The sequence below is a fragment of the Pseudomonas gingeri genome (genome assembly GCF_013386165.1).
GTDB lineage: Bacteria > Pseudomonadota > Gammaproteobacteria > Pseudomonadales > Pseudomonadaceae > Aquipseudomonas > Aquipseudomonas gingeri_C.
Map to the genome: position 1 here is coordinate 171,313 of NZ_JACAOS010000017.1, position 115,343 is coordinate 286,655.

Sequence of the window (115,343 nt, forward strand, 5' to 3'; positions counted from 1 at the left end):
TAGTCTTCGGTCTGTTTCTTCGCCGGGTTGGTGAAGAGGGTGTCGGTGTCACCGAACTCCACCAGCTTGCCCATGTACATGAAAGCGGTGTAATCGGAAACCCGGGCCGCCTGTTGCATGTTGTGGGTGACGATCACAATAGTGAATTTAGATTTCAGCTCGTAGATCAGTTCTTCGACCTTGAGGGTCGAAATCGGATCGAGTGCCGAACACGGTTCGTCGAGCAGCAACACTTCCGGCTCCACCGCGATGGTCCGGGCGATCACCAGACGCTGTTGCTGACCGCCGGACAGGCCCAGGGCCGAGTCGTGCAGGCGATCCTTGACCTCTTCCCACAGCGCCGCGCCCTTGAGGGCCCATTCCACGGCTTCATCGAGAATACGCTTCTTGTTGATGCCTTGGATACGCAGGCCATAGACCACGTTTTCGTAGATGGTCTTGGGGAACGGGTTGGGCTTCTGGAACACCATGCCGACCTTGCGGCGCAGCTCGGCGACGTCTTCGCCCTTGCGGTAGATGTTGTTGCCGTAGAGGTTGATTTCACCGTCTACGCGGCAACCGTCCACCAGGTCGTTCATGCGGTTGAAGGTGCGCAGCAACGTCGACTTGCCGCAACCGGACGGGCCGATGAAGGCCGTCACGCGCTGCTTGGGGATGTTCATGCTGACGTCGAACAGCGCCTGCTTCTCGCCGTAGTAGAGGCTCAGTTTCGGGACTTCGATGGCAACGGTTTCACTCGCCAGGTCCAGGCTCTGCTTGCTACGGCCCAGGGCGGACATGTTGATGCCGTGGGTTTGGGTTTCATGTTGCATAGTCTCACTCCGTTCGTAGCTGCAAGCTTCTAGCTGCAAGCCGCAAGTTTTAAGCAAAGCGGCTTGTAGCTTGCCGCTTGAGGCTAATCGCTTTAGCTATCCAACGCCTTGTACTTCTCGCGCAGGTGGTTCCGGATCCATACAGCCGACAGGTTCAACGTCGCGATCACCAGCACCAGCAGCAACGCCGTAGCGTAGACCAGCGGACGAGCGGCCTCGACGTTCGGGCTCTGGAAGCCGACGTCATAGATATGGAAGCCCAGGTGCATGATCTTCTGATCCAGGTGCAGGTACGGGTAGTTGCCGTCCAGCGGCAGCGACGGCGCCAGTTTCACCACACCCACCAGCATCAGCGGTGCCACTTCGCCGGCGGCACGGGCCACGGCGAGGATCATGCCGGTCATCATGGCTGGACTGGCCATCGGCAGGACGATCTTCCACAAGGTCTCGGCCTTGGTCGCGCCCAGGGCCAACGAGCCTTCGCGCACGGTACGGGGAATCCGCGCCAGGCCTTCCTCGGTCGCCACGATCACCACCGGTACCGCCAGCAGCGCCAGGGTCAGGGACGCCCAGAGCAGACCCGGGGTACCGAAGGTCGGTGCCGGCAAGGCCTCGGGGAAGAACAGCCGGTCCAGCGAACCACCCAGTACATAGACGAAGAAGCCCAGGCCGAATACGCCGTAGACGATCGCCGGGACACCGGCCAGGTTGTTCACCGCGATCCGGATGATCCGGGTCAGCAGGTTCTGCTTGGCGTATTCACGCAGGTAGACCGCCGCCAGCACGCCGAACGGGGTCACGATCATCGCCATGATCAGGGTCATCATCACGGTGCCGAAGATCGCCGGGAAGATCCCGCCTTCGGTGTTGGCTTCACGCGGGTCGTCGCTGAGGAATTCCCAGACCTTGCTGAAATAGAAACCCAGCTTGGTCAGCTTGCCCATGGCGTTCGGCTGATAGGCGTGCACCACTTTACCGATGCTGATTTCCAGTTCCTTGCCGTTGGCATCGCGGGCCGTCAGGCTGTCGCGGTTGAACTGGGTGTGCAGATCGCTCAGGCTGGCTTCGATTCCCTGGTAGCGGGCATTCAGTTCGGCACGCTCGGCGGCCATGTCGGCCTGGGCGGTGGCGTCGAGCTTGCCCTCCAATTCCAGCTTGCGGCTGTGCAGGCGAATGCGCTCGAGGCCGGCGTTGATGGCACCGATGTCGCTCTTCTCGAGCGTCTTGATCTGCGCCGCCAAGCCGTTCACGCGCTGGACACGGGCCTGCAGCTCGGGCCAGGCGGCTTCGCCTTCGGCGATCACCTTACCGCTTTCCTTGACGTTGACCAGGGTGCCGTAGAAGTTGCCCCACTCGCGACGCTCGATGGTCATCAGTTCGGCCGGGTAGGTCTGGTCCTGCAACCACTCGCCGACGATCCAGGTGAAGTCGTTGCCGTTGAGGTCGCGGTTACCGACCTTGATCAGCTCCCGGGTCATGAACTCCGGGCCCTGCTCCGGTACCGGCAAGCCGGCCGTTTTCAGACGCTCGCGGGGGACTTCTTCCTTCTGCACCACTTCGCCGACCACGACCTGATTAGCCTGGCCTGGCACATTGTATTGAGCATGCACCAGGTCGGCTGGCCAGAAGTGGCCCAGGCCGCGCACAGCAATCACGGCCAGCAGGCCGATGGTCATGATGACCGCGATGGAGACGGCACCACCGCTGATCCAGACACCGGGGGCGCCGCTCTTGAACCAACTGTTCAGGGAGTTCTGTTTCACAGACTTCTACCTTTCTTAAAGCGACGAGTATTTCTTGCGCAGACGCTGACGAATCAGCTCCGCGAGGGTGTTCATGATGAACGTGAACAGCAGCAGCACCAGCGCCGAGAGGAACAGCACGCGGTAGTGACTACCACCCACTTCCGACTCGGGCATCTCGACCGCGACGTTGGCCGCCAGGGTGCGCAGGCCTTCGAACAGGTTCATCTCCATCACCGGGGTGTTGCCGGTGGCCATCAGCACGATCATGGTTTCACCGACGGCACGGCCCATGCCGATCATCAACGCCGAGAAGATGCCCGGGCTGGCAGTGAGGATCACCACCCGCGTCATGGTCTGCCACGGCGTGGCACCCAAGGCCAGCGAGCCCAGGGTCAGGCCGCGAGGCACGCTGAACACGGCGTCTTCGGCGATCGAGTAGATGTTCGGGATCACCGCGAAGCCCATGGCCAGGCCCACCACCAGGGCGTTGCGCTGGTCGTAGGTGATGCCCAGGTCGTGGGAGATCCACATGCGCATGTCGCCGCCGAAGAACCAGGTCTCCAGGTGCGGGCTCATGAACAGCGAGAGCCAGCAGACGAAGAGGATCACCGGGATCAGGATCGCGCTTTCCCAACCGTCCGGCACCCGCAGGCGGATGGATTCCGGCAGGCGGCTCCAGCCGAAACCGGCCACCAGGATGCCGATCGGCAGCAACATCAGCAGGCTGAAGATCCCCGGCAGATGCCCTTCGACATATGGCGCCAGGAACAGGCCGGCAAAGAAGCCGAGGATCACCGTCGGCATCGCTTCCATCAACTCGATCACCGGCTTGACCTTGCGGCGCATGCCCGGGGCCATGAAGTAGGCGGTGTAGATGGCAGCGGCGACAGCCAGCGGTGCAGCCAGGAGCATGGCGTAGAACGCCGCCTTCAGGGTACCGAAGGTCAGTGGCGACAGGCTCAGCTTGGGTTCGAAGTCAGTGTTGGCGGCGGTCGATTGCCAGACGTACTTGGGCTCGTCGTAGTTCTCGTACCAGACCTTGCTCCACAGCGCGCTCCAGGAAACTTCCGGGTGCGGGTTGTCGAGCACCAGCGGCTGGATCTTGCCACCCTGCTCGACGATCACCCGGTTGGCCCGTGGCGACAGGCCGAACACCCCCTGGCCATCGACCACCTGATTGACCAGCAGGGTACGGTGCGCGGTGCTGTGGAACACGCCGAGCTTGCCGGAAGCGTCCAGGGCGACAAAGCCCTTGCGACGCTCTTCAGCGGTGATCTCGACGATAGGTGCAGTGCCCATCTGGAAGCCGCGGATATTTTTCAGGCGCAACTCGCCATCGGGATCGCGGGCCATGAACCACTGGGCCAGGCCGCCGGTGGAGTCACCGATGATCAGCGAGATACCGCCCACCAGTTGCGTACTGGCGGTCACTTCGGCATCGGCGCTTTCCAGCAGTTTATAGCGACCGTTCAGGCTCTTGTCGCGCAGGCTGAAGACATCCGCCTGGGCGCGCCCGTTGATCACGTACAGCCATTGCTGACGCGGATCGATATAGAGCGCCTTGACCGGCTCGGTCATCTGCGGCAGCTCGATGCTCTTCTGCTCGCTGGTGACCTCGCCGGTCATCATGTTTTCTTCTTTGGTCAGCGCCAGCACATGCAGTTGGGCGCCCGTGGAGCCCGCCACGACCAAGGTGGTGTCGGCGGCGTTCAGGTTCACATGCTCAAGCGCACGGCCCTGGTCATCGAGGATGATCGGCGTATCGCCATAGGGATACTCGACCGCCGGGGAAATGGTTTTCTTGCCGTCCGGGTAGGTCACTTTATAGGTGTGACGGAACACCAGCGCCTGGCCATTGGACAGGCCGACAATGACCAGCGGAATGCCCGGCTGGTCCTTGCTGATGGAGGTAACCGTGGTGCCGGCCGGAATCGGCAGGTTGACCCGCGACAGCTCAGTGGCGTCCTGCACATTAAAGAACAGCACCTGGCCCTTGTCGGAAACCCGCATGCCCACCTGGTTCTGTTCTTCCAGGGAGATCATCAGGGGTTTGCCGGCGTCCTGGATCCAGGCGGGGGTAATGCTTTTCTCGGCGGTCAGCGAGGCGCCCTGGAACAGGGGCAGGACCACATAACCGAGAAAGAAGAAGATCAGGGTGATCGCGCCGAGAACGGCCAGGCCGCCAATGAACACATACCAACGGGTCAGGCGATCTTTCAGCGCGCGAATACGGCGCTTGCGTTGCAGCTCAGGCGTATTGAAATCAATACGCTTGGGGGGAGAAGTCGTAGTCATGGTGGAATTGGCCAGATCGTTCATGCGCACACCCTAGCGATCCTATATGACAGAAAGATGACAATACAGTGACGCACGGAAGCCGCCGCCCAGCGTGGCTGGCAGCGGTTTCGGAATGAGGGGCGCGGTCGATGGGGATCAAACCGCGCCTCGTGTAGCTGCCGGGACTGGCGTCCCGGCCGAAGGCTTACTGCTTGGCGACGTTACCTTCGCCCAGGCCCAGGTCAGCCAGTGCCTTGGCGGCAACTTTGGCTGGCAGTGGGATGTAGCCGTCTTTCACAACCACTTCCTGACCCTGCTTCGACAGAACCAGTTTCACGAACTCGGCTTCCAGCGGAGCCAGAGGCTTGCCCGGCGCTTTGTTGACGTAAACGTAGAGGAAACGCGACAGCGGGTATTTGCCGTTCAGGGCGTTTTCTTCGCTGTCTTCGATGAACTCGGTGCTGCCTTTCTTCGACAGGGCAACGGTTTTCACGCTGGCGGTCTTGTAGCCGATACCCGAGTAGCCGATGCCGTTCAGGGAGGAGCTGATGGACTGCACAACGGAAGCCGAACCCGGTTGTTCGTTCACGTTAGGCTTGTAGTCGCCTTTGCACAGGGCTTCTTCCTTGAAGTAGCCGTAGGTGCCGGAAACCGAGTTGCGGCCGAACAGTTGCACTGGCTTGTTGGCCAGGTCGCCGGTCACGCCCAGGTCACCCCAGGTTTTGACTTCGGCTTTGGCGCCGCACAGACGAGTCGAGGAGAAGATCGCGTCGACTTGTTCCATGGTCAGGTGCTTGATCGGGTTGTCCTTGTGCACGAACACGGCCAGGGCATCCACAGCGACCGGGATAGCGGTCGGCTTGTAGCCGTACTTCTGCTCGAAGGCAGCCAGTTCGGTGTCCTTCATCTTGCGGCTCATCGGGCCCAGGTTCGAAGTGCCTTCAGTCAGGGCGGGCGGCGCGGTAGCGGAACCGGCGGCCTGAATCTGAATGTTCACGTTCGGATATTCTTTCTTGTAGCCCTCGGCCCACAGGGTCATGAGGTTCGCCAGGGTGTCGGAACCAACGCTGGACAGGTTGCCCGATACACCCGTGACCTTTGTATAAGACGGAATGGATGGGTCCACACCAGCGGCGACCGCGTGGGCAGTTGCAACGCCAGCAGCGACAAAAGTCATTGCCGCCATCAAACGCTTCAGTTTCATGCCTTGCTCCTAGCAGAGAGGGTTTATCAGATCGGGGCCAGTATCTTTAGGCCGTATGAACACTCTATGACTGGTATATGACAGTTAGATGAATGGCCATCATGCGGAAAACAAAGGCTTTTGAACGCAAAAGCGGGCAAAAGCCCGCCCCTGCTGGACTGCGGCCCCCTTCTCGAGACGCCAGACGTGTCGACTTTGAAACAATTTGAAATCCTCTTCCTTATATATAGAGGCTCGACTCCCGCATGACGCCTCACTGCCAGCAAATACATTTTGAAATGCTCGATGGGTTGACAAAACAGACATAAAATACAATTTTGTCAACCCGAGAGGATTTTATGATCAACGACCGAATCCGCCGTGCTCGTTTGCTGCGCGGCATGTCTCTGGAGGCTTTGGCCCTCCAGTTGGGTGACATCAGCAAGCAAGCGCTCAGCAAATACGAGAAGGGATTGAGTACCCCAAACTCCACGCGCCTGCTGCACATGGCAGAAATCCTGGAGGTGAGCCCCGAGTATTTCTTCCGCGCGGATGCCATCCCACTGGCCCCTCTGGAATTCCGCAAGTTGGCGAAAATGCCCAAATACCGCCAGGTCCAGATAGAAGAGCAGATGCGCGAGTACCTAGAGCGCTATATCGCGCTGGAAGAGTGCTTTGACCCACGAGAAATTCTGACGGCCGCGACGCCCGCCGGGATGATCGATGTCGGTTCACTGGAAGAGGCGGAGCAAGCTGCCCAGGTGCTGCGTGAGTTCTGGGGGCTTGGCGGCGATCCCATCTTCCACCTGACCGAACAGTTGGAAGAGCACGGTATCAAGGTGGCCATGCTGTCGGGATCGGATGATTTTGATGGGGCGTGTGCCGCCACCGATGACGGCCATCATGTGCTGATTGCGCTGAATACCGAGCGACCCGGCGAGCGCATTCGATTCACCGCCGCCCATGAGCTTGGGCACTGGGTCATGCGCTTACCCGCCAACATGCCCGAACAGGACAAGGAAAACTGCTGTCATCGTTTTGCCGGCGCCTTCCTCTACCCGGCCAAATGCGTCACCGGCGACTTTGGCAGCCACCCTCGCTCCAGGGTCCATCCTCGCGAGTTGCTGATTGCCAAACGTCACTACGGGCTATCGATGCAAGCGGCGCTGCGCCGACTGAAAGACCTGAATCTGCTCAGTGAAAGCGGCTACAAGACCCTCACCATTCAGTTCAGTGCCAATGGCTGGCGCAAGTCCGAACCCGAACCCCTGCCCTGCAAGCCTCCCCAGCGTTTCGAGTCGCTGGTATTCCGAGGATTGGCAGAGGGCCTGATCAGCAAGTCTCGCGCGGGTGAGCTCCTGCGCCAGCCGGTGAGCAGCCTGGACCCCAACTTCCTGGGCCCGCTGGAGAGCCCATGAGCCTCATCTATATCAGTGATACAAATATCTGGATCGACTTCAGAAATGCCGGATTGCTGGAGCAACTGTTCACGCTGCCCTTCACTTTGTGCTGTACCGACTTCGTACTTGAAGAACTCAAAGACTTCTCGCGCGAGCAACTGCTTGCCCAGGGGTTGCGAGTCGAATCAGTCGCTGGCGAGAAGACTGAAGTGCGCTTTTAACCGCGACTCAGCGCCCCTTCGCCCACAGATAGCCACCCACCAGCACGCCGATGCTGCAAATGATCGCCACATAATAAGCCGGGCCCATCGGGCTTTCCTTGAGCAGCAAGGTCACGATCATGGGCGTCAGGCCGCCGAAAATCGCGTAGGCCAGGTTGTAGGAGAACGACAGACCGCTGAACCGCACCACCGCCGGGAACGCCTTGACCATCACGTAGGGCGTCGCGCCGATGGTGCCGACGAACAGGCCGCTCAGGGCATACAGCGGGAACAACCACTCGGGGTGGGTCGGCACCGTGCTATAGAAGGTCCAGAACGTCACCATCAACGCCAGGCTGCCGAACACGAAGACCCGCCCGGCACCAAAACGGTCAGCCAGCGCACCGGAAAGGATGCAACCCAGGGTCAGGCAGATCGTCGCCAGGCTGTTGGCTTCCAGCGACACCGTCGGGGCGAAGTGAAAGGCCGTTTGCAGCACGGTCGGGGTCATCAGGATCACTACCACCACACCCGCGGACAGCACCCAGGTCAACAGCATCGAGATCAGGATCGCACCACGGTGATCACGCAACACCGCGCCCAGCGGGATGCCGTCGGACAAGGCCTTGCGCTTCTGCAACTCGGCGAATACCGGGGTTTCGTGCAGCCAGCGGCGCAGGTACACCGAGAACAGGCCGAACACACCGCCCAGCAGGAACGGAATCCGCCAGGCGTAATCCGCCACTTCCACCGGGGTATAAAGGCTGTTGATCAGGGTCGCCACCAGCGAACCCAGGAGGATCCCGGCGGTCAGGCCCGAGGTCAGGGTGCCACAGGCGAAGCCGATCTTGCTCTCCGGCACGTGTTCGGCGACGAACACCCAGGCCCCCGGCACTTCACCGCCGATGGCCGCGCCCTGGATCACCCGCATCAGCAACAGCAGGATCGGCGCCCAGATGCCGATCTGCGCATAGGTCGGCAGCAGGCCCATGATCAGGGTCGGCACCGCCATCAGGAAAATGCTCAGGGTGAACATCTTCTTGCGGCCCAGCAGGTCGCCGAAGTGCGCCATCACGATGCCGCCCAGCGGCCGCGCCAGGTAGCCAGCGGCGAAAATTCCGAAGGTCTGCATCAAACGCAGCCATTCGGGCATGTCCGCCGGGAAAAACAGCTTGCCGACCACTGCGGCAAAAAACACGAAAATGATAAAGTCGTAGAACTCCAGCGCGCCGCCCAGGGCAGACAGCGATAAAGTCTTGTAGTCATTGCGGGTCAACGGGCGCGCAGATTGCGCAATGGGGGTGGACGCGGTGGTCATGGGCTTCTCTTATTGGGCACGTCTGTGAGCCACGCAAGGCTCGACTCAGGCTGGGGGCAGGTCTGGCACGATAGCAAATTGTTCGTAAAAGCACATGGATCGGCGCATTCGTCGGCAAAAATGAGAACCGGGAGGTCGTCTCGCGGTCTACCGACCGATATACTCGTGCCCTGCGCCGGGTAAAACCCGCAGGCTAGAGGGGTATTGTGCGAAAACGCCGTTGGCCGAACCAGCCGCTTTCGCAGAGTTTCCCTTAGTGCGGCTTACGAGAAACGTAACGAACGTAGTATGTTCGGGCTGAATCGTTTTTCTTGAAGACGGCTATTCACCTGCAGTACCAACGTAGCGTTACGGGTCAGAGGCACCCCGGCATGATCGAACTCGAACAAGAAGATCCTATCCCGCAAGGCGATCTCGCCCTGCAAATCACCGCGCTCCCGCGTGAAGCCAATGGCTTCGGCGATATCTACGGTGGCTGGCTGGTCAGCCAGATGGACCTGGCCGGCACCGCCATGGCCAGCAAAGTCGCCGGTGGCCGGGTGGCCACGGTGTCCATCGACCGCATGGCGTTCCTGGTCCCGGTCGCCGTCGGCGCGCAGTTGTCCTTTTATACCCACACCGAAGAAATCGGCCGCAGCTCGATGCGGATGATGGTCGAGGTGTGGAGCGACGATCCGCTGACCAGCGAATGGCGCAAGGTCACCGAAGCGGCCTTCGTGTTCGTGGCCATCGATGGCAGCGGGCGCACCCGCTCCGTGCCACGGCGTTAACCCGGCCGCGACCCCGCGGCCCGTTAAAACTCCCTGTCTTGCGAGAACACCATGACCACGCCCCATGTTGAAACGGTAAAACTGGACGAGCTGAACGGCTGGCGGATCCGCCACGGCCAGGCCGAATTGCTGGTGGCGCAACAAGGCGCGCAGATCCTCAGCTACCAGCTGGCCGGGCACCCGCCGCTCATCTGGCTCAACAACGAGGCCGTGTTCAAGCATGGCAAGGGCATCCGCGCCGGCGTGCCGGTGTGCTGGCCGTGGTTCGGCAACTTTTCGCGCAACCCGGACAGCGTGCAGGGCATGCGCCAGGCCAGCGACGCGGCGACGGCCCACGGTTTTGTGCGGACGATGAACTGGACGTTGCAGGGCATCGAGGCCGAAGGCGATACGGTGAGCGTGGTGCTCAGCCTGCCGCTGCCAGAAGGCGGCCTGCCGGGCTGGCCACACAAGGTAGGCCTGACCCTGCGTATTCGTTTGGGTGAGACCTTGCACATCGAGCTCACCAGCGAGAACCAGGACGATCATCCGGTCACCCTCAGCCAGGCGCTGCACACCTACTTCGCTGTCAGTGATGTGCGTAATGTGCAGGTTGAAGGGGTCGAGGGCCTGACCTATATCGACACCCTGGAAGATTGGCAGTCGACGACGCAGGTCGGCAGTTTGCGCTTTAGCGGCGAAACCGACCGGATCTACCAGAATCCACCGGCACAGTTGAGCATTGTCGATTCGGACTGGCAGCGCCGCATCCAACTGACCAGCAGTGGCTCAGGGGCGGCGGTGATCTGGAATCCGTGGATTGGTCGGGCCAGTCAGTTCGCCGACATGGCTGACGATGGCTGGCAGAAGATGTTGTGCATCGAAACCGCAAACGTGATGGATGATGTGGTGACCCTGGCGCCTGGGGCCAGCCATACACTGGGCGTGACGATCGCCAGCCAGAAACTTGCCTGAACCCTGTGGCGAGCGGGCTTGCCCGCGCTGGGCTGCGAAGCGGCCCTAAAACCATTAATCGCGGTATATCAGGTACACCGGGGTGCCTGGGTTTGCGGCTGCTGCGCGGCCGAGCGCGGGCAAGCCCGCTCGCCACAAAGGTTTCGCAGGCTCTCGCGCCTTACAGATCCGACTCCTTCACCACCCTGACCTTCCCCGCATCCAGCGCATACGCCGCGTCGGCCAGGTCATTGCTGACCTTCTCGATCTTCAGCGTGCCGGTGACCCACAGCGGCGTATAGATATCATCCAGCTTCAATCCCTTGGGATAACGCACCAGCACCAGTTGATTGGGCGGCGGTGGCGGTACGTGGATGCAGGCGCCCGGGTACGGCACCAGGAAAAACAGCGTGCTGCGCCCCTTGGCATCGGTCTCCAGCGGCACCGGATAACCACCGATGCGGATGTCCTTGCCATCCATGGCCGCCACGGTCTTGGTCGAATACATCACCGCCGGCAGGCCCTTGCTCTGCTTCAAACCACCCTTGGCGGTAAACGTACCGTCGCCCTCGGGCGTGTTGTGGGTGATTTCCGGCATCTGCTCAAGGGCTTTCTGGTCCGACTTGGGCATCAATTCCAGCCAGTCGGTTTCCGGAAGTTCGCCGGCATGGGCCAGGCCACTGCCCAGGAAAAGAAGGGTCAAAAGAAGACGACGCATGGGGAGACTCGAAAACAGAAAGGATTGGCGCATTCTAGCCCTCTCCGCCATTGCGGCAGAGAGGGTTTGGTCACTTGGATCAGTTCTTTCTGATCAGGTTGTAGATCACCAACAGGATAATCGCGCCAACAACCGCACCGATAAAACCGGCACTCTGACCCGCGTGATAGATCCCCAGCGCCTGACCACCATAGGTCGCCGCCAGCGAACCGCCGATCCCCAGCAGGATGGTCATGATCCACCCCATGCTGTCGTCGCCCGGCTTAAGGAAACGCGCCACCAGGCCGACGATGAGGCCGATAAAAATTGTCCAGATAATGTGCATGGCATTTCCTCTCGGTGAGTGTGCACAGTCAAAGCCTAGTCAGCACTTTGACATCCTGCCATCAGAGGCTGGCGGCAACCGTAGGTTCCCGCCAGCACTGACTATCTTTATTCAGCGATCAACGCCTCGACCCGCAGGATCTGCTCCTGCAAGGTCGCCTTGTCGGCACACCGCAGGGTCGCGTGACCGACCTTGCGCCCGACCTTGAAGGCCTTGCCATAGTGATGCAGATGGCAATCGGCGATGGCGATCACCTGCTCCACCGGCGGCACTGCGCCGATGAAGTTGAGCATCGCGCTTTCGCCGACCTTGGCAGTCGAACCCAGCGGCAGCCCGGCAATCGCCCGCAGGTGGTTTTCGAACTGGCTGCACTCGGCGCCTTCGGTGGTCCAGTGCCCGGAGTTGTGCACCCGTGGCGCGATTTCGTTGGCCTTGAGGCCACCGTCGACTTCAAAGAACTCGAATGCCAGCACACCGACATAATTCAGCTGCTTGAGCACCCGGCCGGCATACTCTTCGGCCAGGGCTTGCAGCGGATGGTCGGTGCTGGCCACGGACAGGCGCAGAATGCCGTTGTCGTGGGTGTTGTGCACCAGCGGGTAGAAGCAGGTTTCGCCATCACGACCGCGCACCGCGATCAGCGAGACTTCGCCGGTGAACGGCACGAAGCCTTCCAGCAGGCAGGCGACGCTGCCCAGATCGGCGAACGTACCGACCACATCGGCGGCAGTGCGCAGGACTTTCTGGCCCTTGCCGTCATAACCCAGGGTGCGGGTTTTCAGTACGGCCGGCAGGCCGATCTGAGCGACGGCGGCGTCCAGGTCCGCCTGGGACTGGATATCGGCGAAGGCCGGGGTGGGAATCCCCAGGTCCTTGAACATGCTCTTTTCAAACCAGCGATCACGGGCGATGCGCAGGGCTTCGGCGCTCGGGTAGACCGGCACGAACTGCGACAGGAAGGCCACGGTTTCCGCCGGAACGCTTTCGAACTCGAAGGTCACCAGGTCGACTTCGTCGGCCAACTGGCGCAGGTGATCCTGATCGCCGTAATCGGCGCGCAAGTGTTCGCCCAGGGCGGCTGCACAGGCATCCGGCGCCGGGTCCAGGAAAGCGAAGTTCATCCCCAGCGGCGTACCCGCCAGCGCCAACATGCGGCCCAACTGGCCGCCACCGATTACACCGATCTTCATCGTCATCAACCTCAGGCGACGCGTGGGTCTGGATTGTCCAGCACGCTGTCTGTCTGTTCTGCACGGAATTTCTTCAGCACGGCGTGGAAATGCGGGTGCTTGGCGCCCAGGATGCTCGCCGAGAGCAGCGCGGCATTGATCGCGCCGGCCTTGCCGATGGCCAGGGTCGCGACCGGAATACCGGCCGGCATCTGCACGATCGACAGCAGCGAGTCGACGCCCGAAAGCATGGCCGACTGTACCGGCACGCCGAGCACCGGCAGGTGGGTCTTGGCCGCACACATGCCTGGCAGGTGCGCCGCACCGCCGGCACCGGCGATGATCACCTCGATCCCGCGGGACTCGGCCTCTTCGGCGTACTGGAAGAGCAGGTCCGGGGTGCGGTGGGCCGAAACCACTTTCACCTCGTAGGGGATGCCGAGCTTTTCCAGCATATCGGCGGTGTGGCTAAGGGTGGACCAATCGGACTTGGAGCCCATGATCACGCCAACCAGTGCACTCATCGTCGTGCCTCTTCTCTTGGGCGCCCGCAGGCGCGTCAAAAAACAACAAGCCACGCGGGAGACCGGCGTGGCTTGTCATACGAATCGGGGCCGGGCAAGCCGGCCGAAGGCCGCGCAGTATACCGAAAAAAGTGCGTTAAACGCACCTTTACCGACCATCTGTCGTTTGATGGATTTTAGCCGCTAAAGGCCGGTTTACCTGACTTTCAGGTCAATTCAAAAACACCACGGACCACCTGTGGGAGCTGGCTTGCCGGCTCCCACAGGTGACGCGGCATTCAGACAGAACCCGGCATCTGTGCCGCCGCGCCTTCAAGCTTGCGCCACAACAACCGCACATTCGCCTTGCGCACCAGCGCGCAGCGATACAGGCGAATCTCCAGCGGCACATGCCATTGCGGCCCGCCGCAGACCACCAACTCGCCTCGCGCCAATTCCGCCCGGACACTGAGGTGCGGCACCCAGGCAATCCCCAGCCCTTCCAGCGCCATGCTCTTCAAGCTGTCGGCCATCGCGGTTTCATAGATAGTGGTAAAGCGCAGATTACGCTGACGCAGCAACAGGTTCACCGAACGCCCGAGAAACGCCCCGGCGCTATACGCCAGCAGCGGCACGCTCGCCTCACCTTCCAGATCGAACAGCGGCTGGCCGTCCGGCCCGGTCGCACACACCGGCAACATCTCGGTCTGCCCCAGGTGCAGGGACGGAAAAATCTCCGCATCCATCTGCAACGCCGCATCCGGGTCATAGAACGCCAGCATCAAGTCGCAACCACCTTCACGCAACGCATGCACCGCGTCGCCGACGTTGGTCGCCACCAGCCGCGTGGCGATATTCAGCCCTTCATTACGCAACTGCGCGATCCAGCGCGGAAAGAAGCCCAACGCCAGGGAATGCGCCGCCGCCACCTGCATGACTTCACCCTGCCCGCCTTCCAGATGATGAAGATGGCGCACCACCTCGCCCAACTGCTCGACCACCGTACGCGCCGTCACCAGGAACAACTGCCCCGCCGCCGTCAGTTCGATCGGCGTGCGCGATCGGTTGACCAGGGTCAGCCCCAGCGCCGACTCCAGACTGCGGATCCGCCGGCTGAACGCCGGCTGCGTGACGAAGCGCCGCTCCGCCGCCTGGGAAAAGCTGCGGGTCGCCGCCAGGGCACTGAAATCTTCCAACCATTTGCTTTCGAGATTCATCGGCTCCTCCCGCCATGCGCACCATTTTGGTTCACACGTCCGTCATACACAACGCGTCACATCCACATTATGCCGTTTGTGCATAGGGCAGTGCTGAACAGCATTGGCCCAATAATTCGCTCAAGCCTAGCATTGGCAACGTTCCGGCACCGACCGGGTTCTTATCGAGATGATTTCTATCATGTCCTCCGCTGCATCTTTCCGCACAGAAAAAGACCTGCTTGGCGTACTCGAAGTACCCGCCGACGCGTATTACGGTATCCAGACCCTGCGAGCGGTGAACAACTTCCGTCTCTCCGGCGTCCCGATCTCGCACTACCCGAAGCTGGTCGTGGCCCTGGCCATGGTCAAACAGGCCGCCGCTGACGCCAACCGCGAGCTGGGTCACCTGACCGAAGCCAAACACGCGGCCATCAGCGAAGCCTGTGCCCGACTGGTCCGTGGCGATTTCCACGAGCAGTTCGTGGTGGACATGATTCAAGGCGGCGCTGGCACTTCGACCAACATGAATGCCAACGAAGTCATCGCCAACATCGCGCTGGAGGCCATGGGCCACAGCAAGGGCGAATATCAGTACCTGCACCCGAACAACGACGTGAACATGGCGCAGTCGACCAACGACGCCTACCCGACGGCCATCCGCCTGGGTCTGCTGCTGGGCCACGACGCCCTGCTCGCCAGCCTCGACAGCCTGATCCAGGCCTTCGCCGCCAAGGGTCAAGAATTCAGCCACGTCCTGAAAATGGGCCGCACCCAGCTGCAAGACGCCGTGCCGATGACCCTCGGCCAGGAATTCCGCGCCTTCGCCACCACCCTGAGCGAAGACCTGGCCCGCCTGAAGACCTTGGCACCGGAGCTGCTGACCGAAGTCAACCTGGGCGGCACCGCCATCGGCACCGGCATCAACGCCGACCCGCGCTACCAGCAACTGGCAGTCGACCGCCTGGCCCTGATCAGCGGCCAGCCGCTGGTCCCCGCCGCCGACCTGATCGAAGCCACCTCGGACATGGGCGCCTTCGTCCTGTTCTCCGGCATGCTCAAGCGCACTGCGGTCAAGCTGTCGAAGATCTGCAACGACCTGCGCCTGTTGTCCAGCGGCCCACGCACCGGCATCAACGAGATCAACCTGCCAGCGCGTCAGCCCGGCAGCTCGATCATGCCCGGCAAGGTCAACCCGGTCATCCCGGAAGCGGTCAATCAGGTAGCGTTCCAGATCATCGGTAACGACCTGGCCCTGACCATGGCAGCCGAAGGCGGCCAACTGCAACTGAACGTGATGGAGCCGCTGATCGCCTTCAAGATCTTCGACTCGATCCGCCTGCTGCAACGCGCCATGGACATGCTGCGCGAGCACTGCATCGTCGGCATCACCGCCAACGAAGCCCGCTGCCGCGAACTGGTGGAACACTCCATCGGCCTGGTCACCGCGCTGAACCCCTACATCGGCTATGAAAACGCCACCCGGATCGCCCGCATCGCCCTGGAAAGTGGCCGCGGCGTACTGGAACTGGTGCGCGAAGAAGGCCTGCTCGACGACGCCATGCTCGCCGACATCCTGCGCCCGGAAAACATGATTGCCCCACGTCTGGTGCCCCTGAAGGCCTGACCTTCAATGCCGGACCGCAACACGCTCACCAGGTTGAGGGACTAGACACCTCTCACCTTTTGAGGGCCTGAAGGTCACTCTTCAGGCCCTTTTTTTTACAACCGAAAGTAGGACGAAGGCTCTAACTCGCCGCCTGCCTTCACCAGAAATACCCTGCGCTTCGTCGTTTGTACTACAAACCAGTACAGACGACTGCGGTGCTCCTAGGTATAGTGCCGCCCCTCTTCGCGTAAGCGATCCGCGGTACAGCGGCACTGAAACACGCGAAACAACACTAAAAACAACCCGCGCAAGCTCGGGATGAAAGATCGCCAGCCCACACTGCCCAGTGACACCGGGTGTAACGCGATCTTTCGAACGAGCCGCCTTTGCATCAAAAAACAGCGAGGAACCACTCCATGCTTGAGGTCATCAACGACTTCCTCTCAGGGAAACTACTGATCGTGCTCATTGTCGGGCTCGGTAGCTACTTCACGATCCGTTCGCGGTTCGTCCAGTTCCGCCATTTCCGCCACATGTTCACGGTTTTCAAAGAGTCCCTTCGCGGTCAAGCAGGCCAACTGAGCTCGTTCCAGGCCCTGATGCTGAGCCTCGCCGGCCGCGTTGGCGCCGGTAACATCGCCGGTGTCGGCATCGCCGTTACCCTCGGCGGCCCAGGCGCCGTGTTCTGGATGTGGGTCACCGCACTGGTGGGCATGTCCAGCAGCTTCTTCGAATGCACCCTGGCCCAGGTCTACAAGCGCGCCGATGGCGACGGCCTGTACCGCGGCGGCCCGGCGTACTACATCCAGCACGGCCTGAAGCTCAAAAGCATGGCGGTGGTGTTCTCGGTTCTGCTGCTGGTCACCTACGGCTTCGCCTTCAACGGCCTGCAGTCGTACACCGTGACCCACTCGCTGCAGAACGCCTTCGGCTTCTCCCCAAACCACACCGGTATCGCCCTGGCGGTCCTGCTGGCGATCGTTTTCGTCGGCGGCATCAAGCGCATCGCCTCGGTGTCCGACCTGCTGGTTCCGGTCAAGACCCTGGCCTACATCGGCGTGACCCTGTACGTGATCTTCAGCCAGATCGAACACGTTCCAGCCATGCTGGAAACCATCTTCAAGAGCGCCTTCGGCCTTGACCCTGCGTTCGGCGGCCTGCTCGGCAGCGCCATCGTCATGGGTGTGAAACGTGGCGTGTTCGCCAACGAAGCCGGTCTGGGCAGCGCGCCCAACGTCGCCGCCGTTGCCGCCGTGAAGCACCCGGGCGCACAAGGTGTGGTCCAGGCGTTCAGCGTGTTCCTCGACACCTTCGTGATCTGCACCTGTACCGCGCTGCTGATCCTGCTGTCGGGCTTCTACACCCCAGGTTTCGAAGGTGACGGCATCGTCCTGACCCAGAACTCCCTGGCCGCCGTGGTCGGTGACTGGGGCCGCCTGTTCGTCAGCGTCGCCCTGTCGCTGTTCGTCTTCACCTGCATCCTCTACAACTACTACCTGGGCGAAACCAGCCTGCAGTTCCTGACCCGCAACCGCATCGTGTTGATGGTGTACCGCGCCCTGGTGCTGGCACTGATCGTCTGGGGTTCGGTGCAGAACCTGTCGACCGTGTTCGCCTTCGCCGACATCACCATGACCTGCCTGGCCTTCGTCAACCTGATCGCCCTGGCCATGCTGTTCAAGGTCGGCCTGCGTGTGATGCGCGACTACGACAACCAGCGCCGCGCCGGTGTTGGTCAACCAGTGTTCGATTCGAGCAAGTTCGCCGACCTGGACCTGGACCTGAAAGCCTGGCCAACCCCGAGCCAGGCCGCACCACGCGAGCAAGACGCCGCCCAAGGCGTACCGGCCACGCAACGCTGATCGCACCCTCGGGCGGCGCCCTGCCGTTCGAAGCGACAGACCTTACCGGGCGGCGCCCAGCCGCCCGACGTGACACACCTTGCGCACGCAGGCATGCTGCGGCGCAAGGTGTATTCGTCCAGGAGAACCATCAATGACTTCCGCCTCTTATCCTGCCGCGCAGCACGTCATGGTGCTCTACACCGGCGGCACCATCGGCATGCAGGCCAGCGCCAATGGCCTGGCCCCGGCTTCCGGTTTCGAAGCGCGGATGCGCGAACAGCTCGCCGGGCAGCCCGACCTGAAAGTGCCGAACTGGTGTTTTCGCGAAATGGCCCCGCTGATCGACAGCGCCAACATGACCCCCGAGTACTGGCTGCGTCTGCGTGATGCGGTGGTCGAGGCGGTAGAGGTGCAACAGTGCGACAGCGTGCTGATCCTGCACGGCACCGACACCCTGGCCTACAGCGCGGCGGCGATGAGCTTCCAGTTGCTGGGCTTGCCGGCACCGGTGGTGTTCACCGGTTCCATGCTGCCGGCCGGCGTGCCGGATAGCGATGCCTGGGAAAACGTCTGCGGCGCGCTGGTTGCGTTGGACCAGGGCCTGGCGCCGGGCGTGCACCTGCACTTCCACGGCGAGATGCTGTCGCCGACCCGTTGCGCGAAGATTCGCAGCTTCGGCCGGCATCCGTTTGCGGCGTTGAACCGTGCCGGTGGTGTGGCGAAGGCCGATGCCTTGCCGACGCAGTTGAACTACCGTCAGCCCGCGCAGTTGGCGAGTGTCGGCGTATTGCCGCTGGTGCCGGGGATTGGCGCCGCGCAATTGGACGGCATGATCGACAGCGGTATCCAGGCGCTGGTGCTGGAGTGCTTCGGCAGCGGCACCGGGCCGAGCGACAACCCGGCGTTTCTCGCCAGCCTGAAGCGGGCGCAGGACAAGGGCATCGTGGTGGTGGCGGTCACGCAATGCCATGAAGGCGGTGTCGAGCTGGATGTGTATGAAGCCGGTAGCCGTTTGCGCGGCGTCGGCGTGCTGTCCGGCGGCGGCATGACCCGTGAGGCGGTGTTCGGCAAGCTGCAGGGTTTGCTGGGAGCGGGTCTTGAGCTGGCTGAAGTGCGGCGGTTGGTCGAGCTGGATCTGTGTGGTGAGTTGAGCTGATTCAGGAGCCTGGCACGAACTTCAGCCTGGCAAAGGCCCGCTCGCCACAAGACCACACTCGGCTTCAAACTTCCTCGATTGAAACTGCATCAACCTAAGACAAATCGCTTTTTCTTGAGCGACATTTCCTAGAAAATCCCAACGCCTTGCGCCTGTCCAGCCACGTGACTAGTCTCCGTTTGTCACTGCCAATTTGCAGTGAACGGGTTTAGCAGCTCGTGTCCAATAGGCGCACAACGCCTCCATCTTTCATGGTCGGCGTTTTTAATGCCCCAGGTTTATGGTGGCTGTGCGTGGGGCACCCTCGGGTGCGCCGGTTTCCTATTGGCCGGTCTGCTAACCCGCGTACAGCTGCCACCCTCCATCGTTTAGCAGCGATTGGTGTCGGCTCCCATGCGCCAATAGGAGTACATCATGGACAAGCTAATCCCCGATCCGCCCAGCAAAGCAGTCCGCACCCGGATCACCGCCATTCTCAAGAAAGCCAATGCCGACCTCTTGCAGGTGCTCAACAGCCAGCGCCACGAAGCGCCGTTGCTGGCCGCCCTGAAAGAAACCGCCGCCCGCCCAGGCAGCGTCAATGACGGCCGTCACCTCTCGCTGTTCAACGTGCAGGAAGGCATCAACGCCGAGCAGGCGCTGATCCATGTGTCGTTGATGCTGCGCTGCGCCGAAGAAGTCTCCGATGAAATTACCGAATACGGCAGCGGCGTCGAGCGCGGGCTGATCTGGTCGATGATCCATTCGGTGGAAATGGCCCGGGCAGTGGTCGATGCGTTGTTGGCAGGATCACACCCCACTGCCGACGCCGTAGCCTGACGGCAAACACTGCACAAATGCTGCGCCGAACACAGCTCTTGTAGGAGCCGGCTTGCTGGCGATGACGCCCGTAAGATCAATGCAAGACTCACCGGCCTCATCGCCGGCAAGCCGGCTCCCACAGGGTAATGCGGTGCAGCCAGCCTGGCGGACGGCACACAACTTGCTCGATTCCCGCACCTACCAAGGACGGAATCGAGCATGCTCCACTCCCACCTCACCACCCTCAACGCCGTCTCCCTGGTGCTCAACACCTTCCGCGACCAGGGCTTTTCCAGCGATGCGCTCCTGGCCGGCAGCGGTATCAGCGCCGCCGACCTGAGCCGCGCCGACACCCGCATCACCACCAACCAGGAGATGCAGGTCTGCGCCAACGCCGTGGCCCTGCGCCGGGAAATTGGCTTGGAGCTGGGCCGGCGCATGCACGTTTCGTCCTATGGCATGCTCGGCTACGCCCTGCTCACCTGTGCCACCTTCGGTGACGCTTTGCGCCTGGCCCTGCGTTATCCGGCGCTATTGGGAACACTCTTCGAACTGAGCCTGGACGAGGACGGCGAGCGCATCTGGTTCACCGCCGGCGACTATCGGGAAAACCCGGTGCTCGCCGTCTTCAACGTCGAGTTCTGCCTGGTTTCGCTGAAGATCATCTGCGACGACCTGCTCGGGCGCTCCCTGCCCCTGCTGGCCGCCCGCTTCGAACACGATGCGCCAGACTACCAGGCCAACTACAGCGCCACCTTCGATTGCCCCCTACAGTTCTCGTCCACCGCCAACGCCTTTGCCTTCGACAGGCACTGGCTCGACCATCCCCTGCCCCTGGCCGATGCCATTACCCACCAGGCCATGGCCGAACGTTGCCGCAAGCAGAACCTGGAGTTCACCGGCCGCCAGGCGTGGCTGGGGCGCATCCGGCAGTTGCTCGCCGAACAACTGCACATCGCGCCCGGCTTGGAGGGGCTGGCCGAACAGATGAAGTGCTCGGCACGCACCCTGCGCCGGCACCTGAACACGCTGGGCTGCAGCTATCAGGAACTGCTCGACGAACTGCGCTTCGAACGAGCCAAACAGTTGCTCGGCGACGGCCAGTTACCGATCCATCGCATCGCCGAAGAGCTGGGTTTCAGCGAAACCGCCAGCTTCCGTCATGCCTTCGTGCGCTGGAGCGGGGTCAGCCCCAGCCAGTTCCGCCCATAAGCCGCGAACAGCGGCTCAGAAGCGCAACGTCCATTCGCCCTGCACACCGTGAAGGCTGCGGTTGTCGGCGATTTCACCGGAATAGCCGACGCCGAGGACATGGTCCTCGGAGAGCCTGAAATCCACTCCCGCGTCCACCACCAGGCTGTCGCGATCCAGCGTGGCACTGCGGATCTCGAACCCATCGCCGCCCAACGCAGACGACTGCATGACCGCGTGGGTGATGGGCCCGTGCCGGTGTTTCCAGCCGGCACTGAGGCGCGGCGCCAGGCTCCGGCCCTGATCCAACCGGTGCTGCTGGGCCAACCGCACGCCCAGGGTGCTGCGCCAATTGCCTTGGGTTTGCGCCTTGACGCTCAAGGCCGCATCGCCCCCTTTTTCGGTGTAGGCGTGACGCTGATAGCGTTGATAGTCGAGACCGGCAAAGGGCTCCACATTCAAGTTGCCAAGACCCAGGGCGTAGCCGACTTCGCTGAGCACCTGCTGGCTGCTGGCTTGGTGCCGGCCCGATAGACGCTCACTGAAACCGGCGAACGCCACAGCACGCCGGGTGTTGCCCTCATGGCGACTGTGCACGGCCCCGAGACGTAGCGCCCAAGGGCCGCTCTGATGCAGCGCGTAAGCCCCCAGATGCCAGCTGTCGAGCGTCCCCCGGAACTGCTGACCGCTCAGGCGCGTCTGCGTTTGGCCGCCCACCATCCCGAGGCGCCAATCGGCGGTCCGGGCCCAGTCGCCGCCGATCAGCAGACCCTGGGTCTGGCGTTGCATGGCCTGATCGTTCTGCTCGCTGCGCTCGAATTGGCCCGCGTTACCCAGGCCTTGAACCCAGAGCCGGCCCTTTGCACCACGGCTATCGGAATCGAAAGCCAGCGTCGCGGGGGTGCCGGAGGACGCCTCGAACCCGCGCATACGACGGGCATCGCCCCACTGGCGCATCGCCGAAAGCATGCCGCCGCCCACCAGACCGACACCGCTCAGGGTCGCATTGCCCAGGTTGGCGTTGTGGCTACCCGAGAGCTGACTCATGGCGATTTTCGCCGTCGCGGCGTTACTCGTGATCAGGCCAGAGACCAGCGCCGGGGCCGGTGGCGCCTGCGCGGCGGTGTTGTCCTCGACAGTCTGCCCATCGGCCGCAGGAGTCATCTGTTCAGCCTGGGCCGGTGCGAAGTACGCGGTCTGCCCAAGGCTCGCCGCCAGACGCTTGGCATTCCCGGATTCGGCGATCTGTTCAAGGGACACATAATTGCGGCTATAGATCAGCCCGACGTCCGTCGGGGTGTAGGACAGCCGGTAGGTCATGAAGGCCAGGTCGCTGATCACCTTGTGAAAGGCGCCTTCGACCTGGCCGGCCCGCAGGATCGTATGGGCACTGATCGACGGCACACTGTCGGCCGTTGGCCGCAGGACCAGCGTCGCGCCTTGCAGATAGGCCGTGCCACCGACCGCAAGGGTCGAACTGCCGCCATCGCGATCAATGCCATACACCAGCACCGAGGAAGGGGCCAGGGTGAGATCCCGTTCGACCACCGGCGCACCCGCTTGGCGGTTGGCGAACAGTGTCCCGTTGACCAGCAAACTGTCGGTACTGCCGCTGCCGGAATAGACACCGTACTTATCCACCCAGGTGGCACCGGTGATCCCACCGTTATTGATCAGCTGCGCATTGTTGCCGACCCGCGCCTGGACGCTGAAATCCGCCGGGCCGGTCAAGGTCCAGGTGCCCTGGTTGACCGCCAGCCATTCAAAGTTGCGGGTATTGCCCAACATGCCGCTGCCGCCTTCAAGGAGCAACCTGTCCGAACCGCTCCCCCCATCGATGGCCCCGAACACCTGGGACCCGCTGTACAGCGCCAAGGTATCGTCGCCACCGCCCAGGTCTATCGCCGTACCGGCACGGTAGGCACCTTTCATGTAGACGCTGGCGGTCGAACCATGGGGGTCATGGTTATGTATGTAGGTGCTCTCGATCAAACCATGGTTGCTCACGCTGTCATCGTGATGACCGCTGAACTTGATCCCCCTGTGCCCGCGCAGGGTGCCTCGGTTCACCACATTGATCGAACCTTTGCCCTTGCCCAGGAGGCCGAAGCCGGGCCCCTCGATCAGCGCGCCCTCAGCGTTGATCACCAGGCCGCGGCCTATCGAGAGCCCCGAAGAGATGCCTGCACCGTTCGGTACATCGGCCTCGATAACGCCGTAGTTTTCTACCCGCGCCTGCCCGTCGATCCTGACCCCGTTGTACCCCGTGAGGAAAACCCCCTCGGCACGATGGCCGGAGATACTCCCCCAGTTCCACAGCATACCGTTGCCGCGAGCATGGACACCTGAACCACTCAGGCCTTTGATCATCCCATCGTTTTTCAGGGAAATATTGCGCCAGGTAGAAATGCCATCGGCGCTCGACGCCATGATCGACGAGGCATCACCCACATGCTCCACAGATAAAGTGTCGCCCCGGCTCACCCGGCTGGAGGCCTGCAGAGGTGGCGCGCAGGCAGTGCAAAAGGCCAGCGCAACGGCCCAGCCAAGATGATCGTGTGTCGATGGCATTTCATTCCCTACCTGGATTGATGGAGGCAAGAATGTATCCATCCCGATCAAGAACCACTGTCGGGCAAAGCAGATCGCGGCGGCAGGTTGCCTCTGTAAGCCGGTCCGAAAAAGCCCGTAACAACTAACCCCGTACGTGCGCCTTTTCAGGCCACGATTCAGCCCTTCGCCCGGTTAAGGGGCGAAATCAGGACAAATCTTTTGGCCATATCAATCCCCTTTTGGCCACTACCGCCGTTCTCCCAAAAGCGCCAGGAATCAAGAATGACGCCACGCCCACGCTAACGGAGAACAATAAATGCTGACGGTCTATTCGGACGATCACCACCTGCACCACGGCCGCTGCGAGCTAATCGACGGGCAATTGATGCCCTGCTTCGAAATGCCCTCGCGGGCCGACCACGTGCTGGCCCGCGTGCAACATCAGGCCCTGGGCCCGGTGCGTGAGCCCGAAGACTTTGGCCTGGAGCCAATCCGCCGCGTTCACGACGAGGCCTACCTGAGCTTCTTCAAGGGCGCCTGGGAGCGCTGGGCCGAACAAGGCCATGACGGCGACCTGCTGCCCTTCACCTGGCCGGCCCGCACCTTGCGCCGGGTGATCCCGAAAAACCTGCACGGCGAACTCGGTTACTACAGCTTCGACGGCAGCGCACCGATCACCGCCGGCACCTGGCAGGCGGCCTACAGCGCGGCCCAGGTTGCCCTCACCGCCCAGGCCGAAATCCAGCGCGGTGCCCGCAGCGCCTTCGCCCTTTGCCGGCCGCCGGGACACCATGCCGCCAGCGACCTGATGGGCGGTTACTGCTACCTGAACAATGCGGCCATTGCCGCCCAGGCCTTCCTCGACCAAGGCCACCGCAAGGTCGCGATCCTCGACGTCGACTACCACCACGGCAACGGCACCCAATCGATTTTCTACGAACGCAGCGATGTGCTGTTCACCTCGATCCACGGTCACCCGGAAGCCGAATTCCCGTTCTTCCTCGGTTATGCCGACGAGCTCGGCGAAGGGGCCGGCGAAGGTTTCAACTTCAACTATCCACTGGCAGCCGGCACGGCCTGGGACCAGTGGAACGCCGCGCTGGAACAGGCCTGTGGCGAAATCGAACGCTACGCCCCCGATGTCGTGGTGATTTCCCTGGGCGTGGACACCTTCAAGGACGATCCGATTTCCCAGTTCAAGCTCGACAGCCCGGATTACCTGCGCATGGGCGAACGTATCGCCCGCCTGGGCAAGCCGACGCTGTTCGTGATGGAAGGCGGCTACGCGGTAGAAGAAATCGGCATCAATGCCGTGAACGTACTCGAAGGTTTCCAATACGCTCAATGAGGAATTAGAAGAATGAACAAGCTCAAGCGTCTTATTGCTCCAGCCCTCTGCGCGGCCGTGCTCAGCACCGCCGCCCACGCCGAGGAACGCACCCTGCGGGTCTACAACTGGTTCGACTACATCACCCCCAAGGCCCTGGACGACTTCAAGGCCCAGAACACCCAGGTCAAGCTGGTCTACGACATCTTCGACACCAACGAGGCCCTGGAAGCCAAGCTGCTCACCGGCAACTCCGGGTATGACGTGGTGGTGCCGTCCAACGTGTTCCTCGCCAAGCAGATCGAAGCCGGCGTGTTCCAGCCCCTGGACCGCAGCAAGATCCCGAACTGGAACCACCTCGATCCCAAGCTGATGAAGCTGATCGAGGCCAACGATCCGGGCAACAAGTTCGCCGTACCCTACATGTACGGGACCATCCTGATCGGCTTCAACCCGGACAAGGTCAAGGCGGTGCTGGGGGACAAGGCGCCGGTGGACAGCTGGGACCTGATCTTCAAGGAAGAGAACATCAGCAAGCTCAAGCAGTGCGGCGTCGCCCTGCTCGACTCGCCTTCGGAGATCCTGCCGCTGGCCTTGCAGCACCTGGGCCTGAACCCCAACAGCAACAACCCCAAGGACTATGAGAAGGCCGAAGCGCTGCTGCTGAAGATCCGGCCGTACATCACCTATTTCCACTCGTCCAAGTACATGGCGGACATCGCCAACGGTGACATCTGCGTGGCCGTCGGTTATTCCGGCAGCTTCTCCCAGGCCGCCAACCGCGCCAAGGAAGCCAAGAACGGTGTGGTGGTGGACATGCGTCTGCCCAAGGAAGGCGCGCCGATCTGGTTCGACATGCTGGCGATTCCCAAGGGGGCGAAGGACACGCAGGACGCCTACACCTTTATCAACTACCTGCTGCAACCCCAGGTGATCGCGCCGATCAGCGACTTTGTCGGTTATCCGAACCCGAACAAGGACGCCACCACAATGGTCGACCCGGCGATCCGCAATAACCCCAATCTGTACCCGACCGAAGCGGCGATGAAGACGCTCTACACCTTGCAGCCGCTGGACCAGAAGGCCGAACGGGCACGCACGCGGGCCTGGACCAAGATCAAGTCCGGGGTCTGAGTATTGGCCTCTGCTCGCCCCAAGGATCGGGGCTTGACGGTACTTCGCGGCGAAACACCCCACCTGTAGGAGCCCGGCTTGCCGGCGATGGCGGCCGATCAGGCGATACAAGGCTCACGGGCCTCATCGCCGGCAAGCCGGGCTCCTACAGGGAAGCGCGCAATCTTCAGGCACTCGGTGGCAGGAACAACGCCGCTGCCACCTTGGGGCCGATGTCTGCACGCCAGATAGGGTCAACTTTGGTTCCGGCGCCCTCCTGGGCCCTCTGAAAACTGAGCCCTTTAAACCGTTGCTCCCGGGTCTTGAGGTGAGCCTTGGAAAAACGGGTCGCTGGCGTGGTCGCGGTCAGGTAATGGAAATGCGCGTACCACAATGGCCTGCCCTGCCTGTCGCGAATCTCGTACTCATCGAGAAAGTCATCGCCCTTGCCGCCGGAAATATCCCGGCGCTCACCCAGCTTGTGGATCGTGATCTGCTCTTCCTCCGTCAGGAACTCAACGGCGGCAGCGGTCGGCAAGCGCCTCTTGGTCAGGCTGATCCGTAGGCTCAGGCCTTTATCCTGCAGGCTGCTCACGGCTCGCTCCAGCTCAGCGATCAAATATCGCGGAGATTGTGAAATCCCCCGGGTCAAATCCCGCAGTTCCCTGCCGAGATCGCCAAAAGGCTGCGCCTTCATCTTGAGGATGTCCTCGATGTCACGCGGGACCTGCACCACGCTCGCACTGCGTTCGGCGTCCGCCAGCAGCGTCGGCAGGCTCGCCAACAGATCACGGGCCTTCTTCTCCAGCGACTTCAGCTTCTTCGTCGCACGGACACTCAACTCCCCCGCACCGCCCAGCAAGCGCAGGCCTCGATCCAACTGCCAGCGCCCCGCGCCATCGCTTTTCAACCAGGGACCCTGTAGCGCCGGGTGACGGTCATCGATGATCACCACCCCATCGAGTTTGCGCGTCACCCGAAACCAGGCGTCGTCAACCTGGGCATAGAGCAGGTCGCCACGCTGATACAGGCCTTGCCATTCTCCCGAAACCAGCAAGGTGCCGGGCGCCTCGGACAACGCCAACGTGAACTTCTCCAGCCGGACCAGCTCGGAGGCGGTGAACTGACGTCCCGGACGGGTCCAGGCAAAGACCAGCTGGTTCGCCGTGCTGGCGACGGGTTCCTTGATCACGGCATTGCTGAGAATGGGCCTGGGGCGCACGGCCCCGGCGGTGCCGATCAGCGGCTGGCGGTGATACACCAGCAGCACCGCCAGGTTCAGCAGGACGTCGGCCAACGCCGCCCAGGGGTGGGCTGCCTGCGGATCGGCAAAGGTCCTGAGGCTGGAGAGCAATTGCACCAGCCAGCCGAAACTCACCAGAGGGCCGGGCAGCAAGGGCTGCAACAGGCCGAACAGGGCCCAGCCCAGATCGACGAAACGGTGCCAGCGATCTTCGGCATTGGACACCGAGTCCGCCTCGGCCCGCGCAATCAACGCCTCGACGCTGGCGGCGAACAGCGCCGCACAAAACGACCCGGACAGCGGCGTAGTCTCCAGCGAGGCCGGCTCAGGGGTGTCCGGGATGTTCCAGTCGGCGTTGCTCACCCGGGTCAGGTGTGGCTCTTTGAATCCGCCATGGTCATAGGTTGAACGCCTTGTGCTTTCCAGGCCATCGAGGACCGACTGCTGCAAAGGTCCCTCCTGCTGGATGGCCGCCAACAAGCCGGCCCATGACGGAAACTCAGACAAAAGCTCGTTGGCGCCGGGGCGGCATAACACCTGCGGGCCCTGCCCCGTCGCCTTGGGGCCAATCACAAACATATTGCGCACCCGGTCCGCCGTGGCGCCGGGATGCGCCAGAAAAGCCAGGGGCCGGACCACGATGGATTGCCCCAGGACCTCACGGGAACCAACGTCCTGGGTCACCGCCGCCTCGACATAAAGGCGGGCGGTCTCCGTCAGTTTCTGCTCGAGCCGCAACTCCAGCGCCAGCATCGGCAGCAGGACACGCAGGTAGTCGGTAAACAGCCCCTCTTGCCGGGCTCGCTCAATCGGGTCGTGCTGCAATTTCTGCCCGAGCAACTCAGGGTAGGTCCGGCCGATATCGGCCTCGCTCACCGCCGAGCGCAGCACCTCATAGGTCATCCAGGCCGGCGCCGTCTGGGCTTGGTAACGAACCTGAGCCAAGGCGCCAAGAGGAAAGGCCTCAAGGTTCTTCAGCGCCATGGCGACATATTCCTGGGTCCGTGACTCATAACGAACGTCAAGCGCAGTGTCGACCAAGGCGTATGGACCGTTCGCAATACGCCTCAAGGTCACGCTGATGTCGCTGGCCGACACGTTCGCAGCCTGTGGATATTTCGCCTGCAAACACGCCTGCAACGACCGGCCGGCAAAGCTACGGATATCCGGGATGCCATCGAGAAACGCCTTGCCGGCATGACTCCGGTGCACCGCCGCGAGCGCCGCCACGTAACGACCATAACGCGTGCGATCCGCCGCCGAGGCCTTGCGCAACCCGTCGGGGAGCACGTCACGCAGGCGCCCCAGTTTCGCCTCGTGGCCGGAACGAAAAGCGCCGAACAATTCCTGCAAATCGGTCAGCTCATGCAGGTGCTGCTCAAGGGCCTCCGGGTCGCGGTAGTCACTCGGCTTGAGCCCATCAATGGCCTCCAACTGCCGTATCAGCAAGGTCACGGTCAGGGCGTCGAAGATGTGATGATCCGGCGAGTAACTCCTGAAATCCGAGTCCTCGCCGCTCAATGTCACACTCAGGGAATCTTCAAGTGCTCGCGTGGAGTCGAACATTTCGATCCCGCCGAACAGCGTGTAAAGCAAGACGATCTGGCGTTCGCCGACCCAACCGCTGATGACCAGTGCCTGGACGTGCAAGGGCTCGGGGCCCTTGACGCGGGTATCGATGAGGGTGACATAGGCCTGCGCGCAATCACTGCCGAACCTGGCCCGACGCGCCCGCAGGTCGGGATAGTCGAGCACCGCCTCCACGGTGGCCAATTCATCACCCGACAGCACCGCGCAGGCCAGGCGCAATTGCGCCGCGAAGAACTCGGAAAGGCGCTGCCAGGGTGCGACCTTCTGGTCCAACGGCGAACTCCAGAACTCGACCAACGCCTGTTTATACGCTTGAAGCAGCAAGGGTGCCCACTCGCTCAGGAGCGTCTCCACCCGCGCCGTGTCCAGAGACAAGCGCTGCGGATGCTCCGCGCCGGGATAGAGCGTCAGGTAGCTGTTCGTCGGATGAGCCTCGGCCTTGTCGCCGAGGAAGCGTCTGATCAGCATGTTCGTCAGGGGCAGGACCCCGTAATCCACCGTGGAAGCTTCATCCTTGCACGCTACCGGCTGGATCAGCGCGGCATGGGCAAGCCGCTCGCCCAACAACGGGTATTCGCCCTCCAGCATGTCGCGCACCAGGCCGGGCGCGACGCTTTCCAGGGTCGGTCGCTGGGCAAAATAATCACTGAGGGTATAGACCCTTTCAGCCTGTTCGCTCTCGCTCAAGGTCGCGCGGGCAAGGGGGGACGTCATGTCTGTTTATCCTGGTTTCGGGTTCCGGGAATAAATAAACATCCATCGCGCGATGGCCTGCGGTAACCGGTTAATACCCTCCGCGACTAGCGCTTCCAGACCGTGCGCAAACGCGCCAGCGCCGACTCGATATCCGTTTCCGGCACTGCCGCAAACCCCAGCACCAACCCGGCGCGCTGGTTCTCCGGCGGATCGGGCTGGGTCATCCAGAAACCACTCAAGGGGCTGATCTCAACCCCGACACTCTCCGCCTGGGCGATCAACTCCCGCTCCCGTGCCAGACTCTCCACGGGCACCATCAGGTGCAGGCCCGCCGCAACCACCGGCAGCGCGCCAATGCCCGCAATGCCCTGCGGCCAATGGGCCAACAGGGCATCGCGCCGACTCAGGGCGGCCCGCCGCATGCGCCGGATATGTCGCTGGAAATGCCCGGCGGCCATGAACTCGGCCATCACCACCTGGGTACTGACCTCCGAGTGGCGCATATCCAGCGCACGACGCCGGGTAAACGTCTCCACCAGCGTCGGCGGCAGCACCAGGTAACCGAGACGTAGCGCCGGAAAGGCGATTTTGCCGAAGGTCCCGACATACAGCACCCGCCCCTGCCGATCCAGCGCCGCCAGGGGTGCCAACGGCGCGCCGCTGTAACGGTATTCGCCGTCATAGTCATCCTCGACGATCCAACCGCCGACACGCTCGGCCCAGGCCAGCAATTCAAGGCGCCGGGCCAGGCTCATGATCACGCCGGTGGGGTATTGATGGGACGGCGTCACATAGGCCAGCCGACAATCCTGCAATTGCGCGAGTTCGGTGCAGTCCAGCCCTTCCTGGTCGACCGCCACGCCATGGAGTTTGGCCCCCGCCACCGCGAAGGCCAATCGAGCCGCGCGGTACCCGGGATTCTCCACCGCCACGCCATCGCCGGGGTCCACCAGCAACTGTGCACAAAGGCTAATGCCTTGCTGTGCGCCACTGGTGATCACAATTTGCTCAGCCGTGCAAGAAAGCCCCCTTGAGCTGCGCAAGTAAGCCGCGATCAGGCCCCGTAAGCGCGCCTCTCCCGCCGCCTCGCCGTAACACAGCAGTTGCAAGTCCGGTTTGCGCCAGAAAGCCGCCTGCAGCTTGGCCCAGACGCCAAAGGGAAACAGGTCGAACGCTGGCACCCCCACCCGAAAAGCTCGCGGCGGACCACCCGGCGGCTTGTGCATCGGGTTGCTCTCGATGCGCCCCATGGCCAGATTGTGGATAACTTTACTGGATGTAACCCCAGCGGTTTCGGTCGATTTTGTGGATAACCCTGTGGGTAAGCCTGTTGAAAACCCTGTGGATAGTTTTGTGGACAACTTTTTGATCGGCAGGGCTTTTTCCGGCAGTTGCGCCACGTAGGTGCCATCGCCGATCCGGCCCTCGATAAAGCCCTCGGCGTACAGCTGGTCATAGGCCCGCACCACGCTGTTGCGGGAAATCGCCAGGGCGCTGGCCAGATCGCGACTGGCTGGCAAACGGCTACCACTGGCCAAGCGCCCGTCCAGCACTCGCAGACGCAGGGCCTGATAGAGCTGGCGACTGAGCCCCTTGGCCGGATCCAGGTAAATCCCGGCAGGGTCGAACGGCAGGGGCAACGATGGGCTGGGCATGGGATTGGACCTATGAAAATCACCAGTAATGGCTCTTACAACCAACCAATAGCCTGCCTAGGATGCAGGTATTCGCCAAGGAAAATTTCCATGTACACACCCAGCGCCTTTTCCGAACAAGACCTGCTCACCCTGCAGCAACATATTCAGGGCACTCGCCTGGCGACACTGGTCACCCATGGCAAACTCGGCCTGCAAGCCATCCACGTACCGCTGCTGCTCAGCCCCGAGCAAGGTCCCAACGGCACGCTCTACGGCCATCTGGCCCGGGCCAATCCGCAGTGGCAGGAACTGGCCGAGGGCGGCGAAGTCCTGGTGATCTTCCCGGGGGCCGATGCCTATGTCAGCCCGTCCTTCTATCCCGCCAAAGCCGAGCACGGCAAAGTGGTGCCGACCTGGAACTACGTGGCCGTGCATGCCTATGGCCAGGCCGAGGTGTTCGACGATGCCCATCGCCTGCTCAACCTGGTCAGCGCCCTGACCGACCGCCATGAGGCGGGCCGGGACAAGCCCTGGAAAGTCGCCGACGCCCCCGCGCCGTACATCGACAGCATGCTCAAGGCCATCGTCGGTTTTGCCCTGCCGATCCAGCGCCTGGAAGGCAAGCGCAAACTCAGCCAGAACCGCAGCGCCGCCGACATCGCCGGTGTGCAACAAGGGCTGGCGGCCAGCGCCGACAGCCAGGACCAAGCCCTCGCCCACTTGATGCGTTAAGGAGTGACCATGAGTTCCATCGAAATCCGTCCGGTGACCGCCGCCGACCAGGCTGCTTGGCAGCCGCTGTGGCAGGCCTACCTGAAGTTCTACGAGACCGAGCTACCGGACGCGATCTACCAATCGACCTGGCAGCGCTTTCTCGACCCGGCCGAGACCACCCACGCCGCCCTCGCCTGGCAGGACGGCAAGGCCGTGGGCCTGGTGCATTTCATCTACCATCGGTCGAACTGGAGCATCCAGAATTCCTGCTACCTGCAGGACCTGTTCGTTGCACCCGGCCAGCGCGGAACCGGGCTGGGACGCTTGTTGATCGAGCATGTCTATGCCACGGCGGCCGAGGCCGGGTGCAGTAAGGTGCACTGGCTGACCCACGAGACCAATGCCACCGCGATCCAGTTGTACGAACGGATTGCCGAACGCCCCGGCTTCATCCAATTTCGCCAAGGGTTATAAGCCTTGAGGAGAGCGTCATGTCGACACCCGTAACTAACTGGAAAGGCGCGCCGACGCCTTCGACCCAGCGTCTTGAGGGGCGCTTCATCACCCTGGAGAGGCTCGACGCCGTCCGCCATGGCGATGATCTGTTTCGCGCCCTGGAAGGCCCGGGCGCCGACCCGAAGCTGTGGGACTACCTGCCTTATGGCCCGTTCCCGGAGCGCAGCGCGTTCAATGATTGGCTCAATGCCAATGCGGCCAGCAGCGACCCGTATTTCTTTGCGGTGATCGACACGGCCAGCGGTGAAGTCCAGGGCATCCTCAGCCTGATGTCGATTGTCCCGGCCCAGGGCCGTATCGAGATCGGCCACGTCACCTTCGGCGCGCCGATGCAGCGCTCGCCCAAGAGCACAGAGGCGGTCTACCTGCTGGCCAAGGAAGCCTTTGCCCTGGGTTACCGGCGCCTGGAGTGGAAGTGCAATAACGACAACGCCCGCTCCCGTACAGCGGCCGAGCGCCTGGGCTTCAGCTTTGAAGGCGTGTTCCGCCAGCACATGGTGGTCAAGGGCAGGAACCGCGACACCGCGTGGTACAGCATCCTCGATTCGGAATGGCCGGCGGTGAATGCCGGGTTCGAGCGCTGGTTGTCGGAAGAGAACCTGACGGCAGCCGGACAAATCAAGACCCTGGTGGAGTGCCGCGGGTAACCGGACAGCGTGGAAGTACAACGCCCGTCGACCTGGAAATGCGGTGGCTGACGCCTCGGCTACCGCAAGACCACGCAGTCACAGACAGGCCTTTAATCGTCACCAGAGCGCTGACATATCTCGCAAAAGACGGGTAAAAAGCCCGACATTTATCGATTACATGGATAGATACATTTCCGCCTCGATTTATTCTGAGGATGAAATGGAATGTCCCCCAAGAAGAACCGCCTTGCTGTAGCAATGACATTGGCGCTGAACAGCCTGCTGGCGCAACAAGTGTTGGCTCAGGACTCACAGGCCCCACAAATTCTAAGAAAAGGTACATATACGGTGGTCCACACATGGCCCGCCCCTCCCGGCAGTGCCTGGATCAAACGTAACGATGATCCATTCGGAGTCTATGAGGCCTCCATCCAGCCCGACGGTTCTGCTTCATTGGCGCGCCCATCAGGTCAACCGACAGACAATAATGATGCGCATGTCGCAACCAACCCTTCGGGCAGCACTTATTACGCCCCCGTTGCAAACGACCAGCCTGTGGCTCAGGCCGGGAACGGGGCCCCCGGCAGGGACGGCGCGCAAGGCCCGCAAGGTGTACGTGGCCCGCAAGGTATTCCCGGGCCCATCGGACAACAGGGCTCACCCGGCAGGGACGGCGGGCAAGGCCCGCAAGGCGAACGTGGCCCGCAAGGCATCCCCGGACCCATCGGACACCAGGGCCTCCCTGGCCAGGACGGCGTGCAAGGTATCGCCGGACCCATCGGGCCTCAGGGCGAACCCGGCAGAGACGGTGTGCAAGGTATCCCCGGACTCATCGGGCCCCAGGGCGAGCCCGGCCAGGACGGCGTGCAAGGTATCGCCGGACCCATCGGGCCTCAGGGCGAACCCGGCAGAGACGGTGTGCAAGGTATCCCCGGTCCCATCGGTCCCATCGGCCCCCAGGGCAAACCCGGGACGCCCGGCAGGGACGGCGCCGAGATCAGTGCGGCAACGATCGCGCAAATCGACCGAAACGAACAGCAGATCGACGAGTTGCGGACCCAGCTCAATACCGCGCGTGCAGAGCTCTCCCAGCAGTTGGCCGATCTGGGTAAAAACCCGGAACAGGAAGAAAGGATCGCCAAGCTCGAAAACAACATCGTCAACCTGCAAGCCCAGGCAACGCAACGACCGCAAGCGGATGATCCGAGTGTCGGCCTGGGCGGCCAGGGTGGCAATACCAAGCCGCCAGTGCCCAAGCCCGTCGAGTCGCCCCTGCTCGCAGCCCTGGGCAAACTCGGCACGGCGGCAAAAAGGGATGCCTGGACGCAGCTTTCCGGGGAGGGCAATGCCAACCTGAGCCGGGCCACCCTCAGTGGTGCCGGCCTGGTGGGCAACAGCGCCCTCTCGGCCATGCGCCAGTTAAGCAACGACAGCACCCAACACCAACTCGCGACGCAAAACGGCGCGCCTGGCCAGGTGTCATTGGCGGGGCGCGCGGATATCAAACCAGGCGAGAGCCGCCTGTGGATACAAGCCCTGAACAACGCCAGTACCTTCGATCAACCGCAAGGCCAGAGCGGTTTCGAGCAGAACACCCGAGGCTTGGTGATGGGCGTCGACTGGGCCCTGGACAGCGAATGGCGCATGGGCCTGTTGGGCGGCAAATCGCAATCCAAGCATAAGGGCAGCCGCTTCGACGGCGACCTGGACAGCTGGCATATCGGCACCTATGCCTTGCACCAGAGCGGTCCCGTGGCCTTGCGCCTCGGCGCGATCCACAGCCAGCATTACGGCAAGACCCAACGCAACGTGGAGTTCATGGGTTACAAGGACCGTCTCACCGGCGACTACGGCGCCAACAGCCAGCAAGCCTTCGCCGAACTCGGCTACAACCTGGGCAGCGGCAGCCTGAGCGCCGAACCTTTTGCCAACCTCGGCTACCAGCGCTACTCGCGCAAGGGCTATACGGAAAAAGGCGGTGAAGCGGCCTTGAAAGCCGATGCCCAGACCCAGGACAACTTCAGCACCACCCTGGGCCTGCGCACCGCCAGCATCAAGTACATGGACAACAAAATGAGCCTGGCCCCGCGCCTGAGCGCGGGCTGGAAACACCTGTACGGCGCGATCGACAGCACCAGCACCCAGACGCATCAGGTGAGCGGCAGAACCTTCAATACCAAAGGCATCGCCCAGGACCGCGACAGCCTGGTGGTCGAAGCCGGACTCGACCTCAACCTGTCGGCCAGGCATTCCGTCGGCGTGGCCTACAACGGCGAAGTGGGCAACAACAGTCGAACCCACGGGCTCATGGGGCAGTGGAAGATGAGTTTTTAATCCCTCTAACCTAAGGACTTATCTCGCCTGTCGAAGGTAAAAATGCCGACATTTATCGGTTAAATACATAGATACATTTCCGGTCTCGAATCAACCCGAGGCCGGAAAACGAATGCCCCTTATCCCTCATCAACTCGCCTTCGCGATCACGCTGGCATTGACCACTGTCGTCCTGAGGGACACACAAGCCAGCCCCTCCAGGCACGACGGCGGCAGCGCCCAATCGACATCCGTGAACTTCGACAGCCTGCAGGCCGACCAGGGCGATACGGTCGCGCTACGCGGCACCTCGATCGACTACACCAATCATCGTGACGGCGAGATTCAGGCGATTACCGGCAACGCCATCAAGGTCCGCGGGCGCGGCGTGGGTCGCATCAGCAACGATGGAAAAATAACCAGTGAGCGTCATGACGGCATCGACCTGGGGGCCGGCGACATCGCCCTGAACAACGCCAAGACCGTCACGGGTGGGCGTCATGGCATCACCACCCACCACAAGGGAGCACTGATAAACCGAGGTCAGGTCAGCGGGCTCAATGGTGCGGGATTCCACTCTGCGGGCAGCGGGCAGGTCACCAACTACGACAGCCTCACGGGTGACGCTACCGACATGGATGCCGACGGCGATGGCATACGCATCAAGGGCAAAGCCGAGATCCACAACATCGGCCAGATTGCCGGCAAAGGCAGCCGCGGTATCGATCAATACGGCGACCCCCATAGCAGCGAGGGGATCGCCATCGGCGGCGGCACCCTCGTCCAACATGCCAAGGGCCATATCAGCGGCGCCGATCATGGCATCGTCGTCAGTGACGGCAACCACAACCCGGCGCACTTACCCACCGAACTGGAAAACCACGGCAGCATCCACGGCCACAAAGGCTTTGGCGTACAGTTCATCGGCGAGCAGGCCGACAGCGTGACCAACAACGGACTGATCCACGGCGGCAACGGCCATGCCCTCGACCTGGGCGGCGGTGACGACACCCTGATCGTGCGGGGAAACAGCCGCTTCGAGGGTAGCGTCGACGGCAACGCGGGTTACGACAAGGTCATCCTCGACAGCCCCGAGGGCGGGCACCTCGGCGGCAGCCGCAACTTCGAGCGACTGGAAGTCCGACAAGGCACCTGGTCCCTCACCGGAGAAAATCCTTTCAGTACGAGCATCGAAATTCTCCCCGAGGCGCAGTTGCTCACAAAGGATGGCACGGGCCTGCACCTGGAAGGCGGGACCAAGCTGGTCAACCGTGGCACCGTGACCGGAACCACCTCCTCCGCGAACAGCGATGCCGACGGGCTGCGGGTCCGGGGCAGCACCCAGATCGACAACCACGGCCGAATAACCGGCAGTGGCGCCAATGGTTTCGAGCAAGTCCATTCATCCGGCGGTGACTCCTCCAATCCGCGCCACAGCAGTGAAGGCGTGCGTCTGAACGGCGGGCGCCTCACCAACCATGAGAACGGGGTTATCGAGGGGCAGCACAATGGCATTCTCGCCGACGCCGATCGACGGGGCCCGCTGCGGCTGGAGAGCCACGGCATCCTCCGCGGCCTCAGTGGCGTTGGTGTCAGCCTGAGCGGCCAATTCGCCGATACGGTGATCAATGGCGGCTTGATCGACGGCGGCGGTGGCGTGGCGCTGAACCTGGGGGGCGGGAACGACACCCTGATCGTGAAAAACGGCAGCCGCTTTGCCGGCTGGGTGGACGGCGGGACCACTGACGATTATCAGGAACAATTTCAGCTTGGTTTCGACCCGGACACGCCGCTCAAGGCCAACGACGATCAGGTGATCCTCGATGACGCCCTCGGCGGTAGTTTTGGCAACAGCCGCCATTTCGAGCGGCTGCTGGTCAAGCAGGGCACCTGGACGCTCACCAGCCAGGACGATTTCAGCACGGGCGCCGAGGTACTGGCCCATTTGATCAACAACGGCAGCATTCTCGGCACGGCACGGGTCAACGAGGGGGCGACCTATGGCGGCAACGGAAGCGTCGGGCACTTGCTGGTGGCCGGAACCCTCGAGGTTGATCCCCGACTGGGCGCCGCCAAGATCAAGGAGCATCTGACCCTGGAACCCGGCGCCACCCTCGCCTATGGCGTCGACGCCAACGGCAACAGCGCCACCGTCGAGGTCGGCGGCACCGCCCATCTCGATGGCGCCCTGCTGCTGAAGGTACAGACCGACGACCCATCGAACCGCCAGCACACGGTCATTAAAGCCGGCAAGCTGGAAGGTCGGTTCGCCAGCATCCGCACCAACCTGGCGCTGCTGACAGCAACCGCCCACTACAGCCCGACGCAGGTGGGCCTCACCTACAAACGCAATGACGTCAATCTGGGAGATCTGGGGAATACCAGCAACGGTCATAACGCCGGGGACGCCTTGGACTCCTGGACAAGGCCAAGTTTGCCTGCCCCGACCCACACACCGGTTAAACCGACGGAGCCGATCGCTGCCGGGCCGGCCAATACACTGCCAAAGCCTGTCGCTGCCCTGCCGGAAAATAAACTGCCAGAGCCTGTCGTCGCCCTGCCGGAAAATAAATTGCCAGAGCCTGTCGTCGCCCTGCCGGACAATAAACTGCCAGAGCCAGTCGTTGCCCTGCCGGACAATATCCGGGAACCGACAGCCGAGGAAAACCAGGACATTGAACTGTCGGACGAGCCCATGCAGAAACCGTCCCCGGACTCGCCACTGCGCCATGCCACGCGCTACATCAGCGCCGTAGAGGCGGGACAGGCGCTCGACCAGCTTTCCGGCGGCGGCAACGCCCAGTTGCGCAACGCGACGCTCAGCGGTTCCCGACAAGTCGGCAGCGGCCTGCTCACGGTCATGCGGCAAACGGAGGGCCCGCCTGACCAAGGCGGCAAGGTTCAGGTCATGAACGGCGGCCATGGCCGGCTCTGGGTTCAAGGCCTGGGCAATTCCGCCAGATTCGACAGCATCCATGGCCACCATGGACTGCGACAAAACACACGGGGCTTGGTGTTGGGCGCCGACTGGGCGCTCGACAGCGAATGGCGTGTCGGCGTTCTAGGCGGCCAATCGCAATCGGACTTCAAGGGTCAAGGTTTCACTGGCGACCTCGACAGCTGGCACGCCGGTGTCTACGCCCTGCGCCAGGACGGCCCGCTGGCCTTGCGGCTCGGCGCGGTGTACAGCAGCCATTCAGGCAAGACCGGACGCCGCGTGGCGTTCAACGGTTACCGTGATCATTTCAAAGGCGATTACGACGCCAACAGCCAACAAGCCTTTGCCGAAGTCGGCTACCGCTTCGGCGATGCCGACCTGCGTGTCGAACCGTTCACCGGCCTCGGCTACGAACGTTATCACCGCGACCGCTTCACCGAGCGCGGCGGCGAAGCGGCCCTGGCCATCGATAGCCAGACCCACGGCAACCTCAACAGCAACGTCGGCTTGCGTGTAAGCAGCGTCACCACCTTCGACAATAAAATGAGCCTGACCCCACACCTGAGTGCCGGCTGGAAGCACCTGTATGGCGACGTTGGCAGCACGACCCAGCAGAAATTCGCGGTGAGCGACCGCACCTTCAAGGTCCAGGGCGCCGCCCTGGACCGCGACAGCCTGCTGCTGGAAGCAGGTCTGGACCTGAAGCTGTCGCCCCGCCAGAACCTCGGCCTCGGCTACACCGGGGAAGTCAGCAGCCACCAGCGCAAACATGGGCTCATGGGTCAATGGCGGCTGACCTTTTAAACCCGGCTCCCGCCACCCGGCCGGGTGGCGGGAAGGTGTTCACCCTGCCCGGGACGAAACACCTCTGAAACAGGGAGCTATCTCGCACGCCAGAGGCGCAACGCCCGACATCCGTCAGGAACACGAATAATTAAATTCTCACCTCACACTTAACGTGAGGTGACAAGGAATGCAATTACCTCAACATCGTTTGAGCCTCGCCGTGACATTTGCCCTCGGCTTAACGGCGACACAACACACTCAAGCCTCTGACATCACAAACAGGGGACTCATTTCGAATGCTCCCCATGGCATTACCCGCGAAGAGGATCTCTGGCTCTTCAACACAGGGACCATCACCGGTCGAGACGGCGCCGGCGTCCACGCCAAAAACAATGGCACCGTGGAAAACGAAGGACGTATCAGCGGCAACCTCGGCGAGAAGGGTAGCGCCCTCAATGACGGCATCCGTGTTGGCAAGGTCGCCCGTATCTCGAACGCCGGAACCATTGAAACCACACACCCGCTCGGCTCAGGCCTGGTGATAGGCAGCGGTAGCGTTACAAACGGCCCGGCGGCACTGATCAGCGGCAAGAGCTACGGCATTCTGGCAAAGGGCGGCGGTACCACCCATGTGACGAACTCGGGGGTCATCCAGGGCTTTCGGGGCATCAAGTTCGAAGGCAACTTCAATGACGTCGTCGTCAACAGCGGTGCGATCATCGGTTCCGGAGGCGGTCCCATGATTGACTTCGGCGCTGGCGACGATGTGCTGTCCGCGCACAGCGGCTCCCGGATCGCCGGGTTCATCGACGGTGGCGAGGGTTACGACAGAGTGGTGCTCAATGGCGCCGGAGGCGGCACGCTCAGAAACACCCTCGGCTTCGAAAAGCTCCATGTCGATTCAGGGACCTGGACGCTGGCCAGTCGAGGCGACTTCAGTGACGGCGCCGAAGTGGCCTGGGGCGCGAAGCTGATCAACCAGGGCGCAATCGCCGGGCATACCCATGTCAGGGGTGAATATGCCGGCCCCGGCCATGCCCATAGCTTGCAGGTAAGCGGTACGTTGCGGGTCAATCGTGCATTGGGCGCCGCCGATATCGGGCAGGACCTCAGCTTGAGCCGAGGTTCGAAGCTGGTCTACGGGGTCGACGCCAATGGCGGCAGTGCCACCGTCCAGGTCGGTGGCACTGCCCATTTGGGCGATGCCACCTTGGTGGTCAACTCGACTCAAGGTCGTGCCCCGCTGCACAGCCAGCACACCCTTCTGCGCGCGGGCAATGTGGAGGGTACCTTCGGCCAGGTCAGTACGGACCTGGCGCTCATGACACCCGAGGTCAGCTACGGCAAGACCGAGGTTGGCCTGAGCTACCGGCGTAACGACGTATCCCTTGAGAGCCTTGCACACTCTGATAATGCCAAGAGTGTCGCCAGAAACCTGGAATCCGTGACACGTTTTGGGAGAATAACCGCCGGGATCAAGTCCCAAGCCGTCAGCCATGAGGCGTTTTTCTCGAACGACCTGAACAAATCCATAGTCCGAAAACGCCGGAGCCTGGACGACATCGCGAACAGTGAGCCTGACAGCGCGATAGCCAGTGTCGAGACAATCGACGCTTTACCCGGTGTGGACGATCTCCTGCGCGCCAGCGATGAAGCCACGCTGAAACGGGCCATGGAACAACTCGCCAGTAGCCACAATGCCAACCTGGGCAATGCAACCTTGAGTGGTGCCAGTCAAGTGAGCAGCAGCCTGCTCTCGGCCATGCGGCAACTGGGTGGCTCCGTCAATCGACAGACCGTGAGTTCGACCGCCCTCGCCCCTGGTGATGGGCGTAGTCACCCTGCCAATGGCCGACTCTGGGTCCAGGGCCTGGGCAACTCCGCAAAATTCGAGCGCGGCCAGAACAGCCAGGCGATGCAGCAGAACACCCGGGGCCTTCTCCTCGGTGCCGACTGGGCACTCGATGAGCAATGGCGCCTGGGTCTGATGGCCGGCAAGTCACAAACCCGGCTCAGTGGCAGCGACTTCGCGGGTGACCTCGATAGCTGGCACCTGGGTGCTTATGCGCTCCGCCAAAGCGGCCCCCTGGCCTTGCGCCTTGGCGCGGTGCACAGCGGTCATGACGGTAAAACCCGGCGCAGCGTGGACTTCGTCGGTTTCAGTGATCGCCTCAAAGGCAATCACAGCGCCACCAGCCAACAGGCTTTCGCCGAACTCGGCTACAACCTGGGTAGCGGTCACCTGCACGCGGAACCCTTCGTTAATCTCGGTTATCAGCGCTACCACCGCGATACGTTCAAGGAAAAAGGCGGTGACACAGCCCTGAAGGTCAAGGCACAAACCCAGGACCATATCAGCAGCACCTTGGGTGCCCGCCTGGTCCATCGGCACGCACTGGACAGCGGCATGAGCTTGACCCCACACCTGAGCGCCGGCTGGAAACATCTGTATGGCCGCACCACTCACCAGACTGAACAGAACTTGATGGCGCTGAACGACGACTCGTTCAAGATCAAAAGCACCGCGTTGGACCGTGACAGCCTGGTGCTGGAGGCCGGTCTGGACCTGAGGCTGTCGCCCCGCCAGAACCTCGGCGTCGGCTACACCGGGGAAGTCGGCGGCAACAGCCGCAATCATGGGGTCATGGGGCAGTGGACGCTGGCCTTTTAACCGCTCGGTCAGACCCGCGCGGCAAGAGCGGGCCTGACCACACAAGGCGATGCGGGCGCATCACACTGGAGTCTTGCGAAGCCGCACCACACCCATCTGCAACCCAAAGGGTTTGAACACCGAGTTCAGCGACTTGAGCGTCGGGTTACCCTCCCCATGCTCGATATGAACAAGGGTCCGTACCGAAATCCTGCACATCCTGGCGAATTGGCTTTGGTGCAAGCCGGTGACCTCGACACGCAAGCGCCTGACCGCAGCGCCAATACCGATCACGCCTTGGGCAAGGTCGTCCTGGATGGACTGAATCAGCAATGCACGGACTTCAAGACTAAGGGTCATTTCAGCCCCCAGTCTTGCATACGCTGTTCAAAGCCCTTTTGTGACGCTTCGAAAGCCAGCGTCATGGCATCCTGCCAAGTCCCGTTCGCAAAGATCTGGAGCGTCAGGGTGTACATGGTTCGACCTGCAATTTAATGCGTTCGGTGAGCGAAAACTGTCTACAGAACTGCAATATAGTACATATCAGCTCATCGTCTTCGCCTAAAAAACGCAATAAAATGCGTTTTTAGCCCGTAGAGCGGACAATTTACGCAATAAAATGCAGACGTATGGCACTGAACGACGATTCGTTCAAGATCAAAACTCATCAACCGAGATCGGCAACAAAAACCTCATCGATCCTGGCCAGGTCGCTCTCATTGAGGATGCCGGCGTGGAAACGCAACTTTACCCACGCCATCAGATAATCGTAACGGGCCTTGGCCAGCCCGCTACGGGTGCTGAACCGCTCTTGCTCGGCATTGAGCAGGTCGAGGTTGACCCGCTCTCCTCCCAGCAGGCTCTTTTGCGTCGAAACCACCAACGACTCCGCTGAAGCCAGGGCCTTCTGATAAGCCCGTAGTTTGCTCTCCCCCGACAGACACGCACTGAACTGGCGGCGCAGTTCGATCAGCGTCTCACGGGTCTTGGCCTCCAGTTCGTACTCCGTTTGCTCAAGGGTCCGACTGGCCTTGCGCACGGAAGCCGAAACACCGCCCCCCGCAAACAACGGCACATTCAACTCGATGCCAATGCTGTTGGTGCTGTTGCGCTGGTCATAAGTGCTGCTGCTATCGGATTCCGATTTGCGCAGGCTGGCGTAGGCCGTGACCTTGGGCAAGTGCCCGGCACGACTGCGCTCCACCTCATGCCTGGCCACTTCGACAGCCTGGCGTTGAGAAGCCAGCAACGGGTTTTGCACCAGCGCCATCCGATGCCAATGATCAAATGTCGCCGGTTCCATGGGAAAGGCCTGGAACGCCGCGGACAGCGGCGCCAGATCGTTGATGGCAAGCCGCGGCTCGCCCATCAGGGCGCCCAACTCCCGCAGGGCGGCATCCTGTTCGTCATGGGCCTCGATCTGCTGCGCCGTGGCCAGTTCAAAACGCGACTCGGCCTCAAGGATATCGGTACGCGTGCCCTCGCCCTGACGAAACAGCCGGGTGTTGCGCTGGAGCTGCTGCTCAAAGGCCTTTTTCCTGGCCTCGGCAATGTCGATCTGGTCCTGGGCCAACAAGGCCCTGGTGTAGGCACTGAGTACTCGCAATAGCAGCTCCTGGCTCTTGTTGCGAAAAACCTCATCGGCAAACAGCGACTGGGCAACGCCTTTGCGATAAGCGGCATAGGCTTCGTAATCGAGCAACGGTTGCTGCAGGGTCAGTGCCGATGTGGCACTGCGATAGCGGCGCTGGTCATGGCTGCTGCCCGCCGCCCTGAACGAAGTGATCCTGGATTCATTACGCCCCAGGTTGTGACTGTAGGACAGCCGGGGCAGCAGCCCCGCCAGGCCAAGGGCATCGCTTTCGCGCCCAGCATCGCGGGCTTTCATTGCGCCCTGAAACAGCGGGTCATGCAGCAAGGCCGACTCATACACTTGAAAGGGCCCCAGGGCATGACTTTCGAGGCTGGCGATCAAGGCAAGCAGCGCAACCGGTATCGATAATATTTTCATGACAGCAGACCAACGTCCTATTCGGTCAATGAGGCGCTCACGCGATCCAGTAGCGGTTTGAACAGGTAGTTGAGCAGCGAGCGTTCCCCGGTACGGACGAACATCTCGGCCGGCATGCCGGGCTTGATCACCAGCCCATTGAGTTTTTCCAGGGAGGCTTCACTGACCGTGCTGCGTATCAGGTAGTAGGGGCCGCCCGTTTTTTCGTCGAGCAGCTGGTCGGCCGACACCAGGCTGACCTCGCCGGCGACACGGGGTGTCACACTCTGATTGAACGCCGTGAACAGGATATCCACTGACTGGCCAGGACTGACCTTGTCCACCAGGCTGACTGGCAAGCGTCCCTCCACTTCCAGAGGCTGGCCTTGCGGCACGATCTCCAGCAGCGTGTCGCCGGCACGGACCACGGCGCCCTCGGTATGCACGCTCAAGTTGACGGCAATCCCTTGCGCCGGCGCGCTGACCTCCGTGTGCTGCAAGTCAAAACGCGCTGACATCAGCTGTTGTTCCAGGGTCAGGCACTTGAGTCGCACATCGGCCAACTGACCACGGACCTCGGTCTGATACTGCTCGACATGCTGGGAAAGCTTGAGCTGCGACTCGAGTATTTCCTGTTTCAGCAGCCCGATTTCCCCCCCGTTCCGCGCGATCTGCTGCTGCACCTGGGACAACTGGCGCTCCTGCTCAAGCAGACGATTACTCGCAATATGTCCCTCATCCGCCAGGGGGCGCAGTTTCTCCACTTGACGGCGCAGCGATCCGGCCTGGGCCAGCAGGTCATTGCGGGCTTGGCCCAGGCCGGACAGTTGGGCGGTCGCCCCGTCGATGCGCGCACGTAGGCCCGCCTGCTCGCGAGAAAAAGCCTCGCGCCGACTGTTGAACAGTTGCCGCTGCCCCTCCAGAACCACCGCCAACAACGGATCGACATCGGTAATCAATTCGGCGGGAAAGCGAACCTGCGCCAGATTGTCCCGCTCGCCCTCCCAGCGGGCCTGAGTGGCCAGGGCTTGGCGGTACTGGGCTTGCAAGGATTGGACAGTGGCCGATAGTTGGGTCTGATCCAGGCGAAACAGCACCTGCCCCTTCTCGACCCGCTGCCCTTCCCTGACCAGGATCCCACTGACCGCTCCGCCTCCCAGGGACTGGACCGCCTTGCGCTTGCCGGACACCACGACCGTGCCCGGCACACTGACGCCTTGATCCAGCGGAGCCAGGGCCGCCCAGGTGAAGAAACCACCGGCACCGAACACCACCAGTATCCAGCCCAACCTCACGAAAAATGCGGCCCCGCGCGGCGAGCACGAAGCGGGCGCAGGACGATGTTGCTTTGCGCTGTCTGAAGTCATGCGCCTGTTTTCCCTGGTGATTGACCCGCGGCTTTCGACGCGGGCTCCCGGGTTCTCGATAAACCTTCGAGCACTTCCGAACGCGAACCAAAGGCCCGCACTTTCCCCTCTTCCAGCAGCATCAACCGATCGGCCTGGACCAGAACGTTGGTACGGTGGGTCACCAGAATCACGGTGCTGCCCTGGGCTTTCAGTTGGGCAATGGCTTGGATAAGGGCCGCTTCACCCTCGGTATCAAGGTTGGAATTCGGCTCATCGAGCACCACCAGGCGCGGCCGGTCATAGAGCACCCGGGCCAAGGCCACGCGCTGCTTCTGGCCTCCGGAAAGACCGGCGCCCGCGTCCCCCAACACCGAGTCATAACCCTGTGGCAAACGCAGGATCAACTCATGAACACCCGCCTGGCGGGCCGCCTCGACGACCTTGTCCGGGTTCGGTTCGCCGAAACGGGCAATGTTTTCAGCCACGGAACCGCTGAACAGCTCGATGTTCTGGGACAAGTAGCCGATATGCGGACCCAGTTCATTGCGGGCCCAGCGGTGGATATCGGCACCGTCCAGCCGCACCACTCCACCCTGGACCGGCCAGATGCCCAGCAGCACGCGAATCAGGGTCGACTTGCCCGCGCCGGAAGCCCCCAGCACGCCCAGCACTTCCCCGGCCGCCAGCTTGAAACTCACCTGGTGCAAGGTCGTGGTCCGCGTGCCGGGAGGCCCTGCACTCACCTGCTCGAACGCCAGTTGCCCCTTGGGGGTGGGCAAGGCCATCGCTCCCGCCGATTCGGGAAACTCGGCAAGCAGCGCGTCCAGACGCCGATACGCCGACCGGGCGGCGTTCCAGTGCTTGGAGGTGGCAATCAACTGGTCGATGGGCAGCAGCAGCCTTCCCATCAGGATGGAACCGGCAATCATCATCCCGGCGCTCATCTCGCCGACGATCACCAGCAACGCACCCAGCCCCAGCACCAGGGATTGCAGGCACTGGCGAAAGCCTTTGCTCAGATGGGTCATGAGCGCGCCGGTATCGCTGGCACGGTTCTGTTGCGAGAGAAAACGCGCGTAGGGCTCGAACCAGCGTTGGCGCAACACCTCCAGCATGCCCATGGCCTGAATGGTTTCGGCATTGCGCAAATGGCTGGTGGCCAATTGGCTGGCCTCTTGCGAATGGCGACCGGCTTCAGCCAGCGGCTTGCTGGTCAGACACTCATTGAGCAGCGCCAGGGTCACCAGCAGCACGGCGCCGACACAGGCGAAGACACCCAGCCAGAAGCTGAACATGAACATTACCACCAGGTAGATTGGAAACCAGGGCGCATCGAAAAAAGCGAACAAGGCCGGGCCGGTCAGGAACTGGCGAATCTGGTTCAGGTCGCCGAGCGCCTGCGCGCCATGCCCGTCACCGCGGACCCGATTGCGCTCGAAGGCGGCTTGGTAGACACGCAGGTTGAACCGATGATCGAGATGCCCTGCGACACGGCTGACGACAAAATTGCGAACGGTCTCCAGCAGCCCGATAAAAACGAAGAATCCCACGATCATCAAGGTCAACATGACCAGCGTGGTCTGGTTTTGCGAAGTCAGCACCCGATCATAAACCTGCAGCATGTAAATCGAGGGGGCCAGCATCAGCACATTGATCAAGGCGGTAAAACAGCCCACGCTGATCAGAATACGCTTATATTCCCCGAGCACTTCTATCAACGGTGCCGTGGGCTTTGTCGTCAAGGGCTTCATTGACTTCCTTGAATATTATTTCGCGCGCGCAAAACATCAGAAGAGCAGCGCCCAGGGCACTGCTCTTGGTGAGCTCAAACGAATAAATTGACCGGGCTATTTATAAACCGGTGAAATGGCCTATTACGCAGCCATATCCAGAATATAGGGGAACGCCCCATCATCAATAAGCCAGTCGAAGCTGTTGTTAAACTCGCTGTAGGCATCCGGCTGATTGACTGCGGGCGCAGACTCGACGTGCGTTATGTCATTCTTTTCTACCAGGCCGGAAATCACTTCATAAGCCTCTTCTTCAAGCCCGTCAAACGCATCGCTGTGGGGGTCCTGTTCGCCCATGAATCCCCGAGGTTCCGGCGGTGTATAATTTGCAAGACGCTCAAGCAGCTCCTGGAACTTTAAAATTTCTTGCTCCACAACTTTTGCAATCGCGGCAAGTTCGTTGCTCCAACCCTGAAAGTCGAAATCAGCGTTGGCGCCAAAGAAAGGAGGCTTGGCAGCAGGATGTGTTGCCTCAAGCTGTTCAAGCTGTGCTTGCCAGAAAGGCGGCGTCCGATCAGGAAAGCCATGATTGTGCCTTGACATAAACCACTCCATATCACTACGCATTAATGAGCGCCCAATACCCTATCGGGCATACTCGTCGCCTATTTAATGAGACTTATGAAGTGAGGGTTATATAAATAGATATCACCATTGTTCCATGGCAAAACCAGAACAAAAAAAAGGGGAGCACATGCTCCCCCGAGGAAAAACGTTGGTAGTCGAAGGCGTTAGATCAGCCTTCGATCTCGATCAGGATCTCGCCCGGGTTGACCCGGTCGCCCTTGGCCACATGGATGGCCGTGACCTTGCCCGACACCGCCGCCTGCACTTCGGTTTCCATTTTCATGGCCTCGGTGATCAGTACGGCCTGGCCGGCTTTCACGGTGTCGCCTTCCTTGACCAGCACGTCGACGATATTGCCCGGCATGGTGGTGCTGACATGGCCCGGCGCGCTGGCCTGCTTGCGCTTGCTGCTGCCACCGCTGACAAACTCGTTGAGCGGTTCGAACACCACTTCTTCCGGCATGCCGTCGATGGACAGGTAGAAGTGCCGCTTGCCTTCGGCTTTCACGCCGACACCGGTGATGTCCACGCGGTAGGTTTCGCCGTGCACGTCGATCACGAATTCAGTCGGTACGCCCTCGCCGCCCGCCGAACGTACGCCACCGGCCTCAGGGATCGGCAACAGCGCTTCAGGAACCAGGGTGCCGGCCTCACGCTCTTCGAGGAACTTGCGTCCGATATCCGGGAACATGGCGTAGGTCAGCACGTCTTCTTCCGACTTGGCCAAGGCGCCGATCTCACCGCGCAACTTGACCATTTCCGGCTTGAGCAGGTCGGCTGGACGGACGTCGATCACTTCCTCGCTGCCGATGGCCTGGCGCCGCAGTTTCTCGTTGACGGTGCCCGGCGCCTTGCCGTAGCCGCCTTGCAGGTACAGCTTCACTTCGTTGGTGATGGTCTTGTAACGCTCACCAGCGAGGACGTTGAAGAACGCCTGGGTGCCGACGATCTGCGAAGTCGGGGTCACCAGCGGCGGGAAGCCGAGGTCTTCACGCACTCGCGGAATCTCTGCCAGCACTTCGCCCATGCGGCTCAAGGCGCCCTGCTCTTTCAGCTGGTTGGCGAGGTTGGAAATCATCCCGCCCGGCACCTGGTTGACCTGCACACGGGTGTCGACCGCAGTGAATTCACTTTCGAACTGGTGGTACTTCTTGCGCACGGCGTAGAAGTACAGGCCGATTTCCTGCAACAGTTGCAGGTCCAGGCCGGTGTCGAACTCGCTGCCTTTAAGGGCCGCGACCATCGATTCAGTGCCCGGATGGCTGGTGCCCCAGGCGAAGCTGGAGATCGCCGTGTCGATATGATCGGCGCCGTTCTCCACAGCCTTGAGCTGGCACATCGCGGCCAGGCCGGCGGTGTCGTGGGAATGGATAAACACCGGCAGCGACTGCTCGCTTTTCAACGCCTTGACCAGTTCGCCCGTGGCGAAAGGGGTCAGCAAGCCGGCCATGTCCTTGATCGCCACCGAGTCGCAACCCATGGCTTCCATCTGCTTGGCCTGGGCCACGAACGCCTCGATGGTGTGCACCGGGCTGGTGGTGTAGGCGATGGTGCCCTGGGCATGCTTGCCCGCCGCTTTCACCGCTTCGATGGCAACCCGAAGGTTACGCACATCGTTCATGGCGTCGAAAATGCGGAACACATCAATGCCATTGACCGCCGCCTTGGCGACGAAGGCCCTGACCACGTCGTCGCTGTAATGGCGGTAGCCCAGCAGGTTCTGACCGCGCAGGAGCATTTGCAGACGGGTGTTGGGCAATGCCGCACGCAGTTGGCGCAGACGCTCCCACGGGTCTTCCTTCAGGAAGCGTACGCAGGCGTCGAAGGTCGCGCCGCCCCAGACTTCCAGGGACCAGTAGCCGACCTTGTCGAGCTTCTCGCAGATCGGCAGCATGTCTTCGGTGCGCATGCGGGTGGCGAGCAGCGATTGATGAGCGTCGCGCAGGATCGTGTCGGTAACGTGAATCTTCTTAGTCATTGGAGTAATCCTCACAGGCCTGCGTGGGCGGCGATGGCGGCGGCGATGGCCAGGGCCAGCTCTTCGGGTTTGCGCTTGATCGAGTAGTTGGTCAGTTCAGGGTGGCTTTCAACGAAGCTGGTATTGAACTGGCCGCTACGGAATTCCGGGTTACGCAGGATTTCCTGGTAATACGCCGCGGTGGTCTTCACGCCTTGCAGGCGCATGTCGTCCAGGGCCCGCAGGCCACGGTCCATCGCTTCTTCCCAGGTCAACGCCCAGACCACCAGCTTCAGGCACATGGAGTCGTAGAACGGCGGAATGGTGTAGCCGGTGTAGATCGCCGTGTCGGTGCGCACGCCGGGACCGCCAGGGGCGTAGTAGCGGGTGATCTTGCCGAAGCTGGGCAGGAAGTTGTTCTTCGGGTCTTCGGCGTTGATCCGGAACTGCAGGGCAAAACCACGATGGATGATGTCTTCCTGCTTGACCGACAACGGCAGGCCGGAGGCAATGCGGATCTGCTCACGGACAATGTCGATGCCGGTGATTTCTTCGGTGATGGTGTGTTCCACCTGCACCCGGGTGTTCATCTCCATGAAGTACACCTCGCCCTCGGCGAGCAGGAACTCCACGGTACCGGCGTTCTCGTAGCCCACCGCCTTGGCCGCGCGCACCGACAGGTCACCGATATAGGCGCGCTGTTCAGGGGTCAGTTGCGGGCTGGGGGCGATTTCGATCAGCTTCTGGTTGCGGCGCTGGATCGAGCAGTCACGCTCGAACAGGTGCACCACGTTGCCGAAGCTGTCGCCGAGAATCTGCGCTTCGATGTGCTTGGGATTGACGATGCATTTTTCCAGGAAGACTTCCGCCGAACCAAAGGCCTTGGTCGCTTCGGAAATCACCCGGGGGAAAGCCTGTTCCAGTTCTTCGCGGCTGTTGCAGCGGCGGATACCGCGACCGCCACCGCCGGAGGTGGCCTTGAGCATCACCGGGTAACCGATACGGTCGCCTTCGACGAGGGCTTCGGCGATGTCAGCGACGTTGCCTTCAGTGCCCGGGGTGACCGGCACGCCGGCCTTGATCATGCTACGGCGGGCTTCGGTCTTGTCGCCCATGCGCCGGATCACTTCCGCCGACGGGCCGATGAATTTAATCCCACGTTCGGCACAGATATCCGCCAGTTCGGCGTTTTCCGAGAGGAAGCCGTAACCGGGGTGCAGCGCGTCACAACCGGTTTCCACCGCCAGGTTCACCAGCTTGCGCGGGTTCAGGTAGCCGGCCAATGGCTCGGCGCCAATGCTGTGGGCCTCATCCGCGCGCTTCACATGCAGGGCATGGCGATCGGCGTCGGAATAGATCGCGACCGAGCGAATGCCCATCTCGGCGCAGGCGCGCACGATTCGTACGGCAATTTCACCACGGTTGGCGATCAGGATCTTTTTTATCACTTGGAAATTCCTAAGCCGCTGGAACAAACAACCCTTGGGGTGCAACCGGAAAACGGGTCGGCGCGTGACTAAATGTTTCAAGCCAGTCGCGCAGTCCACACTAGTCCTACCCAGCGATAAACCAAAATCAATAATTATTGGGTCACTCATAAGCAAAAGCTTATAGTTAGACCGTTCGCAGCCCCCATGAGTGTTTAGAAAATGCGTAAGTCCTTGATGCGTATGACATTGCGTCAACTCAAGATTTTTAATGAGGTCTGCGATCTGCGTTCCTACAGCCGCGCAGCTGATGAAATGTCTCTCACACAGCCAGCCGTCAGCCTACAAATTCGTCAGTTGGAAGAGCTGATCGGCCAGCCGTTATTCGACTACGTCGGCAAAAAGCTCTACATGACCGAAGCGGCTGAAGCGTTACAGCGGGCCAGCCGGGACATTTTCGGCCGGCTGGAAAACCTCGATATGCAGCTCTCGGACATGCAGGGCTCGCTGCAGGGGCAACTGAAACTGGCGGTGGAATCCAGCGCCAAGTACTTCGTCCCGCACCTGTTTGCCGCATTCAAGCGCCAGCATCCCGAGGTCAATCTGCACCTGACCGTGGTCAACCGCGCGCAGGCGATCCGGCGCCTGTCGGATAACCGTGACGACTTGCTGATCATGTCGATGGTGCCCCAGGACATGGGGCTCGAATTCCTGCCGTTCCTGAACAATCCGATTGTCGCAGTAGCACCGCCCGATCACCCGTTGTGCCACGGCGGCCCGCTGCGCTTGCAGGACCTGGAGCCGTATACGTTGTTGATCCGGGAAGCGGGGTCAGGGACGCGAATCGCCTGCGAGGAGTATTTCAAGGAGAAGCGCGTGCACTTCTCGCAGACGCTGGAAGTGACGTCGGGCGAAGCCCAGCGCGAATGCGTGGTGGCGGGGCTGGGCTTGGCCCTGTTGACGCGCCATGCCCTGAGCCTGGAACTGGCGACCGGCGTGCTCCGAGAACTGCCGGTGGAAGAACTGCCGCTCTATCGCAGTTGGTGCCTGGTTCAGGCCAAGGACAAACGCCTGTCACCGGTCGCCCATGCGTTCCTGGGGTTTATTCGCAGTGAACGATTAAAAATCAGCGGGCTGGTTGAGCGCTTCGACGGTCGGATGCCGAGTCCGCCTGCCAGTAATTGAGTGCGGCGGTTTCCTGTTGCAGTTGGCGCAGTTCGGTGCGGTCTTCGATTGCGCGACGAAATTCCATGCGGCGCTGATCTTCCTGCTGCCGACGGGTTTTAACGCTGCTTTGCTCTTCGTGGTGCCGGGCCATTTCGAGTCTCCCAGGTTGGATACGGGAGTTTCAAGATGGACGTCCGGCGTTACGGTTTGGAGGCGCACCGATGACAGAACGATGAAATCGGGCGCGGTCAGTCGTCGAGGGCTTTTACCGACTTGGGCGACAGACGCAGGCTGCGCAAGCTGCGCTTGACGCTCTTGAGGTGGTTGACCAGGCTCGGCCCACGGGCCATGGCCACGCCCATCGCCAGCACGTCGATCACCACCAGGTGAGCGATACGCGAGGTCAACGGCGTATAGATCTCGGTGTCCTCGTGCACGTCGATGGCCAGGTTCACCGTCGACAGCTCGGCCAAGGGCGTTTGGCTCGGGCACAGGGTGATCAGGGTCGCACCGCTCTCACGCACCAGGTTGGCGGTGATCAGCAGGTCCTTGGAGCGGCCCGACTGGGAGATGCAGATTGCCACGTCGGTGGGCTTGAGGGTGACCGCCGACATCGCCTGCATGTGCGGGTCGGAATACGCCGCCGCCGTCAGCAACAAGCGGAAGAATTTGTGCTGGGCATCCGCCGCCACCGCACCGGAAGCGCCAAAACCATAGAACTCCACGCGCTGCGCCGAGGACATCGCGGTCACGGCCCGTTGCAACGCGGCCGGGTCGAGCTTCTCGCGTACGTCCATCAGGGTATGCAGGGTGGTGTCGAAGATCTTCAGGCTGTAGTCCGCCACCGAATCGTCTTCGTGAATCGCGAACTGTCCGAAGCTGGCACCGGCCGCCAGGCTCTGGGCCAGCTTCAGTTTCAGGTCCTGGAAACCCGAGCAACCGATGGCCCGGCAGAAACGCACGATGGTCGGTTCACTGATGCCCACGCTGTGGGCCAGGTCGGCCATGGAACTGTGCATCACCGCCGCCGGATCGAGCAGGACGTGATCGGCGACCTTGAGCTCCGACTTGCGCAGCAGGTTGCGAGACTGGGCGATGTGTTGCAACAGATTCAAAGGTCTGGACTCATTGTTATGGGCGAACGCCTGGGATGTAGCAGTCTTGTAGTTATACTACAAGAATTCGCGGATTGCCCGCTCCATTACGTAACTGGCCTCCCCACTGCCGTAGCGTGGGGAGCATGTAGCCGTTCCGATGGCCAACGCCTAGGGGAAGCCATTGCGCAACAGCCGCATCAGTTCCTGCGCCGCCACCGGCCGGCTGATCAGGTAGCCCTGCACCTCATCGCAACCCTGGGCCTTGAGGAAATCCAGTTGCTCCTGGTTTTCCACACCCTCGGCCACCACCTTCAGTTCCAGGCTGTGAGCCATGGCGATGATCGCCCGGGTGATCGCCGCGTCTTCGCTGCCCTCGCCCAGGCCGCGGATAAAGCTCTGGTCGATCTTCACGTAGTCCACCGGGAAGCGCTTGAGGTAACTCAGGGACGAATAGCCGGTGCCGAAGTCATCGATGGCCAGCTTCACCCCCAGGTCGCGCAGTTGCTGGAAGGTGGCGATGATGTGTTCGACGCTGTCGAGCAACTGGCTTTCCGTCAGTTCAAGCTCCAGCAACTCCGGGGCCAGACCGGTTTCCTCCAGCACCTGGCGCACCAGGCTGACCAGCTTGCCCTGGCGCAACTGGTGCACCGAGAGGTTCACCGACACCCGGATCGGCGCCAGCCCCTCGCGCTGCCACTCACAGGCCTGCCAGCAGGCCTGGCGCAGGACGATTTCACCGATCGGTCCGATCAGCCCGGTTTCTTCGGCCAGGCCGATAAAGTCCGCCGGCGGTACCTGGCCGAGGGTCGGATGCTCCCAACGCACCAGCGCCTCGGCGGCGTTCACCCGGCCGGTGGCCAGGCACAGCTTGGGTTGGTAGAAGACGATCAGTTGTTGCTCTTCAATGGCCTTGCGCAGCTGGTTCTCCAGCTGCAAACGCTCCAGGGTGCTGGCCTGCAGGCTGTCGGTGTAGAACTGGAAGTTGTTCCCGCCCAGGTGCTTGGCGTGCTGCATGGCGATATTCGACTGGCTGAGCAACACCGGGATTTCCCGCGCATTGTCCGGCAGCAAGCTGATGCCCATGGACGCGCTGACCACCAATTCGTGCCCATCGATGGTCACCGGCACCCGCAGCTTGCTGAGCAGGCGGGTCGCCACCCGGGCCAGGCTGGAGAGGTTGCCGTAGGCGTCGAACAACACCGCGAACTCATCCCCGGACAACCGCGCGATGGTGTTGGCTTCCGGCAAGGCATTGACCAGGCGCCGGGCCATCTGCTGCAGCAACTGGTCGGCGATTTCATGGCCCAGGCTGTCGTTGAGCAATTTGAAACGGTCCAGGTTGATGTGCAGCAACGCCAGGCTGCGGCCGCCCTGGCGAACCTGCTGATGGGCGTCGCGCAAGCGCTCGCGGAACAACGAACGATTGGCCAGTCCCGTCAGCTCGTCGTAGTGAGTCAGGTAGCGCATGCGCTCTTCGGACTCGCGCCGGGCCGACAGATCGGCGAAAAAGCCGACGATATGACCGACATTGCCCCGCGTATCGCGCACCACATTCAGTTGCAGCCATTGCGGGTACAACTCGCCGTTCTTGCGCGCCTCGACCAACTCACCCTGCCAGCTGCCGTGCTGCTCCAGGGCCTGATGGATGGTCGAATAGTGGCGCCGGGCATCGCGACTGCCCGGCAAGTCGATCACATTGCGCCCGAGCATGTCCTCGGGCAGGTAGCCGGTCACCTGGCTGAAGGCCTGGTTGATCGCCAGCAAGGTGTAATTCGGGTCGAAAATCACGATGCCTTCGCTGGCCGCTTCGAAGACCGTCGCAGCCAATTGGCGCTGGGCTTCCTGTTCCTTGTGCGCGCTGATATCGCGGCGGGTGCCGACCATGCGCAGCACGCGACCGCTGCCGGAGCGCTCGACCGCCCGTCCACGGTCTTCGATCCAGACCCAATGGCCATCGCCATGCCGGATCCGGTATTCAATCTGATAATCCTCGCTGCGGCCCTTCAAGTGTTCCACCAACGCGCGCTTGAGCGTCGGCACATCGTCGGGGTGCAGACGTGGCTTGAGGTGGCTGAGCATCGCCGTCACGTATTTCGGGTCGAGGCCGAACAGCTCCTTGAGCTGGGTGTGATGGACTTCGTCGGTCTGCAGATTCCAGTCCCACAGCCCCAGTTCGCTGGCCTGCAGGGCCAGGGCCAGGCGCGCTTCGCTTTTGCTCAGGGCCCGGTTCGCCACGTCCAGCTCCAGGCTGCGCTGGACCACCCGGCCCTCCAGGCCAACCTGGGCGTCACGCAACTCCTGTTCGGCGCGGCGACGCTGTTCGATTTCCCGCGCCAGTTCGTGGTTCAGCTGTTCGCTGCGGGCATGGGCGTGTTGCAGGCTCTCGATCAGTGCCTGGTTCTGGAAGCGCCGCAACAGGCCGCGCTGGATCAGCCGGTTGACCTGCAAGGCCACCACACTCAGTGATACCAGCAGAATCAGCCCCAGCCAGCCCCAGCCTTGTTGCTCCTCGGTACCGCCCCAGAACAGGTAGCCGATGGCCGGCAACAGGCACGGCAGGGTAAAGGTCAGGAACGCCGGGATGCTCACGGCGTAGGCCACACTGGCGGAGAGGGTCGCGGCACCGATCAGGCCGAAGACCCAGGCCTGCTGGAGAAAACTGTCGGTGGGCACCAGGGCGATGCCGGCGCAGGCCAGGGTCAGGCCGCTGACCGCCGAACCCAACAGGAACGTCCGCCGCCAGATCGGCTGGGCCTGCCGACTGGGCATCGCCGAATCGAACGCCGCCACCTGGATCACGCGCAAGGCCACCAGCGCCATCAACCACACCAGCCAAACGCTGACCAGCAGATAACGCTGCGGGCTCCAGAGCAACCAGGCGCAGACCAGACCGTTCAACAACATGAATAAAGTCGGCAACAACGACCCCTGGTACAGCAGGCGCGTACGCTCGACCGTCAGCTCAGTGGCGAATTGCTTGCGGATAACCCGCCCAGCCACCATCGGGGGGCTCAGCGCGTCGAAGCTCTGGGTCATGGGCAGTATTCTTATAATGGTTAGCCATAAACGTGGCAGGAGCATACACAAGCATCCGGCCGGACCAAACTGCCCCAGGTCATAAAATGTAATGAATTAACCGGGGCCCTGCCCCCTTGTGCAGGGCCAGAGCAAGACACGGCGCCGCCTGTAGCCAATGACTGACCGGTCGTCATAGCTGATCTTTTTTATCCGCCGAGGCCCCCGACAACCTGCGCCCTCCTCAATCCCCTACAGGGGATTGAGGTCCCACGTCGCCCCGCTCAGCATTAGGGTTTGCCCGCCCAGGCCCGGCACCCTAGAATGCGGCGATGCGCGATGATCTCTCCTTTTTGCTGAATTCCCTCAACGATGCCCAACGCCAGGCCGTAGCCGCCCCCGTTGGCCGTCAGTTGGTTCTGGCCGGTGCCGGCTCGGGTAAAACCCGGGTGCTGGTGCACCGTATCGCCTGGTTGATCCAGGTCGAAAACGCCTCGTCCCATTCGATCCTGTCGGTGACCTTCACCAACAAGGCCGCTGCCGAGATGCGCCATCGCATCGAGCAGTTGCTGGGCATCAGCCCGGCCGGCATGTGGGTCGGCACCTTCCACGGCCTGGCGCACCGCCTGTTGCGGGCGCACTGGCAGGAAGCCGGCCTGAGCCAGACTTTCCAGATCCTCGACAGCGACGACCAGCAACGGCTGGTCAAGCGGGTGATCCGCGACCTCGGCCTCGACGAGCAGCGCTGGCCGGCCCGCCAGGCCCAGTGGTTCATCAACGGCCAGAAAGACGAAGGCCTGCGGCCCAAGCACATCCAGGCCAGCGGCGACCTGTTCCTGGCGACCATGCGCAGCATCTATGAAGCCTACGAGGCCGCCTGCGCGCGCGCCAACGTGATCGACTTCTCCGAACTGCTGCTGCGCGCCCTGGACCTGTGGCGCGACCACCCGGGCCTGCTGGCGCACTACCAGAAGCGCTTCCGGCACATCCTGGTGGACGAGTTCCAGGACACCAACGCCGTGCAGTACGCCTGGTTGCGCCTGCTGGCCCAGGGCGGCGACAGCCTGATGGTGGTCGGCGACGACGACCAGTCGATCTACGGCTGGCGCGGCGCGAAAATCGAGAACATCCACCAGTATTCCGCCGACTTCGCGGACGCCGTGACCATCCGTCTGGAGCAGAACTACCGCTCCACGGCCGGCATCCTCAAGGCCGCCAACGCCCTGATCGCCCACAACACCGGGCGCCTGGGCAAGGAGTTGTGGACCGATGGTGGCGATGGCGAGGCGATCAACCTCTATGCCGCCTTCAACGAACATGACGAAGCGCGCTACGTGGTGGAAACCATCGAAAGCGCCCTGAAAACCGGCCTGGCCCGTAGCGATATCGCCATCCTGTATCGCTCCAACGCCCAATCCCGGGTACTTGAAGAAGCCTTGCTGCGCGAACGTATCCCGTACCGCATCTACGGCGGCCAGCGCTTCTTCGAACGGGCTGAAATCAAGAACGCCATGGCCTACCTGCGCCTGCTGGAAGGCCGTGGCAACGACGCGGCGCTGGAACGGGTGATCAACGTCCCGGCCCGTGGGATCGGCGAGAAAACCGTCGAGGCCATTCGCGAACACGCCCGCCACAGCGAACTGTCGATGTGGGAAGCCATGCGCCAACTGGTTGCCAACAAAGGCCTGACCGGCCGTGCCGCCGGGGCGCTGGGGGTATTTGTCGAACTGATCGAGGACCTGGCGACGAAAACCCGGGAAATGCCGCTGCACCTGATGACCCAAGTGGTCATCGAGCAGTCCGGACTGATCGCCTACCACGAAGCGGAAAAAGGCGAGAAAGGCCAGGCCCGGGTGGAAAACCTCGAGGAACTGGTCAGCGCCGCACGTAACTTCGAAGCCGCCGAAGAAGACGCCGAGCTTACGCCGCTGGCCGCCTTCCTCGGCCACGCGTCGTTGGAGGCCGGCGACACCCAGGCCGACGAACACGAAGACAGCGTTCAACTGATGACCCTGCACAGCGCCAAGGGCCTGGAATTCCCCTATGTGTTCCTGGTGGGCATGGAAGAAGGCCTGTTCCCCCACAAGATGAGCCTGGAAGAACCCGGCCGCCTTGAGGAAGAACGCCGGCTGGCCTACGTGGGCATCACCCGGGCGATGCAGAACCTGGTACTGACCTACGCCGAGACCCGCCGCCTGTACGGCAGCGAGACCTACAACAAGGTCTCGCGCTTCGTACGCGAAGTGCCGAAAGGCCTGATTCAGGAAGTGCGCCTGTCCAACAGCGTCAGCCGACCGTTCGGCGGCGCCCAGGCCCAGGTCAGCAGCAGCCTGTTCGGCGGCAGCGATATTCCGGATACCGGTTTCAGCCTTGGCCAGACCGTGCGCCACAGCCTCTTCGGCGACGGCGTGATCCTCAACTTCGAAGGCGCCGGTGCCCAGGCCCGGGTCCAGGTGAATTTCAGCGAAGGCAGCAAATGGCTGATGCTCGGCTACGCCAAGCTGGAAGCGGTCTAGTTGTGGCAAGGGGGCTGGAAGTACCGCCCCCTCATTCAATCGAGGTCGTGACATAGCATGGGTTCAGGCTTCTTTTCCTCGTGGACATTCTGGGCCCTGCTGTCGGCGACCTTCGCCGCCCTGACGGCGATTTTCGCCAAGATCGGCATCGACAACGTCAACTCGGACTTCGCCACCCTGCTGCGAACTATCGTGGTATTGGTCAGCCTGGCCTTGATTTTGTACGCAACGGGCCAATATCAGTCATTGAGTTCGATTTCCGCCAAGAGCTATCTGTTCCTGCTGTTATCGGGCCTGGCCACCGGCGCCTCATGGTTGTGCTACTTCCGTGCGCTGAAGGTCGGCCCGGCTTCGCTGGTGGCTCCGGTGGACAAGCTCAGCGTGGTGTTTGTCGCCGTGATCAGCGTACTGCTGCTGGGCGAGAAGCTCGACCTGCGCCAATGGGGCGGTATCGGCCTGATTACCGCCGGCGTGGTCATGCTGGCTCTCCGACGCTAATCGGAAACATTTCGCACAGAGTTTATCGACTCGCCTTACGCGACAAACGGCATCGGCGCTATAGCCTTTCATGAAACCTTCAGGTGGTGCATGAGAGGATCAGGCAAAAGCCGGAAACACTCTCTCGCTAGCCAGTAACATTTCACCTGTGCAGTATGGCGCGCGTGCACTCCACAAACGGGAATACCCTTATGCAACGTTTTCTCAGTATCGCCTTGGCGCTTGTCATCGGTCTGACGATGAGCCTCGACGCGAACGCCAAACGCTTCGGCGGTGGCAAAAGCATGGGTTCGGCACCCAGCCATCAAACCAGCCAAATGGCCCCTTCCGCCGGTGTCGGCGGTGCTGCCGCAACCGCAGGTGCTGCCGGTGCCGCGGGCGCTGCTGCCAAAGCCGGCGGCGCTTCGCGCTGGCTCGGCCCTCTGGCCGGCATCGCCGCCGGTGGCCTGCTCGCCTCCATGTTCATGGGCGGCGGCTTCCAGGGCATGCAGTTCTTCGACATCCTGATCATGGCGGTCATCGCCTTCATGATCTTCCGCTTCATTGCCGCCCGTCGACGCAAGCAACAGGAGCACATGGCTCCAGCCGGTGCGCCGTTCCAGCGTGAAGTGTTCGAGCAGCAGGCCCAGCCGCAGAACTCGATCTTCGGCGGTTCCGCCCCTGTTGCCCAACGCCGCGCAATCGTCGCACCGGCCTGGTTCAACGAGGAGCGCTTCCTGGAAGCTGCCCGCAGCCACTTCCAGGCCCTGCAGCAGCACTGGGACGCCAACGAGATGGACAAGATCGCCGAGTTCGTCACCCCGCAGATGCTGCAGTTCCTGAAACAGGAGCGCGCGAATGAAGGCGACGGCTTCCAGTCCACCTACATCGACAACCTGCACGTGCAGTTGGACGGCCTGGACGATCGCGCCGACAAGACCATCGCCACCCTGACTTTCAGCGGTGTGTCGAAGAACTCGCGTTTCGACCAGGGCGAAGCCTTCAGCGAAAGCTGGAACATGGAGCGCCCACAAGGCGACAACCAGCCTTGGCTGGTGGCCGGTATCCGCCAGAACGGCTGATCCACCGCGCGCGCTGAAAAAAGCTACAAGAGCCCCGGACCTGTCCGGGGCTTTCGCATTTCACAATTGTACTTTTTGCAAGCTACTGTATAAGACCCGGGATACGAACCGCGCCATAAAGCAAGAGGATTGAGGCCGTGGAAGAAGTCATTGAACAATTGCGTGAAGCCAACGAACCCGTACCGGTGCCTTTGGAGTTGCCCGACGAGGATCAATTGGTCGAAATCGAGGAGGAGTTGTTCATCAACATCCCCTTCGTTTTCAAGGAATTCCTGCTGACCGTCAGTGACGTGGTCTATGGCAGCCTGGAACCGGTGACCGTCACCGATCCGCAATCGCACACCTACCTGCCGGAAGTCGCGGCTAATGCCTGGGACAGTGGTGTGCCGCGGGAGCTGATCCCGATCTGCCAGGATGGTGAGGACTACTACTGCGTCGAGGAAGACGGCACCGTGGTGCTGTGGTCCGGCGAAGAAGAGCTGATCACCGAGGAGTCCTGGGAATCGGTCTGGCACTGGGCGCGGGATGTCTGGCTGGAAAGCTGATCAACTCTTGATCGACGCCGACTCCTTGTAGGAGCCGGCTTGCTGGCGATAGCGATTTCACGGGCACCCACGATCTGTCGTCGTATGGCCGCCTCTGGCGGATCGCGAGCAAGCTTGCTCCTACAGGCGAGAGTTGGGGGTAGGGTTCAGTGCCCCGCCGAATCGCTCTTCTGCTCCAGCGTCTCCAGCAAGGCGACCTGCATCCGCGTGTGCACCCGCACAAACCAGCGCCACAACACCGCCGCGACCGCTGCCGCCACCACCGCGATCAGCATCAGCAGCTCGTTGGTCGGCAGAATGCTCGCCGACAGCGCCGACAGCAGCAGGAAAATCACCAGCAGCGACAACAACGGAATCACCTCGGCGATCACCCGCCTGACCCGCTGGGTGTGCCGCCCAGCCACCTCGGCTTTCACGCCCATCTCCGCCAGCAGCATCGACAACGCCTTGAGCTTGCGATACGCCGCGATCAGGAAGGGCAACGACACCAACAACGCCCCGCCCCAGATCAGGCCCTTGTGCCAGCTCGGCTCATCGATCCAGGCGGCCAGGTAGTCGGCAATCGGCACCGCGAAGAAACCACCGGCAAAGAAAATCGCCACCACCAGCGCCAGGTTGACCCCGACCTGCAACAGAATCCGCCGAATCATCGACGCCAGCAGCGCGCCCTCACCCTGGGGCTGGATGCTACGCAGCCATTCCCCATAGAGGCTGAACACTCGCGCCAGGCGCCGTGGCATCACCGCCGCCAGCTTGAGCGACAGCGGGTCCGCCGCGCGGATCAGGTAGGGCGTGAGCAACGTGGTGATCACCGAAACCGCCACCGCGACCGGATAGAGGAAGTCACTGGTGACCTGCAAGGTCATCCCCAGCGCCGCGATAATGAAAGAGAACTCGCCGATCTGCGACAGCCCCATCCCCACCCGCAACGACGTCCGCCCATCGTTGCCGGCAATAAACGCCCCCATCCCGCAGGAAAGCATCTTGCCCAGCACCACCGCGACGGTGATCACGACAATCGGCCAGGCGTAATCGAGGAGGATTGCCGGGTCGATCATCAAACCGATGGCCACGAAGAAAATTGCGCTGAACAGGTCGCGAACCGGCTCGATCAAGCGCTCAATCTTCAGCAGTTGCCGGGATTCCGCCATGATCGCGCCAATCAGGAACGCGCCCAGGACCATGCTGTATTCCAGCTTGACCACCAGCAGGCAGAAGCCGAAACACAGGCCCAGAACGGTGATCAGCAACATCTCGTTGCTTTCGAAACGGGCGACGTAGGCCAGCAGCCGCGGCACCAGCAGGATGCCGACCACCAGGGCGACGATCATGAACAGCGACAGCTTGCCCACGGTGGAGAACACTTCCCCCGAACTCACGGTACCGCTGACCGCGATGCTCGACAGCAAGGCGATGATGCCGATGCCGAGGATGTCCTCGACGATCAGCACGCCGAAAATCAGTTGGGCAAAACGCTGGTTCTTCATCTTCAGGTCATTGAGTGCCTTGACGATGATGGTGGTCGAGGAAATCGCCAGGATCGCGCCGAGGAACAGCGAATCCATGGTGTTCCAGTCGAACCAGCGGCCGATTTCGTAGCCGATCCAGATCATCAGCACGATTTCCAGGAAGGCCGCGATAAACGCTGTGGCACCGACCTTGAACAACTTGCCCAGGCTGAATTCCAGGCCGAGGCAGAACATCAGGAAAATCACTCCGAGCTCGGCCAGGGTCTTGATGGTGTCCTCGTCGTGGATCAGGCCGAACGGTGGGGTGTGCGGCCCGATGATAAAGCCGGCGACGATATAGCCGAGCACCACCGGTTGCTTGAAGCGATGGAAGAGGATGGTCACCACGCCGGCCACCAGCATGATCACGGCCAGGTCCTGGATAAAACTGATGGCATGCATGACGAGGCGCTCCTTGCTGTTTGGAAAGCGGCCCCGCAACAGCCTTTTGAGCTGTAAGCAATCACCGTTCCTGGTGTGAGAATTGTCTATGGCATGGCTTTCTGAAGGTTAACACCGCGACTTCCGACAAAAAGCCGGTGCAATATGTGGAAACAGATCCCTTGAAGCGTGACGATGGCCCAATCGATGGCGTCCCGTTATCGAGTGTTTGTGAAAATGAAGGAAGCGCCCGTAGAGGTGCCGAGCCCATCCCTGCCTATCCAACCGTGAGCGTGCTATGGAACCCGGAAATGCCCAGCTGTCGATGACTGTTTTGATGACCCCGGACATGGCCAACTTTTCTGGCAATGTCCACGGCGGCACTCTGCTCAAGTACCTGGACGAAGTGGCTTACGCCTGTGCCAGCCGTTATGCCGGGCGTTATGTGGTGACCCTGTCGGTGGACCAGGTGATTTTCCGCGAGCCGATCCATGTCGGCGAACTGGTGACCTTCCTGGCCTCGGTCAACTACACCGGCAACACCTCCATGGAGGTGGGCATCAAGGTGGTGACGGAGAATATTCGCGAGCGTTCGGTGCGCCACACCAATAGCTGCTTCTTCACCATGGTCGCGGTCGACGATCAGCGCAAACCGGCCTCCGTGCCGCCGTTGCAGCCCGACAGCAGCGAAGACAAGCGTCGCTACGTGCAGGCGCAACAGCGTCGGCAGATTCGCCAGGAGCTGGAGAAGCGTTATCAGGAAATCAAGGCCGACGGTGACGGGGACTGAAGCCCTGAAAACATCGCAGGACCTGTAGAGCCAGCCAAGGCTAAACGCGGTCACTGTGGGAGCCGGCTTGCCGGCGATAGCGCCCGCAAGGGCGATGCACGGTTCAAGGGCCTCATCGCCGGCAAGCCGGCTCCTACAGGGTTTGGAGTGTTTTCACGATCCCGATTACAGGCTGATCGACTCCGCCTCGAAGCGCACCCGCGGATGGGCGATGCGGTCCTGGGCCCGCACCAGCTCGAGTTCATAGCTGGCGCAGGCCTGGGTTTCCAGCAGCACCTCGTGCACTGCCGAGGCGGTGAATTCGAACGCCGCCACCAGGCTGTCGCCCAGCAGCACCCGCGCCAGGAACAGCCCTGAGGTCAGGTCGCCGACGCCCACCGGCTGCTTCGGGAAGGCCAGCAGGGGCCGGCGCAGATGCCAGCTGCCATCGGCCGTGACCAGCAGCATCTCGAAACTGTCAGCCGCCTTGCCCGGATAGGACAGATGCTTGACCAGCACCGCCTTCGGTCCCCGCGCCAGCAGGCTGCGGGCCATCGCCAGGCAATCGAACAGGGAATTCGGCGCGCGCCCGCAGAAACTGTCCAGCTCAAGCTGGTTGGGGCAAAGAAAATCGGCCATGGCCACCGCTTCTTCCAGCAGGAAATCACTGACCTCGGTCGGCACGCTGCAGCCTTTTTCCGGATGGCCCATCACCGGATCGCAGAGGTACAGGGCATTGGGATTGATCGCCTTGATCCGCGCCACCCCGCCGAGTATCGCCCGGCCCTGGGCCGCACTGCCGAGGTAGCCGGACAACACGGCGTCGCAATGGCCCAGCTCACCGATGGCGGCGATCCCCTCGACCAGCTCGGGAATCCGATGCGGCGCCAGCACTTCGCCAGCCCACTGCCCATATTGGGTGTGGTTGGAGAACTGCACGGTGTTCAGCGGCCAGACATTGACCCCGACGCGCTGCATGGGGAAAACCGCCGCACTGTTGCCGGCATGGCCGAAAACCACGTGGGATTGAATGGCGAGCAGATGGGGAGTGCGTTTCATTCCGTATTCCAGAAAGACCGGTGGATTCAAGCGACTGAGTATGCGACGAAACAGAGCCTGTACGACAGGCCGGAGAGCCAGTTAAGCTGAGCTGACTTTGTTGGAGTGGCGTTCATGCTGACCCTCGGAAATATGTTCGTGCTGATGTTGCTGGCGACCGGCGCTGCCTGGCTCTGGCACAACCATGGCTTGCGCGAGCGGGCGCTGGAGCGGGTCAAGCAGCACTGCGCCAAGCTCGATCTCGAGCTGCTAGATGGCGCGGTTGCCCTCAAGCGCATCGGTTTTGTCCGTGACGCCCACGGTCGGCGGCGCCTGGCACGGATCTACAACTTCGAATTCACCGTCACCGGTGAGCAGCGCCACGGCGGGACCATCACCCAGTTCGGCGCCCACAGCGCCCAGATCGAGCTGGAGCCCTACCCGTTCGAAGCCAAGCCGGAGCCCCATAGCGCCGAAGTGATCGAACTGAGCCAGTGGCGCCAGGATCACGCCAAGGACCACAATAATCTGCGGCGCTGAACAGCGCCCGGGGAAACCGGTGATGACGATGCCGGGCTTGCCGGCCTCATCGCCAGCAAGCTGGCTCCTACAGGGTTTCGCGCTTGACGACATATTGCGCTGGAGCACCGGGCTTGCTGGCGGCGGTTTGCCAGTGATCACCATGCAAGACTCATTGCCGCCATCGCCAGCAAGCCGGCTCCTACAGGACGGTGTTTCACCGCAATCTATCGTCAAGCCAGGAACCTTGTAGGAGCCAGCTTGCTGGCGATAGCGATGTCACATCCACCGCCACTATCCCTGCAAACGACAACTCGCCATTCCAGCCTTCAGCCCCTCGATCTCCTGCTTTTCGCCGAAAATCAGCTCAATACGCGAATCCCGCCGCCACTCACTGGGCTGCCACTCCACGGTCAAGTTATCCACAGCGTTGGCGGAAACCCAGCCGTCGGGGCTGTGGATAACCAGTTTGGCCCGCCGCCAATCCAGCCCGGACAGCCAGTGCTGGAGCTTCTCCGTATCGAAGCGCTGGCTGGGGTGCCAGCGCCAGCCGATGCTCCAGTTACCGTCCTGGGCCTGATCCAGGCAGATGGGCTGGGCCGGGTCAGTCCAGATCGCGGGCAATGGCGCGTTGATCGTCGATCCGACGGAAGGTGGGATATCAGCGTAGGGGTGAGCCGGCTCGCGATGACCGCTCTGCAGAGCCAGCAACTCGCCCAGCCCCAATACCCCCTGCTCCGTCCAGTGCACCGGCCCTTCAGGCAACCGGGCCAGCACCCGCTGCCGTTCAACCTCGTCCAGCCCCGCAGACTTGTTCAGCACCCGCAACCCCGCCAGCCCCAGCGCCTCCTGCTGCGCATCCGGCAACGGCTTGCCCGCCGCCAGGGCCTGGGCGTCCAGCACCAGCACGCACGGCTGCAACGCCAGCACGCCCAACCAGGGCGCCTCGGCCAGTTGCTTGAGAATCTGCGCCGGATGCCCCAACCCGGATGGCTCGATCAACAGCCGGTCCGGCCGCGCCTTGCGCAACAGTCGCGTCAATCCGACCTGGAACGGCGCGCCGTTGACGCAGCAGACACAACCGCCTGCCACTTCCCCCAGTGCGATACCATCGTCAGCCTGGGTCAGCAGCGCGGCGTCCAGGCCGATCTGGCCAAACTCGTTGATCAGTACCGCCCAGCGTTCGCCTGGCGGCTTTTGCGCCAGCAACTGCCGAATCAGACTGGTCTTGCCTGCGCCCAGCGGGCCGGCGATGACATGGGTGGGAATGTTCTGCAACATAGAGGGCCGATGGTCTGAAAGAGATAAAAGAATGATGCGCCTGATCTGCCTGGCGTTGCTGTTCGGCTCGGGCCAGGTGCTGGCCCAGGCCTGCGTGGTGCATAGCCATGGGCAGCGGCTGGACGTCAAAGTCTGCCAGGAAAACATCAATATCCCGGCCAAGCTGTTCAGCGACGGCTTCTGCCAACCGAACCTGCCGGGGCAGAAGGTCGAAGTCGAGTACGTCGAGCAGTGCCCGAGCGGTTCGTTCGGCGTGTGCGGCAACGCGCAAGTGGCCAATATGCCTTACCGGCAGAATATCCACTATTACGGCGTGGCCAGCGATGCCGCGTACCTCAAGCCGTTCTGCGAAAGCCAGAGCCAGGGCCAGTGGCAGACCCCATAACCCAGGCGACCAACGCGGTCCCCTGTAGGAGCGAGCTTGCTCGCGATGATCGTCAACGATTACGCGGGAATCCTGATGCTCTGCGGTGTCTGGGCTAGCATCGCGAGCAAGCTCGCTCCTACAAAGGTGGGGGCTCATCGCAAAATTGCGTCAGGCCCCAGACTTTGTGGAAGCTGGCTTGCCAGCGATCAGGCCAGCCAATCCAGCGTCAGGATCAACCGCCGCTCGCCCTCCGGCACCGGCGGCGAGCGATGCACCAGGCCAAACCCCTCGTTACCCTGCCAACGTTCACCCTTGAGCAACGCCACCGCACCACTGTCCACCTGCTGGATCAGCGCTGGCTCGCCCGGCTCCGCCACCGCATTGCCCAGCAAACGACGATCGATCGCCCCTTCCGCCAGCCACTGGCTGCCCACACCCGCATAAGTGGTGATCAACCGCACTGGCACATGATCGACGTGAAAACGCGGGCACATCGCCTTGTCCAGCACCCGCAGGCGCAAGCCGATCCGCCGCGCGCCGAGCAGGCAGGCATAGGCGCTGACCAGCCAGGACACATCGCTCAAGAACCCTTCATAGCCCTCCAGGTCTCGAAACCCCGAAGCCAGCCCCAGCAGGTTGGGCTTGGCCTCGTCATCCGGCATCTCCAGGCTCAAGGATTCGGCCAGCGGCTCGTCCAATGACAACAGCAGGGTCGCGAAATCGGCAATATGCCCCGGCAAGCGGCGCTGCCAGACGGCCAGGTTGACCCCCTCGTCGAGGATCTCACCCAGCACCGTCGGTGCTTCGCCCTGTACCTGACGAATCGTCGGCAAGGCTTTCCAACGTGGCGCCAGCATCACGCCGCCTCCTCTTCATGCCAGGCGCCGAACGGATCGGGCAATGCACTCCACCCCTCGACCCCCAGGGCCATTTCTTCATCACTCAACAGGCAGTTATCCAAGCGCGCGGTCATCTGTGCGAAGTCGATGTTCTGTCCGATAAACACCAGCTCCTGACGGCAGTCGCCGGTCTCCGGGGTCCACTGCTGCATGATTGCCGCAGCGCTTTCCTGATCCTCGGGCCACTGCGATTTCGGCACAAACCGCCACCAGCGCCCGGCAAAACCATGGCGCATCAAGCCACCGGCCTGGGACCAGCTGCCGGCCTCCTGATACTTGCTGGCCAACCAGAAGAAGCCCTTGGAGCGCAGCAATTTGCCGTTCACCCACGGCCGATTGATAAAGTCGAAAAAACGCTCGGGATGAAACGGCCGCCGCGCCCGGTAAGCCGTGGAGGCAATCCCGTATTCCTCGGTTTCCGGCACGTGTTCGCCGCGCAGTTCCTGCAACCAGCCCGGCGCCTGGGCCGCGCGCTCGAAGTCGAAACGGCCGGTGTTGAGGATCTTCGCCAGCGGGATCTCGCCCATCACCATGGGGATGATTTCCGCCTGGGAATTCAGGCGCTCGAGAATCGCCACCAACTCCTCGCGTTCATGGCTGCTGATCAGGTCGATCTTGCTGATCAGGATCACGTCGGCAAACTCGATCTGATCGATCAACAGGTCGGTGATCGAACGTTCATCCTCCTCGCCCAGGGTTTCGCCACGGGACGCGAGGCTTTCGGCGGCCTGGTAGTCGAGCAGGAAGTTCATGCCGTCCACCACCGTGACCATGGTGTCGAGCCGGGCGACATCGGCCAGGCTCTGGCCGCTTTCATCGCGGAAGGTAAAGGTCTCGGCCACCGGTAGCGGCTCGGAGATCCCGGTGGACTCGATCAACAGATAATCAAAACGGCCGTCACGGGCCAGCTTGCCGACTTCCTCCAGCAAGTCTTCACGCAAGGTGCAGCAGATGCAGCCGTTGCTCATCTCGACGAGTTTTTCCTCGGCGCGATTGAGGCTGACGTCGCGCTGGACCTCGCTGCCATCGATATTGATCTCGCTCATGTCGTTGACGATCACGGCCACCCGCAGGTTTTCGCGATTGCGCAGGACGTAATTGAGCAGGGTGCTTTTACCGGCGCCGAGAAAGCCGGACAGCACGGTCACGGGTAGACGTTGGGTCATGGGGTTTTCCTCATCAGGTCGGCCGGGTCAAAGCGCCCGTTTATGCCGTTCGCGCAGCTCTTCACGTTCTTTGGCTTCAATGCACAGGCTCGCGGTAGGCCGCAGCAGCAAGCGCTTGAGGCCGATCGGCTCAGCGGTTTCGCGGCACCAGCCGTATTCGCCACGGGCCAGGCGCTCAAGGGACTCGTCGATCTTGTCCAGGAGCTTTTTTTCGCGCTCCAGCAGCCGCAGTTGCCATTGCCGGGTTTCCTCGGCACTGCCGATATCCGCCGGGTCGCTGCTGGTTTCTTGCTCGCGCAGCTGGTCGAACTCACCGCTGATGCGTTCCTGCAGTTCATGGCGCTGCCCGAGCAGCAACTCACGGAAGAATCCCTGCTGGGCATCGTTCATGTAGTCCGCCTCGGGCTGGGCGAGCAGTTCGTGTTCAGTCATGGGGATCGGGTCCGGGATTTACTTAATGTTATATTATAACAATGCAAATAATCCAATCCCCCGCTTGCTCGCCACGACGAAGGGCGCAATGCTGGCGTAGGTCCCGTTGAAGAGAATGCCGATGCGCCCTGTCCTGAACTATGTGCTGCCGGCTTTGTTGCTGGTGGCGGCGAGCGCCCAGGCCCAAGTGCCTGCCGCGAGCCAGACGATCTGCACCCGCAGCGCCAACCTGCTGGCGTGCAAGGATGGCCTGGGCAACGCTTATGGCGTGGCGACCGAGGGCAAGACGATTTACCTGCAGGGCTTTGAAGTGATCGGCAAGCGCTACTGGGCGCAGACCAGCAGCCGCTATGGGCAGCTGACGTTCTTCACCGGGATTGCCTCGGACGGCGAAGCTTGGGTGGGTTACAGCCGGCGAGTGGGCTGGACCACCCAGAACCGCTTTTCCAGCTCAGGGGGGTTGAGCAAGAAGTTTGTCTGCGATCGGATGGTGGGCTGCTAGATCTGGATCTAGAGCCATTTTGTGGCGAGTGGGCTTGCCCGCGCTGGGGCGCGAAGCGCCCCTAAAACCAGAGAACTCGTTGTATCAGGTACACCGAGGTGGCCGGTTCAGGGCCGCTTCGCAGCCCGCTCGCCACAGGGGAATGCCGGATTAGACCAACACTTCCCGCTTCTGCTGCTGTTGCCAGGCGATATAGCTGTCCGCCGGCGGGTTCTTCTCGAAGTAACGCTTCAAGCCCTCGAACAAACCGTCGGCAATCGCCTGCTGATGCCGCGCCGTGACCAGACGCTGGCTGTCACGGGCATTGGAGATAAAGCCGGTCTCCACCAGGATCGACGGCACGTCCGGCGACTTCAGCACCGCGAACCCCGCCTGCTCCACGCGCTTCTGGTGCAAGGTGGTGATGCCTTCCAGGCTGCCCAGCACGCTATGCCCCAGTTGCAGGCTGGAAGCGATGGTGGCGTTCATCGACATGTCGAGAATCACCCCGGCCAGCATCGGGTCCTTGTCCTTGAGATTGAGCAGGCTCTGCGCGCCCAGCAAGTCGGCACCGTTTTCCCGTTCGGCCATGAACCGCGCCGTCGTGGAGGTCGCGCCGCCTTCGGACAAGGCGAACACCGAAGCCCCCGAAGCGGTGATACGCGGCGCCGCATCCGCATGCACCGAGATAAACATGTCGGCGTTGTTCTTGCGGGAGAACTCCACCCGCTTGCGCAACGGCACAAAGAAGTCGTCGTTGCGCACCAGGCGCACATCGAAACCCTTCTCGCGCTTGAGGCGCTTGGCCAACAGCCGGCCAATGGACAACACCACGTCTTTCTCGCGCTCGCCCTTCGAACCCACCGCACCCGGGTCCTTGCCGCCATGGCCAGGGTCGACCACCACCATGATGTCGCGCTTGCGATGGGCGGGGCCGCTTGCCTCCTCATGCCGCACGGGCGGCGGCGGAGGGGCAACGACCGGGGCCGCTGCGAGGATCGTCGGCGCCACACCAGCGCCGCCATTGCTGGTCAGGTCGAGCACCAGGCGATGGCCCTGCGCACCCTCGGGGGGCAGCAGGAAGCTGTTGAGCTGAACCGGGCCGGCCAGGTCCAGGACGATCCGCGTATCGCCCTGGCCAAAATGCCCGGAACGGATCGAACGGATCACCGTGTTGCTCAGCGCCAGCTGTCGGAAATCACCGGTGAGCTTGGCACCGCTCAAGTCGATGATCAGACGCTCGGGCGAGGTCAGGGAAAAGGTCTTGTATTGAATCGGGCCGCTGAGGTCGAGCACCAGCCGCAGCTTGTTGCCGTCGCGCCACAGCCGCGCATCCTGGATCTGAGCCGCCGACAAGCCGAACGGCAAAACCACCGTGCCAGCCAATAAAAAGTTGAGTAACTGACGTCTATGCATAACAGGTACCGCGGATAAGGGAGCGTCCATACTCGTTGTCGCTGTGTAAAGCCCCAGCAAAAAAGGCATCGTCGACTGAATAGTTATAATATAACATGTCGCATTAACTCCGACGATGGACCTACTCATGAATGCGTTGACGCTGCCGGATATCGCCGCGCAGTCATCCCGGCAAGCTTTGCCCCTCGAGTGGGTGGGCATGTGCGGCATTGCCCTTCCGATCTCGATTGACGGCCACCGCCTCAGCGCCAAAGCCGATGCGGGTGTCAGCCTCGACGATGGCGAAGCGCGGGGCATTCATATGTCACGTCTGTACCTGGCCCTGGAACGACTGGAGCAGGAAGACCTGACGCCCGCGCTGATCCGAGAAGTATTACAGCAATTTCTCGACAGCCACGACGGACTATCCAGCAACGCCTATCTACGACTCCATAGCGATCTGCTGCTCAAACGCACGGCGTTGGTCAGTCCGCTGGCCGGCTGGAAAACCTATCCAGTCAGTGTCTTAGCCGAACTGAAAAACGGAGTGTTCCACGTGGAACTAAAAATTGACGTGGCCTACTCCTCAACTTGCCCATGCTCGGCTGCCCTCGCCCGGCAATTGATCCAACAGCAATTCATCACCGACTTCGCCGACAAGCCCCTGGAGCACAGTGACGTCCTCAGCTGGCTCGGTGGACCGCAAGGCGTCGTCGCCACACCTCACAGTCAACGCAGCATTGCACAATTGCATATTCATCTAGATGAAAAAACGTATTGGTTTCCCTTCGAAGCCCTGATCAACGAAGCCGAGGCCGCTCTCGGCACCGCCGTGCAGACCGCGGTGAAACGCGCGGACGAGCAAGCCTTCGCCCTCGCCAACGGCCAGAACCTGATGTTCTGCGAAGACGCGGCACGTCGCCTCAACCTGGCGCTCAAGCGCTCGGACGCGGTCAAGGGTTTCCACCTGCGGGTGGTCCATGCCGAAAGCCTGCACGCCCATGACGCCGTGGCCGAAAGCCGCTGGAACTGGAGGCAGGCATGATCCGCTGCCAAGGCCTGCGCTGGGGCGCCCCGGGCCAGCCCCTCACGCCCGCCGTGGATTTCGAACTCGCCGCCGGCAGCCTGACCGCCGTGATCGGTGCCAACGGCACCGGTAAAAGCAGCCTGCTGAAAGTCATCGCGGGGTTGCAGAAACCTCTGGCCGGCAAGGTGCATCTGGATGTTCCACGACGCGGCAGCCTGTCGTTCCTGCCACAGCAACAGCATCTGGACCGACAGTTCCCCATCAGTCTGCAAGAACTGGTGGCCGCTGGATTCTGGGGCATCAAGCAAAGCCCACAGCAACGCAGCGAACGCCTGCAAACCGTACTCGAAGACTGGTGCTTGAGCGGCCTCGAGCATCGCCCGCTGATGGCCTTGTCCGGCGGCGAATTGCAGCGCGCCTTGCTGGCGCGGATGAGCCTGGCCGAAGCACCGGTCCTCTTGCTCGACGAACCCCACGCCGCCCTCGACGAGGATGGCCAGGCCCTGCTGTGGAAACATATCCACGCCTGGCACGCGGCGGGTCGCACCCTAGTGGTGGTCTGCCATGACCTGGCCGCCGTGCGCCAACACATTCCCGACGCCTTGCGCATCAAGAGCAGCGGCTGTGTCCTGGCGCCGAGCAAAGAGCTGATCGTGCAACAACCCATTACGCAGGTGGCCTGATGCTGTTGTTCATCACTCACCTGTTGCAACCGTTCCAGGATTTCGTTTTTATGCGCCGGGCGTTGATCGGCGGTCTGGTCCTGGCTTGCAGCACCGCGCCGCTCGGCGTGTTCCTGATCCTGCGGCGCATGAGCCTGATCGGGGACGCGGTGGCCCACGGCATTCTGCCCGGCGCCGCCATCGGCTTCTGGATCGCCGGCCTGAGCCTGTCGGCCCTGACCATCGGCGGCCTCGCCGCCGGCATGGGCATGGCCGGGCTCTCGGCCTGGATCACCCGCCGCACCGGCTTGCGTGAAGACGCCAGCCTGGCGGCGATCTACCCGATCTCCCTGGCCAGTGGCGTGCTGATCCTCGGCATCGCGGGTAAACGCCTGGACCTGCTGCACCTGCTGTTCGGTTCGGCCCTGGCGGTGGACGGCCCGACCCTGACCGGCATGCTCTGGGTCTGCGGCATCAGCCTGGTGCTGATGGCGGTGATCTATCGCCCATTGCTGCTGGACACCCTCGACCCGCTCTTCCTGCGAACCGTCAGCCGCCTCGGCCCCCTGGCCCACGGTGTGTTCCTGACCCTGGTGGTGTTGAACCTGGTGATCGGCTTCCAGGCCATCGGTGCCCTGATGGTCGTCGGCCTGATGATGCTGCCGGCAATCGCCTCGCGCTTCTGGAGCCGCAACCTGCCGATGCTGATGCTGATCGCCGCGCTGATCGGCTGTGTCTCGGTCACCCTCGGATTGCTGCTGTCGTTCTACTACTCGCTGCCCAGCGGCCCGGCCATTGTGCTGGCAGCCGGTGGCTTTTACCTGCTGTCCGTGGTCTTCGGTCCGGTGCACGGTTTGCTCCGCCGCCCGCCTTTGCTTACATCCCAATGAGATCCCATCCGATGCGCGCTTTATTCGTGCTGTTCAGCTCCGTGCTGGCCTTGTCGCTGAACCTGTCCACCGCCCAGGCGGCCGATAAACTTCCGGTGGTTGCCAGCTTCAGTATTCTCCGAGACATCACCCAGCAGATCGGCGGCGATCATATCGCCGTGATCGGCATGGTCGGCCCGGACGCCGATGCCCACACCTACGAGCCGACACCGGATGACGCCAAGGCCCTGCTCGGCGCCAAACTGATCGTCAAGAACGGCCTGGGCTTCGAGCCCTGGCTCGACCGCCTGGTGACCAGCACCGAGACCAAGGCCCTGGTGGTCACCGCCAGCAAAGGCGTGATCTCCCACACCATGGTCGATGACGGCGAAACCATTCCCGACCCGCACGCCTGGCACAACCTGGCCAACGCCGAAATCTATGTGAACAACATCACCAAGGCGCTGATCAAGGTCGACCCGGCGAACAAGGACGACTACACCCGTAACAGCCAGGCCTACCTGAACGTCATCCACGGCCTGCTGGCTGAAGCCAAGGACAAGCTCGGCAACCTGCCAGTCGGCAACCGTCGCATTGTCACCTCCCATGACGCCTTCGGTTACCTGGGCCAGGCTTACGGTATCCAGTTCATGGCGCCGCAGGGCCTGTCCACCGAACGGGAACCGTCCGCCGCCGAAGTTGCCGCGCTGATCACCCAGATCCGCAAGGACAAGGTCAAGGCCGTGTTCATGGAAAACATCAAGGACGCCCGCCTGCTCCAGCAGATTGCCGACGAAAGCGGCGCGCAAATCGGTGGCACCCTGTATTCCGACGCACTCGCCGCCGAAGGTCCGGCCAGCACCTTTACCGGTCTGTTCGAATACAACATGAACACCCTGCACGCGGCACTGAGCAAATGACCGCGCGGCCACCCTTGTCGATGCTCGATCTGGAGAGCGCCGCCCTGGGTAGCCGCTGGCCTCTCGCGGCGGTGCTCGATGCACTGCCGTGGAACGAGGACGGATTGATCGCCGCCATCACCCAGCAACACGACAGCGGCGAAGTACTGATGCTGGCCTGGATGAACCGCCAGGCCCTCGGCGAAACCCTCGAGAGTCGCCAGGTCTGCTACTGGTCACGCTCACGCCAGCGCCTGTGGCGCAAGGGCGAAACCTCCGGGCACCGCCAGTACCTGGTCGAGGCACGCCTGGATTGCGACGGCGACGCCGTGCTGTTGCGGGTCGACCAGCAAGGCCCGGCCTGCCATACCGGCCGCCCCAACTGTTTCTACAACGCGATTCGTGACGGCGAGGTCCACGTCATCAGCGCCCCTCTGGAGAACGCTTAATGATCCGCAAGAATCCTTCCGGTCACCTGCCCGTGATTGCCGAGTCCGCCTACGTGGACAAGACCGCGATCATCTGCGGCAAGGTGGTCATCGGTGAAAACGTCTTCGTCGGCCCCTACGCGGTGATCCGCGCCGACGAAGTCAACGCCCAGGGCGAGATGGACCCCATCGTCATCGGCGCCAACTCGAATATCCAGGACGGCGTGGTGATCCACTCCAAGTCCGGCGCGGCGGTGACCATCGGCGAGTTCACGTCCATCGCCCACCGCTCCATCGTCCATGGCCCCTGCACCGTCGGTGACCGGGTGTTCATCGGTTTCAACAGCGTGCTGTTCAACTGCGTGGTGGGTAACGGCAGCGTGGTCCGGCACAACTCGGTAGTGGACGGTCGTGACCTGCCGCCGGACTTCTACGTGCCCTCCACCACCCGCATCGGCCCGGGCACCGACCTGTCGCAGTTTCCGCCGGTAAGTGTCAGCGCCTCGGAGTTTTCCGAAGACGTGGCACGGACCAACGTTGACCTGGTACGTGGCTACAAGGCCCTGCAAAACGAGTTCTGACCATGAGCAGCCTGCTGATCCGCAATGCCCGCGTGGTGAACGAGGGCCGTGAATTCGACGCCGATATCCGGGTCATCAATGGCCGTATCGAGACCCTCGCCACGCAGATTCACAACGCCAGCGCCGACCTGGAAATCGACGCCGCTGGCCAATGGCTGCTGCCGGGGATGATCGACGACCAGGTGCATTTCCGCGATCCCGGTGCGCCGGCCAAGGGCAGTCTCTACACCGAATCGCGGGCGGCAGTGGTGGGCGGCATCACCAGCTACATGGACATGCCCAACACCCAGCCGGCGACCCTGACCCTTGAAGCCCTCGCCGACAAGCAACGCCGCGCCGCGCAGCATTCGGTGGCCAACTACGGCTTTCACTTCGGCGTCAGCAACGACAACCTCGACACCATCGCCGCCCTCGATCCAACGAGCGTGGCCGGGGTCAAGGTGTTCATGGGCGCCTCCACCGGCAATATGCTGGTGGACGATCCGAAGGTGCTGGAGCGTTTGTTCGCCGAAGTGCCGACGATCCTCCTCGCGCACTGCGAGCACACACCGACCATCAAGGAGCGGGAGGAAAACCTGCGGGAGCTGTTCGGCGGCCTTGTGCCTCCCGGCGCACACCCGTTGATCCGCAATGCCGAGGCCTGCTATCGCTCCTCGTCATTGGCGGTGGAACTCGCCAAGCGCCATGGCACACACCTGCATGTCTTGCACCTGACCACCGAACGGGAACTGGCGCTGTTCGAGAACAAGCCGCTGAGTGAAAAACGCATCAGCGCCGAGGTCTGCCTGCATCACCTGCTCTTTGATGACCGTGACTATCCGCGCCTGGGCAACCTGATCAAATGCAACCCGGCCATCAAGCACCAGTCGGATCGCGACGCCCTGCGCGAAGCCTTGCTGAGCAACCGCCTGGATGTGATCGGCAGCGATCACGCGCCGCACACCTGGGAAGAAAAACAACGGCCCTACAGCGAGGCGCCGTCCGGCTTGCCGCTGGTCCAGCATGCCCTGCCGGCGTTGATGGAGCTGGTGGCCGGGCGGGTCCTGCCGTTGACCACCCTGGTGGCAAAGACCAGCCACCGGGTCGCCGACCTGTTCGCCATTCCCGACCGTGGCTACCTGCGTGAAGGCTACTGGGCCGACCTGGTGCTGATGAACCGTGAACCGCTGTTGCGACCGGTGAGCGCCGAGCCGCTGCTGTCGCAATGTGGCTGGACGCCCTTCGTCGAGCGGCGCTTTCGTCATTGGGTCAGCACCACAGTGGTGTCCGGCCAGGTGGCCTGGCATGCCGGAAAAATCCACGACACCTGCCAGGGCCAGCCCCTGGGTTTTCTCCGTTAATCCGCTCCACCGCCTGATCGACCAAGGACCGCCACCGATGATCCGCATTACCCTCCCCGACGGCTCGCAACGCGAGTACGACCAGCCGCTGACGGTGTTCGAAGTGGCTGCCAGCATCGGCACCGGCCTGGCCAAGGCGGCGGTGGCCGGCCGGGTTGACGGTGTTCTGGTGGACTGCGGAACCCTGCTCGAACAGGACGCGGCGGTGAGCATCGTCACCCCACGGGACGCTGAAGGCCTGGAGATTCTGCGTCACTCCTGCGCACATCTGCTGGCGATGGCGGTGAAGCAGTTGTACCCCTCGGCCCAGGTCACCATTGGCCCGGTGATCGAAGACGGCTTCTTCTACGATTTCGCCTATGAGCGCGCCTTCACCCCCAAGGACCTGGAGCTGATCGAAGCCCGCATGCAGGTCCTGGCCGCAACCAATCATTCGGTGCGTCGCCGTGAGTTGCCCCGTGAAGAAGCCATCGCCTGCTTCGAAGAACGCGGCGAGCACTACAAGGCCGAGCTGATTCGCGCGATCCCGGAAGGTGAGGTGCTGTCGCTGTATCGCCAGGGCGATTTCGAAGACCTGTGTCGCGGCCCCCACGTCCCCTCGACCGGCCTGCTGCAAGCCTTCAAGCTGACCAAGGTGGCGGGCGCCTATTGGCGCGGTGATGCCAGCAACGCGCCGCTGCAACGGATCTACGGCACCTGCTGGGCCAACGCCAAGGACCTCAAGGCCTACCTCACCCGCCTCGAGGAAGCCGGCAAACGCGACCACCGCAAACTGGGGGCGCAACTGGACCTGTTCCATTTCGACGACTGCGCGCCCGGCTCAGTGTTCTGGCACGCCAAGGGCTGGACCCTGTTCCAGCAACTGATCGGCTACATGCGCAAACGCCAGGAACACGCCGGCTACATCGAGGTGAACACGCCGGATGTGATGGATCGCGGGCTGTGGGAAACCTCCGGGCATTGGCAGAACTACCGCGACCACATGTTCACCACCACCACCGAGGATGAGCGGGTGTTCGCCCTCAAGCCGATGAACTGCCCCGGCGCGGTGTCAATCTTCGGCCACGGCATCAAGAGCTACCGCGACCTGCCGCTGCGCATCGCCGAGTTCGGCAAGGTTCATCGTTACGAGCCTTCCGGGGCCTTGCACGGTCTGTTGCGGGTGCGTCACTTCACCCAGGACGATGCCCATATCTTCTGCGCCCCGGCGCAGATGCAGGCCGAATGCGCAACGGCGATTGCCCTGGTGTTCGATATCTACAGCGAGTTCGGCTTCGACGATATCGTGGTCAAGCTCTCCACGCGCCCGGCCAACCGGATCGGCAGCGACGAGACCTGGGACCAATTGGAAGGTGCGTTGATCGGCGCCCTCGGGCACATGGGCATCGAGTACCGGATCAATCCGGGCGAAGGGGCGTTCTATGGGCCGAAGCTGGAGTTCGTGCTGCGCGATGCAATTGGCCGCGACTGGCAATGCGGCACCTTGCAGGTCGATCTCAACCTGCCGGAGCGCTTCGATATCGGCTATATCAGCGAAACCGGCGAGCGCCAGCGGCCGGTGATGCTGCACCGGGCGCTATTCGGTTCGCTGGAGCGTTTTATCGGCATTCTGATCGAGCATTACAGCGGCGCCTTGCCGGTCTGGCTGGCGCCGTTGCAGGCGGTGGTGCTGAACATCAGCGAAGGCCAGGCCGAGTATGCAAGGGATGTCGCCGAGGGCCTGAAGATCCGCGGCCTCAGGGCCAGCGCGGACCTGCGCAACGAGAAGATCGGCTACAAAATTCGCGAACACAGCCTGCAGAAAGTGCCGTACCTGCTGGTGGTGGGCGAGAAGGAAAAGGCCGCCGGGCAGGTCAGCCTGCGCAGTCGGCAGGGTGAAGACCTGGGGATCATGAGCCTGGAGGCGGCGTTTCAGCGGTTGACCTCATGACCCCGATCCCGTGATCAGGTGCGCGGCTTAACCGGCCCGCAATCCTGTCCCATCCACACCGCACGGGTTTCCATGCTGCCGTTCTGCTGAATACCGGTGGCATTGAAGGTGCCGCTGACCTTGGTGCTGAACTCGCGGTCACTGACAAAATGTGCCACACCGCTGCCCTGGGCCTTCGGACAGCTGAAGCGGAATTTCCAATCCGGGCCGTTGCGCTCGGTGATCTGCTGGTTACACCCGGATTGCGGATCGGTCAGCGGAATCGAATCGGAGGCCACCTGCTGCTGCGTCAGGCACACCCGCACGCCTTCGCCGCCCAGGTTGATCCCCTGCTTCTCCAGCGCCGCGCGCTGCTCCGGGGTGGTGTTCTGCTTCAGCACACCCATGAGCATGCCGACATCCAGCGCTTGGTTCTCGACCTGCACATTGCTGGAGGTCAGCTCCCACAAACCCGGTTGCAGCACCTGCGCCTGGGCAACGGGAATCATTGAGCCAAGGACAAGGGCCAGGCCCGGCAGACGAAGGTTCATCAAGTAGCTCCTAGAAAATGGTCCGTCTTAGACGTCAGAATCGTGCTGGGGTTGCGTCAAGAATTAAATAGCGACAATAACAGCGGAACATGGTCTGTTAGACATTGAAGACGCCCGAGCAGAATCGCCCATGGATTTTTTTGGCCCACACCTTTTCGCCTACCTGATAGCCCTGATTCACTCCCTTGGCCTGATCGCTGCGATCCATGCCGTGCTGACCGTGCGCACCGCCCAAGGCGCCATCGCCTGGGCCCTGTCGCTGATGTTCATCCCGTACCTGACGCTGATTCCCTATCTGGTCTTCGGCCGCAGCACCTTCGACGCCTACATCAAGGCCCGGCGCCAGGCCAACGTGGAAATGCGCAAGGCCATCGCCGACCTGAACTGGCGCCCCTGGGTCGAGGAGGCCCTCGCCGCCCGTAGCTCCCAGGCCTATGCCTCGCTGCGGGCCATGCCGAAACTGGGGCGCATGCCGTGCCTGGCGAATAACCAGGTGCAGTTGCTGATCAACGGCGACGCGACTTTCGAGGCGATTTTCCAGGCCATCGACCAGGCCCGGGAAGCGGTGCTGGTGCAGTTTTTCATTATCCATGACGACCAGCTCGGCCGGCGACTGCAGAAAAAGCTCCTGGAAAAGGCCGCCGAAGGGGTGGCGATCTATGTGTTGTACGACCGCATCGGCAGCCATGCCCTGCCCCACACGTACGTCGAGACCTTGCGCGAGGGCGGCGTGCATGTCCGTGCGTTCGCCACCCGCAGCGGTTGGCTGAACCGCTTCCAGGTGAACTTCCGCAATCATCGCAAGGTGGTGGTGGTCGATGGCCTGGTGGGCTTCGTGGGCGGGCATAACGTCGGCGACGAGTACCTGGGGAAAAATCCGCCCCTGGCGCCCTGGCGCGACACCCATGTGCAGGTGATAGGCCCGGTGGTCGCCTGCTTGCAGGAATCTTTTGCCGAAGACTGGTTCTGGGCCTCGCGCAAACTGCCGCCGCTGATCCTGCCAGAGTCCTACCCGGACGACGGCGTACTCTGCCAGCTGCTCGCCAGCGGCCCGGCCGACCCGGTGGAGACCTGTTCGCTGTTCTTCGTCGAAGCCATTCATGCGGCCCGGGAGCGGGTCTGGATCACCAGCCCCTACTTCATCCCCGACGAAGCGGTGTTCGCCGCCTTGCGCCTGGCGGTGCTGCGCGGTGTGGATGTACGCCTGCTGCTGCCCTCGCGCCCGGACCACCGCATCGTCTACGCCGCTTCCAGCCTGTACGCCTTCGAAGCGGTTCGCGCCGGCGTGCGGGTGTTCCGCTACCGCCCCGGCTTCCTGCATCAGAAAGTGGTGTTGGTGGACAATGAAATCAGCGCCATCGGCAGTGCGAACCTGGACAACCGCTCGTTCCGGCTGAATTTCGAACTGATGTTGCTGACCGTGGACGAAGCCTTCGCCCGGCAGGTGGAGCAGATGCTCGAGCAGGACTTTGCCCTGGCCCATGAAGTGGCCAAGGACGAAAGCCGCAAGACCCACCGCCTGCAACAACTCGGCATGCGGGTCGCACGGTTGATCTCGCCGATCCTCTAGAGAAGCACCTCAGCGCAGGCGCCGCCGACTTCGGCAGCGCCTGCGGTGGCTAGCGATAGAGATCGTCGCGGGTCCAGGGCAGGTTGTGGCTGCCATCGGCGAAGGCTTTCACCGCCAGGATCTGGTGCAGGTTGATCCAGCCTTTCTCGAAGGCGTAGGCACAACCGGCCAGGTACAGCCGCCAGATCCGCAAGGCCTGTTCCGGCACCTCGCGGCCCGCCGCCTCCAGATTGTTTTCCAGGCGCTGGCTCCACTGCTCCAGGGTCCGCGCGTAATGCAGCCGCAGGCTCTCCACGTCGACCACTTCCAGACCGGCCTCGCTGATTTCGGCGGAAATCATCGACAGGTGAGGCAGTTCACCATTGGGAAACACATACCGATCGATAAAGTCACCGGCCCCGCGTCCCACCGGACGTCCGTCGGTGTGCTTGGCGGTAATGCCATGGTTCATCACCAGGCCGCCTTCGCGCACGGCGCCGAACAGGATCTCGCAGTACTGCTTGAGGTTGGCGTGGCCGACGTGCTCGAACATGCCGACGCTGACCACCTTGTCAAAGCGACCGTCCTGGGGCAGGTCGCGGTAATCGAGCAGTTGCAGGTCGACCTTGTCCTGCAGCCCCTCGGCGATCACCCGCTCCTTCGCCAGCGCCAGTTGTTCCTTGCTCAGGGTGATGCCGAACACCTTGACCCCAAACTCCCGCGCGGCATAGCGCGCCAGCCCGCCCCAACCGCAGCCGACATCCAGCAGGTACTCGCCAGGCTGCAGGCGCAGCTTGCGGCACAGATGGCGGAACTTGGCTTGCTGGGCTTCTTCAAGGGTAGCGTCGGCACTTTCGAAGTAGGCGCAGGAATAGACCATCTCGCGGTCCAGCCAGAGCTGGTAGAAAGCGTTGGAGAGGTCGTAATGGTAGGAAATGGACGCGGCGTCGGTGGCCTTGTCGTGGACCAGGCGAGGCGGCGGGTTGTCCCCTTCATCCTCCAGCAGCGCCTGGCTCAGGTCGTCGCAGACCCGTACGACTTCGCTGATCGATCCTTCGAGTTCCAGCTTGCCTTCAACGAAGGCACTGCCCAGCAAGTCCAGCGTGGGATGGGTGAATTGAGCGACCAGTTGTGGGTCCTTCACAATGATCGTGACACTGGGCTGCGGCCCAAGATTGATCTCGTGGCCATCCCAGAGTCTCAGGCGAAGCGGTAGCTGAAGATTCTGTAAGGCCGGTGGAAGTTGCGCGAGCATGAGTAATCCCCCTTGTTTCAGACGTCTGAATTAAGGGTAGCGCATTCACAGGAACTGTCAGCCTATCGAGATAATAGACTCGAACTATGGGATTTGCCCGATGCCGCCCGGCGAAGAAGTGACGGCGTCAAAGCCCGTGACGCTGGGAGACCAGCCCTTCGTTCACCCATTGCTTGAGCCAACTGACCGCTTGCAAGGGCGCCCCCTCTCCCAGACTGACCGCCAGCTCGGCGCACAGTTCGGCGAAACTCCAACCAGCATTCACCATACCGCCCAAGGCGTGGACTTCCTCTGGCTCAAGGCTGCGGTACTGGCACACCAGACCGGCACGCCAGACCAGGCAGACCTGGGGCTGCTCCAGTTCGAGGCTGTCGGGAAACTCCGCTTCGGCCTTCACCGCCCGCCACATCGCCAGGCTGTTGAACCGGCCATCGAGCCACTGCACGCTGGGCACCAGCTCAAGTTGCAGCGACGGCCAGGCCTCGGCCGCCAGGGTGGCCATGGCTTCCAGGGTCAGGGGCTCACCCGGCGGCGCATCGAAGGCCAGGGTAAAGGCCCATTCCAGGCGAATCAGTTCCGCCAGCGGCTCGCCCTGGGCCGGCACCAACTGCCGCAGGACAAACGCCTCGAACCCGGCGCCCAGCCAGCGCAAGCTGTAGTGGGACGAGGGGCATTCACTCAGGTAGGCGGCGGTCAGCGCATCGAACTCCTCGTCACCCATCCAGTGCCAGACCGTGGGAAAGTCACTGCGCAGGGTTTCCTGCAAACGGGCGCGGTAGGCGTTGTGGTAGATCGCCAGGCCAGTCTCGACATCCAGGCTCGGCCCGCCGATCAGGCTGTCGCCCAATGCAGCAGCCGCCACGGCGCTTTCCCCCAGCAGGTAACGCTCAAAGGCCAGCTGCCAGTCGTTCAGGCGCATAGCGACCTCCTGGCCAGGGCAATAGCGCCCAATTCACGGGCCTTGCCCAGTTCGTCCACCAGTTCATCCAACGGCGGAAAGTGATCGTCACGCTCAAGCAAGGTCGCCACCGGCCCCAGGTGTTCGAGGGTCCGCTGATAGAGTTCCCAGACCGGATCACAGACCGGATGATCATGGGTGTCGATCACGTAGTCGCCATAATCGGCGTGCCCGGCCAGGTGCAATTGACGGACCTTGCCCGGGGGCAGGCCCTGGATGAAGGTCCAGGGATCAAAACCGTGATTGCGCCCGCTGACATAGACATTGTTCACATCCAGCAACAGCTCGCAGTCGCTCAGGCGGCTGAGGGCTTCGAGAAACTCCCACTCGGAAAATTCATCGCCGGCGGCCCGCACGTAACTGGAGACATTTTCCAGCACCAACGGTTGTTGCAGCACGTCCTGGACCTGGCGGACACGGCCCGCCACGTAGTACAGGCTTTCTTCGGTGTAAGGCAGCGGCAGCAGATCATGCAATTGATGGGCGTTGCCGCGGCTCCAGCACAGATGGTCGGAAATCCACGCGGGATTGACCCGCCCGGCCAACTGCTTGAGTTGTTTGAGGTAGTGCATATCGAGTTCATGGGGCCCGCCGATGGACAGCGACACACCATGCATCACCAGCGGATAACGCTCGGCGATGGCATCCAGGTAATACAGCGCCTTGCCGCCCTGGACCAGGTAATTCTCGGAAACGATCTCGAACCAGTCCACCGCAGGCGACTGCTCAAGGATTTCCTGATGATAGTGACTGCGTAAACCCAGGCCATAACCCAGGCAGGGGCGGGAAACGGGCATACTGGACTCCTTGCGAAAGTGTCCGCAGCGGCATCGTGGCCGACCGCTGCGGGTGCACTCGGGCGTCGCTTATTCGCCGACTTTACCACCAGCTTTGTCACAGGCCGACTTGGTCATGGCCTTGAAGCCCTGACCTTTGCAGGAGCCCATGCCTTTGCAAGCGTGGTCCTTGGTTTTGCAGTCGTTCTGGCCTTTGCAGGCGTTGACACCATAGCAGTGAACCTGGGCATCGGCAGCCGACGCTTGGGTTACGACACCAGCAAACAGGGTAGCGGCGGCGAGAGCGAGTGCGGCACCGGCAGCGGCGGTTTTGATCGACATGTTTTTATCCTCGAAAATGCGTTGGGGGTGTCGGTCCGAACGGAATGTTCAGTCTCGACATTGCAGTAGAGAGAGGTCGATACCGGGCGTTACAGCCCCTTGCAAAATTTTTTGAAAATAAATTTTCGCCCCCCTCCCCCGCCTCGACAGACGCACCGATCGACTGTCCCTCAGCGGGGAAGACCTGTTGAAATATTGCGTTACTCCATAACAGCGTTTTTCCTGATAAGGGATAATGCAAATATTGTCCGAGCGCTATAGCCGTCTATTAACCAACTCAATATTACGGAAAACACTGACATTACTTTATCTGATATCCCACTGTTAGAAACAACCAGAAAAATTGCCACTCACCAATGGGACACTCATGTAACAAAATTCAACATCTGCGCGACTTGATTGGTATCCTGGCAATGACTAACATTCCACTGACCCCAAATAGCCCTTGTTGGTTCATTAAAAATTTCCGTAAGTTTCAGTATTGAAAAGCGCCTTCCAACGGTTCCGCACCGCGCCTAACCCCTTGAGTAGAAGGCTCGAAACCCCGAAAACCTTATTCAACCTCGTACCTTTACCAATGCCATGAGGCCGAATAACTTATAACTATATGCCTCCCCTTAAACACGTGATCCCCTTTGTGCGCGCCGCCGACTAATAACATGCCCAACACTCGGCGCGCACACTTGAGCGACGGAGCAGCCATGAGCCACACCTTGAGTGAGTACCACTATTTTCAACGTCCGTTGGGGACTGTCCCTAATACGGAGACTTCCAGTTGTCTGACCATCAATCAAGCAGGTTCACCCCTGGGCCTGAGCAATCTGCTGGACTTGATCAGTCATGAAATCAGCCGGGAAAACAATCAGCAGATTCACCGACTCACCTTCAAAAGCGGCCAGACACTTTGCATCAAAGCCGACTCGGAACTGGTCACCGTCCGAGGCCGAAGGATCAATTTCCACGCCGACTCGACGTACCCCTACACCACCTTTCTGGAAGATCCGGCCCGCAGCGGCAGCCGCCAAAAGTCCTCCAGGTGACACCCTGCTGTCGAACCCCTTCGACGCGTGAAGCCTTGACCAAGGTTGTGCACAGGACAATATTATGATCATAATATTTTATGACACCTATCTTTGTCCTTCTTCCTCAACGGGTGCCTCCCAGGAGAACAGTCATGAGCAGCTACGACGTAGTCATCATCGGAGGCGGGCCTGGGGGCTACAACGCCGCCATTCGCGCAGGTCAGTTGGGCCTGAAAGTCGCCTGTGTGGAGGGTCGCGCGACCCTCGGCGGGACCTGCCTGAACGTCGGCTGCATGCCGTCCAAGGCCCTGCTCCACGCGTCCGAACTTTATGAGGCGGCCATGGGTAGCGAATTCGCCAACCTTGGCATCGAGGTTAAGCCCAGTCTCAACCTTGCGCAGATGATGAAACAGAAAGACCAGAGCGTGACCGGGCTGACCCAGGGCATCGAATACCTGTTTCGCAAGAACAAGGTCGAGTGGATCAAGGGCTGGGGACGAATCGCCGGCCCCGGCAAGGTCCTGGTCAGCGCCGCTGACGGCAGCGAGAGCACCTTGCAGGCCAAGGACATCGTGATCGCCACCGGCTCCGAGCCGACGCCACTGCCGGGCGTCGACATCGACAACCGACGTATTCTCGACTCCACGGGGGCGCTGTCGTTGCCCGAGGTGCCCAAGCATCTGGTGGTGATCGGCGCGGGGGTTATCGGCCTGGAACTGGGCTCGGTGTGGCGCCGGCTCGGTAGCCAGGTCACGGTGGTGGAATACCTGGATCGGATCTGTCCCGGCGTGGACCTGGAAGCCGGCAAGACCTTGCAGCGCTCGCTGAGCAAACAAGGCATCGGTTTCCGACTGGGCTCCAAGGTCACCAGCGCCATCAGTTCGGCAACCGGTGTACAGCTGCGCGTGGAGCCAGCAGCCGGCGGCGAGGCAGAGTTGATCGACGCCGATTACGTGTTGGTGGCCATCGGTCGTCGTCCCTTCACCCAGGGGCTCGGACTGGAGAGCGTAGGACTTTCCACCGATAAGCGCGGCATGCTGACCAACCAGGGCCACCGTACCGAGGCGGCGGGGATCTGGGTGATTGGCGATGTCACCAGCGGCCCGATGCTCGCCCACAAGGCCGAAGACGAAGCCATGGCGTGCATCGAGCAGATCGTCGGCAAGGCCGGCGAGGTCAACTATGCACTGATCCCCAGCGTGATCTACACCCGGCCGGAACTGGCCAGTGTCGGTAAGACCGAAGAGCAGCTCAAGGCCGAAGGTCGCGCCTACAAGGTCGGAAAATTCCCCTTCAGCGCCAACAGCCGGGCCAAGATCAACCACGAGACCGAGGGTTTCGCCAAGGTCCTGGCCGATGAGCACACCGACGAAGTCCTCGGTGTCCATCTGGTGGGCCCGAGTGTCAGCGAGATGATCGGCGAGTACTGCGTGGCCATGGAGTTTTCCGCCTCGGCCGAAGACATCGCCCTCACCTGCCACCCGCATCCGACCCGCTCCGAAGCCTTGCGCCAGGCGGCGATGAACGTCGAAGGCCTGGCCACGCAGATCTGAATCAGTCGGGCAGGTGATTCAACGGCAGCGGTCCGGGCGCCTTTATCGCCTGGATCGCGAAGTTGCTGCGGATATCCCGCACCCCGGGCAGGCGCAGCAGCTCGCCATTGAGGAAGCGCTCATACCCCCGCAGATCGGGCACCACCACTTGCAGCAGGAAGTCCGACTCGCCGGACACCAGAAACGCCGAGATCACCTGTGGCAACGCCAGCACCGCCAGGCGAAATGCCTCGGCTTCGGCCTCATGGTGGCGCTCGACCTTGACCCCGACGAACACCGTCAGCCCCAACCCGACTTCATCGCGATCCAGGTTCACCTGATAACCGCGAATCACCCCCGCCTCCTCGAGCATGCGTACCCGACGCAGGCACGGTGAAGCCGAAAGGCCAATTTCAGCGGCCAGCTCGACATTACTCAAGCGTCCATCGCGTTGCAGCGCCGCGAGAATTTTACGGTCGTAGGCATCGAGTTTTATTTTTGGCATATCCAACTATTCGTCTCGACTGTATTGGCAGAAAGTACCAAGTGTAGGCCTTTAACAGGTCGAATACGCAAGCACCTGCCCAGGCCTTCCGGCATAGAATTTTCTCCAGTGACCCCCCTTGGAGAAACAGCACGATGCTCCTCTACCTGTTCGCACTGGCGATGGTTTATCTGCTTCCCGGCCCCGACATGATCCTGCTGCTGCAAACCGGTGCCCGCCATGGCCGCAGCCAGGCCCTGACCACCGCCCTCGGCCTGGGTATCGCCCGCGCCTGCCATGTGGCGCTGGCGGCCTTGGGCCTGGCGGCGTTGTTCAAGGCCGCGCCGTGGACCTTCGATATGGTGCGCCTGGCAGGCGCCGCTTATTTGCTGTGGATCGGCGTGCGCATGTTGCGGCCCGGCTCACTGGCATTGTTGAGCGCCGGCCCCGAAGGCGCCCAAGCAGCCTTGAGCTGGCGCGCCGCCCTGCAACAAGGCTTGCTGACCAACCTGCTGAACCCCAAGGCGCTGTTATTCTGCTCCGTGCTGCTGCCGCAATTTGTCGATGCCCATAGCGGCCCGGTGGCTGCGCAGTTCCTTGGCCTGGGCGTGACCCTGGTGGCGGTCGGGCTGCTGTTCGACAGTTGCTACGCCCTGGCCGGCGCCTGGATCGGCCAATGGCTGGACAAGAGCCCACGGGCGCAACGCCTGCAGCAATGGCTGTTCGGCGGGCTATTGATCGGCTTTGCCGTCAGATTGGCGTTTATCCAGCAGGCTTGAGGGCTGTCCGGTAAAAGAAACACCGTTAGCAGGTGAGCCGACGGCGTTTTTCTTATACATTTTGCCTTCTACTTTCCATGGACACGTTCTCCCATCATGACCAGCACGCTCGATCGTCTTATCGCCGGCACTCCAATTCTCTATGCGGGTAACCGGGTTTCCCCGGTGCCACCGGAATTGGCCGAGCGTTTCCAGCCGGGCGATCATCTGCTGGTGGACCAGGCCAGCGGCGAGTTGCTGCTGATCCCACACGCCGTGCAACAGATTGCGACCCAGGCCATCGACACAGCAAAGGGCGCGTTCACGGCCCTGGCCCAGGTCTCGGATGAAGCCATCAGCCAGTTTTTTGATCGGTTCGCCCAGCACCTGGAAACGCCGGCGTCCTGGGCATTGATCGAGGCCGCGAACCAGGCCGATATCGCCAAAGCCAAGGCTCGCGGCCGCTCCACCACCCGCCTGCTGGCGAGCGAGGCCATGCGCCGCGACATGATCGCCGGGCTGCGGGCCTGGCGCGACGCACCGCTGATTCGTGGTCGGGTCCGTGAGTCCGTGGAACATCAGGGCTGGAAGGTCGAGCAGGTCGTCGCGCCCTTGGGCGTGGTGGCGTTCGTCTTTGAAGGCCGTCCGAATGTGTTCGCCGATGCCGCCGGCGTCCTGCGTACCGGCAACACTGCGGTGCTGCGGATCGGCAGCGATGCCCTCGGCACGGCCCAGGCGATTGTTCGTCACGCCCTCAATCCGGCGCTGCACGAAGCCGGTTTGCCGGCGGGTGCGGTGTCGCTGGTGGAAAGCAGCGACCGGGCGGCCGGCTGGGCGATGTTCGCCGACCGCCGTCTGTCCCTGGCGGTGGCGCGGGGATCGGGCCACGCAGTGAAGCAGCTCGGCGGCATCGCCCAGCAAGCGGGCACCGTGGTCAGCCTGCACGGCACTGGGGGCGCCTGGCTGGTCGCCCATCAGGACGCCGACGCCGAGCGTTTTGCCGAAGTGGTGCGCAACTCCCTGGACCGCAAGGTCTGCAACACCCTCAACGTTTGTGTGATCCACCGTCAGCGAGCGGCAGAACTGGTGCCGCTGTTCCTTGAGGCGCTGAAAGCGGCCGGCGAGGCGCGGGGTCAGCGTTGCAAGCTGCATATTGTCAGCGGCGATGAAAGCGTGCTGCCCGCCGAGTGGTTGCAAGCCCGGGTGCAGGTCCAACGTGCCGAAGGTTATGAGGAAGAAGCACAAACCGAGTCATTGCCGGAAGAGCAACTAGGCCGCGAGTGGGAGTGGGAAGATACGCCGGAAGTCAGCTTGAAAATCGTCGATGAGCTGGATCAGGCGATTGACCTGTTCAATCGTTACAGCCCGCAGTTCACCGTGTCGCTGATCAGCGCTGACCGTGACGCCCATGACTACTTCTACAACAACATCAATGCGCCCTTTGTCGGCGATGGCTTCACCCGTTGGGTCGACGGCCAGTACGCGCTGAACAAGCCGGAGCTGGGGCTTTCGAACTGGGAGAACGGGCGCCTGTTTGCCCGTGGCGCGATCCTGTCCGGAGATGGCGTGTTTACCCTGCGTAGCCGCATGAGCCAGATCGACACCAGCTTGCGGCGCTGAGCCAGGCCGGCTTGCTGCGGTGGATGCAAGGCCGCCATCGCCAGCAAGCCGGCTCCCACAAGGTCCGGGTCAATCACAGGTTTTGTGTGCACCGAAAAACTGTAGGAGCCGGCTTGCTGGCGATAGCGGTGGCGAAAATGGCCTCTATACCACAGGCATACCACCGCATCCGTCACTACAGATCCAACACCAACGGCTCCTCACTCTTCGCCGGAATCGCGCAACAAATCAGCACCTGCCCTTCCCCCGGCATTTCCGCGGGCGGCTGTGGATAATGCACCTGCCCGCTGATCAAGCGCGTACTGCAAGTTCCACAGGACCCACCCCGACAACTGAACTCCGGCTGCAGACCCCGGCTTTCTGCCAACACCAGCAAGCTGTCAACGTCCGGCTGCCAGCGAGCTTCCTTGGCCGAACGGTAGAACACCACCGGCACTGACTCCGTCGCCGCTGGCGGCTGCTCAATCTGTGGCGCACCAGGGTCCTGGCGGCGGCGCAACGTCGAGGGTCCAAAGGTCTCCGCATGAATCCGCTCATCGCGGATATCCATATCCCGCAGTTGATCGTACAAACCCTGGGTAAAACCACCGGGCCCGCACAGGACAAAATCCACCGAGTCATAATCGTCGACCATCAGCACGGCCTTCAACACCTCGACATCGAGTCGACCCTGCAGATGGTAATCCTCACCCGGAACCGCATCAGGCTCCGGTTGGCTCAACAGCCGAACCACCTGGACCGTATCCCCCGCACGCTCCATCAACTCATCCAGCTCGGCCCGAAACGGCTGCTCCGCCAACGACCTTGAGCTGTGGAACAAAACCGTAGGCCGCATCCGCCGGGTGCGTTTGCCCTGATACACCACTTCGCGCAACATCGACAGCAAGGGCGTAATCCCTACCCCCGCCGCCAGTAATACCAACGGACGCTGCTCATGGGCCGCCACGGTGAAATGCCCTTGGGGTGCACGCGCCTCAAGCACATCACCGACCTTGAGCTGGTCATGCACATGGGAAGACACTCTCCCGTCGCGCTTGACGCTGATCCGGCAGAACTCATCCGACGGCGCCCCCGACAAGCTATAGGTGCGAATCTGCGTCTGCCCGCCCAGGTCGAAACGCAACGGCAAATGCTGCCCAGCCTGAAATACCGGCAGCCCCGCGCCATCCGTCGGCTCCAGGTACAGCGAGCGAATGTTGCGACTTTCCTCGACAATCCGACTGATCCGCAAAGGCCGCCAGGCATTACCCAACGCCTCGGCTTGCAAGCGGGCAGCCGCCTGATCCCAACTGCCGGTCATCAGGCTGTTGGGGGAAAAGCCTTCGAACTTCCAACGCAAAGTCGTGGCCGCCGGACGACGCACACAATGTTCCACGTGGAACGTCCACAAACGCTCAGCACCCTGAAAGGATTTCACCAGCGGTCCATCGAGGATGATCTCGGTCCGTCCGCTGAGCTGTAGCAGGTCACCGGTATTAAAATCGATAAACAACAGGCCGGCGCGAGGATTGATCAGCAGATTGCCCAAGGTGTTGAAGTGCAGATTGCCGGCAAAATCCGGGATGGTCAGGCAGTCGCCCTCGATCCGCACAAAGCCGCTTTGCCCACCACGATGGGAGACATCCACGGAGCGAGCACCGTCGATATCCACATAACTGGCGACAAAGAATGTATCGGCGGCATGGATCATTGCCGCCGCCTCGGCGTCCAGGCCTTGCGAGCGATAAACGACCTGCGTTGTCGGGTCCGGCGCGGGCACCCGCTGGAACTGACGCAGCTGGATGTACTGCGGACAATTACCGAAGGCATGTTCCACGGCGACGCTGAGGCCTTGCTCAGTCAGCGCCGCGACACGCCCATTGATGCGGTTACGCCGCCGGGTGTGCAGTTCGATCCCCAGCAAGCCGATGGCAGCACCGGTTCGCAGCGCTGAATGGGTGGGATCCGCAGCCAGGGGAAAACTCGCCACTTGCAGCCGCTTGGGGTCAGGAGAAAAGGCAAAGCCGGGCTCACCTTCAAACAGGCTCGCCCAAGGGTTGCCCTGATCGTCCACAGTGCCGAACAGCATGAACGGCAGCTGGCGATAAAAATCACGGTGCTGGTCCGGCATATAATCACGAATAGCTTTTGGACCGAGCTCCGCCATCCGTTGGGCGACACCGACCTGGGTCTGCATCTGCAGTTCGCCGCTATGCCAGGGGGAGCGGGAGGGACTGTGTGGGTTCATCGCGACGTCTCCACGGGAAACGTTCCCGGCCGAAGTGACCGGGAGGTTTCATTGACTTCAGGCGGTCTGCAAACCGGCAACGGTGCGCGGCATCGGCACAAAGCCCGGCAAGGCTTCGATCCGCGCCAACCAGGCACGCACCTTGGGGTAGTCGGCCAGCGAGACATTGCCTTCCGGCACATGGGCGATATAGCTGTAACCGGCGACATCGGCGATGGTCGGTGTATCCCCCACCAGATAAGACGACTGGTTCAACTCGTGCTCGACGACCTTGAGCAAGGCATGGGACCGGCTGATCGCCTCATCCGCGTCGAAGGGTGCGCCGAAAACCGTGATCAGACGGGCCCGAGCCGGGCCGAAAGCAAGCGGCCCCGACGCCACCGACAGCCAGCGCTGCACATGGGCGGCGCCAACCGGATCGGTGGGCAGCCAACGGCCTTGCCCATACTTGAGCGCCAGGTACACCAGAATCGCCGTGGAGTCGGCCAGGATCAGGCCTTGATCATCGATCACCGGCACTTGGCCAAAGGCGTTCAGGGACAGGTATTCCGGGGTTTTATGGGCACCACCGGGCAGATCCACATGAATCAGCTCCACCGGCAAGCCGAGCAGGGACAACATCAGTTCGGCACGGTGGGCGTGACCGGAGCGGGAAAAGTTGTAGAGCTTGATGGGGGTCTGGGACATGGCGGGACTCCACGGGGATAGAAGCGCAACCCGGGATGGTTCGCGCTGATGGAGCAATCTTGCTCCTTCAGCGAAAACAACAGAATCACCAGAAACGGCAATCCATTCTTTCAGAATTTGAAATGCTGCTCAGCCTTTCAGGTTCGGGTGTTCGCGCAAGGCCGCGACCACGAAGTCGACAAAACTGCGCACCCGCACAGATGCCGTACGGCCACCTTGATACACCACATGGATTGGCAGCGGCGCAAACTCGAAATCTTCCAGCACGATCTCCAACTCACCGGTCGCCAGCTTGTCCGCAACTTGATAAGACAGCACCCGGGTCAAGCCAAGACCCAGGCAGGCGGCGTGGATCGCCGCCCGATTCGCCGTCAGCGCCAAGCGCGGTTCCAGACGGATGCTCAAGGGTTTGTCACCATCGAGGAACTGCCAGCTCCTGACCTGCGAAGCCGACGCGGCCATGACGATCTGCGCCTGACGCAACTCGTCCGGATGCCTGGGTCGTCCCTGCCGGTCCAGATAGGCCGGCGAAGCACAGACCACCCGACGGACCTGCCCTACCCTGACGGCGTGATAACCACTGTCGGGCAACTCACCGATCCGCACCGCAACATCGATGCCGTCCTCGACCATGGGCACCACGCGGTCCAGCAGCAGCGCATTGATATCCACTGCCGGATACTGCGCAAGGTATTGCACCATCACCGGTGTGACGTACAACTCGCCGAACAGCACCGGCGCGGTCATGGTCAGTTGACCGCTGGGGCGCGCATGGCTGTCGGCGGCCGAGGCTTCGGCTTCCTCCATCGCGGCGAGGATACGTCGACAGTCTTCCAGATAACGTTGTCCGGGTTCGGTCAGGTGCACATTACGCGTGGTACGCACGAGCAACTGCGCACCGATACGTTTTTCCAGCGCCGCCACTGCCCGGGTGATGCTCGGCGCCGAGAGACTCAGACGCCGCGCCGCCGCCGCGAAGCCCTGTTCCTGGGCAACGGCGACGAACACCTGCATTTCCTGGAATCGGTCCATGGACTGATCGTTCGCTCCTACTGCGGGTCGGGATAACTACGCAGGCAACTTTGAGAGAAAGGCCAACAGCGCATCGTTCACGAACGTCGGGTTTTCAATGCTGGAAATATGCCCCGCCTCCGGTATCCCGATGTAATCGCAGCCGATCAACTCAGCCATTTCCCGGGCTTCGTTCGGCGGCCGTGGTTTGTCCTGCTCGCCGCACATCACCAGGGTGCTGCCGGCATCCAGGCCTGCCAGTGCGGCCAGACGGTCATCGCGGGCGAAGATCAACCGCCCCATGGGGACGATGCTGTCACGCAAGCGATCGGCGGACCAGGTGGTCAGCGATGTGCGAAACGTCTGATAGAACGGCAGTTGCGTATCGACACCCGGCCTGAAGTAAATCGGCACGATCACATCGAGCAAAGGTGGCGGAATGCTGCCCGCGTCGCCGATCACTTTCAGCATCGAAAAATACGACTGTTGGGTCGGTGCGGGTTCTTCACCGAGGTAGGTGTCCATCAACACCAGGCCGCGCACACGCTCGGGCGCCGCCAGGGCCAGGCGAGCGCCCCACATGCCGCCGACCGACAGGCCGACCAGGGTGAAACGCTGAATCTCCAGGTGGTCCAGCAAAGCCAGTACCTGGTTGGCCAGATCATCGAGGCTGCGAGTCGTTTCCGGTAGCGGCCCTGACTGCCCATGGCCCCAGAGCTCCGGCACAATCACCCGATAGTGTTGCGACAGCGCCGCGATCTGCGGTGCCCACATGCCGCTGTCCCACAGGTAGCTGGAGCCCAGCACCACCACCTCGCCTGCACCCTGGTCGAGAAAATGCAGCGGTTGCCCATCGATCGTCACAAACGGCATTGAATTCCCCTCGGTCATGGCTGAAAAAACGCGTACCCGGCTTACCGTACCAGGCGCAAAAAGATCGGACAGCGTTGCTTGCGCGAATTCAAATGTCCAGAGGCATTCAGCTGTTATAGGCCTCGTTGGCGGATACCAGAATGCATACGCACTGACAAAATCAGACCGGATACGCCTTCACGATGGAATAGGTATCCGCCATTGACGGGCCAGTCGATTTTCATTAGCCTGAAACGGTCTGGATATATACGGAGCTTCTGCCTTTCAGGTTGAAGTGTTCAGATGCCGCCATTGGTTCTCGGTCGTGCCGGTTGATGGGTTAACCCCCTAAGGGCTTCCGCGAAACCCCCTTCATTGGGGGTTTGCTTTTTCTACACCCACTACCCTTTCTTCCTCATGCTCAAAGCACTGTTTCGCGCCGCTTTGATCGAGGCACTCCGCACCGTATTCAAGAACAGCTTCCAGGCCCTGATCTTGTCGGCCTTCTTGAAATTCACTGGTCGGTTGTCAGCGTCCTCATCCCGCCTATAAGCGCTTTCAATGAACACTCTGAGCGCGTTTTTGCCTTCTCCCTTACGCACATTGAAGTAGATCTCATAGTGCACACCCACCGTTTTTCCCGACATTGCGCTGCCAAGTTCCAGAGTCAGAAAATTCTCTCTCCCCGTAAAGAAGCAGCGCCGGTTGGCAATGCTCGCAATGATATCCGGAAGCAAAAAGGACAATGCGTGTCGTCCCGAGTGAAACACACGGCGGACCTTACGATGATCGATAACCATGCGCTCATGCCCGAGTGCCTGGAAATCAATGGCCTGGTTTTGCTTTGGGCCAGCACTGACACAATGGGAGCTGTATTCAAAATGCAACGTCAGGGCTACAGAAGGATGTCCTTCAACCGTTGGAACGACCAAGGTCTGAGTATGGGGCTGCAGATGGCCTAGCAGCCAACATACCCCTTCAATCTCAATATGAAGAGCCTTCAGATGATCAGACCAGTACTTTCCTCACACAACAGGTTCCCTTACATCGATTGAAGCTCTCGGATTCAGTCGATTTCATCAGTATGAGCCGACCGTATTCAACCCCTATTTTCGACTTATCCACAGCGCCTCCCCAGGGCCTTTCAGCTTTGCTTCGTGTAGGACCACTCCTAATTCCTAGCACCTCTAGCAGAGTCTCCGCATAGTTTTTTTACCGTACCTGGAGGGCGCCCACCGTTTCCTGCACCAACAAGGAAGCAGAAAACGCCGAGCCTAAAATCGCAGGCAAAAAAAAACCGCCTCGAAAGGCGGCTTTTTTAGAGAGCGACTGAATCCGCAGCCTTACTCCACCGTCACCGACTTCGCCAGGTTACGCGGCTGGTCGACGTCCGTGCCCTTGAGCACGGCCACGTAGTACGACAGCAACTGCAGCGGGATGGTGTAGAGGATCGGCGCCAGGGTGTCATGGATGTGCGGCATGGTGATGACGTGAGTGCCTTCGGCATTCACCATACCGGCGTGCTCATCGGCGAACACGATCAACTGACCACCCCGGGCCCGCACTTCCTGCAGGTTGGATTTGAGCTTCTCCAGCAGTTCGTTGTTCGGCGCAACGGTCACGATCGGCATGTCGTTGTCCACCAGCGCCAACGGACCGTGCTTGAGCTCGCCCGCCGGATAGGCTTCGGCGTGGATATAGGAGATTTCCTTGAGCTTGAGCGAGCCTTCCATCGCCACCGGGTATTGCGCGCCACGACCGAGGAACAGGGTGTGGTGCTTGTCGGCGAACAGCTCGGCGATTTTCTCGACCTTGGTGTCCATGGCCAGGGTCTCGCCCAGGCGAGTCGGCAGACGACGCAGCTCTTCTACCAACTCCGCCTCGACACCTTCGGCCAAGCTGCCACGCACCTGGCCCAGGGCCAGGGTCAACAGCAGCAGGCTCACCAGTTGGGTGGTGAAGGCCTTGGTCGACGCCACGCCGATTTCGCGACCGGCCTGGGTCAGCAAGGTCAGGTCCGACTCACGGACCAACGAGCTGATGCTGACGTTGCAGATCGCCAGGCTGCCGAGGAAACCCAGCTCCTTGGCGTTGCGCAGGGCCGCCAGGGTGTCGGCGGTTTCGCCGGACTGGGAGATGGCGACAAACAAGGTATCCGGCTGCACCACCACCTTGCGGTAGCGGAACTCACTGGCAACTTCGACCTGGCACGGAATACCCGCCAGGCCTTCGAGCCAGTAACGGGCAACCATACCCGCGTGATAACTGGTGCCACAGGCAACGATCTGGACATTGCGCACTTTGGCGAACAATGCGGCCGCCTCGGGGCCGAACGCCTGGACCAGGACCTGGTTCGGACCCAGGCGGTTTTCCAGGGTGCGCTGAACCACAGTCGGTTGCTCGTGGATTTCCTTGAGCATGAAATGGCGGAACGCGCCCTTCTCGGCCGATTCTGCGCTGTCGCGATACTGCACGGCTTCGCGCTCGACCTGACGACCTTCGACGTCCCAGATCTGCACGCTGTCGCGGTGGATCTCGGCGATGTCACCCTCTTCCAGGTACATGAAGCGGTCGGTGACCTGACGCAGCGCCAGTTGGTCGGAGGCCAGGAAGTTTTCTCCCAGGCCCAGGCCGATCACCAGCGGGCTGCCGCTACGGGCCGCCAGCAGGCGATCCGGTTGCTGGGCGTTGATCACTGCCAAACCGTAGGCGCCATGCAGCTCCTTGACGGTGGCTTTCAAGGCCTTGGTCAAGTCGCCCAGTTCCTTGAACTTGTGGTTCAGCAGGTGGGCAATGACTTCGGTGTCGGTTTCCGAGGTGAAGACATAACCCAAACCCTTGAGCTGCTCGCGCAACACGTCGTGGTTCTCGATGATGCCGTTGTGCACCACAGCAATATCGGAGCCGGAGAAATGCGGGTGGGCATTGTGTTCGCACGGCGCGCCATGGGTCGCCCAACGGGTGTGGGCAATCCCCAGGCGACCGGCCAACGGCGCGCCGGCCAGGGCTTGTTCCAGTTCGCTGACCTTGCCCATGCGACGGGTACGTTCCAGCGTGCCGTTATGACTGAAAACGGCGACACCGGCGCTGTCGTAGCCGCGGTATTCCAGACGCTTCAGGCCTTCGACCAGGATGGCCGTGATATTACGTTCAGCAACTGCTCCGACAATTCCACACATGCTCTATTTCTCCTGGCTGGCAACCGCGCAAATGACAGTGATGCCACGGGCCTGAATCTGTTCGCGTACCTCTTTGGGCAAACGATCATCGGTAATAAGGGTATGGATACTGCTCCAGGGCAGTTCCAGGTTGGGAATCTTGCGGCCGATCTTGTCTGACTCGACCATGACCACTACTTCGCGGGCGACCTCCGCCATCACCCGGCTCAGCCCCAGCAGTTCGTGGAAGGTGGTGGTGCCACGCTCCAGATCAATGCCGTCGGCGCCGATGAACAACTGATCGAAGTCGTAGGAACGCAGGACCCGCTCGGCGACCTGCCCCTGGAAGGACTCGGAATGCGGGTCCCAGGTACCACCGGTCATCAGCAGAACAGGTTCGTGTTCCAGTTCGCTGAGGGCCCGGGCGACATGCAGGGAGTTGGTCATCACCACCAGGCCGGGTTGCTGGCCCAGTTGCGGGAGCATCGCGGCAGTGGTGCTGCCACTGTCGATAATGATACGCGCGTGCTCACGGATACGCCCGACAGCGGCGCGGGCAATGGCCTGCTTGTAGCGGGAAACGGCCTGGGCCGGGTCGCTGAACAGTTCGTGGGGAATGGTGATCGCACCGCCATAGCGCCGCATCAACAAGCCGTGGCTTTCCAGCGCCGCGAGGTCCTTGCGAATCGTCACCTCGGAGGTTTCGAAGCGCCGAGCCAACTCGTCCACACTGACTTCCCCCTGGTCATTGAGCATGGCCAGGATATTGTGCCGGCGTTGTGGGGTGTTACGTTTCGATATGGTCACTTAAGTTTCGATTCGAAAGATAATTGCCGCTATAAAGCCTTCGAACCGAAACTTAGTCAAGTGAAATGAATCAGACTGTGGATAAATAACCCATTCACGCCACTGTGGATAACTCAGGGCTTGATGATCTTCACCGGGCGCTTCCAGCCATCGATATTGCGCTGGCGAGCACGGGCCACCCCCAACTGTCCCTCACCGACATTCTGGTTGATGGTCGAACCCGCCGCAGTGCTGGCACCCGAAGAGATATCCACAGGCGCCACCAACGAATTGTTGGAGCCGATGAAGACGTCCGCGCCCAACACCGTCCGGTGCTTGTTCACCCCGTCATAGTTGCAGGTGATGGTGCCGGCACCGATATTGGTCCGCGCGCCGACTTCGGCATCGCCGAGGTAGGTCAGGTGCCCGCACTTGGCGTCTTCGCCCAGGTGCGCATTCTTCAGCTCGACAAAGTTACCCACATGGGCACGGGCGTCGAGCACGCTGCCCGGGCGCAGGCGAGCGAACGGACCGGCATCGCTGCCCTCGCCCATGATCGCACCGTCGAGATGGCTGTTGGCCTTGACCACCACACCCTTGCGCAGGGTGCTGTTACGGATCACGCAGTTCGGACCGATGACCACGTCGTCCTCGATCACCACCCGACCTTCGAGAATCACGTTGATGTCGATCAGCACATCACGACCAACCGTCACCTCGCCACGCACATCGAAACGGGCCGGATCGCGCAGGGTTACACCCTGTGCCATCAAGCGCCGGCCCGCGCGCAACTGGTAATGCCGCTCCAGTTCGGACAACTGCTGACGGTCATTGGCGCCCTGCACTTCCATGGCGTCTTGAGGTTGCTCGGTAGCGACCACCAGGCCATCACCCACCGCCATGGCAATTACGTCGGTCAGGTAGTACTCGCCCTGGGCATTGTTGTTCGACAGGCGGCTCATCCATTCGCCCAGGCGCTTGGCCGGCACCGCGAGAATCCCGGTGTTGCCTTCGGTGATGGCCAGCTCGGCCGGGCTGGCATCTTTCTGCTCGACGATGGCAGCGACCTTGCCGGCGGCATCACGCACGATCCGGCCATAACCGTTAGGGTTAGCCAGCTCAACCGTCAGTAACCCAAGCTGCTCGGGGCCGGCCTGCTCCAGCAGACGGCGCAAGGTCTCGACTTCGATCAACGGCACATCACCGTAGAGGATCAACACGGTGTCGGCGCTGATGAACGGCACCGCCTGCGCCACGGCGTGACCGGTGCCGAGTTGCTGGTCCTGCAGGACAAAATTCAAATCGTCGGCGGCCAGGCGCTCGCGAACCTTATCCGCGCCATGGCCGATCACCACATGGATGCGCTGTGGATCAAGTTGCCGGGCGCTGTGGATAACATGTCCCAACATCGAATTGCCCGCGACCGGGTGCAGCACTTTAGGCAGCGAAGAACGCATACGGGTGCCCTGACCCGCCGCGAGGATAACGATTTCGAGAGACATGACTGGCTACCAATCCTGGGTGGTCAGCGGTTGTGACCACGTGATAAACGCGGAAAAGAAAAAAGGGTAGCCGAGGCTACCCTTTTTAATCAATCACACAACAAGCGTCGGCTTAACCGCCGAACTTCTTGCGGATCTGCTGGACGGTGCGCAGCTGAGCTGTCGCCTCGGCCAGACGTGCGGCGGCGGAACCGTAGTCGAAGTCCGCGCCTTTTTCATTCAGGGCCTTCTCGGCAGCCTTGACGGCTTCCTGAGCGGAGGCTTCATCCAGGTCGGCAGCACGTTGCACGGTATCGGCAAGCACCTTGACCATGTTCGGCTGAACCTCGAGGAAACCACCGGAGATGTAGAACACCTCGGCTTCCCCGCCTTGCTTGATCAGGCGGATCGGACCCGGTTTCAGATTAGTGATCAGCGGCGCGTGACCCAGGGCGATACCAAGATCACCCAGTGCACCGTGCGCAATCACCATCTCGACCAGGCCGGAGAAGATTTCACCTTCCGCACTGACGATGTCGCAATGGACTGTCATAGCCATCTGATTGCCTCAACCTAAATTAGCGCCCGTTGCCGGGCGCCGGGATTACAGTTTCTTGGCTTTCTCGATCGCTTCTTCGATGCCGCCAACCATGTAGAACGCTTGTTCTGGCAGGTGGTCGTAGTCACCGTTGAGGATGCCTTTGAAGCCAGCAATGGTGTCTTTCAGGGAAACGTATTTACCCGAAGCACCGGTGAAGACTTCAGCCACGAAGAACGGCTGCGACAGGAAGCGCTGGATCTTACGAGCGCGGGATACCAACTGCTTGTCGGTTTCCGACAGCTCGTCCATACCCAGGATCGCAATGATGTCCTTCAGCTCTTTGTAACGCTGCAGCACGTACTGAACGCCGCGAGCGGTTTCGTAGTGCTCGTTGCCGATCACGTTCGGGTCCAGCTGGCGCGAAGTCGAGTCCAGTGGATCGACCGCTGGGTAGATACCCAGGGAGGCGATGTCACGGGACAGTACGACGGTGGCGTCCAAGTGGGCGAAGGTGGTCGCCGGCGACGGGTCGGTCAAGTCATCCGCAGGAACGTAGACGGCCTGGATCGAAGTAATCGAACCGTTCTTGGTCGAAGTGATGCGCTCTTGCAGCACGCCCATCTCTTCAGCCAGGGTCGGCTGGTAACCTACTGCCGAAGGCATACGGCCCAGCAGTGCGGATACTTCAGTACCGGCCAGGGTGTAACGGTAGATGTTGTCGACGAACAGCAGAACGTCGTTACCTTCGTCACGGAACTTCTCGGCCATGGTCAGGCCGGTCAGGGCTACGCGCAGACGGTTACCCGGCGGCTCGTTCATCTGACCGTAAACCAGTGCCACTTTGTCCAGAACGTTGGAGTCCTTCATCTCGTGGTAGAAGTCGTTACCCTCACGGGTACGCTCGCCCACACCGGCGAACACGGAATAACCGCTGTGCTCGATGGCGATGTTACGGATCAATTCCATCATGTTTACGGTCTTGCCGACACCGGCACCACCGAACAGACCGACTTTACCGCCCTTGGCGAACGGGCAAACCAGGTCGATAACCTTGATGCCGGTTTCCAGCAGGTCGTTGCCGCCCGCTTGTTCCGCAAAGGAAGGCGCTGGACGGTGAATGCCCCAACGCTCTTCGGTGTCGATCGGGCCAGCTTCGTCGATCGGGTTACCGAGGACGTCCATGATCCGGCCCAGGGTCGCTTTACCGACCGGTACGGAGATGGCAGCACCGGAGTCGATAACGTCCAGACCGCGCTTCAAGCCTTCGGTGGAACCCATCGCAATGGTACGAACCACGCCGTCGCCCAGCTGCTGCTGAACTTCCAGGGTGGTTTCCGCGCCTTGTACTTTCAGCGCGTTGTAGATGCTCGGTACGCTGTCGCGTGGAAATTCCACGTCGATAACGGCGCCGATGATTTGAACGATACGTCCGCTACTCATAGCTGGATCCTCTGAATATTTGAACCGTTAAACCGCGGCAGCGCCGCCGACGATTTCCGAGATCTCTTGGGTGATCGCAGCCTGACGCGCCTTGTTGTAGATCAGCTGCAAATCGCTGATCAAATCACCGGCGTTGTCGGTAGCGTTCTTCATCGCGATCATCCGCGCAGCTTGTTCGGCCGCGTTGTTCTCGACCACCGCCTGGTAGACCTGCGACTCCACGTAACGCACCATCAGGCCGTCAAGCAGCTCTTTGGCGTCCGGTTCGTAGAGATAGTCCCAGTGGTGCTTGAGTTGCTGATCCGGGGTTGCAACCAATGGAATCAACTGCTCCACGGTCGGCTGCTGAGTCATGGTGTTGATAAACTTGTTGGACACCACGGACAGGCGGTCAATACGGCCGTCCAGGTAGGCATCCAGCATCACCTTGACGCTGCCGATCAAGTCGTTGATCGACGGCTCTTCACCCAGGTGGCTGATAGCTGCAACGACGTTACCGCCGAAGTTGCGGAAAAAGGCCGCACCCTTGCTACCAACAACACACAGATCAATCTCGACGCCGTTTTCGCGGTTTACCGCCATGTCCTTGACCAGGGCCTTGAACAGGTTGGTGTTCAAGCCACCGCACAGACCACGGTCACTGCTCACCACGACGTAACCGACGCGCTTGACGGCGCGGTCGATCATGAACGGGTGGCGGTATTCCGGGTTGGCGTTGGCCAGATGCCCAATTACCTGGCGGATACGCTCCGCATAAGGACGGCTAGCAGCCATGCGCATTTGTGCCTTGCGCATTTTGCTGACCGCCACTTTTTCCATGGCGCTGGTAATTTTTTGCGTGCTTTTGATGCTCGCAATCTTACTGCGAATCTCTTTTGCGCCTGCCATGTAACACCTATCAGGTTAGCAAGCGGGAGCCTCGCGGCTCCCGCTGCGGCTTACCAGGTTTGGGTGGCCTTGAACTTCTCGATACCAGCCTTCAGGCCAGCGTCGATCTCGTCATTGAAGTCACCCTTCACGTTGATCTTGGCCAACAAGTCGGCATGATCGCGGTTGAAGTAAGCAATCAGCGCTTGTTCGAAGCTACCGACCTTGGTGATTTCGACGTCAGTCAGGAACCCACGCTCAGCGGCATACAGCGACAGCGACATGTCAGCAATCGACATTGGCGCGTATTGCTTCTGCTTCATCAGCTCGGTAACGCGCTGACCGTGTTCAAGTTGCTTACGGGTCGCTTCGTCCAGGTCAGAAGCGAACTGGGCGAATGCCGCCAGTTCACGGTACTGAGCCAGAGCGGTACGGATACCACCGGAGAGCTTCTTGATGATCTTGGTCTGAGCAGCACCACCTACGCGGGATACCGAAACACCGGCGTTCACAGCAGGACGGATCCCGGAGTTGAACATGGCCGATTCCAGGAAGATCTGACCGTCGGTGATGGAAATCACGTTGGTCGGAACGAACGCGGAAACGTCGCCAGCCTGGGTTTCGATGATCGGCAACGCGGTCAGGGACCCGGTCTTGCCAGTCACTGCGCCGTTGGTGAACTTCTCGACGTACTCTTCCGAAACGCGGGATGCGCGCTCCAGCAGACGGGAGTGGAGATAGAACACGTCGCCTGGGTAGGCTTCACGGCCTGGCGGACGGCGCAGCAGCAGGGAAATCTGGCGGTAAGCCACTGCTTGCTTGGACAGATCGTCATAAACGATCAGCGCGTCTTCGCCGCGGTCGCGGAAGAACTCGCCCATGGTGCAACCGGAGTACGGTGCCAGGAACTGCAGCGCAGGAGATTCCGAAGCACTGGCAGCCACGATGATCGTGTTGGCCAGAGCGCCGTTTTCTTCCAGCTTGCGAACCACGTTGGCGATGGTCGATTGTTTCTGACCGATAGCGACGTAGACGCAGAAAATGCCGCTGTCTTTCTGGTTGATGATCGCGTCGATCGCCAGAGCGGTTTTACCGATCTGACGGTCACCGATGATCAGCTCACGCTGGCCACGGCCGACCGGGATCATGGCATCGACAGCCTTGTAGCCAGTCTGTACAGGCTGGTCTACCGACTTACGCCAGATCACGCCTGGAGCAACTTTCTCGACCGCGTCGGTCTCGGTGTTGTTCAGCGGACCTTTGCCATCAACTGGGTTACCCAGTGCGTCGACAACGCGACCCAGCAGTTCCTTACCGACCGGAACTTCGAGGATGCGGCCGGTGCACTTGGCGCTCATGCCTTCAGCCAGACTGGTGTAAGCGCCCAGTACAACGGCACCTACAGAGTCTTGCTCGAGGTTGAGGGCCATACCGTAGACGCCGCCCGGAAACTCGATCATCTCGCCGTACATGACGTCGGCCAGACCGTGAATCCGCACGATACCGTCAGACACGCTGACGACAGTGCCTTCGTTACGGGCTTGGGAGGTCACATCGAGCTTGTCGATGCGGCCCTTGATAATTTCACTTATTTCGGAAGGATTGAGTTGCTGCATTGCTCTGCTGCCCCTTCAAACTCAAGATTTCAATGCTTCGGCCAGATTCGCGAGTTTGCCGCGAACCGAGCCATCGATAACCAGGTCGCCGGCGCGGATCACGACGCCACCAATCAGGGCGGCGTCCTCCGCAACTTGCAGGCGCACTTCCCGATTGAGTCGTGCACTGAGAACCTTGGCGAGTTTGTCTTGCTGTTCTTGGTTCAATGCAAAAGCACTGGTGACTTCCACGTCTACCGATTTCTCTTGTTCGGCCTTGTACAGGTCGAACAGAGCGGCGATCTCCGGCAACAGCAGGAGACGGTCGTTTTCAGCAACGACGTGGATGAAATTCTGTGCCTTGACATCAAACTTGTCGCCACACACGTCAATGAACGTGGTGGCCTTTTCTGCGCTCGTCAGTCGCGGGGCCTTGAGCACGCGCTGCATGGTGTCGTCTTCCGACACCGCTGCTGCCAGGCCGAGCATGGCTGACCAATTGGCCAGTTGCTGGTGGGCCTGAGCGTGCTCGAAGGCCGCCTTAGCGTAAGGTCGGGCCAACGTGGTCAGTTCTGCCATGATCGCCCTCGCTTAGATTTCAGTAGCCAGTTTGTTAACCAGCTCTGCGTGCGCGTTTTGATCGATTGACTGGCCCAGGATCTTCCCAGCACCGCTGACGACCAGGCTACCCAATTGGGCGCGCAGCGCGTCTTTGACACTGTTGAGTTCCTGTTCGATCTCGGCCTGAGCCTGAGCCTTCACACGGTCAGCTTCGACACGAGCCTGTTCACGGGCCTCGTCGACGATCTGGTTACCGCGTTTCTTGGCTTGCTCAATGATTTCGGCTGCCTGAGCTTTCGCATCGCGCAGTTGATGACCCGCTTTTTCTTGGGCCAACTCCAGGTCGCGAGCTGCTCGGCTGGCAGCGTCCAGTCCATCCGCGATCTTCTTCTGACGTTCGTGCAGTGCCGCAATGACCGGAGGCCACACGAACTTCATGCAAAACAGTACAAAAATGAGGAACGCAACGGACTGGCCAATCAGGGTCGCATTAATGTTCACGCCAACACCTCGCTCGTTCGTTGTCCATCACACCAATCTACTCGAAACATCCGAGTGATTAGCCAGCGAGTTGACCAACGAAGGGGTTCGCGAAGGTGAAGAACAGAGCAATACCAACACCGATCATGGTTACGGCGTCGAGCAGACCGGCAACGATGAACATTTTGACTTGCAGCATTGGGACCATTTCTGGCTGACGCGCGGCGCCTTCCAGGAACTTGCCGCCCAGCAGGCCGAAACCAATTGCGGTACCCAGTGCGCCCAGGCCGATCAACAGTGCAACAGCGATAGCGGTTAGACCAACTACAGTTTCCATCTTTCCTCCCGACTTTTACGTCGTATGGTTTAGGTTTTTTTAATTTAAAGCGGTAAAACAAATCGTTTCGCGGCCCCTTGCGGGGCCACCCCGCGCCGAGGCGCCGGGGACATCAGAGCCGCCGAGACAGCTCTTAATGGTTTTCTTCGTGTGCCATCGACAGATAGACGATGGTCAGCATCATGAAGATGAACGCCTGCAGGGTGATGATCAGGATGTGGAACACCGCCCACGCCCATTGCAGCACGATGCCCAGGCCGCTGAGCCAGAGCAGGCCGCTGCCGAACATCACGGCGATCAGGATGAACACCAGCTCGCCGGCATACATGTTGCCGAACAGTCGCAGGGCCAGGGAGATCGGCTTGGCGATCAGGGTGACGAATTCCAGCAGGAAGTTCACCGGGATCAACAGGGCCTGCAGGAAAATGTTCTTGCTGCCGAACGGGTGCAGGGTCAGCTCGCCGATGAAACCGCCGAGGCCCTTGATCTTGATGCTGTAGAAAATGATCAGCGCGAAGACCGAGAACGCCATGCCCAGGGTCGCGTTCGGGTCGGTGGTCGACACGGCGCGGAACGGGATGTGCTCGTCGCCGGTGATCAGCATCGCCAGATGAGGAATCCAGTCGACCGGGATCAGGTCGACGGCGTTCATCAGGAACACCCAGACGAAGATGGTCAGGGCCAGCGGTGCAATCACCGGGCTGCGACCGTGGAAGCTGTCCTTCACGCTGCCGTCGACGAACTCGACCAGGACTTCAACGAAGTTCTGCAAGGCACCGGGTTGGCCGGACGTGGCTTTTTTCGCCGCGAGGCGGAAAACCAGAATGAAGATCAGGCCCAGTGCAACAGACCAGCCCAGAGTATCCAGGTGGAATGCCCAGAAGCCCATGGCCTTGGCCTCTGCTGCGGAATGGGCAAAGCCCCAGCCGCCAGTAGGGAGCTGACCGAAGGTCAGGTTCTGCAGGTGGTGCTGGATATAGCCCGAAGCGGTTGTTTCTGCTGACATGGTTGCCTCAAACGCCCTAAGGTCTCGAAAGTCTTGTTTTCATTAGCACGGGTGCGAACCAGCTGACCGACTGGGTCAGCACGAAGACACCGAAGACTGCTATCGGCGCCAATGGCTTCACACCTGCGAACGTCAGTGCAAACAGCACTGCCGTCAAAATCAATTTACCCGCCTCGCCGGCATAAAAAGACCGGACGATGGACTGGGCTGCTCGGGCGCCGGAAAACCGAAAGGCCCTGTGAGCAAAATACACATTGGGGAGCAAGGCTATCAGGCCTCCGCAGAGTCCTGAATATCCGGCAACGACTCCATGCCATTGCCAAAGCGCCAACGCCGCCACCAGCAAAACGACAAACTGGGCCAACAAAACCGGAAATACCGCCAAGCGATGGAACGGCAACCTGTTTGGCCTGCGGGTTTCCATCACTAGCGCTCCTCAAAGGTCGGCCGCCGCCAATCAATAACTTGGCATAAATTGTGCCGACAAAATGCGCGCAGAGTATAGGGGCGGTTCAGCCCCTATTCAACTGCCGGGTAGTGATTTCCGACTGCTCGCTACATGAGGAAATGTTTCAGCGGATGTGGGCGAGTACCCCTTGTAGTTCATCCAGGGAGTTATAGCGAATCACCAGTTGGCCTTTTCCTTTCTGACCATGGCGGATCTGCACCGCAGAGCCCAGCCGCTCTGCCAGGCGCTGTTCGAGGCGACTGATATCCGGGTCGACCTTGGCCGGCTCGACAGGCTCCTGTTTGCCGCTCAGCCACTGGCGAACCAGTGCCTCGGTCTGGCGCACGGTGAGACCCCGTGCGACAACATGTCGCGCCCCTTCGACCTGCCGGTCATCCGGCAAACCGAGCAAGGCACGGGCATGGCCCATTTCCAGGTCGCCATGGGACAACATGGTCTTGATCACTTCCGGCAACGCGATCAGGCGCAGCAGGTTGGCCACGGTCACGCGGGACTTGCCCACCGCTTCGGCGACCTGTTGCTGGGTCAGCTGGAACTCCTGCTGCAAACGCTGCAGGGCCACGGCTTCCTCGATCGGGTTGAGGTCTTCGCGCTGGATGTTCTCGATCAGCGCCATGGCGATGGCGGTTTCATCCGGCACATCGCGGACCATGGCCGGAATGGTTTCCTGCCCGGCCTGCTGGCTGGCGCGCCAGCGGCGTTCACCGGCGATGATTTCAAAGCGACCGCTGCCGATGGGACGCACCACGATCGGCTGCATCACGCCCTGGGCCTTGATCGATTGCGCCAGTTCTTCCAGTGCCTGCGGGTCCATGTCCCGGCGCGGCTGATACTTGCCGCGCTGGATCAGGTCCAGCGGCAGGTGCTGCAGTTCCCGTTGATCGGCCTGGACAGCCTGTTCTTCCAACGCGCTGACAGTCGGACCACTCAGCAGTGCATCCAGTCCACGTCCGAGACCTCGTTTCTTGACGGCCATGGGGATTCCTTAAGTTGCCGGAGCTGCGGTGCGTGAAGGGCGGCGTTGACGACGAACCATCTCGCCTGCCAGGGCCAGATAGGCCACGGCGCCACGAGATTGTTTGTCGTATGCCAGCGCCGGCATGCCGTAGCTCGGGGCCTCGGCCAGACGGATGTTGCGTGGAATCACGGTGTCGTACAGCTGTTCACCGAAATGTTCCTTGAGCTGTGCGGAAACGTCGTTCATCAAACTCAGACGCGGGTCGTACATGGTCCGCAACAGGCCTTCGATCTTCAGCTCCGGATTGAGCAGCTCGGCGATGCGCTTGATGTTATCCACAAGGTCGCTGAGCCCTTCCAGGGCATAGTATTCACACTGCATGGGGATAATCACGCCATCGGCGGCCACCAATGCATTGAGCGTCAGCATCGACAGCGACGGCGGGCAGTCGATGAGGACGTAGTCGTAATTCTCGCGAATCGGCGCCAGTGCGTTGCGCAGACGGCTTTCTTTCATCTGCATTTCCAGCAGCACCACTTCGGCCGCCGTCAGGTCGCGGTTGGCCGGCAGCAGTTGATAACCGCCATGCTCGGAGAAGTGCATGGCCTGGGCCAGGTCGCATTCGCCGATCAGTACATCGTAGATGGAGTTTTCCAGGCCGTGCTTATCCACACCGCTACCCATGGTGGCGTTGCCCTGTGGATCGAGATCGATCAACAGCACCCGGCGCTTGGTCGCGACCAGGGATGCTGCGAGGTTGATGCAGGTGGTGGTCTTGCCCACACCACCTTTCTGGTTCGCTATCGCGAATACCTTAGCCATTCTTGCTTGTGTTCCCAATCATGCCGTGCGGCGCAGTATCAGCAGATGGCGTTGGCCTTGGCAACCGGGTACGGCCAAGGCGTGTTCGCTATCGAGGTGGAAGTCTGCCGGCAATGCTACCAGCTCATCCGCGGGATGGACGCCCTTCATTGCCAGCCAGCGTGTGTCAGCGTCGCCGAGGTGGCGAGTCCAGCCGGTGAAGTTCTCCATGCTGCTGAAGGCCCGGGAAATAATCCCGTTGAACGGCTGCGGCGGCTGGAAGGCTTCGACCCGACTGTGGATAACTTGCAGGTTGTCCAGCTTGAGTTCGAGTTTGACCTGGGTCAGGAAGCGGGTTTTCTTGCCGTTGCTGTCCAGACAGGTCACTTGCGAATCGGGAAACAGGATCGCCAGGGGAATCCCCGGCATCCCACCGCCGCTGCCGACATCCAGCCAGCGGCCGTTTTCGACGAAGGACATCACGCTCAGGCTGTCGAGCAGATGGCGCGAGACCATTTCGTCAGGATCACGAACGGCGGTGAGGTTGTAGGCCTGGTTCCATTTGATCAACAGGGCCAGATAACCCAGCAGCAAGGCGTGCTGGGTTTCACTCAGGTTGACGCCGAGTTGGCGCGCACCTGTGGATAACTCTTCTGCGTGTTGCGAAGTAACCAACGAACTCAAGCGCTTTGCTCCAACTGACGGCCGGCGCCGCGTTTTTTCAGGTGAATCATCAACAGGGAAATCGCCGCCGGCGTCACACCCGGGATCCGCGAAGCCTGGCCGAGCGTCTCCGGACGCGTGGCGCCGAGCTTGCCCTGGATCTCCTTGGACAGGCCGGAGATGGTGGTGTACTCGATATCCACAGGCAGTTTGGTGTCTTCGCTGGCGCGCAGACGAGCAATCTCGTCCTGCTGACGGTCGATATACCCGGCGTATTTGGTCTTGATCTCGACCTGCTCGGCGACTTGCGGGTCTTCAGCGCCCTGCCCGGTCACGGCGACCAGACCAGCGTAGTCGATTTCCGGACGGCTCAGCAGATTCAGCAAGTTGTATTCGTGGGTCAGCGGTGTACCGAATTTTTCGGCAATGGCATCGCCCTGTTCGGTACCCGGGCGAACCCAGGTGCTTTTCAGCCGCTGTTCTTCCAGCTCGATGCTTTCGCGTTTGGTGCAGAACGCCGCCCAGCGGGCGTCATCCACCAGACCCAGTTCGCGACCTTTTTCGGTCAGACGCAGGTCGGCGTTGTCTTCGCGCAGGATCAGCCGGTATTCGGCGCGGGAGGTGAACATCCGATACGGTTCCTGGGTACCCAGGGTAATCAGGTCGTCGACCAACACACCGATGTACGCCTCGTCGCGACGCGGACACCAGCTGTCCTTGCCTTGGGCACGCAGTGCGGCGTTGGCTCCGGCCAACAAACCTTGGGCACCGGCTTCTTCGTAACCGGTGGTGCCGTTGATTTGTCCGGCAAAGAACAAACCGCCGATGACCTTGGTTTCCAGGCTGTACTTCAAGTCACGGGGATCGAAGTAGTCGTACTCGATGGCATAACCCGGCCGCACGATATGGGCGTTTTCCATGCCGCGGATCGACTGGACGATCTGCAACTGCACGTCGAACGGCAAGGATGTGGATATCCCGTTCGGGTACAGCTCGTGGGTGGTCAGGCCTTCGGGCTCGATAAAGACCTGGTGGCTTTCCTTGTCGGCAAAGCGATGAATCTTGTCTTCGATCGACGGGCAATAGCGCGGGCCGATGCCTTCGATCACCCCGGAATACATCGGCGAACGATCGAGGTTCGCAGCAATGATTTCGTGGGTGCGGGCGTTGGTGTGGGTAATCCAGCAACTGACCTGCCGTGGATGCTGCTCTTTCGAGCCCATGAACGACATCACCGGAATCGGCGTATCGCCCGGTTGTTCGGACATCACCGAGAAATCCACAGAGCGACCGTCGATACGTGGCGGTGTGCCCGTTTTCAGCCGGCCAACCCTTAGCGGCAGCTCCCGCAGACGTTTAGCCAGGGCAATCGACGGTGGATCGCCGGCACGGCCGCCGGAATAGTTCTGCATCCCGATGTGGATAAGTCCACCGAGGAAGGTGCCGGTGGTCAACACCACGGATTCGGCGAAGAAGCGCAGACCCATTTGGGTCACCACACCGCGAACCTGGTCCTGCTCGACGATCAGGTCGTCGGCGGCCTGCTGAAATATCCACAGGTTCGGCTGGTTCTCCAGGATCTCGCGCACCGCGGCCTTGTACAGAATGCGGTCGGCCTGGGCGCGGGTAGCGCGCACGGCTGGGCCTTTGCGACTGTTCAAGACGCGAAACTGAATGCCGCCCTTATCGGTGGCGATGGCCATCGCGCCGCCGAGGGCATCGATTTCCTTCACCAGATGGCTTTTGCCGATCCCGCCGATCGCGGGGTTGCAACTCATGGCACCGAGGGTTTCCACGTTATGCGTCAGCAGCAGGGTTTTTGCCCCCATGCGTGCGGACGCCAGTGCTGCCTCGGTACCGGCATGACCGCCGCCGATGACGATCACTTCAAAACGGGAAGGGAAATCCACCACGCACCTCGTGCCTGCTTCAAGTAGGTAATTAGGAATGGGTTTGGCTCAGGTTTTTGAACCAGGTCGACAAGTATAGGGGCTTCCCCCTTCCTAAAGAACCCTTTGCACAAAATTTAACCAGCTGTGGAGAAGTGCGGACAATAGAAATTAAAAAGAAAGAAATTTATTAAATCTTTGTTTTTATGTTTATTCTTAGTGAGCACCCTTTCTGTGGATAAGGTTCTACAGGCCTTATTTATCAATGTGTACAGAGGTTCAAAAGTCTGTGGTCATGTGGCCACGAGGGGTTGGGATAACCGGTCTAAGCCTGTGGATTAAACGGATGGTTATCCACAAGCGGGTTCATCCTCCGTTTTCAAGCCCACTTATCAACTGACCTGAGGCACGGTTATTCACAGGGCTTAATCCACAGAAAAATGCCTGGTGGGGCAAATTCCAGGCAGCCGAAAGCCGCCGGAACGATTCGAAATCATTCGGCGACCAGACAAACCAATAGGATTTATGCCCGCTATGTAGGAGCGAGCTTGCTCGCGATAGCGCCGCCAGGCGCTACCCGAACCAGAGAAAGGGCTGAAGCCGGGCGCTATTTACCGATACAGAAGCTGGAAAAGATCCGCCCCAGCAGGTCATCGGAGCTGAATGCCCCGGTAATTTCACCCAGGAACTGCTGGGCGTGCCGTAGATCCTCAGCCAACAGCTCGCCGGCGCCCGCCAGGGTCAGCTGTGCATGACCGTGCTCCAAGGCCGCGCTGGCATGACGCAGGGCTTCCAGATGGCGTCGGCGAGCGCTGAAGCTGCTCTCGGAGGTCTGCTCATAGCCCATGCAGGCCTTGAGATGCTCGCGTAACAGCTCCAGCCCTTCACCACCGACCTTGGCACTCAGGCTGATGGTGACATGGCCATCCTCGCTGACTTCCATCGCCATGGCTTCGCCGCTCAGATCGGCCTTGTTACGGATCAAGGTGACCTTGGCCGGATCTGGCCGCTGCTCGAGGAATTCCGGCCACAAGGCAAAAGGATCCACAGCCTCCGGTGCGGTGGCATCCACCACCAGCAACACCCGATCGGCTTCGCCAATGGCCTTGAGTGCCCGTTCCACACCGATCTTTTCCACCTGGTCGTCGGTATCACGCAAACCTGCGGTATCCACCACATGCAGGGGCATGCCATCGATGTGGATATGTTCACGCAGGACATCACGGGTGGTGCCGGCGATCTCGGTGACAATGGCCGCCTCGCGACCCGCCAAGGCGTTGAGCAGGCTCGACTTGCCGGCATTCGGCCGGCCGGCAATCACCACTGTCATGCCGTCACGCAACAAGGCACCCTGCCCGGCTTCGCGCATCACTGTGGATAACTCATTGCGTACGGTATTGAGCAAGGACAGCACATGACCGTCGGCGAGGAAGTCGATTTCTTCCTCGGGAAAGTCGATGGCCGCTTCCACATAGATCCGCAGACCGATGAGTTGTTCAGTGAGGTTATGCACACGCATGGAAAATGCGCCCTGCAACGAACGCAGCGCATTGCGCGCCGCCTGTGCGGAACTGGCTTCGATCAGATCGGCAATCGCCTCGGCCTGGGCCAGGTCGAGTTTGTCATTGAGAAACGCCCGTTCGCTGAATTCCCCCGGCCGCGCCAGTCGGCAACCCAGTTGCAGACAACGCTGCAGCAACATATCGAGGACCACCGGACCACCGTGGCCCTGCAGTTCAAGCACATCTTCCCCGGTAAAGGAGTTCGGCCCCGGGAAATACAGCGCGATACCCTCATCGAGCACGTCAGCATTTCCATCGAGAAACGGGCCGTAATGGGCATACCGCGGTTTCAACTCGCGCCCGGCGATGGCCAGCGCCGCGGCGTGTGCCAGAGGCCCGGAAAGTCGGACGATACCGACCCCACCACGGCCCTGGGCGGTGGCAACGGCGGCGATGGTTTCCCGAGGAGCATTCATGAATCGGGTCTCGACACTAAAAATGACAGATAGCAAAACGCCCCACTAGGGGGCGTCTTGAGTGGTTATCCACAGAGTAGGTTACGCAGTGGCTTTCTTGGTAGCCGCTTCGATCTTACGTGTGATGTACCACTGTTGGGTGATGGACAGGCAGTTGTTCACAACCCAGTACAGCACCAGACCTGCAGGGAACCACAGGAAGAAGAAGGTGAAGATGATTGGCATCAGCTTCATCACCTTGGCCTGCATCGGATCCGGCGGAGTCGGGTTCAGACGCTGCTGGATGAACATGGTTGCGCCCATGATGATCGGCAGGATGAAGAACGGATCCTTGATCGACAGGTCGGTAATCCACAGGATGAATGGTGCCTGGCGCATTTCAACGCTTTCCAGCAACACCCAGTACAGGGAAAGGAAAACCGGCATCTGCACCAGGATCGGCAAGCAGCCGCCCAGTGGATTGATCTTCTCTTTCTTGTACAACTCCATCATGGCTTGCGACATTTTCTGCCGGTCGTCGCCATGTTGCTCTTTCAGTGCCGCCAGTTTCGGTGCCACGGCACGCATGCGCGCCATCGATTTGTAGCTGGCCGCCGACAATGGGAAGAACAGACCCTTGATCAGCATGGTCAGAACGATGATCGAGAAGCCCCAGTTACCCAGCAGGCTGTGGATATGTTGCAGCAGCCAGAAGATCGGTTGGGCGATAAACCACAGGATGCCGTAGTCGACCGTCAGTTCCAGGCCTGGGGACAACTGTTTCAGCACAGCCTGGCTTTTCGGACCGGCGTACAGAACGGCGCTGGTTTCGGTTTTCTGGCCTGGTGCCAGAGTCAGCGAAGGACCGGTATAGCCGATGATGTAGTTGCCTTGGCTATCCTTGCGGGTGGTCACGACATTGCTGTCGCCCTTGGCCGGAACCCAAGCGGTCACAAAGTAGTGTTGCAGCCAGGCAACCCAACCACCTTGGACGGTTTCCTTCAGCTGGCCCTTGTCGATATCTTTCATCGACACTTTTTTGTACGGCTCGGAACTTGTCCACAGGGCGGCGCCCAGGTAAGTCGCGGTGCCGGTGGCGGTGCTGGAGGATGGATCGGTGCTGTTATCGCGTTTCAGCTGGGCGAACATCGCACCCGACCAAGGCTGGGCGCTTTCGTTGTCGATCAGATAAGACACGGTCATGTCATACAGGCCGCGTTTCAGAGTGAAACGCTTGATGTAATTGACACCGTTCTCGCTGAATTTCAGGTCGACGACCACTTGGTCCTGACCATCAGCCAGCTGATAACTTTTCTGTGCCGAAGCATACAGCGGGCGACCGGCCGAACTGGCGTCTGGACCGTTGGTACCGATCAGGCCACTCTGGGCCAGGTAGGTACGCTCGCCACCGTTGTCGAACAACTGGAAAGGAATTTCCGGATGATCCTGACGACGTGGATAAAGTGGCAGCTTCAGCTGAACAACATCCCCACCTTTCGGATCGATAGCCAGGTCGAGCACATCCGTTTTGATATGGATGAGGTCGTTGCTGACAGCCACCGGTGCTTCAACAGGTGCACTGGTGTCATTGGCTGCACGTGGAATGTCATCACTGGCGCTTGCTTTGTTACCAGATACCGAATCCGGCAAGCCGGGAACAGTGGTGCTGGAAGCGACATTCTGGGTCGGCAAGGCAGCTTGACCGTAGTCCTGGTTCCATTTCAGGACCCCGACATAGGTCACGATTGCCAGGGCGACGATCAGGATCGTGCGTTTGATATCCATGATTACTCGGCCATCGAAGAAGAACGGGAGGTAGGGATTGGTGGAACCGGGTCATAACCACCGGCATTCCACGGATGACAGCGACCTAAGCGACGAACGGTCAGCCAGCCACCGCGCAGGAGTCCATGAGTTTCGATGGCTTCATACGCGTAGCAAGAAC

General features: G+C 61.4%; 100 protein-coding genes (2 of these 100 only partly in view). 39 read left to right on the top strand and 61 right to left on the bottom strand.

What is annotated here, in order from left to right:
* From pstB to HX866_RS21040, 4 genes are all read right to left on the bottom strand, one after another.
* On the bottom strand, positions 1-812 hold the 5' portion of the coding sequence (gene pstB / locus HX866_RS21025) for a phosphate ABC transporter ATP-binding protein PstB (RefSeq protein ID WP_177093980.1). The gene continues 22 nt to the left of window position 1, outside the view; the window shows 812 of its 834 coding nt (coding positions 1-812); it begins with the start codon at positions 810-812; the stop codon falls past the left edge of the window.
* A 92-nt stretch (positions 813-904) separates the two neighbouring features.
* The gene (gene pstA, locus HX866_RS21030; protein ID WP_177140350.1) at positions 905-2,575 is read right to left on the bottom strand and encodes a phosphate ABC transporter permease PstA; all 1,671 of its coding nucleotides are present in this window, start codon (positions 2,573-2,575) and stop codon (positions 905-907) included.
* A gap of 15 nt (positions 2,576-2,590) precedes the next feature.
* Positions 2,591-4,624, bottom strand: a complete 2,034-nt coding sequence (locus tag HX866_RS21035; RefSeq protein ID WP_177125605.1) for an ABC transporter permease subunit — start codon at positions 4,622-4,624, stop codon at positions 2,591-2,593.
* Between the two features lie 415 nt (positions 4,625-5,039).
* Positions 5,040-6,038 carry a phosphate ABC transporter substrate-binding protein PstS gene (locus HX866_RS21040; protein WP_177093978.1) on the bottom strand — a complete coding sequence of 333 codons (999 nt, stop codon included), beginning with the start codon at positions 6,036-6,038 and terminating at the stop codon, positions 5,040-5,042.
* Positions 6,039-6,376: 338 nt separating this feature from the next.
* Between HX866_RS21040 and HX866_RS21045 the strand changes: the two genes are divergently transcribed.
* Together HX866_RS21045 and HX866_RS21050 are read left to right on the top strand one after the other, a co-directional pair.
* Positions 6,377-7,435 carry a helix-turn-helix domain-containing protein gene (locus HX866_RS21045; protein ID WP_177140351.1) on the top strand — a complete coding sequence of 353 codons (1,059 nt, stop codon included), beginning with the start codon at positions 6,377-6,379 and terminating at the stop codon, positions 7,433-7,435.
* Entirely contained in the window at positions 7,432-7,638 is a 207-nt protein-coding gene (locus tag HX866_RS21050) for a hypothetical protein (RefSeq protein ID WP_256344964.1), read from the top strand. Before HX866_RS21045 ends, HX866_RS21050 begins: the two co-directional genes overlap by 4 nt.
* Before the next feature lie 7 nt (positions 7,639-7,645).
* On the opposite strand, the gene HX866_RS21055 is transcribed toward HX866_RS21050, so the two are convergent.
* Positions 7,646-8,935: an MFS transporter gene (locus HX866_RS21055; protein WP_177101367.1), complete on the bottom strand. Its 1,290-nt coding sequence runs from the start codon at positions 8,933-8,935 to the stop codon at positions 7,646-7,648.
* A gap of 371 nt (positions 8,936-9,306) precedes the next feature.
* Between HX866_RS21055 and HX866_RS21060 the strand changes: the two genes are divergently transcribed.
* Both HX866_RS21060 and HX866_RS21065 read left to right on the top strand, forming a co-directional pair.
* Positions 9,307-9,705 carry an acyl-CoA thioesterase gene (locus HX866_RS21060; RefSeq protein WP_040071787.1) on the top strand — a complete coding sequence of 133 codons (399 nt, stop codon included), beginning with the start codon at positions 9,307-9,309 and terminating at the stop codon, positions 9,703-9,705.
* A gap of 51 nt (positions 9,706-9,756) precedes the next feature.
* A complete protein-coding gene (locus HX866_RS21065) occupies positions 9,757-10,659 on the top strand; it encodes a D-hexose-6-phosphate mutarotase (RefSeq protein WP_177140352.1) in 903 nt (300 codons plus the stop codon).
* 160 nt (positions 10,660-10,819) lie between these two features.
* On the opposite strand, the gene HX866_RS21070 is transcribed toward HX866_RS21065, so the two are convergent.
* From HX866_RS21070 to HX866_RS21090, 5 genes are all read right to left on the bottom strand, one after another.
* On the bottom strand, positions 10,820-11,356 hold the full coding sequence (locus HX866_RS21070; RefSeq protein ID WP_152736628.1) for a DUF3299 domain-containing protein: 537 nt from the start codon (positions 11,354-11,356) through the stop codon (positions 10,820-10,822).
* A gap of 79 nt (positions 11,357-11,435) precedes the next feature.
* Positions 11,436-11,681, bottom strand: coding sequence for a GlsB/YeaQ/YmgE family stress response membrane protein (locus HX866_RS21075; RefSeq protein ID WP_177093973.1), 246 nt, complete (start codon positions 11,679-11,681; stop codon positions 11,436-11,438).
* A 107-nt stretch (positions 11,682-11,788) separates the two neighbouring features.
* Positions 11,789-12,871, bottom strand: coding sequence for a 5-(carboxyamino)imidazole ribonucleotide synthase (locus tag HX866_RS21080; protein ID WP_177140353.1), 1,083 nt, complete (start codon positions 12,869-12,871; stop codon positions 11,789-11,791).
* 11 nt (positions 12,872-12,882) lie between these two features.
* Positions 12,883-13,374, bottom strand: coding sequence for a 5-(carboxyamino)imidazole ribonucleotide mutase (purE, locus tag HX866_RS21085; RefSeq protein ID WP_121135587.1), 492 nt, complete (start codon positions 13,372-13,374; stop codon positions 12,883-12,885).
* A 278-nt stretch (positions 13,375-13,652) separates the two neighbouring features.
* Entirely contained in the window at positions 13,653-14,570 is a 918-nt protein-coding gene (locus HX866_RS21090) for a LysR substrate-binding domain-containing protein (protein WP_177140354.1), read from the bottom strand.
* A 181-nt stretch (positions 14,571-14,751) separates the two neighbouring features.
* Here HX866_RS21090 and aspA point away from each other — a divergent pair, with 181 nt between their 5' ends.
* From aspA to HX866_RS21115, 5 genes are all read left to right on the top strand, one after another.
* Positions 14,752-16,176: an aspartate ammonia-lyase gene (gene aspA / locus HX866_RS21095; protein WP_177093970.1), complete on the top strand. Its 1,425-nt coding sequence runs from the start codon at positions 14,752-14,754 to the stop codon at positions 16,174-16,176.
* Positions 16,177-16,574: 398 nt separating this feature from the next.
* Entirely contained in the window at positions 16,575-18,020 is a 1,446-nt protein-coding gene (locus HX866_RS21100) for an alanine/glycine:cation symporter family protein (RefSeq protein WP_177093969.1), read from the top strand.
* Positions 18,021-18,153: 133 nt separating this feature from the next.
* Complete coding sequence (locus HX866_RS21105) at positions 18,154-19,158, top strand: asparaginase (protein WP_177140355.1); 1,005 nt, start codon at positions 18,154-18,156, stop codon at positions 19,156-19,158.
* Positions 19,159-19,572: 414 nt separating this feature from the next.
* Positions 19,573-19,977: a hypothetical protein gene (locus HX866_RS21110; RefSeq protein WP_177140356.1), complete on the top strand. Its 405-nt coding sequence runs from the start codon at positions 19,573-19,575 to the stop codon at positions 19,975-19,977.
* Between the two features lie 201 nt (positions 19,978-20,178).
* Positions 20,179-21,171 carry an AraC family transcriptional regulator gene (locus HX866_RS21115; RefSeq protein WP_177140357.1) on the top strand — a complete coding sequence of 331 codons (993 nt, stop codon included), beginning with the start codon at positions 20,179-20,181 and terminating at the stop codon, positions 21,169-21,171.
* Between the two features lie 15 nt (positions 21,172-21,186).
* On the opposite strand, the gene HX866_RS21120 is transcribed toward HX866_RS21115, so the two are convergent.
* Positions 21,187-23,721 (bottom strand): autotransporter outer membrane beta-barrel domain-containing protein, encoded by a 2,535-nt coding sequence (locus HX866_RS21120; RefSeq protein ID WP_177140358.1) that lies wholly within the window; start codon positions 23,719-23,721, stop codon positions 21,187-21,189.
* Positions 23,722-24,019: 298 nt separating this feature from the next.
* Here HX866_RS21120 and HX866_RS21125 point away from each other — a divergent pair, with 298 nt between their 5' ends.
* The gene (locus HX866_RS21125) at positions 24,020-25,051 is read left to right on the top strand and encodes a histone deacetylase family protein (protein ID WP_177140359.1); all 1,032 of its coding nucleotides are present in this window, start codon (positions 24,020-24,022) and stop codon (positions 25,049-25,051) included.
* A gap of 12 nt (positions 25,052-25,063) precedes the next feature.
* The gene (locus HX866_RS21130; RefSeq protein WP_177093963.1) at positions 25,064-26,164 is read left to right on the top strand and encodes a polyamine ABC transporter substrate-binding protein; all 1,101 of its coding nucleotides are present in this window, start codon (positions 25,064-25,066) and stop codon (positions 26,162-26,164) included.
* A gap of 166 nt (positions 26,165-26,330) precedes the next feature.
* Here HX866_RS21130 and HX866_RS21135 read toward each other — a convergent pair whose 3' ends face one another.
* Both HX866_RS21135 and pdxR read right to left on the bottom strand, forming a co-directional pair.
* Positions 26,331-29,690: a dermonecrotic toxin domain-containing protein gene (locus HX866_RS21135; protein WP_177140360.1), complete on the bottom strand. Its 3,360-nt coding sequence runs from the start codon at positions 29,688-29,690 to the stop codon at positions 26,331-26,333.
* Between the two features lie 86 nt (positions 29,691-29,776).
* Positions 29,777-31,327, bottom strand: coding sequence for a MocR-like pyridoxine biosynthesis transcription factor PdxR (gene pdxR / locus HX866_RS21140; protein WP_177140361.1), 1,551 nt, complete (start codon positions 31,325-31,327; stop codon positions 29,777-29,779).
* Positions 31,328-31,417: 90 nt separating this feature from the next.
* Here pdxR and HX866_RS21145 point away from each other — a divergent pair, with 90 nt between their 5' ends.
* Genes HX866_RS21145 through HX866_RS21155 form a run of 3 tightly spaced genes read left to right on the top strand, consistent with a single transcriptional unit; the run spans position 31,418 to position 33,186 of the window.
* Positions 31,418-32,041 carry an FMN-binding negative transcriptional regulator gene (locus HX866_RS21145; RefSeq protein ID WP_177101349.1) on the top strand — a complete coding sequence of 208 codons (624 nt, stop codon included), beginning with the start codon at positions 31,418-31,420 and terminating at the stop codon, positions 32,039-32,041.
* 9 nt (positions 32,042-32,050) lie between these two features.
* Positions 32,051-32,497 (top strand): GNAT family N-acetyltransferase, encoded by a 447-nt coding sequence (locus tag HX866_RS21150; RefSeq protein ID WP_177125765.1) that lies wholly within the window; start codon positions 32,051-32,053, stop codon positions 32,495-32,497.
* Positions 32,498-32,514: 17 nt separating this feature from the next.
* Entirely contained in the window at positions 32,515-33,186 is a 672-nt protein-coding gene (locus tag HX866_RS21155) for a GNAT family N-acetyltransferase (protein WP_177140362.1), read from the top strand.
* A gap of 639 nt (positions 33,187-33,825) precedes the next feature.
* Here the strand turns inward: HX866_RS21155 and HX866_RS34415 are convergent.
* Positions 33,826-34,092 carry a hypothetical protein gene (locus HX866_RS34415; protein WP_256344965.1) on the bottom strand — a complete coding sequence of 89 codons (267 nt, stop codon included), beginning with the start codon at positions 34,090-34,092 and terminating at the stop codon, positions 33,826-33,828.
* On the opposite strand from HX866_RS34415, the gene HX866_RS34420 reads away from it, so the two are divergent.
* The 3 genes from HX866_RS34420 (at position 34,087) to HX866_RS21170 (ending at position 41,876) form a co-directional block, all read left to right on the top strand.
* The gene (locus tag HX866_RS34420) at positions 34,087-35,502 is read left to right on the top strand and encodes an autotransporter domain-containing protein (RefSeq protein WP_371319275.1); all 1,416 of its coding nucleotides are present in this window, start codon (positions 34,087-34,089) and stop codon (positions 35,500-35,502) included. The two genes, HX866_RS34415 and HX866_RS34420, sit on opposite strands and share 6 nt — an antisense overlap.
* Positions 35,503-35,614: 112 nt before the next feature.
* Positions 35,615-39,223, top strand: a complete 3,609-nt coding sequence (locus tag HX866_RS21165; RefSeq protein WP_177140364.1) for an autotransporter family protein — start codon at positions 35,615-35,617, stop codon at positions 39,221-39,223.
* A 169-nt stretch (positions 39,224-39,392) separates the two neighbouring features.
* The gene (locus HX866_RS21170) at positions 39,393-41,876 is read left to right on the top strand and encodes an autotransporter outer membrane beta-barrel domain-containing protein (protein WP_177140365.1); all 2,484 of its coding nucleotides are present in this window, start codon (positions 39,393-39,395) and stop codon (positions 41,874-41,876) included.
* A gap of 60 nt (positions 41,877-41,936) precedes the next feature.
* On the opposite strand, the gene HX866_RS21175 is transcribed toward HX866_RS21170, so the two are convergent.
* The 7 genes from HX866_RS21175 to HX866_RS21205 form a co-directional block, all read right to left on the bottom strand.
* Complete coding sequence (locus tag HX866_RS21175) at positions 41,937-42,215, bottom strand: helix-turn-helix domain-containing protein (RefSeq protein ID WP_177093945.1); 279 nt, start codon at positions 42,213-42,215, stop codon at positions 41,937-41,939.
* A gap of 307 nt (positions 42,216-42,522) precedes the next feature.
* A complete protein-coding gene (locus tag HX866_RS21180) occupies positions 42,523-43,866 on the bottom strand; it encodes a TolC family outer membrane protein (RefSeq protein WP_177125760.1) in 1,344 nt (447 codons plus the stop codon).
* A 17-nt stretch (positions 43,867-43,883) separates the two neighbouring features.
* Positions 43,884-45,212 carry an HlyD family type I secretion periplasmic adaptor subunit gene (locus HX866_RS21185; protein WP_177140366.1) on the bottom strand — a complete coding sequence of 443 codons (1,329 nt, stop codon included), beginning with the start codon at positions 45,210-45,212 and terminating at the stop codon, positions 43,884-43,886.
* Positions 45,209-46,945, bottom strand: coding sequence for a type I secretion system permease/ATPase (locus tag HX866_RS21190; protein WP_177125758.1), 1,737 nt, complete (start codon positions 46,943-46,945; stop codon positions 45,209-45,211). Before HX866_RS21190 ends, HX866_RS21185 begins: the two co-directional genes overlap by 4 nt.
* A gap of 123 nt (positions 46,946-47,068) precedes the next feature.
* Positions 47,069-47,527, bottom strand: coding sequence for a hypothetical protein (locus HX866_RS21195; RefSeq protein ID WP_177093942.1), 459 nt, complete (start codon positions 47,525-47,527; stop codon positions 47,069-47,071).
* Positions 47,528-47,720: 193 nt separating this feature from the next.
* A complete protein-coding gene (gene oadA, locus HX866_RS21200; RefSeq protein WP_177101335.1) occupies positions 47,721-49,529 on the bottom strand; it encodes a sodium-extruding oxaloacetate decarboxylase subunit alpha in 1,809 nt (602 codons plus the stop codon).
* Positions 49,530-49,540: 11 nt separating this feature from the next.
* On the bottom strand, positions 49,541-50,956 hold the full coding sequence (locus tag HX866_RS21205) for an acetyl-CoA carboxylase biotin carboxylase subunit (protein ID WP_121135610.1): 1,416 nt from the start codon (positions 50,954-50,956) through the stop codon (positions 49,541-49,543).
* A gap of 201 nt (positions 50,957-51,157) precedes the next feature.
* On the opposite strand from HX866_RS21205, the gene HX866_RS21210 reads away from it, so the two are divergent.
* A complete protein-coding gene (locus tag HX866_RS21210; RefSeq protein ID WP_177093940.1) occupies positions 51,158-52,120 on the top strand; it encodes a LysR family transcriptional regulator in 963 nt (320 codons plus the stop codon).
* Here HX866_RS21210 and HX866_RS34425 read toward each other — a convergent pair.
* The 3 genes from HX866_RS34425 to HX866_RS21220 all read right to left on the bottom strand — a co-directional run bounded on the left by HX866_RS34425 (position 52,062) and on the right by HX866_RS21220 (position 56,235).
* A complete protein-coding gene (locus HX866_RS34425; protein WP_256261211.1) occupies positions 52,062-52,253 on the bottom strand; it encodes a PA3496 family putative envelope integrity protein in 192 nt (63 codons plus the stop codon). The genes HX866_RS21210 and HX866_RS34425 overlap by 59 nt on opposite strands.
* Positions 52,254-52,350: 97 nt before the next feature.
* Entirely contained in the window at positions 52,351-53,217 is an 867-nt protein-coding gene (gene hexR, locus HX866_RS21215) for a transcriptional regulator HexR (RefSeq protein ID WP_177093939.1), read from the bottom strand.
* Between the two features lie 150 nt (positions 53,218-53,367).
* Positions 53,368-56,235, bottom strand: a complete 2,868-nt coding sequence (locus HX866_RS21220) for a putative bifunctional diguanylate cyclase/phosphodiesterase (protein WP_177093938.1) — start codon at positions 56,233-56,235, stop codon at positions 53,368-53,370.
* A 311-nt stretch (positions 56,236-56,546) separates the two neighbouring features.
* On the opposite strand from HX866_RS21220, the gene uvrD reads away from it, so the two are divergent.
* From uvrD to HX866_RS21240, 4 genes are all read left to right on the top strand, one after another.
* Positions 56,547-58,730: a DNA helicase II gene (gene uvrD / locus HX866_RS21225; protein ID WP_177093937.1), complete on the top strand. Its 2,184-nt coding sequence runs from the start codon at positions 56,547-56,549 to the stop codon at positions 58,728-58,730.
* Between the two features lie 57 nt (positions 58,731-58,787).
* On the top strand, positions 58,788-59,228 hold the full coding sequence (locus HX866_RS21230) for an EamA family transporter (RefSeq protein WP_100939858.1): 441 nt from the start codon (positions 58,788-58,790) through the stop codon (positions 59,226-59,228).
* 191 nt (positions 59,229-59,419) lie between these two features.
* Positions 59,420-60,289: a Tim44 domain-containing protein gene (locus tag HX866_RS21235; protein ID WP_177093936.1), complete on the top strand. Its 870-nt coding sequence runs from the start codon at positions 59,420-59,422 to the stop codon at positions 60,287-60,289.
* A gap of 137 nt (positions 60,290-60,426) precedes the next feature.
* The gene (locus HX866_RS21240; RefSeq protein ID WP_177093935.1) at positions 60,427-60,834 is read left to right on the top strand and encodes an SMI1/KNR4 family protein; all 408 of its coding nucleotides are present in this window, start codon (positions 60,427-60,429) and stop codon (positions 60,832-60,834) included.
* A 146-nt stretch (positions 60,835-60,980) separates the two neighbouring features.
* On the opposite strand, the gene HX866_RS21245 is transcribed toward HX866_RS21240, so the two are convergent.
* The gene (locus HX866_RS21245; protein WP_177140367.1) at positions 60,981-62,744 is read right to left on the bottom strand and encodes a cation:proton antiporter; all 1,764 of its coding nucleotides are present in this window, start codon (positions 62,742-62,744) and stop codon (positions 60,981-60,983) included.
* Positions 62,745-63,021: 277 nt separating this feature from the next.
* Between HX866_RS21245 and HX866_RS21250 the strand changes: the two genes are divergently transcribed.
* Complete coding sequence (locus HX866_RS21250) at positions 63,022-63,513, top strand: acyl-CoA thioesterase (protein WP_177093933.1); 492 nt, start codon at positions 63,022-63,024, stop codon at positions 63,511-63,513.
* A 165-nt stretch (positions 63,514-63,678) separates the two neighbouring features.
* Here the strand turns inward: HX866_RS21250 and pdxY are convergent, their stop codons facing one another.
* Positions 63,679-64,551 carry a pyridoxal kinase PdxY gene (pdxY, locus tag HX866_RS21255; protein WP_177093932.1) on the bottom strand — a complete coding sequence of 291 codons (873 nt, stop codon included), beginning with the start codon at positions 64,549-64,551 and terminating at the stop codon, positions 63,679-63,681.
* Between the two features lie 114 nt (positions 64,552-64,665).
* On the opposite strand from pdxY, the gene HX866_RS21260 reads away from it, so the two are divergent.
* Positions 64,666-65,070, top strand: a complete 405-nt coding sequence (locus HX866_RS21260) for a DUF3301 domain-containing protein (RefSeq protein ID WP_177093931.1) — start codon at positions 64,666-64,668, stop codon at positions 65,068-65,070.
* Between the two features lie 273 nt (positions 65,071-65,343).
* Here the strand turns inward: HX866_RS21260 and HX866_RS21265 are convergent, their stop codons facing one another.
* Complete coding sequence (locus HX866_RS21265; RefSeq protein WP_177140368.1) at positions 65,344-66,330, bottom strand: CobW family GTP-binding protein; 987 nt, start codon at positions 66,328-66,330, stop codon at positions 65,344-65,346.
* Between the two features lie 34 nt (positions 66,331-66,364).
* Between HX866_RS21265 and HX866_RS21270 the strand changes: the two genes are divergently transcribed.
* Positions 66,365-66,715, top strand: a complete 351-nt coding sequence (locus tag HX866_RS21270) for an NADH:ubiquinone oxidoreductase (protein WP_177101519.1) — start codon at positions 66,365-66,367, stop codon at positions 66,713-66,715.
* A gap of 188 nt (positions 66,716-66,903) precedes the next feature.
* Here HX866_RS21270 and HX866_RS21275 read toward each other — a convergent pair whose 3' ends face one another.
* Genes HX866_RS21275 through dksA form a run of 3 tightly spaced genes read right to left on the bottom strand, consistent with a single transcriptional unit; the run spans position 66,904 to position 69,194 of the window.
* Complete coding sequence (locus HX866_RS21275; RefSeq protein ID WP_177140369.1) at positions 66,904-67,554, bottom strand: DUF1826 domain-containing protein; 651 nt, start codon at positions 67,552-67,554, stop codon at positions 66,904-66,906.
* On the bottom strand, positions 67,554-68,762 hold the full coding sequence (zigA, locus tag HX866_RS21280; protein ID WP_177093928.1) for a zinc metallochaperone GTPase ZigA: 1,209 nt from the start codon (positions 68,760-68,762) through the stop codon (positions 67,554-67,556). Before zigA ends, HX866_RS21275 begins: the two co-directional genes overlap by 1 nt.
* 27 nt (positions 68,763-68,789) lie before the next feature.
* Positions 68,790-69,194, bottom strand: a complete 405-nt coding sequence (dksA, locus tag HX866_RS21285; RefSeq protein WP_177093927.1) for an RNA polymerase-binding protein DksA — start codon at positions 69,192-69,194, stop codon at positions 68,790-68,792.
* A gap of 121 nt (positions 69,195-69,315) precedes the next feature.
* Between dksA and HX866_RS21290 the strand changes: the two genes are divergently transcribed.
* Positions 69,316-69,696: a glutamine synthetase gene (locus HX866_RS21290; RefSeq protein WP_177093926.1), complete on the top strand. Its 381-nt coding sequence runs from the start codon at positions 69,316-69,318 to the stop codon at positions 69,694-69,696.
* Between the two features lie 150 nt (positions 69,697-69,846).
* Here HX866_RS21290 and HX866_RS21295 read toward each other — a convergent pair whose 3' ends face one another.
* The gene (locus tag HX866_RS21295) at positions 69,847-71,091 is read right to left on the bottom strand and encodes an N-acetylmuramoyl-L-alanine amidase (RefSeq protein WP_177140370.1); all 1,245 of its coding nucleotides are present in this window, start codon (positions 71,089-71,091) and stop codon (positions 69,847-69,849) included.
* 127 nt (positions 71,092-71,218) lie between these two features.
* On the opposite strand from HX866_RS21295, the gene folE2 reads away from it, so the two are divergent.
* The 8 genes from folE2 to thrS are packed head-to-tail and all read left to right on the top strand — an operon-like array spanning position 71,219 to position 78,806.
* Complete coding sequence (folE2, locus tag HX866_RS21300; protein ID WP_177093924.1) at positions 71,219-72,115, top strand: GTP cyclohydrolase FolE2; 897 nt, start codon at positions 71,219-71,221, stop codon at positions 72,113-72,115.
* The gene (locus HX866_RS21305; RefSeq protein WP_177140371.1) at positions 72,112-72,780 is read left to right on the top strand and encodes a metal ABC transporter ATP-binding protein; all 669 of its coding nucleotides are present in this window, start codon (positions 72,112-72,114) and stop codon (positions 72,778-72,780) included. Before folE2 ends, HX866_RS21305 begins: the two co-directional genes overlap by 4 nt.
* A 2-nt stretch (positions 72,781-72,782) precedes the next feature.
* A complete protein-coding gene (locus HX866_RS21310; protein ID WP_371316699.1) occupies positions 72,783-73,649 on the top strand; it encodes a metal ABC transporter permease in 867 nt (288 codons plus the stop codon).
* An 11-nt stretch (positions 73,650-73,660) separates the two neighbouring features.
* Complete coding sequence (locus HX866_RS21315) at positions 73,661-74,548, top strand: metal ABC transporter substrate-binding protein (RefSeq protein ID WP_177140372.1); 888 nt, start codon at positions 73,661-73,663, stop codon at positions 74,546-74,548.
* The gene (hisI, locus tag HX866_RS21320; RefSeq protein WP_177093920.1) at positions 74,545-74,976 is read left to right on the top strand and encodes a phosphoribosyl-AMP cyclohydrolase; all 432 of its coding nucleotides are present in this window, start codon (positions 74,545-74,547) and stop codon (positions 74,974-74,976) included. The genes HX866_RS21315 and hisI overlap by 4 nt, the downstream gene beginning before the upstream one ends.
* Positions 74,976-75,536 carry a gamma carbonic anhydrase family protein gene (locus HX866_RS21325; RefSeq protein WP_177093919.1) on the top strand — a complete coding sequence of 187 codons (561 nt, stop codon included), beginning with the start codon at positions 74,976-74,978 and terminating at the stop codon, positions 75,534-75,536. The genes hisI and HX866_RS21325 overlap by 1 nt, the downstream gene beginning before the upstream one ends.
* Before the next feature lie 2 nt (positions 75,537-75,538).
* On the top strand, positions 75,539-76,876 hold the full coding sequence (locus tag HX866_RS21330) for a dihydroorotase (protein WP_177140373.1): 1,338 nt from the start codon (positions 75,539-75,541) through the stop codon (positions 76,874-76,876).
* A gap of 37 nt (positions 76,877-76,913) precedes the next feature.
* The gene (gene thrS, locus HX866_RS21335; RefSeq protein WP_177140374.1) at positions 76,914-78,806 is read left to right on the top strand and encodes a threonine--tRNA ligase; all 1,893 of its coding nucleotides are present in this window, start codon (positions 76,914-76,916) and stop codon (positions 78,804-78,806) included.
* Between the two features lie 14 nt (positions 78,807-78,820).
* Here thrS and HX866_RS21340 read toward each other — a convergent pair whose 3' ends face one another.
* On the bottom strand, positions 78,821-79,336 hold the full coding sequence (locus HX866_RS21340) for a DUF3617 domain-containing protein (protein WP_177140375.1): 516 nt from the start codon (positions 79,334-79,336) through the stop codon (positions 78,821-78,823).
* Positions 79,337-79,466: 130 nt separating this feature from the next.
* Between HX866_RS21340 and cls the strand changes: the two genes are divergently transcribed.
* Positions 79,467-80,906, top strand: coding sequence for a cardiolipin synthase (cls, locus tag HX866_RS21345; RefSeq protein WP_177125662.1), 1,440 nt, complete (start codon positions 79,467-79,469; stop codon positions 80,904-80,906).
* A gap of 49 nt (positions 80,907-80,955) precedes the next feature.
* Here the strand turns inward: cls and cfaB are convergent, their stop codons facing one another.
* The 4 genes from cfaB to bufA2 all read right to left on the bottom strand — a co-directional run bounded on the left by cfaB (position 80,956) and on the right by bufA2 (position 84,216).
* On the bottom strand, positions 80,956-82,140 hold the full coding sequence (gene cfaB, locus HX866_RS21350) for a C17 cyclopropane fatty acid synthase CfaB (RefSeq protein WP_177140376.1): 1,185 nt from the start codon (positions 82,138-82,140) through the stop codon (positions 80,956-80,958).
* Between the two features lie 127 nt (positions 82,141-82,267).
* Positions 82,268-83,059, bottom strand: a complete 792-nt coding sequence (locus tag HX866_RS21355) for an HvfC/BufC N-terminal domain-containing protein (protein ID WP_177093913.1) — start codon at positions 83,057-83,059, stop codon at positions 82,268-82,270.
* On the bottom strand, positions 83,050-83,895 hold the full coding sequence (bufB, locus tag HX866_RS21360) for an MNIO family bufferin maturase (protein WP_177140377.1): 846 nt from the start codon (positions 83,893-83,895) through the stop codon (positions 83,050-83,052). Before bufB ends, HX866_RS21355 begins: the two co-directional genes overlap by 10 nt.
* 69 nt (positions 83,896-83,964) lie before the next feature.
* Positions 83,965-84,216, bottom strand: coding sequence for a BufA2 family periplasmic bufferin-type metallophore (gene bufA2 / locus HX866_RS21365; RefSeq protein ID WP_177093911.1), 252 nt, complete (start codon positions 84,214-84,216; stop codon positions 83,965-83,967).
* Positions 84,217-84,917: 701 nt separating this feature from the next.
* Between bufA2 and HX866_RS21370 the strand changes: the two genes are divergently transcribed.
* Together HX866_RS21370 and lpdA are read left to right on the top strand one after the other, a co-directional pair.
* Positions 84,918-85,256, top strand: coding sequence for a hypothetical protein (locus HX866_RS21370; protein WP_177093910.1), 339 nt, complete (start codon positions 84,918-84,920; stop codon positions 85,254-85,256).
* 134 nt (positions 85,257-85,390) lie between these two features.
* Positions 85,391-86,791 (top strand): dihydrolipoyl dehydrogenase, encoded by a 1,401-nt coding sequence (lpdA, locus tag HX866_RS21375; RefSeq protein WP_177093909.1) that lies wholly within the window; start codon positions 85,391-85,393, stop codon positions 86,789-86,791.
* A gap of 1 nt (position 86,792) precedes the next feature.
* Here the strand turns inward: lpdA and HX866_RS21380 are convergent, their stop codons facing one another.
* Positions 86,793-87,266 carry an Lrp/AsnC family transcriptional regulator gene (locus HX866_RS21380; RefSeq protein ID WP_177093954.1) on the bottom strand — a complete coding sequence of 158 codons (474 nt, stop codon included), beginning with the start codon at positions 87,264-87,266 and terminating at the stop codon, positions 86,793-86,795.
* A 143-nt stretch (positions 87,267-87,409) separates the two neighbouring features.
* Between HX866_RS21380 and HX866_RS21385 the strand changes: the two genes are divergently transcribed.
* Entirely contained in the window at positions 87,410-88,033 is a 624-nt protein-coding gene (locus HX866_RS21385; RefSeq protein ID WP_177093908.1) for a LysE family translocator, read from the top strand.
* Positions 88,034-88,129: 96 nt separating this feature from the next.
* Positions 88,130-89,632: an aldehyde dehydrogenase family protein gene (locus HX866_RS21390; protein ID WP_177093907.1), complete on the top strand. Its 1,503-nt coding sequence runs from the start codon at positions 88,130-88,132 to the stop codon at positions 89,630-89,632.
* Between the two features lie 175 nt (positions 89,633-89,807).
* Here HX866_RS21390 and HX866_RS21395 read toward each other — a convergent pair whose 3' ends face one another.
* The 24 genes from HX866_RS21395 to yidD form a co-directional block, all read right to left on the bottom strand.
* On the bottom strand, positions 89,808-91,859 hold the full coding sequence (locus tag HX866_RS21395; RefSeq protein ID WP_177093906.1) for a pyridoxamine 5'-phosphate oxidase family protein: 2,052 nt from the start codon (positions 91,857-91,859) through the stop codon (positions 89,808-89,810).
* 57 nt (positions 91,860-91,916) lie between these two features.
* On the bottom strand, positions 91,917-92,546 hold the full coding sequence (locus HX866_RS21400; protein ID WP_177093905.1) for a glutathione S-transferase family protein: 630 nt from the start codon (positions 92,544-92,546) through the stop codon (positions 91,917-91,919).
* Positions 92,547-92,675: 129 nt separating this feature from the next.
* On the bottom strand, positions 92,676-93,578 hold the full coding sequence (locus tag HX866_RS21405; protein WP_177093904.1) for a LysR family transcriptional regulator: 903 nt from the start codon (positions 93,576-93,578) through the stop codon (positions 92,676-92,678).
* Between the two features lie 36 nt (positions 93,579-93,614).
* Positions 93,615-94,430, bottom strand: coding sequence for an alpha/beta fold hydrolase (locus HX866_RS21410; RefSeq protein ID WP_177140378.1), 816 nt, complete (start codon positions 94,428-94,430; stop codon positions 93,615-93,617).
* Between the two features lie 380 nt (positions 94,431-94,810).
* Complete coding sequence (locus HX866_RS21415; RefSeq protein WP_256344966.1) at positions 94,811-95,341, bottom strand: hypothetical protein; 531 nt, start codon at positions 95,339-95,341, stop codon at positions 94,811-94,813.
* 411 nt (positions 95,342-95,752) lie between these two features.
* A complete protein-coding gene (gene glmS, locus HX866_RS21420; RefSeq protein WP_177093902.1) occupies positions 95,753-97,588 on the bottom strand; it encodes a glutamine--fructose-6-phosphate transaminase (isomerizing) in 1,836 nt (611 codons plus the stop codon).
* A gap of 3 nt (positions 97,589-97,591) precedes the next feature.
* Positions 97,592-98,368 carry a DeoR/GlpR family DNA-binding transcription regulator gene (locus HX866_RS21425; RefSeq protein ID WP_177093953.1) on the bottom strand — a complete coding sequence of 259 codons (777 nt, stop codon included), beginning with the start codon at positions 98,366-98,368 and terminating at the stop codon, positions 97,592-97,594.
* 119 nt (positions 98,369-98,487) lie between these two features.
* A complete protein-coding gene (glmU, locus tag HX866_RS21430; RefSeq protein WP_177140379.1) occupies positions 98,488-99,855 on the bottom strand; it encodes a bifunctional UDP-N-acetylglucosamine diphosphorylase/glucosamine-1-phosphate N-acetyltransferase GlmU in 1,368 nt (455 codons plus the stop codon).
* Between the two features lie 112 nt (positions 99,856-99,967).
* On the bottom strand, positions 99,968-100,393 hold the full coding sequence (locus tag HX866_RS21435; RefSeq protein ID WP_177093900.1) for a F0F1 ATP synthase subunit epsilon: 426 nt from the start codon (positions 100,391-100,393) through the stop codon (positions 99,968-99,970).
* 45 nt (positions 100,394-100,438) lie between these two features.
* Positions 100,439-101,815, bottom strand: a complete 1,377-nt coding sequence (atpD, locus tag HX866_RS21440) for a F0F1 ATP synthase subunit beta (RefSeq protein ID WP_177093899.1) — start codon at positions 101,813-101,815, stop codon at positions 100,439-100,441.
* Positions 101,816-101,842: 27 nt separating this feature from the next.
* A complete protein-coding gene (atpG, locus tag HX866_RS21445) occupies positions 101,843-102,703 on the bottom strand; it encodes a F0F1 ATP synthase subunit gamma (RefSeq protein ID WP_100939908.1) in 861 nt (286 codons plus the stop codon).
* 50 nt (positions 102,704-102,753) lie between these two features.
* Positions 102,754-104,298 (bottom strand): F0F1 ATP synthase subunit alpha, encoded by a 1,545-nt coding sequence (gene atpA, locus HX866_RS21450; protein WP_177093898.1) that lies wholly within the window; start codon positions 104,296-104,298, stop codon positions 102,754-102,756.
* Between the two features lie 21 nt (positions 104,299-104,319).
* Entirely contained in the window at positions 104,320-104,856 is a 537-nt protein-coding gene (locus HX866_RS21455) for a F0F1 ATP synthase subunit delta (RefSeq protein WP_103497159.1), read from the bottom strand.
* Positions 104,857-104,868: 12 nt separating this feature from the next.
* Positions 104,869-105,339 carry a F0F1 ATP synthase subunit B gene (locus HX866_RS21460; protein ID WP_177093897.1) on the bottom strand — a complete coding sequence of 157 codons (471 nt, stop codon included), beginning with the start codon at positions 105,337-105,339 and terminating at the stop codon, positions 104,869-104,871.
* A gap of 58 nt (positions 105,340-105,397) precedes the next feature.
* Positions 105,398-105,655, bottom strand: coding sequence for a F0F1 ATP synthase subunit C (gene atpE / locus HX866_RS21465; protein WP_002555987.1), 258 nt, complete (start codon positions 105,653-105,655; stop codon positions 105,398-105,400).
* Positions 105,656-105,788: 133 nt separating this feature from the next.
* Positions 105,789-106,661 (bottom strand): F0F1 ATP synthase subunit A, encoded by an 873-nt coding sequence (atpB, locus tag HX866_RS21470; protein WP_177093896.1) that lies wholly within the window; start codon positions 106,659-106,661, stop codon positions 105,789-105,791.
* Positions 106,662-106,677: 16 nt separating this feature from the next.
* Entirely contained in the window at positions 106,678-107,085 is a 408-nt protein-coding gene (locus HX866_RS21475) for a F0F1 ATP synthase subunit I (RefSeq protein WP_121135662.1), read from the bottom strand.
* A 148-nt stretch (positions 107,086-107,233) separates the two neighbouring features.
* Entirely contained in the window at positions 107,234-108,106 is an 873-nt protein-coding gene (locus HX866_RS21480) for a ParB/RepB/Spo0J family partition protein (RefSeq protein ID WP_177093895.1), read from the bottom strand.
* Positions 108,107-108,115: 9 nt separating this feature from the next.
* Positions 108,116-108,910 (bottom strand): ParA family protein, encoded by a 795-nt coding sequence (locus tag HX866_RS21485; protein WP_177093894.1) that lies wholly within the window; start codon positions 108,908-108,910, stop codon positions 108,116-108,118.
* An 18-nt stretch (positions 108,911-108,928) separates the two neighbouring features.
* A complete protein-coding gene (rsmG, locus tag HX866_RS21490; protein ID WP_177125670.1) occupies positions 108,929-109,573 on the bottom strand; it encodes a 16S rRNA (guanine(527)-N(7))-methyltransferase RsmG in 645 nt (214 codons plus the stop codon).
* Positions 109,570-111,462 (bottom strand): tRNA uridine-5-carboxymethylaminomethyl(34) synthesis enzyme MnmG, encoded by a 1,893-nt coding sequence (mnmG, locus tag HX866_RS21495; RefSeq protein WP_177093892.1) that lies wholly within the window; start codon positions 111,460-111,462, stop codon positions 109,570-109,572. Before mnmG ends, rsmG begins: the two co-directional genes overlap by 4 nt.
* A 586-nt stretch (positions 111,463-112,048) precedes the next feature.
* Complete coding sequence (gene mnmE / locus HX866_RS21500) at positions 112,049-113,419, bottom strand: tRNA uridine-5-carboxymethylaminomethyl(34) synthesis GTPase MnmE (protein ID WP_177140380.1); 1,371 nt, start codon at positions 113,417-113,419, stop codon at positions 112,049-112,051.
* Positions 113,420-113,500: 81 nt separating this feature from the next.
* Positions 113,501-115,183, bottom strand: a complete 1,683-nt coding sequence (yidC, locus tag HX866_RS21505) for a membrane protein insertase YidC (RefSeq protein WP_177093890.1) — start codon at positions 115,181-115,183, stop codon at positions 113,501-113,503.
* 2 nt (positions 115,184-115,185) lie between these two features.
* On the bottom strand, positions 115,186-115,343 hold the 3' portion of the coding sequence (yidD, locus tag HX866_RS21510) for a membrane protein insertion efficiency factor YidD (RefSeq protein WP_100939920.1). The gene runs 88 nt beyond the window's last position; only the last 158 of its 246 coding nucleotides appear in the window; its start codon lies off the right edge, out of view — the gene reads right to left on this strand; it ends in the stop codon at positions 115,186-115,188.

Bases quoted from the DNA above. Each gene is read 5' to 3' on its own strand.
- HX866_RS21040 (WP_177093978.1), bottom strand. From the start codon at position 6,038: ATGAAACTGAAGCGTTTGATGGCGGCAATGACTTTTGTCGCTGCTGGC.
- HX866_RS21045 (WP_177140351.1), top strand. From the start codon at position 6,377: ATGATCAACGACCGAATCCGCCGTGCTCGTTTGCTGCGCGGCATGTCT.
- HX866_RS21050 (WP_256344964.1), top strand. From the start codon at position 7,432: ATGAGCCTCATCTATATCAGTGATACAAATATCTGGATCGACTTCAGA.
- HX866_RS21055 (WP_177101367.1), bottom strand. From the start codon at position 8,935: ATGACCACCGCGTCCACCCCCATTGCGCAATCTGCGCGCCCGTTGACC.
- HX866_RS21060 (WP_040071787.1), top strand. From the start codon at position 9,307: ATGATCGAACTCGAACAAGAAGATCCTATCCCGCAAGGCGATCTCGCC.
- HX866_RS21065 (WP_177140352.1), top strand. From the start codon at position 9,757: ATGACCACGCCCCATGTTGAAACGGTAAAACTGGACGAGCTGAACGGC.
- HX866_RS21070 (WP_152736628.1), bottom strand. From the start codon at position 11,356: ATGCGTCGTCTTCTTTTGACCCTTCTTTTCCTGGGCAGTGGCCTGGCC.
- HX866_RS21075 (WP_177093973.1), bottom strand. From the start codon at position 11,681: ATGCACATTATCTGGACAATTTTTATCGGCCTCATCGTCGGCCTGGTG.
- HX866_RS21080 (WP_177140353.1), bottom strand. From the start codon at position 12,871: ATGAAGATCGGTGTAATCGGTGGCGGCCAGTTGGGCCGCATGTTGGCG.
- purE (WP_121135587.1), bottom strand. From the start codon at position 13,374: ATGAGTGCACTGGTTGGCGTGATCATGGGCTCCAAGTCCGATTGGTCC.
- HX866_RS21090 (WP_177140354.1), bottom strand. From the start codon at position 14,570: ATGAATCTCGAAAGCAAATGGTTGGAAGATTTCAGTGCCCTGGCGGCG.
- aspA (WP_177093970.1), top strand. From the start codon at position 14,752: ATGTCCTCCGCTGCATCTTTCCGCACAGAAAAAGACCTGCTTGGCGTA.
- HX866_RS21100 (WP_177093969.1), top strand. From the start codon at position 16,575: ATGCTTGAGGTCATCAACGACTTCCTCTCAGGGAAACTACTGATCGTG.
- HX866_RS21105 (WP_177140355.1), top strand. From the start codon at position 18,154: ATGACTTCCGCCTCTTATCCTGCCGCGCAGCACGTCATGGTGCTCTAC.
- HX866_RS21110 (WP_177140356.1), top strand. From the start codon at position 19,573: ATGGACAAGCTAATCCCCGATCCGCCCAGCAAAGCAGTCCGCACCCGG.
- HX866_RS21115 (WP_177140357.1), top strand. From the start codon at position 20,179: ATGCTCCACTCCCACCTCACCACCCTCAACGCCGTCTCCCTGGTGCTC.
- HX866_RS21120 (WP_177140358.1), bottom strand. From the start codon at position 23,721: ATGCCATCGACACACGATCATCTTGGCTGGGCCGTTGCGCTGGCCTTT.
- HX866_RS21125 (WP_177140359.1), top strand. From the start codon at position 24,020: ATGCTGACGGTCTATTCGGACGATCACCACCTGCACCACGGCCGCTGC.
- HX866_RS21130 (WP_177093963.1), top strand. From the start codon at position 25,064: ATGAACAAGCTCAAGCGTCTTATTGCTCCAGCCCTCTGCGCGGCCGTG.
- HX866_RS21135 (WP_177140360.1), bottom strand. From the start codon at position 29,690: ATGACGTCCCCCCTTGCCCGCGCGACCTTGAGCGAGAGCGAACAGGCT.
- pdxR (WP_177140361.1), bottom strand. From the start codon at position 31,327: ATGCCCAGCCCATCGTTGCCCCTGCCGTTCGACCCTGCCGGGATTTAC.
- HX866_RS21145 (WP_177101349.1), top strand. From the start codon at position 31,418: ATGTACACACCCAGCGCCTTTTCCGAACAAGACCTGCTCACCCTGCAG.
- HX866_RS21150 (WP_177125765.1), top strand. From the start codon at position 32,051: ATGAGTTCCATCGAAATCCGTCCGGTGACCGCCGCCGACCAGGCTGCT.
- HX866_RS21155 (WP_177140362.1), top strand. From the start codon at position 32,515: ATGTCGACACCCGTAACTAACTGGAAAGGCGCGCCGACGCCTTCGACC.
- HX866_RS21165 (WP_177140364.1), top strand. From the start codon at position 35,615: ATGCCCCTTATCCCTCATCAACTCGCCTTCGCGATCACGCTGGCATTG.
- HX866_RS21170 (WP_177140365.1), top strand. From the start codon at position 39,393: ATGCAATTACCTCAACATCGTTTGAGCCTCGCCGTGACATTTGCCCTC.
- HX866_RS21175 (WP_177093945.1), bottom strand. From the start codon at position 42,215: ATGACCCTTAGTCTTGAAGTCCGTGCATTGCTGATTCAGTCCATCCAG.
- HX866_RS21180 (WP_177125760.1), bottom strand. From the start codon at position 43,866: ATGAAAATATTATCGATACCGGTTGCGCTGCTTGCCTTGATCGCCAGC.
- HX866_RS21185 (WP_177140366.1), bottom strand. From the start codon at position 45,212: ATGACTTCAGACAGCGCAAAGCAACATCGTCCTGCGCCCGCTTCGTGC.
- HX866_RS21190 (WP_177125758.1), bottom strand. From the start codon at position 46,945: ATGAAGCCCTTGACGACAAAGCCCACGGCACCGTTGATAGAAGTGCTC.
- HX866_RS21195 (WP_177093942.1), bottom strand. From the start codon at position 47,527: ATGTCAAGGCACAATCATGGCTTTCCTGATCGGACGCCGCCTTTCTGG.
- oadA (WP_177101335.1), bottom strand. From the start codon at position 49,529: ATGACTAAGAAGATTCACGTTACCGACACGATCCTGCGCGACGCTCAT.
- HX866_RS21210 (WP_177093940.1), top strand. From the start codon at position 51,158: ATGCGTAAGTCCTTGATGCGTATGACATTGCGTCAACTCAAGATTTTT.
- HX866_RS34425 (WP_256261211.1), bottom strand. From the start codon at position 52,253: ATGGCCCGGCACCACGAAGAGCAAAGCAGCGTTAAAACCCGTCGGCAG.
- HX866_RS21220 (WP_177093938.1), bottom strand. From the start codon at position 56,235: ATGACCCAGAGCTTCGACGCGCTGAGCCCCCCGATGGTGGCTGGGCGG.
- uvrD (WP_177093937.1), top strand. From the start codon at position 56,547: ATGCGCGATGATCTCTCCTTTTTGCTGAATTCCCTCAACGATGCCCAA.
- HX866_RS21230 (WP_100939858.1), top strand. From the start codon at position 58,788: ATGGGTTCAGGCTTCTTTTCCTCGTGGACATTCTGGGCCCTGCTGTCG.
- HX866_RS21235 (WP_177093936.1), top strand. From the start codon at position 59,420: ATGCAACGTTTTCTCAGTATCGCCTTGGCGCTTGTCATCGGTCTGACG.
- HX866_RS21245 (WP_177140367.1), bottom strand. From the start codon at position 62,744: ATGCATGCCATCAGTTTTATCCAGGACCTGGCCGTGATCATGCTGGTG.
- HX866_RS21250 (WP_177093933.1), top strand. From the start codon at position 63,022: ATGGAACCCGGAAATGCCCAGCTGTCGATGACTGTTTTGATGACCCCG.
- pdxY (WP_177093932.1), bottom strand. From the start codon at position 64,551: ATGAAACGCACTCCCCATCTGCTCGCCATTCAATCCCACGTGGTTTTC.
- HX866_RS21260 (WP_177093931.1), top strand. From the start codon at position 64,666: ATGCTGACCCTCGGAAATATGTTCGTGCTGATGTTGCTGGCGACCGGC.
- HX866_RS21265 (WP_177140368.1), bottom strand. From the start codon at position 66,330: ATGTTGCAGAACATTCCCACCCATGTCATCGCCGGCCCGCTGGGCGCA.
- HX866_RS21270 (WP_177101519.1), top strand. From the start codon at position 66,365: ATGCGCCTGATCTGCCTGGCGTTGCTGTTCGGCTCGGGCCAGGTGCTG.
- HX866_RS21275 (WP_177140369.1), bottom strand. From the start codon at position 67,554: ATGCTGGCGCCACGTTGGAAAGCCTTGCCGACGATTCGTCAGGTACAG.
- zigA (WP_177093928.1), bottom strand. From the start codon at position 68,762: ATGACCCAACGTCTACCCGTGACCGTGCTGTCCGGCTTTCTCGGCGCC.
- dksA (WP_177093927.1), bottom strand. From the start codon at position 69,194: ATGACTGAACACGAACTGCTCGCCCAGCCCGAGGCGGACTACATGAAC.
- HX866_RS21290 (WP_177093926.1), top strand. From the start codon at position 69,316: ATGCGCCCTGTCCTGAACTATGTGCTGCCGGCTTTGTTGCTGGTGGCG.
- HX866_RS21295 (WP_177140370.1), bottom strand. From the start codon at position 71,091: ATGCATAGACGTCAGTTACTCAACTTTTTATTGGCTGGCACGGTGGTT.
- folE2 (WP_177093924.1), top strand. From the start codon at position 71,219: ATGAATGCGTTGACGCTGCCGGATATCGCCGCGCAGTCATCCCGGCAA.
- HX866_RS21305 (WP_177140371.1), top strand. From the start codon at position 72,112: ATGATCCGCTGCCAAGGCCTGCGCTGGGGCGCCCCGGGCCAGCCCCTC.
- HX866_RS21315 (WP_177140372.1), top strand. From the start codon at position 73,661: ATGCGCGCTTTATTCGTGCTGTTCAGCTCCGTGCTGGCCTTGTCGCTG.
- hisI (WP_177093920.1), top strand. From the start codon at position 74,545: ATGACCGCGCGGCCACCCTTGTCGATGCTCGATCTGGAGAGCGCCGCC.
- HX866_RS21325 (WP_177093919.1), top strand. From the start codon at position 74,976: ATGATCCGCAAGAATCCTTCCGGTCACCTGCCCGTGATTGCCGAGTCC.
- HX866_RS21330 (WP_177140373.1), top strand. From the start codon at position 75,539: ATGAGCAGCCTGCTGATCCGCAATGCCCGCGTGGTGAACGAGGGCCGT.
- thrS (WP_177140374.1), top strand. From the start codon at position 76,914: ATGATCCGCATTACCCTCCCCGACGGCTCGCAACGCGAGTACGACCAG.
- HX866_RS21340 (WP_177140375.1), bottom strand. From the start codon at position 79,336: ATGAACCTTCGTCTGCCGGGCCTGGCCCTTGTCCTTGGCTCAATGATT.
- cls (WP_177125662.1), top strand. From the start codon at position 79,467: ATGGATTTTTTTGGCCCACACCTTTTCGCCTACCTGATAGCCCTGATT.
- cfaB (WP_177140376.1), bottom strand. From the start codon at position 82,140: ATGCTCGCGCAACTTCCACCGGCCTTACAGAATCTTCAGCTACCGCTT.
- HX866_RS21355 (WP_177093913.1), bottom strand. From the start codon at position 83,059: ATGCGCCTGAACGACTGGCAGCTGGCCTTTGAGCGTTACCTGCTGGGG.
- bufB (WP_177140377.1), bottom strand. From the start codon at position 83,895: ATGCCCGTTTCCCGCCCCTGCCTGGGTTATGGCCTGGGTTTACGCAGT.
- bufA2 (WP_177093911.1), bottom strand. From the start codon at position 84,216: ATGTCGATCAAAACCGCCGCTGCCGGTGCCGCACTCGCTCTCGCCGCC.
- HX866_RS21370 (WP_177093910.1), top strand. From the start codon at position 84,918: ATGAGCCACACCTTGAGTGAGTACCACTATTTTCAACGTCCGTTGGGG.
- lpdA (WP_177093909.1), top strand. From the start codon at position 85,391: ATGAGCAGCTACGACGTAGTCATCATCGGAGGCGGGCCTGGGGGCTAC.
- HX866_RS21385 (WP_177093908.1), top strand. From the start codon at position 87,410: ATGCTCCTCTACCTGTTCGCACTGGCGATGGTTTATCTGCTTCCCGGC.
- HX866_RS21390 (WP_177093907.1), top strand. From the start codon at position 88,130: ATGACCAGCACGCTCGATCGTCTTATCGCCGGCACTCCAATTCTCTAT.
- HX866_RS21395 (WP_177093906.1), bottom strand. From the start codon at position 91,859: ATGAACCCACACAGTCCCTCCCGCTCCCCCTGGCATAGCGGCGAACTG.
- HX866_RS21400 (WP_177093905.1), bottom strand. From the start codon at position 92,546: ATGTCCCAGACCCCCATCAAGCTCTACAACTTTTCCCGCTCCGGTCAC.
- HX866_RS21405 (WP_177093904.1), bottom strand. From the start codon at position 93,578: ATGGACCGATTCCAGGAAATGCAGGTGTTCGTCGCCGTTGCCCAGGAA.
- HX866_RS21410 (WP_177140378.1), bottom strand. From the start codon at position 94,430: ATGCCGTTTGTGACGATCGATGGGCAACCGCTGCATTTTCTCGACCAG.
- glmS (WP_177093902.1), bottom strand. From the start codon at position 97,588: ATGTGTGGAATTGTCGGAGCAGTTGCTGAACGTAATATCACGGCCATC.
- glmU (WP_177140379.1), bottom strand. From the start codon at position 99,855: ATGTCTCTCGAAATCGTTATCCTCGCGGCGGGTCAGGGCACCCGTATG.
- HX866_RS21435 (WP_177093900.1), bottom strand. From the start codon at position 100,393: ATGGCTATGACAGTCCATTGCGACATCGTCAGTGCGGAAGGTGAAATC.
- atpD (WP_177093899.1), bottom strand. From the start codon at position 101,815: ATGAGTAGCGGACGTATCGTTCAAATCATCGGCGCCGTTATCGACGTG.
- atpG (WP_100939908.1), bottom strand. From the start codon at position 102,703: ATGGCAGGCGCAAAAGAGATTCGCAGTAAGATTGCGAGCATCAAAAGC.
- atpA (WP_177093898.1), bottom strand. From the start codon at position 104,298: ATGCAGCAACTCAATCCTTCCGAAATAAGTGAAATTATCAAGGGCCGC.
- HX866_RS21455 (WP_103497159.1), bottom strand. From the start codon at position 104,856: ATGGCAGAACTGACCACGTTGGCCCGACCTTACGCTAAGGCGGCCTTC.
- atpE (WP_002555987.1), bottom strand. From the start codon at position 105,655: ATGGAAACTGTAGTTGGTCTAACCGCTATCGCTGTTGCACTGTTGATC.
- atpB (WP_177093896.1), bottom strand. From the start codon at position 106,661: ATGTCAGCAGAAACAACCGCTTCGGGCTATATCCAGCACCACCTGCAG.
- HX866_RS21475 (WP_121135662.1), bottom strand. From the start codon at position 107,085: ATGGAAACCCGCAGGCCAAACAGGTTGCCGTTCCATCGCTTGGCGGTA.
- HX866_RS21480 (WP_177093895.1), bottom strand. From the start codon at position 108,106: ATGGCCGTCAAGAAACGAGGTCTCGGACGTGGACTGGATGCACTGCTG.
- HX866_RS21485 (WP_177093894.1), bottom strand. From the start codon at position 108,910: ATGGCTAAGGTATTCGCGATAGCGAACCAGAAAGGTGGTGTGGGCAAG.
- mnmE (WP_177140380.1), bottom strand. From the start codon at position 113,419: ATGAATGCTCCTCGGGAAACCATCGCCGCCGTTGCCACCGCCCAGGGC.
- yidC (WP_177093890.1), bottom strand. From the start codon at position 115,183: ATGGATATCAAACGCACGATCCTGATCGTCGCCCTGGCAATCGTGACC.